The following is a 115,343-nucleotide window of genomic DNA, read 5'->3' as shown; positions in this document are numbered from 1 at the left end:
AAGGAATTTGACCCGGATAAAAAAATCTCCGATGACGACTTTCACTTTATTTTAGAAACTGGACGATTATCACCCAGCTCGTTTGGATTTGAACCATGGCGCTTTGTTGTTGTTCAAAACCCTGAATTACGTGAAAAAATAAAACACACATCATGGGGAGCGTTTAGCAAGCTTCCAGAAGCAAGTCATTTTTTGATTATCTTGGCTAGAACGAAACTTGACACTATATATAATTCTGACTACTTAAAGAACCATTTAAGGGATGTATCCCAGTTTCCAGAAGAACTTTTAGGGAAGTTTTTAGAACGGGTGGAAGAGTTTCAACGAGATGATTTTAATTTGCTCGATGGAGACCGCCCCTTATACGATTGGGCATCTAAACAAACCTACGTAGCTCTTGCTAATATGATGACTGCTGCTGCTCAAATTGGAATCGATTCCTGTCCTATTGAAGGATTTAGCATTGAAAAAATGAATCAGCTGCTAGATGAAGAAGGGTTACTGGAAAATGGGCATTTCAGTATATCTGTTATGGCAGCCTTTGGTTATCGTATTAATGACCCTCGACCGAAAACACGAAGGCCATTTGATGATGTTATCAAGTGGATTTAAGTAAAAATACTACTAAATAAGAGAAAATAAATAGAAGTATCCTTTTTCAATGAAAATAAGGATACTTCTATTCGTTTTTCCTTCAGTAAAAGCTTCTAATATCCCTATTTTTCCTATCTACTTCCTACACGCTACTTTATATATTATCACCGACTCTTTACTTCTTTCGGGTCCACCTAGCGTTGATAACGTTTTATTGATTAAGCGGAATAAAATTGGATAAAAATTTTATAAAAGATATTGACTCTAACTTTAGGTAAGACCTCATAGTAAATGATGAAAGGAGGATATCATGAAAATAACGGTTAAGGATATGTCAACTATCGCTGGCGTTTCCATTAAGACTTTGTACCATTACCACAAAATTGGCTTACTTTTACCTTCCGAGGTGAATGAATCCGGATACCGCTATTATGGGATGGCTGAATTAAAAAGGCTACAAGAAATTCTCTTTTATAAAGAACTAGACATTCCATTATTAGAAATAAAACAATTATTGGATGAGGATTCCAACAGGGTAGCCACTTTAAAGAAGCAAGAAGAATTATTTGCGTGGAAAATTGAAAGGTATCAACAATTAATTCACACAATAAAAAACTCGATAGATTACACAAGAAAAGGTGAGAATATGGATAATAAGTTAATGTTCAAAGGACTGGATACAGAGGATGAATGGAAAAATGCATTAGAAGAGCAAATCACTCATTTAAAAGATGCATATAATGTTGATCTAAACCTTGATGATATCGATGTTGATAAAATGAATGTGATGGCAATTGAGTCACAAAACTTTACAGACACAATGGCTGCATTTTTAAGAACAGGCGTAAAGTATAACGATTCTAGGGTCAAGGAAGTTGCCCGTAAGCATCTTAAATTTTTAAATAAGAATGGAAATGTTACTAACAAAGAGGATTTCATAAATCAAACAACATTTTTCCTACAAGATGACTTTCATAGAGACATATTGGAAAAACAACAAACTGGATTAGTCTATTACCTATTCGTTGTTGCAGAAAATCTATAAAAATAAGTTCTAGAGCTATAATATGGGTCCAAAAATAAAGCCTTCACTCTATATTTTTCAGGAGTGAAGGCTTTATTTTTAATATTTATCCGATTAATTTTGCCACATCGCTTTATAACATGTAACACCAATCTAATGAAAAGTTGTTTTTCATACGTAATCCCCATACCAGGAATAGTGATTTTGTAAATCTATCTATATCATTTTATCAAACGAGCATTTTCCAATGCGCTGATATCAATCTTCTTCATTTTCAGCATTGCTTCAGTAGCTCGACGGGATTCATCCTTTGATCCTTTGAACAATACCTCTTCTATGTTATCTGGAACGACCTGCCAAGAAACACCAAACTTATCTTTTACCCAACCACATTGTTCAGCTTCAGGCACTGCAGAAAGCTTGTCCCAGAAGTAATCTATCTCTTCCTGGTCTTTGCAATTTACGATTAGCGAAAATGCTTCATTAAAATTAAAGTCGACATCCATCCCATTATCCATCGCTGAAAAATCCATGCCACAAAGATTAAAGGAAGCATATTTTACTTTTGCCTTTGATGACTGGGATTCTCCAGCTTCATATTTGCTGACAACCCCAATTCTTGCGTCATCAAATATGTCTGTGTAGAACGTTATTGCATCCTCGGTCATTCCACATGATTCACCTGAAAAAAGCATATTTGGGGTGATTTTTTGTGAAGCCTGATCTTCATCTACAAGCATTAACTGCCAAGACAGACCATATTTATCCTGGACCCATCCATACCACTTATTAAAAGGATATTCCCCTAACGGCATCAATTCCGTTCCTCCGTCTACTAATGCCTTCCACTTGGTATTTACTTCCTCCACGGTCTCGCAAGCTACCATCAACGAAATGGTAGGATTGAATTTGAAATGGGGCCCTGCACTTATTGCTTGGAATTCCTGACCAGCGAGTTCAAAGCTTACGATTTCTGAATCACCAGATGGGGTATCGTCAATAACTGTCACATTTAATAGTTTTGAATTCTCAAATAGACCAATGTAAAACTGCGCAGCTTCTTTTGCTTCCTTGTCGTACCACAAATGCGGAACTATTTTTTGCATAAGATCCCTTCTTTACAGTTTATTTTTGTGCTCTTTTGACTAGACTTCGCAAACTTGGCAGCTATCGTAAGGTTACTATCTGGAAGTGATGGTCATCCGCTGCCATTTGAACAGTGGTTTCAACGTTTATAGTCTCGTTTCTTCCAATTCCCCTCGTAGTTAACACCTCACTCCGTTAGAATTAAGTCAATAATATATGTAATAGTTTAAATATTCAACCTATAATTTGAGATTACTGGGCATTAGTAAAGTTAGTTGGATACGGAGTTCATAAGGGAATGTTATGAACTTCGTATTTGAATGGATACAAATCACCCGGTCAATCACCATTTTTTGTTATCCCTTTGTCAACTAGATAATCTTGAATGGTAGTAGGCAATAGTCGAAAAAATAATCCTCTATTTTTAAGATCAATGAGGCCGGCAATAATGAGACAAATAATTATTATTACTGTAACAGGGTTCTTCTTCAACATCGTTTATTCACCTCCAATGTAATTATAGATAAGACTTCACTCTGTTTAAATTGATATCGAGACGTTTTATTGTGATTAATATACGAAGCAACGAAAACTGATTTTATTTCAGATATTACAATATGAATTATTAATAAAATAATTATATCAATCTTATCAAGAAAAGATTGGAAGAACGTCCAAAAGTGAAATTTTATTATGGGAAAATTCTTTGCGACGCATGGTAATGTCATGCAGGATAATGGCTGGATGATGTTCTTCTAATACGAACGGTCCAGATTCCGGAGCAAATACTTATGTATCGATGTTCTTGTAAGGATATAATTATCTTAAACTAAATCAAAGGAGTCTTGCTTTATGAGTCAAAGATTTTCTTACTATGAAATTGCATCTGAAGGTATGAAAATTATGATGGATATGGAAAAATACACGAAAACAACGGCAATCAAACGAAAACTTCGTGAGCTTATTAAAATTCGTGTTTCTCAAATTAACAGCTGTGCATTTTGTTTGAATATGCATACAGCAGATGCACGAAAAATGGGTGAAACAGAACAAAGAATATCCTGTGTTAGTGCTTGGCAAGAGTGTGAATTTTATACAGAGGCAGAAAAAGTAGCCTTAGAATTGGCGGAGCATGTGACATTAATCCCGACAAAACGCGTTCCAGATGAGCTTTATCAACGAGTGCGTGAACATTATGACGAGAAACAGTATGTTGACCTTGTTCTGATAATCAATCAAATTAACAGTTGGAATAGAATTTCTATTTCAATGGGAAATATAGCAACTGAAAAATAATTACAGCAATAGATCGCGTTTTTAGAAGGGTATAGGCCTAATTCTGCGCTAAAAATACAGAATATAGGCTTTTTTTATCTTTTAAAATTAACGTTGAATAAAAAAACAGTACTGATAAAAATAGCTATTACCCTTTAAAATGATTTCAAACATTCACAATTACTTATTTTTCTGGTTATGCTGAAATAAGGGGGTAACTAGCCAAGCAAGCTCAAAATTATTTGGGTACTGGCACTGCTTATGGACAGTATAAGCCTAATCTCTCCTGTAAACCTTCTAAGACTTCTTTCGGCACTTCCCTGACCTTGATATCTTTACCTAGGAAAAGGAGCCAATTTGTTATTTCGGTCAATTCTTCGGGATTATTTACATTGATAAAAGTCTTTAGAATAGCTGTGGTCTGGTAAGGATTTGTATAGGATAATGAAACCGTTAAAGGATGGTATTTTTTGAACTGCACAATCGCCCTGGGACCAAGTTCAAGGACAAGGTTCATTACTTCTTCCTGCTTATTTAGTTTTTCTAAAATCTTTTTCCTGCTTAATCTTTTTTTCGTTGGGTATGGTTTGACATTGGTGAGATTGTCGACAGGGAAAGCCTTCTTCTTCTCATCCTGTAAGTCAAAGCCTTCAATCAGCCAAAAGCTTTTTTCACGATAAAGGTGCAAGAGATAAATTGGATAAGACTTTTTTTCCTTCTCTTCTTTAATGGTAATCCATAAATAGCTGTCCGAAAGAAGGATTTGGATGAGTTTGTCTAATATAGGATGGGGCAGGTCTGACAGATCAAGTAGGTCGGGATTATTCGGGTTAGTCCCTTCAAAAAGCAGGATTTGATTTAAAAGAACAAGGTCATCCTGCTGGTTTTCCGAGATGAGTCCTAGTAATTTTTCGGTAAGCGAATGACGACTCTTTAGATATGGTAGCTGTTGGTTTCTTGTGGCCATAAAAGCAATAAAAAGAGCCTTGATCTCATTATCCGTAAAGCGAACAGTGGGCAGGACAGAGTTGTTCATGACAAAATAACCCCCATCCCTTCCAACTTCAGCGACAAGTGGCATTCCCATGGCTTCAATTTCCCTAATATCTCTAATAGCTGTTGAACGAGAGATATTAAATTCCCGCATAATTTCAGAAATTGTAAAGTGGGCGCGGTTATTAATATAACGCATGATAATATTAATCCGTTGAACTTTTTTCATTGGATCCTCCTAAACAGTATCATTTTTTGACATGATTTAAGGTTATTATAAACGTATCAAATGAAAAGACAAATCATTTGGTCAATTCTAAAAAAAGGAAGGTTTTGAACATGGCAGATTATAACTTAGAGGAAAAAGAAAGCTTTACCGTTGTAGGTATTGGAACGGAGCTAAAGAGTGACTACACAGACTTTGCTGGCATAAACAAGGAAAAGGCAGACTTTTGGGGCACTGTCGAACAGGATGGACGGCTCGACACGTTAAAAGACGCAGCTGCAAATGACTACATTTTTGCCGTAAACGAAGCGGTGAATAACAAGATGATGCATTATGCTGGTGTCATGACAGAGGAAACAGTACCAGAAGCATCAAGGGTTATCCAATTTCCAAAAGGGGAATACTTAGTTGTTAAAGGGGAAGAGAAGACCGCTGATGAATTGAGTAATAAGCTTACTGGCATTGCCTTTGGTCAGGTCCTGCCAGAAGCAAAGGATTTCGCCTATGTAGGAGGGCCAAATACAACGGTTGAGATGGGGCAGCGAAACGGCTTCGTATATGGTGAAATATGGATTCCAGTTGTTAGGAAATAAAGAGAAAAGCGGAGGCGACTGTTTAGAAGTGGACGCATAAACAAAGGACCGGAAAGTGCATGGTTTTGGCACTTGAAGTGTGCCTTGCTTATGTCGACAGCTTCTAGAAGATGGAGCTAAACCAAGATTAAAGGAGGAATGAAAATGTCTTATATCGTTGATTTTAAAAATGTGTCTACTGTTGGTTTAGAATCTTCACCTGTAGCCGAATCACTTGCTGGTTTACGTGCTAATGAAGCCCGTTACTTTATGAACAAATACAAGAATGAATTTACGGTTGTACCAGCTAGCAAAAGCCAGGAGACCCTTGATTATGTGAACCAAATTTTGAACGAAGAACGTGGTATTGAATTTGCGACAAAACCTTTAGAAACATCGCGTTTTCAAGTGGAAAATATCAAATTTGCCTACGTCTTTTATGAGGATGGTCTAGGAGTCAACGTCATGTATACGATTGATAACCCCAAGAAGCGAGCTGTTGGCTTTAAGCTTTCTGATGGGATGGAAGTACCAGAGGAGTTAGAAGGAAAGTTTAAGTTTGCTAGGCAGAAGTCTAAACTGGCTGGGACAATCCGGGGCTCGTTTTTTGTGATTAAAGGGGAGTATTAGAGTAAGCGTCCAACTGGATAAATAAATTTGGTTGTTCTATTTGATCAAGAGACACGGCCCACTGTTACTACCCAATAAAAGTGGCTGGGAAAAAGGATTTAAGTCGACGAAAAATCCGAACTATGAATTCTTCAATTAGAATTTGTATTAGTTCGGATATTTCTTTTTGGGTATTCGTAATCCTTACTGCTAATAAACGTTTGGCTCAAAAGACGAACGATTACAGGATAGGACGTTTAGAACTTTACTTTTTCAACGGTAGGATCTTAATACGTATTTGATATAAACTGCGACGTAAACATCAAGCCGAGGAGACAGAAAAATTTTACTTTCATACTAACAGCCCGTATATACAGAGACATCCTGGGGAGATGATGCTCGGCAGGTGAGCAGGAATATCAGCAGGTGAGCAGGAATATCGGCAGGTGAGCAGGAATATCGGCAGGTGAGCAGAAATATCAGCAGGTGAGCGTGAACATCGGCAGGTGAGCAGGAATATCGGCAGGTGAGCGTGAATATCGGCAGGTGAGCGTGAATATCGGCAGGTGAGCAGGAATATCGGAAGAATAGCAAGGATAACAGCTGCTCCAGAAATCGTAGTGTATGCTGGCTGCGGGAATAGCAGCTACATAAGATAACTTGTGTCGCATTTTACCGACAAACGCCATTTATCCCCATTACTCCCTAAATTCCTACCCTGCTACAGAATCAATTTTTTCTGCTATCTTTCTAAACATTTCAGTCTTTCATCTTATATGTCACCATTAGCCCCAGGTAGCATATGTCTTTAGCGATTTCCTAAACAAATTTAACTTATGGTATTCATCAACTCATACTGACGAAGTTTCAGCTCGAACAAGGTAAGTGGATCAGAATAGAATTCAGGTTTATCATGCATCTTGTTTAACGAATCCTTATGTCTTTCAATATCCATCTGTACCTTATCCATTTTACGATCTAGTTCGTCCAGTGATTCTGAGAAAAACCTGCTAATATCCCATTCTATCGACCCCTCAAATAAATCCAATTGCTGCATGAAAGGGGTAATAAAATCCTTTACTACCTGACTATAATCTGCATTTTCAACGTAGTTTTTGTATTTACTGTGCAGCATTTCTTTATTTTTAGAAATAGAACCTAATAGTTTTCCTGCCCCTTTCAAAAACAACTGAGAAGGGGTATTACGTAACAAAATATTTACCTTTTCAAGGCGCAGCAACCCACGGGATATCCGTTCTAAGTCCCGCTCCCAATCATCTAGCACCTTAAAGTCACCCTGCAATACAATCTGCTCATCATCATAGTTTTGATTAATATTCTCACTCAACTCATTACATGTAAACTGGTAGGCTTGGAACTCCTTTTTACAATCCTGAAGCCATTTCTGAACAGCATGCTTCTGATCATTCAAGACATAGTTTTTCATATAGCTGGCAATCCGCCTATTCATTTCTTCATTTAGATCTACATGAATTTTTGAAAAATCACTGTCCTCCTGAATACGTTCAGAACAATTTTGTAAAAGTTTAGGCAGCTCACTCATCACATATTGCGTTGAGGATTCTTTTAATGTACGGAACGAATCTGTCATAACATTCGCCATTTCTTTCTCCATATCACCTATTTGATGATGAATATCATGAAGGCTTGTTAATAAACCTTCATTTCGATTTATTTCTTCCTGTACATCATTTTCCAAGGCTACTCTTTGTTCTAGCAGAAACTCTATCGAGGCTATAACCAAATCCCGGATTCTTGACGGACTCGCCACTTCTATATTGTATTCTGCTAGCATAGGCCTTGTAATTTGATATAATTCTTCTGAAAGCCCTTCTCCTTCTGCCCATCTCTTAATGGAATCAAAAAGCTCTATTCCATCCTTTCTCCCATTTTGATTGGGATTTGAACTTTCAAACTGGTATTCTGCTTCACGGATCAATTCAGCATCAAATAGAGAAGGAAAAGTTTCATTCCATGCAAGTATAGCAGTTGCGGAAATTAAACAATCTGATTCAGAAGAAACCTTTAACCAGTTCGTTAAATGGTGCTGCATTAACCCCGAAATGTCCCTAATCAGATACTTTCCGCTAATTAACTCGTAGTAACCCTCTTTAAATAAGATTGGGAGACTATTCCAAACATACGAAGATTCATCGCTATTATTCAAAAGTAGTTGGTTCATCACTTCCAGCCACTCGATATAAAAATCACTTTTCTCATAGCTGTTCCACAATAGCTCCGTAAAACGTTCAAATCGGTTAGGATCCATTTGCAGTAAATCTACCAACAATTCGTTAAAATAATTTGGTTCATAGTTTAAAGTCAACCCTTGTTTGACATACTCTGATAAAACTTCAATCCAAGAAAGGGACTTTGTTCGTATTGCCTCACCAATCGCCAGTTCAACCGCATTACCCCAATCATGAATATCCTCTAAATATTTTCGGGCTATTTTCGTTACATGGGAATAATCCGGATTTAATTTAACAGCATTTTTGATTGTATCAACAGCCTTTTCTTGATCATCTTGCTGTATATACAATGAAAACAGCTGTAATAAAACCTCCGATTGCAATGCAAGTGATGTGGAATCTACCTGCTTATAAAATCTTTCTGCATCCTCCAGCAATCCCATTTCCAAGTGGGCATCTGCAATATTTTTCTGTGTCCATGGAATAAATTCTTCCTCTAAAGCATGCTGCCATTTGAAAATCGCTGCTTCATAATCATTGTTTAAGAAATATACTTCCCCTTGCGCAAAGCGAATAAAAGATAAATTTGGCCGTGGCTTTTGCATTTCTTCCATATACATCTCGCCCAATATTTTGATAGGCTGTCCTTGTTTGTTTTTATCTATAAACTTTTCATGAAAGGATTTATTAATTAGTTCACTCTCCGTTGCCAAGCTAATCCCCCAAATCATTATTTTCATTTTAATTCTTGAATCTTGAAATACATATCTATTTCTATTCACATCATTCTTGTACCATTCACAAATGAAAATATTTACATACGTTTCACTTAGAAAATTCACAGTTACTTACTGTATTCGGATTAAACTCCAAGTTTATGGGGGCGAAAGCAATGTTTAAAACCCTAGCATTGGGGGCAGTCCCTTCATCCAATTCGCGGGACAGAGCAATCCACTACTACTGTGGATAGATGATCAAATGCTCCTACTAACATTGAAATTCACATAAAATTACTTTTTTAAAAGCGAAATTACTTCCAATAAAGAGATTGAATTGCTTTAAGTGTTTTTACAGAAGCAGCAAACTTTTCTTTTTCGTAATCATTTAATGAAAGTTCCACAATATTTTTCACCCCTGTACGATTAATAATAGAAGGAACTCCAACATAAACATCCTCGTGATCGTACTCTCCTGTTAACAGCATGCCAACTGGTAAAACAACATTTTCATTTTGTAAAATTGCTTTAGTAATTCGTACTAATCCCATTGCAATTCCATAATACGTAGCACCTTTTGATTCAATTATTTTGTAAGCTGCATCCCGTACCTGAACAGCTATTTCATCTTTTCTTTCTTCTGTTAACCTTGGAGCTACCGGTACACCAGAGATATTGGCTGAACTCCAAACAGGAAGCTCGGAATCCCCATGTTCTCCAATAATATAGCCATGAACACTTGTAGGTGCTGTATCAAACTCTTCACCTAGTAGATAGCGAAATCTTGCAGAATCTAGAATTGTTCCAGAACCAATTACTCGCTCTTTTGGCAGACCAGAGAATTTCCATGTAGCATAAGCTAAAATATCAACAGGATTAGTTGCAACTAAGAAAATACCATTAAATCCTGATTTCATAATGTTTCCTACAATAGATTCAAAGATTTTCACATTTTTACTTACAAGATCTAATCTAGTTTCTCCTGGTTTTTGCGCAGCACCAGCACATATAACAACTAATGCTGCATCTTTACAGTCATCATAAGAACCAAATTTTATTTGCATCGTTGATGGAGCATACACAATCCCATGATTTAAGTCCATAACATCGCCTTTTGATTTCTCTTCATTTAAATCAACAAGCACCAATTCATCACAAACTCCTTGGTTCATCAAACCATAAGCATAACTTGAACCAACTGAACCTGTTCCAACTAAAACAACTTTGCTTCCCAATGTTATATTCATCATGATTTCCTCCAATTAATTCACCATTTGTGAATATTTTCACATGTGTGAGTATACATAATGTTTAACTTTTATTAAATCTAAACCTTGATAAGGCAACCGAAACTCTATCTAAAATGACTTTTTCACCTTCATTTATAGTAGTAACGAGCTAGGGTTTATTAATTGTGAAATATTTCACAAGTTAATTATACACTATTTCTTTAAATTAATGCAATGTGCGAATAGATCTTATCTAAACATTCTATACCGGTTTACTCATTTGATACGAAAAAAGAAGTTTACTACTAGAATAACAGCTATTTACAAACTTGATCTTAAATTTTTTGAAAATGTTCATTGGTTCAATCACATTCGAATTCATAAAATTATTTAACATCCACTGAATGCAAGTTGATAAACTAATTTCACGCAGCAAGGGGGTCAGTCCCCACCACGCTAACACGTTAGTATAGTGAGGATTACCCCCCTTATTTTAAAGCAATTAAATCAAATAGCTCTACAACATCTCCCCATTCGACTCAATCACATCTCTATACCAATAAAAACTCTTCTTCCTAACCCGCCTCAACTCTTTCTCATTCAATTCATCACGATCCACATAAACAAAACCATAACGCTTTTGATACCCGTTCAGCCAGCTCAATAAGTCAGTAAACGACCATGTGCAATACCCAAGTAGATCGACGCCGTCTGTAATAGCTGCTTGCAATTGCTCGATATGCTTACGGATATAATCAATCCGGTAATCATCATTTACAGTACTATTATCCTCAAGTTTGTCGAATTCACCTAACCCATTCTCTGTCACTAAGACCGGAAGTCCATAACGGCTTGTGATTCGTCGGAGTCCGATCCGTAACCCGGTTGGGTCAATTTCCCAATCCCAATTGGTTGTTTCCAATGCTTCATTGCGCTTCCGTTTAAACAATCCCGCATTGCCATTTTCAACAAAATTACCTTTTTTACCATCGTGGTTTTCCTTGGCATTAACGAATTCTTCATCCAGTGGACTTGCCGTAAAAGTCGCTGTTTGGTAATAATTTACCCCCATGAAATCAGGTTTTCCCGCTTTTAGTAATGCTTCATCTCCCGCTTCCATCGTCGGTGCCATGTCATATTTTTCAAGATACTTCAAGACACTTTTAGGATAGACTCCCCAGCTATACACGTCCATCCACCAATGACTGTTAAATTCCTCAGCATTTTGTGCCGCTAGAACATCTTCTGGATTACTAGAGTAAGCATATGCAGGGCCATAAGCAAAGCTAGGTCCAATTTTCCCATTCGGAATGATTTGTCTGAACGATTGGATAGCTTTTGCATTGGCCAAATTAGCTATATGATTGGCTTCATACATACGCTTTCGATCACGGACCCCTGGAGGATGGGAGGCTTGTTCATACCCATGACTAATAAATACATTTTGTTCATTTAAGGTTACCCAGTAGTTTACTTTATCTTTCAATCGTTTAAACAACGCCACACAATAATCGTTAAAATCCTGGATGATTTCCCGGGATTCCCAGCCGCCATACGCATCCTGCAAGGCTTGTGGCAGGTCCCAATGATATAACGTTACAATTGGTTCGATTTGGTGTTGAAGCAGTTCATCAATTAAATTTTCATAGAACTGTATCCCTGCCTCATTTATTTCGCCTTTCCCAGCTGGGAATATGCGGCTCCAGGATACGGAAAAGCGATACGCCTTCAATCCCATCTCCGCCATTAATGCCACATCTTCCTGATAGCGGTGATAATGGTCCACCGCCACATTACCATTTGTACCTTTAAATGTTTTACCAGGAATCCTTACAAAATTATCCCACACTGAAGTGCCTTTTCCATCTTCATTCCATGCCCCTTCCACCTGATAAGCAGCAGAAGCAGACCCCCATAGGAAATCATTTGGGAATCGATCTAGTTTTGCATGATACATGATCTCAACTCCATTTTAGATTGATTAAACATTGTAGGACAGAGAAAAAAGTCTACTGTCTGTCATACGCGCGATAAATCCGAATTGAAAAACGAGTCTCCTTCCTTTTCACGGATAAACCCGTATACAGCTCCTAGTAAATTAGAATGCTGGCGGAATTCACAGGTGTCGATGTTCGGTCTGATTTTTGATGCTTCTAAATAATTTAAAATACCATCCATTTTTTCGTTTATGTTATCAATTAGATCATCCCTTACACTTATACCGCCACCTATTAAAATAACTTCCGGATCATAGATATATTGTAAGTTATAAATGCCTAAAGCCAATAACTGATAAAATTGATCGATAGCCTTGCTGCAAACCTCATCGCCAGCACTTGCCATCTCAAAAATAGCTTCACCTGTCAATTCGTCCTTGTTCATATTTTTCAGACGAGCTACCTTTTTAATCAATGCACCGGTTGCAGCAGTACCACTCCATGTATCGTAACCAATTTCGGAATCATAAGGTAACACCATGTACCCAAACTCGCCTCCATGAAGATTAGCGCCTTTATGAACCAGCCCATTCTTGATGACTGCACCGCCAATACCTGTTCCGATGACCATAACGAGAACGTCCTGTTTTCCGTGCGCCTTTCCTTTCCACACCTCGGCATAGCCTGCACAGTTGGCGTCATTTTCCATATAGATTGGTACGCCCAATCGATCCTTTACCAATTGTTTGATATTTGGCCCATGAAGATATGGAAGTGCACTGGTGCCATAAATGACTCCAGATTCGGAAACAGCCCCCGGGCAACTGATTGCCACACCTGTTACGTCATGATGTTTTTGAAATAGATCTTCCAGCAATTCTAGTAATCCATCCAAGGTTTTTGGTGTTTTTGTCTTATCCATCTCCACTATAGATGCCTGTTCATCAACTATTCCATACTTGATAAATGTGCCGCCTATATCAATAGCCAAATATTGTTTCATGTTTCACACCTCTTATGCAATATGTTATTCCATGTTTGTCGTCATACTTTCTACACAAAAAATCTATTAAATTGAATTACTAGCTTTTTATTCGTAACCGTTTACAGCTCATTATCAATTAAACAGGAATCACGAATGACTAATTCAGGATCGACCTTTACTGAATTAGGATCAGCTTCTCCGTTAATTAAATCATGAAGCATATAAGCCGCCAATTTACCCATTTTATCCTTATCCTGCTTGACCGTTGCTAGTGTTGGATCACTATAGCGACATGCCTCAATGTCATCGCAGCCAATAACTTTGATATCTACCGGAACACGAACACCATTTTCCTTAAGAGCCCTTAATGCACCTAATGCCATCATATCGGAAACTGCAAAAACAGCCTGCGGAATGGACGAGCTCTCCAATATATTATTCATAGCTTTATACCCGCTTTCTTCAAAGTAATCACCATATTGGATCCACTCGTCTTTTGTATTCATGCCAAAAAGGTTCATTTGACGAATAAAGCTATCTTTACGAATATTTGATACAACGGAGTATTCAGGACCACCGATAAAAGCAACATCCTTAATCGAATTCAAATAAAGATGGGTCACAACCTGTTCCGAAACCTTATTATTATCGGTTGTCACATAACTTGAGTTCGGGCCACTTAACGCAATGTCAATCCCAACACATGGAATATGACTTTTATCCAGTTCAAGAGTAGCCTCCTCAATGCGATCCCCAGCAATAATCAAACAGCCATTCAGCTGATAATGATTACATCGAGCCAAATAATCCTGCTTATCCCGGCTGAATTTGTTGTTGGAAAAAACCAGAATATCATAACCAAGATTTCCGACCGCATTTTTAAATGAATTAACCACATCATTAAAGAATGGGTGATTCATTTCGGCATTAATATTTCCGGCATAAATTAATCCAATCAAATTAGACTTCTTTGTTGCTAGTGATTTTGCCGAAAAAGTAGGTTGATAGCCCGTTTTTTCAATGATTTCATTTACTTTTTCAATTGTCTGCTGGCTGATATTTCCCGTTTGGTTAATTACTTTTGAAACGGTTCCAGGAGAAACATTAGCCAATTTTGCAATATCTTTAATGGTAAGTTTCATAACATTCCCTCATGTCTGCGTTATCTATTTAACTGAACCCTCTGTAATACTAGAGATAAACAATTTATTAAACATCAAGAACACAATGACTAGTGGAATCGTTGCCCAAAATACACCAGACATAATCATTCCAAAGTCAACATTACTTGTTGTGTTCATTGAAGAGAGGGCTACCTGTATTGTATACATATCTGGGTCTCGAAGAACAGTAAATTGCCATAAAAATTCTCCCCATGTTGCCGTAAAAACAATAATTCCTAACGTTGCAAATGCGGGCAGTATAATTGGGAGAACAATACTTCGAAAAATACGGAAATTCGAGCAACCATCCAATTTAGCAGCTTCAATTAATTCATCTGTAACAGACTGTGAAATATACTGTCTCATTAAGAAAATTCCTAGAGGGTTTAGGAAAAAGATAACCATAGCACCAAATAAGGTATCTAATAGCCCAAACTTTGCCACTAAATAATATTGTGGAATCAATCCAAGCTGAGGTGGAATGATCATCGTTAATAAAATCGAAACAAACAATATATTCTTCCCTGGAAATTTAAATTTTGCAAATGCAAAACCCGCCAATGAACTAATCAATAAAACAACTAATGTAACGACTAAGCACATAATCAATGTATTAAACATTGCACCGAAAAACGGTATTTTTTCCAATACCTTTTGAAAGTTTCCCACCAATTGATCCCCAGGTGTTAACGTTGGAGGAATCGAATTATATGCCGCACTTGGTCTTGTAGCCATCACAAACATCCAGTAAAACGGAAATACGGAAAGGAAAGCCGCAACAATTAAAAACAGATATACGAAAAATCGACCTAGTTTAATTTTCTTTATCATGACTTCATCCCCTTTCCTTTCGTACGAATCCCCGATGTTAAATAGGTGTTGATGGCAGAAGCAACAACAATAATGAATAATAAAATAACCGCTGTAGCTGAGCCCGTTCCAAAGGATTGCAAACTAAACGCATCACGGTATAAATACATAACCACCGTCATCGCTTCTGTTCTGCTAAACGCACTAGAACCTAAGAATACGGTTGGTTCTGTAAACAATTGCAGTGCACCCACTGTAGAAAAAAATACAGTTAACACAATGAACGGTTTTAAGAGTGGAATCGTTATATAACGTAATTGCTGAAGTGTACTTGCACCATCAATTCGTGCAGCTTCATATAAGTCTTTCGGAATGCTTTGTAAACCTGCTAAATAAATGATCGTATTGTATCCAATCCAGCGCCAAAATACCATAATGGAAATGGCAATTTTCGCACCCCATTCACTTGTTCTCCACGCAACCGAATCCATCCCAAACAAATTTAAGATATAATTAGCCAAAGCAGTGTCATTATTACTAAAAAACACGCCAAACACAAGTGCGACAGCTACCATAGATGTAATATATGGTAAAAACACCATGGCCCTAAATGTATTTTTAAACTTAAGATAGGCCTGGTTTAAAATAAACGCCAAAATAATCCCAACAATAATCTGAGGTGCCGTACCCATAAACCCCATTACAATTGTATTGTACAGAGACTTCCAAAAAATTGGATCCTGTAACACAACGGTGAAATTATCAAGCCCAACAAAAGACATGTCACCTAAACCATTCCATTTTTGAAATGCGAGATATAAACTAAATACAGCTGGATAAAGTCCAATAATGGCAAAGATAATAAAGAAAGGCGAAATATATAAATACGCACTTATTTTGTCTTTTGTTGCTTCTGAACGATATTTCCTTTTGCGTGAAAAGGCCATTGTCTCCTCTTCCTTTCTATTAGAAAACTCGGCATTCTCCTGGCCTTCGTGGCGAATACATTCGCCTGCGCTTATGCAGGATATTAGAGTTTATACGCCAAGAATACGTACAACAAATTTGCAGATAGTGCCAGACCATTCTGCTAAAAGACATTGATGTGGCAGGAGAGACCGCCACATCAATGTATATACTACTTTCAAACGTAAACAGACTATCTGCTAATAAGCGCTTTAATCCGTTCAACTGCAGCATTCCACTCTTCATCAGGATCTCCATCCTGCTGTTGCACATTACTCAATGCATTTAGGATTTCATCATTAGCTGCTTTGTATTTAGGCCCTTTATAAATAAAGCTGATGTCCTCTGCTGCATTCGCAAAATACTGTGCTGTACTTTGACCACCGAAGAATTCATCTTTTGTATTCTTGAATTCTTCCATTTCATATACGTCTGGTGATGATGGGAATAGCCCTGCTTCACTCGTGAATGATTTTAATTGACTATCAGGAGATACTAACCATTTCGCAAATTCATACGCTTCTTCCGAGTGCTTCGTTTCTTTTGGAATAGCTATATAAGAACCGCCCCAGTTACCAGCAAATTCTTTTGGTAATGTTGCAACGCGAAACTTACCTGATGCATCAGGAGCATTGTCTAACATCCATCCTTTTAACCATGCTGCACCTAACTCAACTGCAAAATCACCATTGTTTACAGCATTACCCCACTCTGGCGTCCACATGGTATATTCACCAACAAGACCAAGTTCGTTTAATTCAACTGCTAAATCGTATGCCTGTCTAACAGCATTTCCTTCGTTTTCAATCAATAGGTTACCTTCCTTATCAAAGAAACTTTCTTCTGCCCCATCGATGACCGCACGGTATGCCATCTCCATACTATCTAATAATGGTTTGCCGGTTTTCTCTTTTATTTGTTTTCCGGCTTCAATGAAGTCCTCTTTTGTTTGAATTAAAGCTTCTACCTCATCTGGTTCAGTTGGAAGACCAGCTTCTTCAAACAAATCTATACGGTAAAACATTGCCTTTGGTCCAATGTCTGTTGGCAATCCAAATAAGAAATCACCATCACTGTTTTCACCTATTTGCCATTTCCAATCTAAGTATTGATCTTGAACTTCCTCAGCACCCATGTCATATAAGTTTACAAATCTATCTTGTGCTTCTTTGAATCTATCTAATTGATCAATTTCTAACATGGCAAGATCAGGCGCTCCACTTCCAGCTGATAAAGATGTAAATAAGCTATTGTGGTGATCATCTGTTTCTGACGTTTTCACTTTAATTTTCACTCCAGGATGATCTTTTTCGTATTCTTTAGCTAAATCCTCATAGTTCGTAGCCCCGAACACCCAAAAGTCTAACGTAACATCTCCATCTTCACTTCCACTTGCCTCATCATCTCCACTACAGGCAGTAAGGGAAAAGGCCAGTGCAAACAGAACACCGAATAAGAATACCAATTTGCTTTTCTTCATTGAAAATTACCCCCGTTTTTAATTTAAAATAATTGACTGGATAAATCCTCGATGGTCTATAAGTATTACTTTTATACACCTCCTTGGTTTATGTAATTTGTCAGGTTAAAATTAACACATTAAGGAAAGCGGTTTCGTAAATTGGTAAATAAAAAGCACTATCCCATTAAAGAAAACGCTTTCTTTCTCTTATTATATTGTTAAAATTTATAAAAATCAATATAAATTTGCAAAAGTCACACAAATTAAAGAAATCGGTTTCCCTTGAGTCTGTTTAAAACCCCGGAGAAACTTTATAATACTTATAATAAGGAAAAAAACAAAGAAGTATCAACAACAATAGGAGGAATTACAATAAGAATATTGTTATCGTATGTCCGCTAACCTTGTACCACTATTTTGACACAGTTCACCGTAGTTATTTAAAAAGAAAAAATAGGCATTGGAGTTATGTCCAATGCCTTATTTTATTCAAATTACTCTAACCAAGTATCCTTTGATTACCTTTGACTGTTATTTGTAAATCATCTATAACTTTATCTTTCATAGAAACAGTTGGATATAGCAAAAACGCTTCTTCCTTTTCCATTTTGCTTACTTTCGATCTTGAAATATCCAATATTTCTGCCAGCAGTTTATCTATTCTAAGACCAAAATCATATTTACAGCAAATTTTAATTGTCACTTCATTCGAAACTGAATCGGACTTTTCCTTTCTTACCTCATAATTGATGTCTTTCTTTACCGCATCACATAGTTTTCGTAATTTGTTGATTTGAAAGGCGTGATACCAAATTGTCTCTTTATCATTAGTCATATACTTTTGATGCAGTATTGGATCAATTCGATTTACATTTACCCTTGATAAAATAGGGCAATTCCATGTGGCTTCACAATGAATACACTTATATATGAGCCAAATATCAACCATTTTCTGATTTGCATTTACCCTAAATTTATCACTGCAAAAGTATTCCGTGCTTCGCTTACAATTCCTGCAATTCCGTATTACGTTAGGTGTCTCCTGAGCAACAATCTCATACGTAACAACATTTAAACTCATAACTCGCTCCTCCAATTTATCCAGAGGAACGCAAAAATAGCTGAAGGGAGAATAATTTCCATCAAAAAAAGCGGAATACCATACAGGTATCCCGCTTGGAATTAATACAACAGATTATCCCGCGTTCCCTGTAATGGCTAAAAATAGACACACTTCTCCCGTTAATGAACAATCATGTTCAAAAAAAGAAATGTACAATTTAATTACTTAACCATTACAAGTATGTTGGCAAACCCGATTCCACCTTCCGTACTTCTCCTATTTAGAATTATACAATAATTGTATTCGATGTCAATAATCGCCTCAGATTAATAGGAATATTCCCAATCATTTTGTTGCACATTTATAATTTTTACGTTAAAAAAGTGTCCTATCTTAAAAGAATAAACCAATAAAAAGGTCAGTCCCCCCACAGCACTAACACTTTAGCACAGTGAGGGACTGACCCTTTCAATTATGGTGATCATCACAGTGGAAATATTCTTCAAGATTCAACGTTGAATATAACACTTTTATACCTAGAAGTACATGACCTCCTATTTTACATACCTACCAGCTAAATACTGCGGCCTAATCGACAGCTTTATGATAACTAATCTCTTTCATCTACATCTTCCACCGGTATATAATCATAGATTTCACCAGATTTAGTAAGTTTGGTTAACTTATCAAGCCAATGATAATATATCAAGGCATCATCAAGTTGTTGATAATGCAACATGGCTCTTTCTCGTAATGTTTCATCTGTTTCACTATTTTCAATCACCTCATGGAGTTGTTCTTGAGCCTTCTTAATACTAACCAAAAACATACTCACTTCACGTTCCCATTTCGCACCAAAAAATTGAGAGAAATAATTGAAGAAATTCTTTTCAGCCATGAATGAATCTTTTCTCGAGCCTTTCTGCCAAACCTTTTGAACGATATTGATTTCCTGAAGCTTTCTAACAGATGTACTCATGCTTGGTTTACTCATACCGAGTGCTTCTTTCATTTCATCCAAGGTAATAGGCTGATGTTTAAAATACATTGTTGCGTATAGACGCCCCACTGAAGGGGTAACTCCATAAAGGTCCATCGTTTCTGAAATCGTATTAATCATCATACTTTCAGCTTGATCGATTTTCTCTTTGGCCTTTTCATTATTAAAATTATTGCGATTTCCTTCCATTGTGGCACCTCTTTTTTTACGGAAGATAAGAGCTTGCTGTTAAATTGATTTATAATAAATTAAATGTTTCTTTTATTTTATAATTAAAATTACTATGATGCAACTTAATTCAGCAATAGCTTGCTACTAAAATAATTAGCATTTTTCATGGAAAAGAGACGACTCTCTTATCCGAGTATCGTCTCTTTCACTTACGTTTACTTCATCCATTTTTCAATTACATTCTGATTTTCTTTCACCCATTTTTCTGCGCCTTTAATAGGATTGTCTTTATTCTCTTTGATATTAATCATTAATTCACCAAGTTGCTTGTCGCTTAATTTAAAGTTTTTCAACCAGTTACTAACTTTTCCATGGTCTGAGTCAAATCCTTCACGGGTTGCCATATAAATTTTTTCCACCTCACCAAAGGTTTTTTTCGGATCCTCCAAGAATTTTAAGTCCACTTCAGAAAATATATAATGTGGTTTCCAAAGTGGTGCAACGATAGGTTCTTTTTGCTCAACCGCCTTCTTAATAGAGGAAATCATTGCTGCCGTACTGCTCCCTATCAATTCATAGTCAAGGTCATATTCCTTAATTACATCTTGTGTTACTAGCATTGTTCCTGCCCCAGACTCAAAACCTATAATTTCGCCATTGAATTTATCTTTGCTTTCATTTAAATCTTCCATGCTATTTACATCTTCCATATACGTTGGAACGGCCAATCCAACTTTCCCATTTTCATACCATGGGTTTTCGAAAAAATTTGCTTCATCTTTATACTTTTCATAGTAACTTTTATCTTGCACTGGCAACCAAATTTCCGGTGCCACATCTAAATCTCCTGAAGCTAAAGCGGCCATCTGAGGACCCATTTCAAGAAGTTTTAATTCCACGTCATAACCTTCATCTTCTAAAATAGCCTTCCACAAATTTGTAACTGCAATATTTTCTGGCCAATTAATTTGCCCAATCGTGATTTTCCCTTTGCCCTCATTCGATTCACTAGTTGTACCATCCGAACCGTCACTTCCACTAGTTGAACCGCAAGCTGCTAGTACAAAAAGTATTAAAATAAATAAAATAAATTGAGTCATTCTGCGAAAACTCATTGATTGTCAAACACCTTTCTGATTTATATTCTGGCAAACATCTATTACGAAACATACACTTATGCCAAGAGTGCAAGTAGATAACGTTGAATTACTAATTTCGCCCCCTTTATTAAATAAAATAAATGTGTTTAATATTTTTTAAATATATTTACTCTATGTATATAGGTTATCGAAAGATTTTGTTTTGTCAAATCCAAATATTTCGTTCAACTTGTTTCGTTGTTGTCTTACGAGGGATAGAGGAATTTCGTTTTATTTCAACGTTTGACAATTAAATAATAGTACTGTTACGATAGTTTTATTAATAATATTTAATTTTTATTTAACAAATTTAACAATCGATATATAAAAGGAGTGATGATTTGAACTTACAACGAATGTATATAAATGGTGAGTGGGTAAACGCCAAATCTGGAGAAACACGAGATATCATTAACCCTTATAATCAAGAAGTCATTGCAACTGCTGCAGAAGGAAATAAAGAAGATACTCAAGCAGCGATTCATGCAGCAAGGGTGGCATTTGATAAAGGCAGTTGGAGTACATTACCTGCCAGCGAACGAGGTGAGCTTGTTTACAGAATAGGTACCTTGATCCGTCGGGACTTGCAGGAACTGGCTGAATTGGAGACCTTGGATACAGGTAAAACAGTCGAAGAAAGCCGTGCTGATATGGCCGACATCGCAAACGTATTCTTTTACTTCGGTGGTTTAGCAGATAAAGATGGCGGTGAAGTCATTGCCTCGCCAATACCAAACAGTGAAAGCAAAGTTGTTCGCGAACCCGTTGGTGTCTGTGGTCAAATCACACCATGGAATTATCCGTTATTACAAGCCGCATGGAAAATTGCACCGGCTTTGGCAGCAGGTAACACCATTATTATGAAGCCGAGTGAGATCACACCATTAACAACCGTTAAAGTCTTTGAACTAATAGAAGAGGTTGGCATACCAAAGGGAGTAGCCAACTTAGTGCTTGGTTCCGGGGCATCTGCTGGTGCAGAACTTTCTGCTAATGATGACGTTGATTTAATATCATTCACCGGTGGCATTGAAACCGGAAAAACAATTATGCAGGCTGCCAGTCATAATGTGAAAAAAATTGCACTTGAGCTCGGTGGAAAGAATCCGAATATCGTTTTTGCTGATGCTGACTTTGAAACAGCGGTTGATCAGGCATTAAATGCTGTATTTTTCCACGCAGGACAAGTTTGCTCTGCAGGATCTAGGCTTTTAGTTGAAGAAAGCATCCATGACGAATTTGTTGAATCGCTCATTGAACGAACGAAACAAATCAAATTAGGCAATGGTTTTGATGAAAACACACAAAGCGGCCCAATGATATCTGCAGAACACCGTGCGAAAGTTGAAAACTATGTGGAAATAGGCAAAAAAGAAGGAGCCAAACTAGCTGTTGGCGGAAAGCGTCCTGACGATCCTGAATTGCAAAATGGTTTTTTCTATTTACCTACCATATTTACAAACTGTACAAATGATATGCGCATCGTCCAGGAAGAAGTATTCGGTCCGGTATTGACAGTGGAAACCTTTCAGACTAAAGAGGAAGCTGTCAAATTAGCGAATGATACGATTTATGGTTTGGCTGGAGCCGTCTGGACACAAGATTTGAATAAAGCAGAATTTATCGCGGCGCGCTTGCGAATGGGTACCGTTTGGATCAATGACTTCCATCCTTATTTTGCACAAGCACCATGGGGCGGTTATAAGCAATCAGGCATTGGCCGTGAACTTGGTCCGGAAGGCATGGAGGAATATACCGAAGTTAAGCATATTTACCGTAACAAACAACCTAAACCTGTTCATTGGTTTAAGTAAATCTGATTTAAATCTATACCTTATCATCAATAGCTCTAAGCCTTCTTTAATGGGACGGTTTAGAGCTATATTGAGTATGTTCCAACATGTGCCTTTTACTAGTTCTAAAAACTAGAATACTAGCTCAAGATTTACAAGTTTAAACATATTGTGTTAATATTATTTTATACGTTAAAAATATTTTTAACAAACTAAACACATCTAATACAGACAAAAAAGGTGAAATCGTTTGTCAGATTGCCAGATTCATTGAGCACAAAAATTTCTGCCAATCATGTCAACGACGAATGACGTTTTTGATCAACTTCCTTTTAATACTGTATTCCATTTAACAATCTTAAGGAGGTATTTCAGATGAATCAAACATACGATTATGTAATTGTAGGCGGGGGTAGTGCAGGTTCGGTACTCGGAAACCGTCTAAGTATAGATGAAAATAGCAGTGTGCTTGTTCTGGAAGCAGGGCGCAATGATTACTTTTGGGATTTATTTATTCAAATGCCGGCAGCCTTGATGTTCCCTTCAGGCAACCGCTTCTATGACTGGATTTATTCTACAGATCCTGAGCCCTATATGGATGGACGTCGTGTCGCGCATGCTCGGGGGAAAGTGCTTGGAGGATCAAGTTCCATCAATGGCATGATATACCAACGGGGAAACCCAATGGACTATGATCGGTGGGGATCTGAACCTGGCATGGAGAATTGGGATTATGCCCATTGTCTTCCGTACTTTAAACGACTGGAAACAACCTTTGGATCAGATCCATCTGATGAGTACCGCGGTCACCATGGTCCAGTTAAATTAAAGCGCGGCCCTGCAACGAATCCTTTATTTCAGGCCTTTTTCGATGCAGCTGTTGAGGCTGGTTACGCCAGAACTCCCGATGTAAACGGTTTTCGACAAGAAGGCTTTGGCCCATTTGACAGCCAAGTGCATAACGGAAGACGGGTTTCTGCTTCACGAGCATATTTACGTCCAGCAATGCGACGCAAAAACCTTACTGTGGAGACGCGTGCTTTTGTTACCAGTATCAATTTTGATGGTACTAGAGCGCAGGGTGTAACCTATCAAAGGAATGGAAAAACCTATCATGTTAACGCGGGCGAAGTAATTCTTTCTGGCGGTGCATTCAATACGCCACAATTATTACAATTGTCCGGTGTAGGTGACGCAGACCATTTGCGCTCACTTGGCATTGATCCGGTCGTTGACTTGCCAGGTGTAGGTGAAAACCTTGAGGATCATCTCGAAGTATATATTCAGCACGCATGTCCGCAGCCAGTTTCTATGCAACCTAGCTTAAATAAAGCAAAAATGCCTTGGATTGGCTTGCAATGGCTGCTTGGACGCACGGGGCCGGCAGCATCAAACCATTTTGAAGGTGGCGGATTCGTCCGTTCGAATGATGAAGTTGATTATCCAAATCTGATGTTCCATTTCCTACCGCTTGCGGTTCGATATGATGGGCAAAAAGCAGATACGAAGCATGGATTCCAGGTACACGTTGGGCCGATGTATTCCAACTCCAGAGGTAGACTAAAAATCCGCTCACGTGACCCTTTCGAGCATCCAAGTATTGTATGTAACTATTTATCTACCGAAGAGGATCGACGTGAGTGGACGGAAGCAATACGCGTTGCACGGGAAATCCTTTCTCAGCCAGCGTTAGCGCCTTACAGTACGGGTGAAATCTCACCTGGACCTTCTGTTCAAACAGAAGAGGAAATCCTTGAGTGGGTAAAGAAAGACGGGGAAACAGCACTTCATCCATCTTGCACGGCGAAAATGGGACCAGCCTCCGACCCAATGGCAGTCGTAGACCCAGAAACTATGAAGGTTCATGGCCTGGACAACGTACGGGTAGTGGATGCATCTGCTATGCCGCATACAACCAATGGAAATATCCATGCACCAGTGTTGATGCTGGCGGAAAAAGCAGCCGATATTATCCATGGACAAAGACCATTGAAGCCCGAATATAAAGATTATTACCGTCATGGCGTTCACCCGGCAGATGCGGGGACAGTTAAGTGAAACGAGGGCCGAAGCAAGGGGACGGTTCCTGTGCTTCCTAGTTCGACCCACGTGTGAATAGTACATGTAAAAGGCCCAACGACTTTTGAAGTTTCGTTGGGCCTATTTAAAAGCAATTAGCTTTTGCAAAAAAGATTTATTTCTTTAATCAACATGTCTCTTTTTCAATTGATCGCTGCCAACACCACCAATCACCATTAAAGCCAGGGGTAAGAAATTGGCTATCGCTTTTGGTATCCCTTCCAGTATAAGAATATTTGTACTCGCAAAGTAATTTAAAGCTATAATGACTATTTTTAACACTAATAAAAAGACACCTAACAAGAATACACTGTCGAAAAAGACTTTCCATTTTGGATGTGCCAATTGCTTGCTGTCCTGAATTACTTTTTCTTTCAATTCTTCATCACTCCTTAATAGCTCATCAATTGTAATACTGAATAAATCACTTAAATCGATGATCACTTCAATACTTGGGTAATTTTTGCCTGTCTCCCATTTGGAAACAGACTGACGACTAACATGAATCTTTTCAGCAAGGTCTGTTTGTGACCAGCCCCTTTTTTCTCTTTCTATCTTTAAACGTTCACCAAAAATCATATTTCTCATCGCCCTTCCTTACAATTTCAGTATTAAATAAGTGAGTAATGAAGTAAAGCTAGTTGTAGGTGCATCAAGGTGCAACCTCTAGTTGCCACTTAAAGTTCCCTTAATTTTGTTGACTAATTTCATAGTTTAAATAAAAAAATGAAGGAGATTTGACGTATTCATTCTCCTTCAAGTTTACTAAAATTTTTTTACATATCAATCTGACAAAATGGGTTTAACTGAGAAGTAACCTCTTATTGCCCCTACAAATAGCTAGCTTTTGGAATCTAGGTAATTTCCCTTTGTTATTCCAACGAAAAATTCACAACATCATCCATATATTTCGTTGTACTATATCCATGAATAACCAGTGTTTTAGGAATCACTCTTTCCGCATTGTCATTGTTTAATGACATGCTTAGAACAGTATCGAAATATCGGGGCTGCTCAATTTCTTCATATGTTGTAGGGTTAACATCCATATCCTGTTCAACCCCATTTTTATCAACAAGTACACCTTGAGAATCTATTTCCATCGAACTCACTCCGTTCATATTCTCATCCAAAATATTTAAGTTGAGCGACTCAAATGCTCGATTCTTAATTTCGAAATTACTAATAACAACCTTGGAAGGTTTTCCGATTTCCACCTTATCAATAGAGATTTTACTTCCTGCATATTCAAAGGTTTGAGGATATTCCTGAGAAGCATCCAGTTCAATTCTTTTTTGGTCTTCAACCATTAGATGGACAGAATCGAATTGAGCGTTTACCTCTTTTGGGTTTTCTCCAAAAATTGGGTCGAAGTGTGTTTGAAAAGTGGTCCAATCCATGTTTCCTTTTAAAAAAGTACTGCCATACATTTCAGCTTTCACTTTTTTATTGTTCACTTCTAGCTTGTTAAAATTAAGATTGTTTATCTGCTTCTCTGTCCGTTCATTATTAATCGCATATTGCAGAATCGTTGCTGTTGGAGCAATGGTTAGTTTATCAAATCGTACCGGAATCCCCTCGACTTCTATTTCTTCATGCAATACATATTCTTTAGATGGCTGTTTGGTTACAGGGATCTCAAAGTTCCACTCTCCTGTTTCCTTTTCCGTCTCCCCATAAGCCCATAAACTATTCCGTTCAGGGGAATCATGAATCAATTTCTGAAGCTGTGTAATTTTAAGTTTAATAGTGCCTTTATCCTTTATGATTGGCTGCATACTAATCTTCCCGTGATACACGTTCTTTTCTTTTTGGTTTAAATCCGATTTAAGATCAAGAGGATAGTACTTTGGATATGCTTCATTATTCATGATTTCATATCCGTTCTCTACAAAAAAACCATCATCATAACTTATCACATATTGATTTTCTTCGTTTGTATCTTCTATTTCATAAAAAACAAGCGTCTGTATATCATCAGCAATCACGCTCTTAATTCTAATTTTTACCCCCTTGCTTTCAGCCTCTAGGTTCAGCCTTTCACCCAGTCCCTGTTGCAGAAAGGCACGCAATTCCTGATCATCTTCTGTCCATGTATAGTAGAAGTTGGTAAACGCTCCCGTAAAAAAACCTAAACCCATTAATAATGCGAAAACACTTGCAAAACCTATCCCCATTCTTTTACGTTTCCTGTTCTTCTGTTGTCTGTGTTTTTCCTGTTCTGCCAGCCTAGCTCTGATGTTCTCCATAAAACCAGATGGCACACGTAACTCTTTTATCTTTTCCGGTAGATTTAGCATGGTGTCCTGAAAGGCAGCCAAATCCTTCCGACAGTCTAGACAATGATAAATATGGATCTCGAAATCAATATTTTTCGACCGATCCAGTGTTCTTTCCAAGTAATCGATGTAATACGTATGATATTCTTTACAGCCATTAAAGGATGACCCATCCTCCATCATTTTTCTAAGTGACTGGATTCCAAAAAACAAATGCTCTTTCAACTCATTTACTGAAACTTGGAGAAGATGTGCCACTTCCTCATGAGAGAGTCCATTTATATAGGTAAGGACCACCGCTTCTTTCTCAACCTCTTTCAAAAGATCAAGTGCTTGAAATAATTCCTTTTGTTCACTTTCCTCTAAAGCTTGTAAACTTCTATTATTAGAAAGCTCCCGGCATGTATGTATAAAAATAGAAATAACCCTCGTTTTGAATGATGTTTCTTTATTAAATCGTGGCAACTCCTTATGCACCTTTATTATGGACTGGTAAAATAGCTCTTCCATTTGCTGTTGATTCCTGAGATAGGACCAACCAAGAAAATAGAACGATTGCATATGTTGATCGAACCAATCGACGATAGATTTCATGCCCTTTTCTCTTATTGTCATGATTGAAATGGGATCCATTTTTGCTGGGATCATGAATGTGTCTTCCCCCTTTACATTTCTCTGTAAACTTACCAAATTTTCTGTTTTTTTATAAAAGTATATACGTATAGTCTGGATATCCTGTTACTGCCATACGTTCACACCCTATTATCCTACTTCCACTATAACAAAATATGGATTTTAAATGGACAAAAAGTAGAATATTTATTTTATCAATATGGATTAACCAATAAAGCTATAAATGTCAAAGTAAAAATGTACATTTTAGACATAATTAACTCTTTCTGTAAAAAGTTTTAAAACCTAACAACTTGTCATCGATCCTCAACAGGTACGACTATTGAGTCACGAATCCAGCAGTATCAACGGCTGACTCTGCCAAACGAGGCTATCATGCCTGTCTCTCCATGTAAAGTTGTTTTAAGTAGCGTGACAAAACTGTACACCTTTAATCAATCATTTTTGTACATAGTTAAATTATCATTTACAAAAGCTACAGAATGATAAAAAGATATGCATTTAACTGGAACTGCTTATGCGCAGAACAAGCATAATCTCTCTTGTAAACCTTCTAAGACTTCTTCTGGCACTTCCTTGACCTTGATATCCCCACCAATGAAGCACGTTACTTTATGAACAAATACAATCTGAATTCTAGGGTGTATCAGCTAAAATCCTGCGATACTCCTAATTATGTGAACTGAATTTTGAAAGAAGAAAGTGATATTGGGTTTGCAACCAAACCGTTAGAAACAATATCACGTTTTCAAGTGGAAACTATCCAATTTGCCCATGTCTTTTAAGAGGACGGTCTTGCGCTCAACGTTATGTATACGGTTGATGACCCTAAGAAGCGTGCCGTTGGTTTTAAGCTTTCTGAGGAAATGGAGGTACCAAAGGAATTAGGAGGTAGGCAGAAATATAAACTAGCAGGAACCATTCGGGGCACGTATTTTGTCATTAAAGGGGAATATTAAATCACAAAACAGCGCCCTCAATAAAGTGCTGTTACTTTTTTCGCAAAAGCTCATTTACTGATACGGTTCACCGTACCGGTTTGTAGGGTAAAATAGCTGCCTATTATGAATAATAAATAACGAGGTACCTATGATGTGCCTCGTTATTTTGGATTTTGCATTCTTACTTAGCTTTAATATCTATCTATTGTGACTCAGTACACTCTTATCTTTATTTATTTGGCCGTTAATTATCAAAAGCGACACTATTTGTTGATCAAATTCATCTATAACTTCAACTGCTACATCGTTAGCATGCCCTACCCAATTTTCCTTAAATAAATTTGCCTCACTGAAATTCTGTGCTCCAACAATTTTGTACCAAGATTTTGTTAAAGAGTGATACGTGTAACTCTGACTCTTTAATAAATCCTTAATAGCAATTGTTCCATATGTACCTTTTTTGTTTGAAACAATTATTCTGTAGCTTGATCCTTCTTTAAGTGGATAACTTAATGTATTTATATCTAAGTAACTCTGAATCTTGCTGTCACTTAAACTATTAAGGAAAGGAGATCTATTTAATGAATCCGTAATTATTATCAATTTATTTTTGGCTCTTGTAAGACCTACATAAAATAGCCTTTTTTCCTCATCGTAAACTCTGTCTATAGTGTGGCCAAGTATTTTATAAAAAACATTTCTAGGATGAATTAGAGGGAAGCTTCTTGAAACTGCATCCATCAAGATTATTACTTCATCTTCTCTTCCTTTAAACGAATGTACAGTGTCGACTGTTTTGATTAAATCTCTTTGTTCTACTGGGAATTCATTCCTAATAGTATTAATTAATTTCTCTCGAAAGTCACCTTTACCACCATTATGGATATTGTAAAAAGGGATACTACTTTTCCTTCTACTTAGTAAAGTAACACTTTGCCCCATATCTAATTGGCTCTTTACGAGTCTAATTAACGCAGGAGTGATCTTATCCCCTTTATATATTTGTTTTTCATGATCAGAAGGATTGAATAAATCTATATTTACTACATTTACGGTACCCTCTTCTTCTTTACTTGAATCTGAGGGTTTACCTTCATTCATCATTAATTGGTTGCCTGCCTGAACTATCTTTTTTGCCGAGCGATAGTTGGTAGATATATTCATTTTTATAGCAACATTAACATCTTCTTTAAAGTTATAAAAATATTTAAGGTCAGATCCAGCAAACCCATTAATAGCTTGCCAATCATCTCCAACACAAAATAATTTCACTTCATTATTTATTAATCGTATTGATGAGATTAGTTCATTGAATAACAGAGAGAAATCTTGGAATTCATCTATAAATAAATATTTGATTTGATTTAAATTTCCTGAACCTTTTTTTCTTGTCCAATTAGTATGACCTTGCTTAACAAAATCAATTGCTCGATATAACAATCCATCAAAATCTTCCTCTTTATTAGCTGACAATTGATCTAGGTAATCTGAGTATATTTTCCAAATAACTCTTAAGAAATGTAATTCTAAATCAGTTAATTCGTTTTTACGCTCTACTACTAACTTTTTTATATCATTAGGATCTAACTTAAGTTTTCTAGACCTTTCAATAAAAGTTTTACAAACAATGCTAAATTCATCGACAGATCTGTTTTTTATTCTATGCCAAATTTCATCATCTGATAATTTTCTCATACTAGGAAAATAAGTCTCTAAAATCTTTCCAACCTTATTAGAAATTCCATTAGTAGAAAGGACATCATCAGGCCACATACTAATAAAATCATAATCTGCCCTTCGACTCCAATATAGAATCTTTTGCATTGATTCTTTGTCGTAATCTGGATCTCCGCTCATACCAAAAAATTCTATTACAATGCCTTTAAACCCTTCAGATTCTTTTAAAATGGTGAAGTCAGGTTTATAGTTGATACCATCCCACCGAAAATTCCATTCGTAATAGAAAGGTACATCATGTTCAAAGAGAAAATCAGCTATTCTTTTTTCTCCCATTGATTTGTAATACTTCCCGTCTAATCCTATATATGGTAATGACCTACGATACTTTAGCATTTCATCTTTACTAAGATTATATCCCAGGCTAATAAAACGATCCCAATCTTCACGAAAATATTTCATCATTATATTTTTTATCCTGTTAGAATAATTATGGTCATCTAAATTTGAATTAATCACATTTTGAACAGATGAGCTTTTCTCTAATTTATCAAGTTCATCATAAACCATATTCTCTTCTGGATGAACAATACCATATGCAAGTGCATGATAAGTCATCGCTTGAGGAATATCCTCTTTTAATACTTTTTTCAACCTATTAGTAACTTCCATTGCTGCTTTTTTGTTAAAAGCTAATATTAATATTTCAGAAGGATGAACATGGCAGTGCTTAATTAAAAATATGGATCGATTAATAATTGTTCTTGTTTTACCACTCCCTGCTCTTGCTACTACCTGGACATTATCCCAAACGTTGGCTATCGTTTTTGCTTGTTCATAATCTGGTTTCTCCAAACTGTGGTAACGAAACCAATCCAAAACAAAATGGGTTGTAAGATCTTTGAATTCATCTTCAGAAATCCATTCCCTCAGATTGTTATTCCAATAATCTCTCGCGACATAGTAATTTTCACTTAGAACCTTATATAGATCATGTCTTTTAAGTTTTATTTGTCTTTCTAGAGCTAGCTGTTTCTCTTTTTTTTCTTTCTCAATCATTTGTTTCTTAATTATTTCTTTCTCATTTAATTCTCTTTGGTGAATTTTGCCCCACTTATATATAAACTCTTTCAGTTCATTACTTTCCATAGATTTGTGATTTTTTTCGAATAGTGACTCTTCATAATCATTATTAAGTATTATATAAGCGCTAACCCCTGGAAAATTTAATTGTAGACCACAGCCAACACATCTATACAATATACTATGTTTAGTATTATCTGACTTAAAATATTTCGAGTCGCAATTCTGACACTCTAAATTTATTACTTTAGTCATTATTTCACATCAGCCCCTGGAAACCGCCAAATTTGAACAGCTTTTTCTCCTAATTCTTTGCAACGTTCTAAAACCTGTTCAAACTTAAACTTATCATAATCTGCAATTTCCTTTGTAATTTGTATGTTTGACTTCTTATATTCCTCAACTTTTGCCTTAAAAGGATTATTGGATGCACTTATATTTAGTGATTGCGCTAAGAGAGTTAAATTACCGATTTTATTCACATGTTCTTTATGTAGTTCAATAGCATTTTCCCCTAAGTAGCTCTCCCAATTTCCAAACTCGTGTTTAGATTTCTTAGTTAGTATTTTTTGAGGAATAATATGTTCTAAATGTAAATCAACACCTGAGTTTAAAATGTATTCACCATGATCATTAATTAAATCATACTCTATTTCCTCTAAAACATATTTCGCTCTTCCTTCATTATTTTTAAAGTTATGCATTGAAAATTTTTCTTTAAATTCATTATCGCTAGGTAAGTGCTTTAATAGTTTCTTTTCAACTTGATAAATGGCAAGATTATCTTCTATATTTACTAAACTCGCAAAGATAGTATCCAGTTCAGCAGTCCTATACTCACAGACATGCCTTCTCAACATAAAGGTTTCTATTAATTTTAGAATATGAACTTTATCTTTTTCTTTAATGTTCCTTTGAAACAAATCTAGTAGAAATATATTACTCGGAAACGATTTAATCATAGTTAAATTTCTAAGGTGTCTATTAAATACTTTACTTTCAAAAGATTGATTTCTAATTTGTTTATAAATATTAGAAGCGTTACGAAGTCTTTTTGCAAATTCAGTAATTGAAATTTTATGGGTATGGTTAACTATAATTTCTTCTTGAACTTCTGTAACAAGATCTTCATCTGAAACATCATCGTCTGTTTCATCAGTAAGATCCTCATATACGATAAATTCATTTAAGTTTTCCGCTTCTTTTACAGTGTTGAAATAAAGATTCTTAAACTCTACAACTATATTACTCGCAGTAATCTTTTTCTTTAATAAGTACGATAGATACTGCCTAAAGAAATCATCTGTTTTAATTCCATCTAAGTTGATTATTACTTCTGTCCAATATCTTTTGACTTCTTCTAGAGTGTTTTCTTCTATTAAAGAAGCGTGTCCCAACAAGAAATTCTTTATGATATCCGTAGGACTTAATTTGAGACCACGATTATTAATCGTTTCAAATAATTTATAAGCATCTTTAGCATCAGCTACATCTAATCGAATAACAAAAGTATTATTGGTTAGTTTATGAACAAATTCATACAAGTCTTTTTCGCAAAGTTTTCCTAATTCCCCAGAATAATAATCGTAAGCAGCTATAAAACGTTCATTCTTAGAGGATTCTACATCGTTTCTCGTCATGAACCTCACGTAATCTGGGTCATCCAAATCTCCTAATATCAATTTTCGTTTTGGAACTCTATCAAATCCTTTACACGAAAGCATCGCTTCTTGTTCTTTATGTGAATCTTCAATTCCTAACTCTTTAAATCTATCTGCTAGGGCTTTTATTAGAATGGTTAATGTAGTTGTTCTCTGCTGCCCATCCACCAGTTCTAATTTATTTATTCCTACAGTATGATCAGATGTTAAACATAAGATATTACCTAGTAAGTGGGTGTCATTCTGATTCAGAAGCTTAATATCATTAAATAAATCTGACCACTGCCTTTCTCCCCAAGAATACCTACGTTGATAAGCGGGTATAATAAACTGTTCACTATTACTGCTAAATAGTTGATTAATCGTTAAAGTGGTAGGTGTGATTTTCATATTAACTATCCTTTCTAGATAGAAATCTCTGGCTTTCTTGTCGAATTTGTTTATGAGACTAACTCATGTTTTAATTCACTTGTATTGCTTATTACTGAAATTAGCTTTTATTATTCTACAACCATCCTGTGATGATTTATAGATTTTATAAACTGTCAAAAAAATTTAGTTTAGCCTAAATAATACATTCGACATAAATAATTAAATTCCTCTATGAACAAAAAGTCCTGATACTTTAATTCAGGACTCTTTGCATAGGTTACTCACCTTACTTCATATACCAACCAGGCTGATTTTTTGTCGAGCGACTACCTTTTGAAGTGAATTGAAAATAAATATCCTTTGTTGCAAGTTCTTTAAATATGGGTTTTAACTCATTTGCACCAACTACCCATAGACTTCCACCTTTATCTCGCTTATCAATAAAATTTAATCCTTTAGTGGCCAAGTAGTTAGTTAACCAAGAATTATCAATATGATTATCGATACCCTCTTTATCAAATAAACTCATTTGTTGAATATCAACTTTGTCATCTTCAAATAAACTTTGTTGCATTTCAGAGTTTAAATTACCTTTATTAGATTTTTGTACCTTATTAATTCCTTCATTAGTTTCCTTATGATTGGCGATATTCATATTGTTGTCTTCTATATAGTCATTTGAGCCAATCTCTGAAACATTTGGCTCAATTCCCATCTCATTTAATCTCAGCCAGAGACTTCCCATTGCTTTCTTTCTGTTAAAGTAAAACTCTCTACCTCGAATACGCCAAAACTTCCAACCGGCTCGTTCTAATGACTCTTGACGTTGCATATCTTCCTCGAACTTTTCTGGCCCGTGCCATCTCTCACCATCACATTCAACTGCAAGTCTATCCCGAATGCCTTCAACGACAAAATCAATACGGTATCCACCAACTTTAACTTGTGGAGTTACTTTATAACCTTTGGCTAATATCATTTTTAATACATCTATTTCAAAAGGTGAATCACATAACTGTTCTAAATCTTCAAGTTCCTCATTTACCCTAGTAGGATTTTTACAATAACTCAATAAAGAGTATCGATAGTCATTATTGTTTAATTCACTTGTATCAATTGAATGGTATAATCGCATTTGGTTCCTAGCGCGGCTTGCAGCAACGTTATAGCGCTGTTTTTCACTAGACATTGTAAGTGACCTGAATCTCCTATTTGAGGCAACAACCATAGAAAGAAATACGATATCACGTTCATCCCCTTGCAAATCATATGGGTTTCCACATATAATCTTTCGTGCGACGTATTCCGCATCTCCTATTTTATCCCTTATTAAAATTTCAAGGAGTTTGTGCTGTTTATTTCCTTGTAACGTAATGACTCCAATTGTTTGGTCTTTATACTTTGGATCATGTACTACCTTATATATGTCTTCCGCTATTGCTTCCGCTTCTGGCCTATTAATATCTTTATCTTTCTCATCATTGTAGCCTTCCTCGACCTTTATAGCCATTACTGGTGGATCAATCTTCTCCTCTTCTAATGGTAATCTTAATGGTATCATTTCTCCACCGTAGCTAAGGTCATTTGAAAATTGAATAATCTCAGGGACACACCTAAAATGTTCTCTTAACATTAATTTTCCTGCTTTAGGGAATGTTTGCTCGGCTATTTCATATAAAGAAATATTTCCATCAAATAAATCAGAATTTGGAATATCCGGTAAGTAGCGGTTAACTAATTCATTCACATCATCTTGTTTAACCCCAATTGCCTGTGGGCTTATTTGTTCATCATCTCCGACAACGATCATCTTTTTCCCTCTTAATAGTACATTTGCTGAAAAAATGTCACACTGACTACTTTCATCAAAAATAACAACATCAAACTTTTCATTCGTTATTGGGAAGTTTTCAAGGACTTGTGTTGTTGGCATAATCCAAACCGGAATAGCACTTTGAGCATCTTTCATAGCTTCTCTTGCACTATACAAATAACGTTTATTCTTACCTGTCCCTTTTCCATACCTTTTAATATAAGACTTCCATGAAGACAGTGCTCTTTTTTCCTTTTCAGTAATTCGCTCAATCTGACTTTTCCATGAGGCATCTCTTACAATGCTTTGAATTAATTCCCTTTGATAACCTTTCTCTTTTTCAATTAAACTTCTTAATTTAGTTGCATTAATATCTTTAGTCTGATCAAGCCAAGTTCTTAATTTCCTAAGTTCAAATGATTCTAAGTGATTATTTGGATACTCCCAATTTTCTCCAACGGACATTTCAATAGATTTTTTAGTTAATGGTACACTATTATCTAACTTGAATAACAGTTCGTAGAATTTATTTACAGCTTTCTTTGTCTCATACAGTTCTACTAATTGATCTAACAAGTTGTCCCATTTATTAATATCAAGATTTTCAAATGCTTCAATCATTTCATATATAATTGAGTGATTATTTTCTTTTTCACCAAATGACCTTAAGTTAGATAATTCCTTTTGATAAGTTTCAAACCACTTTTTATATTCTAAATAAATTTTAGCTTGCTTTATATTTCCTAATAGAGTGTTTACATCCCCAACTGAATATAAATCAACATTATCCACCGTAAGCTTGTCTTCTATGGCATTCACTATTTCGAATACCTTTATTACAGTTTGTAACTCTATTAATCGCTCTTCTAGTAGGTGTGGAAAACGCGCCTCGTCCTGTTTAATATTAGGGTGTTTAATTTCTTGCATATTTCCGTTGAAAACCCTCGCTGTTTCTGCCTTCAATTCTTGGTACTTAATATAATCATCTATCGGCCCAAGATCTTCAGATTTACTAATTGGTTTATCATTTAAAATCGGTTCCTCAAATAAATATTTTGCTTGTTTACCTTTAAAAAGGAAGAAGGTCAAATTCGGTTTTTTCCCACTTTCGAATCGTTCTTTAACAACTCTTATATCTTCTTTAATTTCACCAATATCTTTATTAGGTAATTTAACAGTATGTGTCACCAATCTATTGTAGTAATGAAATAATTGCTTACAGTTATCCTGTATCTCATCTACTAATTTCCTCCAACGTTCTTCCCTTATACCTCTGGCCTTCAAATCATTTATGATTGATTTATATCCATCGTCTTGTATAATGTGCTTAAAGTCTAATATAACGTTTAGATTCTGGATAAATTCATCTAAAGAGGGTATATCACTTGGTAATCGATAAGATTCTAATTGCCTATATCCCTCATCCTTTCCCTTCGACAACTTTTCTCCATCATGAACAAGATCCCTAAAAGCTTTTTCATTTCTTATATCTGAATCAATTCTTGGAAGCATTGTAGAATAAAGTTTTAAATCCTCGGAATTCAACGAGTCCCTAAAATTCCAAAGTTCCTTAAACTCTACTTCATTAATAGGGAACTCCGTTTCCATATCTAATTCGTCTAATATCCATTCATAATTTACACTTGATTCAGATAGCTGTTTAGCTACATCATACCTAAATAATTCTTCATCTTTATACTTAAGGACAGATCCCTCCTTTTCCATATAATTCTTTAATTGATTAACAAGTTTGGATTCTTTTCGCTTACTCTCATCAAGTTCTCTAAGATTTAAATCAACATTTTTACTTAGTTTATTAGTGTCTAATTCTCCTAACTTTTCACTAATTGTATTAATAGACTTTTCAATTTCCTGTAACGAATCTCTACCACCACCTAATACCGGAACACATAGGTCTTGGATATCCTTTGGGATTTTACTTTTCAAAACACGTAATGGATTTTCTTTTTGACTAGTAATTAATACCCTTTTACCTTCTGCCAAAAAATGAGATACTAGGTTGGCAATTGTGTGTGTTTTACCTGTTCCAGGTGGCCCCTGTACAGTAACTCCATAATTTCTTTCAATTCTTTTGACTATTTCTTTTTGCTGTTCATTAGATTCTAGTGGAAAAAATAATTCGTTTCTAGTGAACTTATTCTCGTGATCATTTTCTAATTCTGTTTCAACAGTGTGATTAAACTCTACTTCACCCAAGATTGACTTCACTGCTTCATTAATCTCAATACTACCTGAGTCAATTTGCTCAATTATGTTTTCAAGATCGTCACGTAATACACGAGTGTTTTTAACCCTAAAAATAAAAATATTGTCATCATAAATAATAGGTGTTTTGCGAATTTCTAAATGTTCATTAGGCCCCTTATATTCACCATCTGCATCAATTGTATTAATTAATTGGGTTAACAAATCAGATAAATCATCTTTTATATCGAATGTTTTTAAACTATTTAGTATCGCATCGGCTCTCTTTTTATTTGGCAAACTCACTCCTGAGAGCATTTCGCGTTCTACGTTATTAATTTCATCTATTCTACTTGCTGTAATAACACCTTTCTCAGCATCTAAGTTCAACTCTAACTTTTGTGTTAAAAGGGGGGAACGAATTAACCCAATCTTCTTATCAGGATGATTCCAGATTAAAATACCCCTTCCAAACACTAGTTCTAGTGATTCCCCTTCTCGGTCAAAGCGGGATACTAAATCAAAAAATTCATTATATAATTTGGACAGTTTCTTTTTTTCTTTTAGGTTTTCCGCCCACTCAATCCATTCACTAATAAAACCTTTATATAATTTTGTTCTCTCTACATCATCTTCAAATGCTTCAAAACCAGCCTCACCATGTTCATTTATATATCTTTTTTGAGCTGCATGGCTCGGAATAGTATTTTCATTATGTATATTAAAATCCAGCCATTCTTTTATAACCCTAGCTGGGTATGGAGGTACTTCCTCTTCTCGTTTGATTTGTGGCTTATGTATTTCTAAATATGTATCAATGTCATCACAATCTTCATCAACATAGCAACCTTCGATTTCCTTTAATTCATTTGGGCTCCAATATTTTTCATACCCTCTGTAATCCCTAATAACTTTACCGGTTAATTTCGTTAATTCTAATAAATACTCAAAAAACCTTTTTTCTTTAGATATGCTACTTATTTGCACCAAATCACCTCTTTTAACTCGCTGTACTTCCCATTCTACATTAATTAACTTTTTAGTTTCGATAGATTAGAAATAATCGTGATTGCACCCAATTATTATAATTAACCAAAACTAATATCAATCACCATATTTCTTATTAATCCATTAAGTCTATTTTAAACGATATATTATCTACTTTTTCACCAATGTCACTTATTGAATCATAGATTCCATTTCCTTGTATCTTTTCCAACTTTTCGTAAACATCACTAATGCTATTCCAGGTACCTTCTCCTTTTAACTCGTCAATTTTATTATTTAGATCCGCAATTGAGTTGTATAATCCTTCACCTTTGATTTCTTCCAGTGAAATATTCATTTGTGCTACATTGTTATTCATTTCTCTCATTTCATCCCTAATTTCTTTTAGTACCTCGAGTAACTCTTCCATTTTCAAAACAACTCCTATTTAATATTTATTATATTTGTTAACTCATGAATATTATTTGAATTTATAATCATATCCATATGGGGTAAACAATAGTGGTATAATGAACATTTGGTGATTTTACGACAGTATCTAAGTTGTATGAGTTACGGGGGCCACTACTCCCCTTAGATCTTTTGCAACTATTATTCGTGGATTATAATTGAGTGAGCGCATTTTTGTTAGCCATTCTATTATTTCAATTTTAAAGTATATAGATCTAATTTTAGAAAAATCTATAGATCCATTTTGTTGAAAAATGCTGGATAAACTTGTTACAAATAGCATTGAGATAGTATTAATTTTATAAATATCATATTCCTCTAGTATATCCCTATGAATATTGAGAATATCAGCGCTGTGTAAAGATTGTTGAATACAATATCGTAATTCAGGCGTATTACCTATTTTTACATGTATTAACTCATCATTATCTTGACTGTATAAATCTGCAAATTCAACACTTTTAAAGGTTCTATGTAGACTTTTTCTATCTAATAACTTATATTGGTACTCATTTTCTAAAAATATGTTATATGGATATTCGGTATATGTAACTTGATCATATATATGAGGACTAGCTGCTTGAATCTCTCTTCCTTTTTCTACTACTGAATCTAGAAGATTATAATTTTCATCGTACGTAACATATTCATTAACCTTTAGAATTTCACGTTCAATAAATTCCATATAAGACTCATTAAAACTAGCCCATTTTCCTTTATATAGGCAGTAATTTTTTCCACGGTACTCCGTAATAAAGTCCAATACTCTCATCAAAGGGAGTTGTCTATTTCTTCTTGAAGCTGGCCTAATTGAAACTCTAGATACATCATCGCATTCGGCCTCAATCAAAATATCTGCAATACTTTCAATAGTATAGGTATCTATGGTATAACTTTTTTATAGACTATCTCTATCTGGTCATCATTAGCTGGTTCAATAAAAATATCACCATCATCTTCTATAAAATATGATAAAGTCACACTAGTATCTCCATCCAAAATCCCAGTAAGTAATCTTCTATCTAGATCTGCAATCATTGGTGCATTATCTTCATTATTTTTAAGGAAATTCATTCTTGGCAAACTACCTGACTTTTCTTCATTCAGTAATAAATAATTTAATTCATGGACTATATCCAAAATATCATTAGGTTTATAGTCATTGACATTCAGTTTTACTGCTGAGCCAAACTTCATTTTGTCTTCATACTCATGTAATAAAAGTTCAGAGTATTTATCTTTCAAACTAATCTTACTAACGAGTAATTCATGACTTTCTCCGATTTCTGACGTTACAAATGAATTCACATTATATTGGGTAAGGGATTTGTTTTTAGTTTGCTTAAAAAATTTGGCAGACTTTATTTCAATTGAACTTTCATCATGTATTATCTCTGCTATATCAAACCCAAAATCCATATCTGCTGTATTACTTGCGTAGCTGTGTCCTCTTCCTAGAGATATAGCAAATACGTCTCCTTCTATCTCAATAACAACCATACCAAAAGCAGATTCTACTGACTTAGTATTTTTTGAATCATCTCCAAAGTAATTTCCCCAATACTTTGCCCACTCTATTTCCACCAAATCATCAGAATCTAATTTAAAAAAGAAATCAACTTTCATTGAGGCATCTTTTTCTTCACCATCAATAATCCTAGTGCTATTGTAATTGATAGAATCCCCTACTCTATCCATCCCTTTTTCTCTTAAATCCGTGATGAAGTCCTCTCTAGTAATGACTTGCTTATATATACTAAATTCCACTGAAAAACCCCCCTGTTTTTTAACAATTTCAATCTATTTTGTAATAAATTGATACTACCAAGTGTATTAGTTGAACTGTTCCTTCTCAGTTTTGATCTGGCACATACATCTTCTGTAACGGCAACAAAGCCCTAACATCATTCGGCATACTCTCATACCACTTCACAACCAAATCTACTAATTCCTCCAAATCTACCAACCTAACAGAATTATGTTTAGCTACCGCTTCAGCTTGTGAAGTAAACCCACCTGTTGAAACAAATAAACTATTTGCATCAATCGGGTTCGCTCCAAGTAACTGCTGAATTTCAGGTGCTGATGCGGAAGATTTTCGATGCTTTACTTGTACCTTAATAATAGGCTTTTCAAATCCAAAAGCATCTTTATATGCCAAAACATCCACTCCTCCATCAGGGCCCTTAGGACTTACTCTAACATTGTAGTCCATTGCTTGTAGAAGTCCTCCAACTAATTCTTGCATTTGCCAAGGATCAAGTTTATCGACTTTATCTTGTACCATAACCAATGCTTTGCTAACTAAATCTTCAATAATTTCACTTTCTTCTATTCCATTTTCATTGGTATCATCGGGCTCAAAAAATGGGTGTTCTACTAACTCTTCAATTTCACTTCCCCAATCATCTACACGGAAGACTGTCAGTACAGAACCTAAACTATTCTTGGCGGCTTGTGACAATGAATCTCGATCAACAGTAATTTCTTCCCAATTAACTTTTATATGATTAGGGTAGTCTGAGTTTCCAATAGACTTATCATAAAAATGCGATTCAGTAACTGTTCCTACCATGTATTGTCGTGTCTCTTTAAAATAGGTTAATACACGATCACCATTTTTAATTTCTCTACTGAATCGCCACACTTGATTCACCCAACTATTACGAGACTTCGGTTTACTCTCTGAAAAAACATCACCAGCTTTTGCAACCATTTCTTCCTTCGATCTGTATTGTTTTGGATCCCCCAATTTAGGCCATCCAATCGATGCAATTCCTTGTTCTTTCCATACTGGAATCAATTCGTTGTTATCACCTGCTCGAATCATCCACCATCTCTTCATTCTTTTATCCTCCTCTAAATAAACATTAAGCCTTCCTCTAACCGATGTTCTACAAATTCACCCTCATTCACTTCATAAACATATACACGACTCTTAATCGGCTCATAATCTTCTTCAATTAATTGCTCTTTAAATGAATGAATATCATCTGTAACCACTATTAAACGACTTTCACCATCTGCTTCCTCACTGATGAAATCGACCAAACCAAATGCTGGTTGTGTTCTGACGTTCAGCCTACCCTGTTTCATTTCATAATCCTCAATAATAGTTAAATAATCTTCAGGTACAACACGACCATTATTCACACCATTTGGTTCAACTTTAAATTGGGCTATTCGTTTAACTGGCTTTAATTGGATTGATCGCTCACGGTCAATTTCATTTAATCTATCTTTGCTTCGGTCTTCCATTTCATCAATTTGGGCATAGGTTTGATTGATTAGAGCACTGTTCTTACCATCAAAGTTCTCTTCTTGGTATCTCTTTAAGCGTTCTTGCAGTGTCTCCATTTGATCTTCAAATGACTTCCTTAAGAATACTCGTTTTCGATTGGCATTGTCTTCTCGTTTTCGTTGAATGGTTTTGAGTAGTTTTCTTACATGTTGAATGACATGACGTTTAATATTTTGTTCTTCATTGTCATATGTGTTGATGACGTCTAGTGGTTGATTAAAAAGTAGATAAGGCGATAGTTGAATGAACTCACCATTTGTACGTTTTCCTGTCAGCATTAACTTTTGTTCAAGTTCTCGACCATTACCATCAACAATTGTCACCTGATTTAATTCCATGATCATCGTTTCTGGAATGGATGCTTGAACCTTATACAATGGTAAAACTGATTGTTGCATTTCTTTTGCTGTTAATTTCATTACTAAACTAAATAATGCATCATCATTTTCAACCATTGACAATGATTCTGATTCTTTTGATGTTGTTAATGCAAATCGAATAGATTCATCAAAATTGAACATCAGTTTCTGGTCACGTGCAAAATCTCTGATACGTTTAGGAAAACGATCAATACGTACTATAGATTGATCTGCAGACATACTCATCCTTGTTCTAGTATTTTGCAGGCCATCAACTACGAACTTTCCATAAAAGTGATTCGGGATACTGTGAATGGAAACCTCATCAAACGATCGCTTCGCACCTGGTAAGTCAAATTGATCATCTAAGCGTTCATTCTGAGCAAGCTCCAGTAACCGTTTGTGTTCTTCCGATAATGTCTTTTCCATATGTTCAATGACTTCATCTAAGTCTTCACGCCCGGTAATCGCCTGTTCCATGACTGAAGATAAATCCGCTTGTCTGTCTTCAAGAACTTCACCGACAAAGTCATAAACTAAATCTTGTCCAAGGTCTTCACGCATTTGTTCCATTTTAGTTAATAGGCGAGTTAGCACGTCACCCTCTCGTGTATTTGTGGCTACTAAATTAAAAACAAACACTTCATTCTTCTGTCCTATACGGTGAATACGACCCATACGTTGCTCTAAACGGTTCGGATTCCAGGGGATATCATAGTTCACCATTTGATTACAAAATTGTAGGTTGATTGATTCTCCACCAGCATCAGTAGCTATCATAATTTGGACATCATTTCGAAACTTTTCGACTTCCTCTTGTCGTCTGTCCATTGAAAAGTCCCCAACGATTTTCGCTACTTCAAGAACATAAGCTTTTAATTTCTTTTCTAAATAATTAAGCGTATCCTTGGATTCTGTAAAAATTAATATTTTTTCACCTTGAGCTAACAATCCACCAGCACCAAACAGCGTTTTTTCGAGCTCTTGAAATTTACGTTCTTCCTGATTTTGCCTAATCACATTGGCTTTGCGAATAAGCTGATCTAACATCTCAATCTCGACTTGTAATTCATCAAAATCAAGTTCTTCAAACTCACCTTCAGCGTAGGCTTCAAATAGTTCCTGTTCTTCTAAAGAGCTGTCTTCATAATCTTCATAGTCCAGCATCATTTGTTGCACTTTTTGTCCTGTTTCTAATACTTTTTGCAACCGTTCTTTACGGCGTACAAGCGATAGATAAATGGCTTCAACTGATGAGCTTAAACGCCTTTGCAGGATCATCATTGCGAAGGCAACATTCGGTTTGTTATTTTGCTGGGCGCGATTAAAATAATGTCTGACATAATCCGTTACGGCCTCATACAAATCAATCTCAGCAGGACTTAAGTTAAAGCCTAACGTTTTAGTTGTTCGTTTTGGAAACAACGGTGTTCCATCAAAATTAACCATATTTTCTTTTAATCTACGAATGACATAAGGATTACTCTTCTCCAACATCTGTTCACCACGGTTCAATTGAGAAAAAATATCATGATCAACCAAACTCATTAGATGCCGAAAATTTTCCTTATCACCTTTATGCGGTGTTGCTGTTAATAAAAGACAATGCTCTGAATGTCTTAATAAATTCTCACCTAACTGGAACATCTTTGTTCTTTTCACTTTTCTTTTCTTCTGACCAACCGTATAAGCCGCCATTTTGTGGGCTTCATCCACAATGACTAAATCAAAATGAGCATTTAAGATCATGTTTTTAATATCTTCACGAGATGCCCAATACATCGAAGCAATGACTTGTTGATGCATATCAAACGGATTGATCTCACCTGATGCTTTTAAGTAATCACGAGTGATGATCACAAAGTCTTCATCAAACTTCTCTTTTAACTCCGCTTGCCACTGTTTTAACACGAGTGGGGGAACGAGTATTAATGTTTTTCGAATGATGTTACGTGCTTTTAATTCACGGATGAGCATACCCGACATAATGGTTTTACCAGCACCTGGATCGTCTGCTAAAAGATAACGAACTTGTGGTGCTTGTAACATCTTGCTATAAACCGCTTCTATTTGGTGTGGCAATGGAATTAAATTCTTATTTCCGCGAACACGAGAGTGTGAATACTCCTTTTCGGTTTTTAACACATGATACTGCAGGTAATGTTGGAAGCGATCTTTTAATTGATCGGAAGATTCATCTTCAGAATAATGGTCAATTTCTTGTAGTTGGTATTTCTCTAAATAATTCTCAAAGAATTGATTCGACTCTCGTCCTACTGCTTCGATTAAAAATAAATCATCATCAATATTTTCAACATGTTTGATTTGAACGGGTTCAGGCCAAAACGAAGATCCAACAATTTCACCTTTTTTAAGCACGATAACACCTTCTTTTCCTTCTCAACTTAATACAACGCTTCATATAAACGTAAAACAAATTCTTCTTCTAAGTATGGTACATTACCTTTATTCGTTACTGTTTCGATTTTTAGCTTACATGTTTCACCGATTTTATAATGTTTTTCAATTAAATTGAATTCAACTTTTCTGTTACGCTCTCGGTTTTCACCTTTTAAGTCAAACACAAGCTCGACTTCATTTGAAATGCGTTCCTCACCTTGATAAAAAGCAGCACGAATTTTACGTGACGTATATTCATCGGAAACACTTTGCTCCTGATAAAAAGTAATCGGAACACGATAATTCGTAATGACTTTATTAATCATCGCGACAGCTAGATCAACTGGCTGTGCTTTCTCTATACGTCGATACTCGATTAACGGAACAACCGCTTCTTGTGGTAAAGCCCCTCCATGTATAAATTGGAGACCACCACCTGTTTTAAATCGGTTTAGACTCTTCGCAAGAACGGACTCAACATTTTTTAAGGGCGACTGACGCTCCTTTAATTTAACCGCTCCTTCAGGCACAGATAACTCATGACCAACTGCAAAACGACGACTGCCGTCTATAACCTTTCCATCAACAGCTGGAATCTTTCCATGCTCTTCAATTTGTTTAAACTGAAACAAAAAGCCATGATCTGCCGTTATAAAGATTCGTTTTGCTTGGAGTCGGGATAATCGATCAACCGCATTATATAAATCTTTTATGGCATTTTGAACAGCTTCGTACGTTTCATGTTCCGTTTTATTGGAATCCCCATGCGCATCAATACGATCATGATATAAATAAACTAACCGCTTTCCTCTTAATAACTGCTCTGCTTCATTTGATTTCATATTTAACAGATCTTTTAACTTTAAAGCTTCTGTTTGCGGTTCTGTCGACCTTAATATTTTAAGACGACTATCCATTCCTTTTGTCGAGTGTCCATCGGCATAGACTACTTTTTTTTCATTCAATTCAAGCTCACGATGTGGTAATAATGAAGCCATGCCTAATTGCGTATAAGTGGGATAACTCGCTGCCATTGGTTCAATATTCGATGTTCCATTCTCACGCTCTGATAATTGTTCATGAAGCTCATCACCCGCCTCATAGCGAAGGGCATCTGAAATAATGACAAAGACTCTAGTGTTTTCTTTTTCCAAAATAGGACGAATTTTCTTCGCAAAAAACGTTCGTTGTGGCATCAATTTCGAGACATAACCATCCTCTAGCTTGAAATTCATCTCTTCTGCGATCCGGCGTAAATACTCATTCTCATACCAGTTAGTTAAACGACTTGCAATCTCTTCAAGCATGTCTTTTGTTTCAAGATTTACAAATTGATGCATAAAATGACGATAAGTCTGGTCAACTTCATATAGATGCTTTGCGTAACTTTCGTAAAAATCCGGTTCTTGTTGCAGCCGTCGAACAGTGGATTTCAACTCCTCCGTTCGAATAGCATTATATAACGTTTCATATAATGCGTTTAATTTACCCTTTGAGCCCCAATGGGTTTTTAGTCGTTCTTCAATCAACGATAAACGCTCATCAACATTAATCGTGTGATGATAGAGTTCATCAATACACTTCTCAATGATAAGTGCATCAATTACAGGAAAAGTTTCAGCGAGCTTATAGTTATCAATATCTTGATCAGCTAACTGTTCCCTTACTTGATTTATCTTTTCCCATTCTTTAATCTGTTCTTCTAGTACTTCACGATCACTGTGTTGCAACCATTCTTCGATGAATAGCGCACAGACATTAGGAGAAGACGACGTCCATTGCTTGTCCCATTCTTCTATCGTAAAATTAGCATGTCTCTTAAAATGTTGGTAAATTAATACGTTTAATAGCTCAATGAGAGGTTCTTCAGAAGAATCCAATGACACACCAAAATGACGACCAATGATTTCAAAGGTGCGTTCTAACGAAAAATTACGTTTCAGCTTTTTCATATATTCATTATCGTGGGTACTTAAACCATTCATAAGTAACTGACGTGCAATGAATCTTATATCAGGTACAGTTGCCTTAACTAATACCGCCATTATACTCAGTTCAAACTGATAGTCATCAGCTTCTTCAGGTAACACTTTCCCCAACTTTCTTTTACGCTCTTGGCTATCAAAAAATAAAGGATATTGTTCCATCATTGGACGCAATACATGATCAGACACATGTAAGTCTTCAGATAAAATGGCTGTTTCATCTGCCTTAAATTCAGCATTATACGACAATAAATCCAATAACATATTGTCTTTATCATTAGGTCTCGGTGCATCAGAATATATTAAGAATGAATCTGATTTTCGCTCAAGTTCAATTTCCACTTTCAATTGAAAAAAGTTCTTGTCAGTATGTCTAACCTCAATACCACCTAACTGAGATTCTAGTTCATCTACGTTTACTTGTTTCTGTGGGTCATACCAAAAAACAATCGCTCGTTCTTTGTTGGCCTTTTCTTGTTGTATTTTATCCTGTAACTTCTCAATCACATTCACGGCTTTCACCTCATTATGTAAAGAGAAAGAGGGAACCCCCTCTTTCTTGTTATTTTATCTTAGCTAGCACTTTATCAAATTTTGCATAGTTGACTTTAACACCATCATCTAAGTCAATGTCAATTTGTTCATTCGCATACGTCGCTAATTGCTTATCAAATTCTTGAATTTCATCTAATTTCTTTTGATAATCTGTTTTCGCTTTTTCTAGGCTACGTCTATCCGTTGCTGATAAACTTAGGTTAGCCAATCGTGTATCAATCATACTAATTTCGTTTTGATACTTCGATTGGATCTCTTGTAAATGTTCAAATCGAATCGTTGCCATCGTATCTGGTTGATAGCGATGCATATAGATGAGTGTTCGTAGCCCTTTTTGTTTACCTGAATCAACTAACCAGTAAATTGGTCGTTTCTGGTATGTTTTACAATGATCTTTGAAAAACTCATCTAAGAAATAACGACGTAACCGCTCCTCCGGCGATTCATTTTTCTTCATTGTTAATGATTCGGCTAGCCACTGCATATTTTCGTCTACTGTGTCAGGACTAAATGCTACGGATAGAAACTCTCTTAAACGTGAAATAATATCGTTATCAAAGTAATGGTCATCAGTTATTTGAATTAACCCACCTGAATTCGGCTTGAATGACTTATACTTCAACTCATTAAACTCTCCTCCAGCAAAAGTGAGACCATCCATATCTAATGAATAGCGCCCCATGACACAACCTATGAAGTAAGATAAAAATGATTTAGTATCTTTTTCATAATCTGCTTTAGTTACTGAAATATACTTAACCTCTATAGATGGATCCAACTCATCTTTTAAGTTGTATAATTCAATAAATAATTCATTTAAAAGTTCTTCATTCTTCTTTAATGATTTAAACCTTTTTTCGCATTCATTTTTCCATTTTTCATATGACTTAGATAATTTTGTTGAATTTAATTTTTCTACAATAAATGGATGAGCAATAAAATCCCATGAGATTTCATATGAGTTCCAATCTGCCTTAGAGATATTAATATTTTCAGATACAAGTTGTTCAATTCTATCGTTATCAGTTGGGATATATGGTAATCTTCCAATTGGGCCTTCATGGTAATCTAACGTTGGTGAAATTGACTTTAAAAAATGGTTAACAAGCTTTGAGTTTAAATACCCGAATAATGTTTTTAATTGATCAATATCTTTAGGAAACAATACAGAACCTTTAGTTTCAAAAATCGAATCATCTGGATGATAACGAAATGATACATTACTAGAAGAAACCGTAGACCATGTTAATCCTTCTCTAAAATAATAAGTAGGATTACGTATTACTGACCCTTTAAAATTCTTCAACTCTTTTCCATTCTCTTCCCAATCCACTACAAAGTTTCTGTTTCCATACCACTTTCTAAAGGCGCCACCTTTACTAACAGGTACCCATTTATAATTATCAATATTTTTTTCATAAATTTTTTTGAAGGAAGGCTCGAACCACCATCTTAGAAATCGATCATTATTGCCGGTTGCCAACCCTTGCTTAGGTTCAGCTATTTCACCTATACTTATTGATTCACGAAATAACTTTCTAACTTGTTCACTTGACCAGTAAGCGATTGGTGAACCAGAAATATCTGAGAAGCTACTTGAGAATGTCCGGTATCTATATTTTACATTTGGATTAACAACTGACTCATGCAGCTTAATAGGTTGCATTTCAGACCCTTTAAAATCGTCTAGACGAATATAATGACCTAGTGTCTGTTTCACTTGGTTTTGTATCACGAATGTACAAATGGGTACAGTTGCTTCCTCAAAAGCAGAATACTCTAATTGAACTAAACTTGATATCTTTGCTTCATTTAACACAAAATTTCTTAACTTTTGATGACTCGATATAAACATCCAAGTATAAGGCGTCATCAATGCTGAGTACCCACTACTTTTTGTCATTCGAGTAGTTTTATATATAAAAGATGAATATAAATCAGATTTATAATTTTTATACGATTGATTCATAAAACTCTTTAATAAAGGGTTATATTTATTGTGGTACGGTGGATTAGTTACAATAACATCATATTTTTGATACAACATATTTGCTTGTTCTAAAACAGGCAATAACTTTTCTCTTAATTCATTTATATAAGACTCATCAATTAAATCGCTTTGCTTTTTTTCAAGGTCGTATAATCGATTAACCCATTCCTCATAAGGTATTTCAATTGGATTAATCAATGAACCAAACTGTTTTCCATTTTCAAATTGACTTAACAATTCTTGGACTAATGACTTTTCAGTTTCATTATCAGCAAAATAATCAATAGCTTCATCAGATAACGACTGATCTGCATCAACAATTTCATATACGTTCAGTTTTGTACTTTTCCCTTTACGACTTAACTTTGAAATGAAGCGTGGCTGTTTTTCAGCAGCTTTCATTAATAATGCAAAGTTCGCAATTTGTTGAGCACGTTTATCAATGTCCAACCCGTACAAGTTGTTTTCTAAAATCAGCTGAGGTATCTCTCTAGTTGGATATCCCGCTTCTTCATACATATCGTATAACATGTCAAAGGCATAAAGTAAGATATGACCTGATCCACAAGCTGGATCCATGATTTTAAGTTCTTCTAATGAATCAAATTCTGGGTATAGATGGTGATTTTCTTCGTGTTTTAAGTAGTACTCCCATTGCTGGGCCAATTGATTATTTTCATACTTTTCATCGTATAATTTTCCTAACGAATTTTGTACCATATACTGTACAATCCATTTTGGCGTGAATAATTGCGTGACGACAGGCAGGTCTTCTTTTTTTACTGCATTGTTTCGTAGTCCGCCAACCTGCTCTTTCTTCTCTGACATATAATATTGATAAAGCCAGCCTAACACTTCTACATTGTCTTTTCGGGAACCATTTTCCTGTATTTGATAAAAGTTTTCATCAGACAAATCATTAACCATTTTACGAATGATAGATTCCTGGTCTAATAAATAATCAGGTAATAATAATTCGGTATAATCTTCAATTTTCTCAAATAAGAAAGGTAGCAATTGATTTAAAGCATTACATTGTGCAATAAATAAGGTGCGATAAGCTTGTTCATTATCACCTTTTTGTAGCCACTCATTTATTTGTTCACGATCTACGTCTAAGTTCATTGTTTTATATTGAAGTAAAATATCAGGTTCATTTTTACCTGTGCTACTTGATAATACATTGACCCGATCAGGTAAATAGTTATTGACTTCCATATAACGAATCGCAATTATTCGGTTAAACCAAGTGTAAGCAACTTCCTCAATAAGCTGGTCATAACCCACTCGGTTCAAACGTTGTTGGAACGTATGAACAGCATGTTTGATCTCTATCAGGAAGGACTTACCATTAACGATTAATTGTCCATAGTTTTCTTCAATATTTAATTCTTGATGATCATCAGTAATTCCATATTGTTCAGCTTTTAGTGACACTTTATCAATTAAATCTCGTCTAGCTTCAACAGCAAACTTTTTAAGTTCTGCCTTATTCATTGTTTCACCCCTATATGTAGAGGAGCAGATTGTTCTCTGCCCCATGTTTATGATTTAACAAAATAATGAGTTTGTAATTCTCTAATCAAACTTCTCTTCAATGATTCAATGGCACGTTCCAAATCTTCTTCAGTTTCAATTGTATTGACTTGACTAAAGAAGGAGTTATAAAGTTCTTGCTCTGTGATTGTTTTAGGTTCTCTTTTAACCGTATCTGATTCTTCCCTTAGTTCATTTAGCATGTTACGTGCTTTTGACTTTATTGAATCAACAATGTCGATAAGTTGTTGTTGGTTAATACGTGCACTAGAGATTCGTTCGCTTTCTTCAATCTTATCGTGAAGTTGTTTTGCTTGTTCTTTTCTAGATTTAATATAATCTACAATCGGCTCATATTGAGAATACTGATCAAATAATGCTTCGATTGCTTCAATTAATTTATCGGATTGAACTAAAACCGCTTGTTTTTGTTTTTCAGTTTCTTCTTGTATGAGATTCTGAAGGTCATTAGTTAGCTCTGGCAAACGGCTAATATCTTTTGTTGGTTCTTCCTGTAATAAAATTTGTTTTATGCGTTGAGTTATGTCTTCTAACTTTTCGTTATGGATGATTTCTAAGTCATGATGGTGTTCTTTGAGTGCTTGAACGGCCTTGTCAAAGTTGTTTATAGGATTACCCTTATAAAAGCCTTGCAGTTTTTCTAATATGTCATACCATTCTTCAATATCATCTTCATATTGAATAAATGTTCGACACAATTCTTCTGGGTCACGAATAGCTAGTAGTTTTTGTGTGTCATTTGCAACTCTGTTAATATCCTTCTCACCTGGATACAAGTATCCACTTGATGGGTCTTGTTGACGTCGTCTGTTTCTAATTTCATCAATTGGATTTACAAACTCTTCTTTAACCTTTTCTCGTATAATTTCCTCGTAAGCTTCATAAGTGTCATATGTCTGTGTAATAGAGAAGAAGTCACGGACTAATGCAATCAACTCTTGTTTAACTTGGCTGTCCATCTCTACGATTGGTAAAACAACAATTCGATCACGTTCAGATACTTTTTCTAATCGATCATAGAATTTACTGGAATTAGGATTAAATAGTTCACCGGCATAGGTAAACCTAACCTTTCCAACATTCATTAATCCCATTAATATGCCGATGGTGTCTTGTTCTTCCCAACCATAAGGCACAGCATTATACTTTTGTACAACCTGTTTTAATGTTCTTTGGTCATGTGAACGTTCCAATTCTTCAATGAAATGCTTCACTTCATCGATCGCGTTCTTGTTTAGATCACTGAATAAGCTTTGCTGACCTAAATTTTCAGCAACTTGTTCCCATTCGTTTTTACTATTTTTAAACGAAATCGGTTCTTCAATATAATGAAATTTCGTAAATGTGCTTCGAATCAACATATCCATCGCTTGATCAACTTTACTTTCAAACTTGCCGCTAAAATCACGACGTTGACCTTGAATGTAAAATTCAGCATTCTCACAAGCTTTTGCTAATAACTCTTCTGCTTTTTGTGAATACTCATCTACCTCAGCGAGCTTCGTCTCAAAGATACGTTTTTGTTGCTGAGTTGTGGTACTGGATTGTTTACGTCGGACATAACTATCGACCTGTTGAATATAAGCAAGTGCTCTTTCAGCTTCTGCGACATGCTCTTTATCCAGTAATATGATAAGGTGACCTGAATTGGCTTGAAGTGCTGCTTCTGAATCAGTCATGCCTTCTGTAAATACTTGCATAGTTAAGTCATGATTCATTTGTCCTTTGACGTAACTATCGAATCGTTTATTGTAATCAAAGTGCTTCGTTTGTTCATTATGTTTGTATTCATATTTAGGATGACGATACATCACATTGAAAAACAGATTACCTAAACGCTCTTTAACCGCTGCTGAATTATATTCTTCTACACGGATTTCGCGATTGATTTCTTGCTCTTCATCTGACAAGAAAGAGTACGAACCATCTGCATGTTGTTCAATGAACATAGCTGTTTGCAGACGATTTAGTGATTCCTTAATCTTGTACTCTAATGGCTGACGTTCGTCGTAAATAGTTTCAACCATAAGTGTCGCAATGTTACTAGGTGTTGATTTGATTTCATCAATCCCTTTGATTAAATAAAGGACTTGTAAGACTTTTACATCATATTCTTCTAGCCCTTCTTGATTTCTAGCACGGTCTTGAGCTCGTACAATGGTACCAGTAATCGATGATTCTAAGTAATCACGAATGGAAGGATAAAACTCTGCCATCGTTACCATATTGTCAACATTTTCATCCGCATTTAATTGAGCCGCTTCTTGGAACGCTTTAAGCAATGAACGTTCACCACGAGATGTATGTTGTCCACCTTCACCCAGATTACGAATTTTTGTGAAAATCATTTGTAATAACTCAATCTGGTATGGCACAAACGGGTAAAAGGAAACAAACTCAGCTATGCTTCGATAGCCCGAACGAAGTTGTGTGTTCCTAGTATCAAAGGCTAATCTGTTATGAATGAGTTTTCCTTCTTGGTCATGGATGGATTTTAATGTTTCCTCACCCACTTCTTTTTTCTCTAGGAGACGTTTTTTAATAACTTCATCCGTATTGGCACTTGATAAGTTAATTTTTGTTTCAAAACGACCTTGGATTTTTGAAAAATCTTTTGTACTATCAAGATCCGAAACAGTCGATTCTAATTTTTCCTGTGATGTCACAATGACCCATGCTTGACCTTGGCAAAGATCACCTAATTTTTCAGTAATCGTCTGTAGATTAAGCATTAGGCTTGTGTTGTTTCCGATATACTGTCCAATTTCATCTGCAAGGAACACAAGACGGTAATCTGGGCCTTGTTTTTTACAATACTCAGCTACGAGTTCTGCAACTCGTTGAGCATCAATCGAAAACCACTCTCTACTCATCGCAAAGAATGTTTCAGCTGTATCTTGATCATAACCAACGTATTCTAATGCTTTAATGACTTTTTTCTTCCGCAATAAGATCTTCAAACGAAACTCTTCCCAAGCCTTACTGTTTTGATCATAGATAGCTTGCTTAAATTCTTCGTACTTTCCATCTTCATCTAATTGTCGTTCCATTTCAGCTACCCAAAGTGTATCTGAATAGCCTAAATGATTATTAAATACTCGTAGAAACACTTCAATAATTCGTTCTTTTTCCGAATCTTTTGATGAAGAGGTTGAACGTGAATCAATATTGAATAATAAAGCATCTGACTTTTTCTCTGATACTTGTTGCATCATATTGAGTAACTCTTTGTTGTTTGTTTTGTCCTGGAAATAATCAGCCGGAGTTCTGCCTGCAATCGTTTGATTATGTAATAAGTAAGATAGGATTTTTAAGAAATGTGATTTACCAGATCCAAAGAAACCCGAAATCCAAACCCCAACTTTTGTAGATGGTTGATCATAAACAGCTAAATAATTTTGATAAAAACGTTCTAAATAATGTTCACTTTCTTCTGTTAAAACATATTCATCCAACTCGTTCTCAATGGTTGACTCATCCATTTGTTCAGCTTGAACAACATTATTAATTGGTCGAAATATATCTTTTTTAAATAAATCTTTAATTTGCATGGTTTTACCTCCCCTTAAGATATACGCGATAATTGATAGTCATCTTCATAGTCAAGAATGCCAAATAATTTCAGCCTTAGCCCTGTAAATTCACCAGGATAAAATAAAACGATTGGTTTCTTATAACCTTTGCTTGATATAGCTTTTAATAACTGACTCGACCGTAGAAACGGATGAGCCGTTCCTACTCCTGTTATGAAAATGAGATCTGCTTCGTCTGTGAATTCCTTAAATTGATTAATTATGGTATTACTTTCGTTTAAAATTGGTTCTATTGCATCGTTTAATCCATTTATTCCTTCCTCTTCTTCTAATTCATATAATTCTTCTAGTTCATCTTCTTCAAAGAATGAAAGCAGAAATTCAAACAGATTCACTTCTTTAATATTTAATTTAGTTCGTTTAAGCATGTTTTTTAAATAAACACGAACCTGAAGCTCCTCTTCTGGTGGATAATCTAACACAAAGTGAGGGATGTCACTCCCAATCCCTTTAGGTTGAGTGAAGCCGTCTTGATTAATTCGTTTCTCCATTTGTTCTAACCGTTCATACGTCGATTTCATGACTCATTCACCTTTTCTAATACTGTAAAAGAATATAACAGTGGAACGTTCTTTACAGCGTAAGTTTTAAAATTCTGACTCAGATGGATTGGTTTTATTGTATATTTGGACTGATCAACTTTTTCAATCATCTTTGCTTCTATAAAAAACATCAGTAAAGTGTTTATGAGACGTTTGATGGTTTCAGATCTCCAACCGTTAACTTTTTCACTAACATTTGCTTTGTCTTCAAAGAAATAATGAAAGTCATTACGATACAACGCGTCTTGCTGTTCATACTTGTAAACAAGAACTTCTAAATAAAACTCCAGAGGCAATCGATAAACTTGAAGAAATGAATACAACGTTAATGCCTTTCGATCATAGTCGTTAGCTCCTAAGAAATGCCGTTTCATTTCGTCGTCAAGAGACGCTGCACGATTGTACACCATATTAAATCTATTTTTAATGCTAACTGGACTTCTCAATTGAAATAAGTTTTTCTCAGTCACTTCCTCCAAAATATCCTTTTTTGATTTCCCTTGAAGCATTAATTCAATAATGATTGCAATATCATTTTCTGACCACTTTTCTTTGGTAAATCCTGCTGAATATTGCATTAACTCTATCACCCGACCTTATTAACCGACATTAGTTTGTTTAATAACTTGATCTACAACTTCAAGTCGCCGCTTCCCACATTGTTGGCGAATAATAGTTGTATAATCCCCATTTTTAACAAGTTTGTTCGTATTCGTTATGTACAATTTTTGAATCAACTCGACCATTTTTACTTCATCAATCTCATCTTCCCAATATTTATCGATAACTAAGTTAATAGACGCTGCTAAATCACGCTGTGTTTTTTGAAAAAGTTTAACTTCCACTTTGAAGTCACCTACTCTTACTTTTTTTATACTTAATCTTTATTTTATATCTAGTTCATTAGTAACACAAGAGATTATAAAAATATCAACATATTTTCTCTCTACCACCATTCATTATGAACAAAAGGGGTATACCACCGTTTCATGCCCCACCCCTTTTTATAAGCTGTTATTTATCCATTGGATAGATGACGGCTTTCTTTTTTTATTTACAGAGACGACACGCGCGGTGAGAGGAGCGCATTCTTGAAAGGAGGCATTAAGATGAATGATTCATTAGCACGTATCCTTGTTAGTGCCAAAGAGATGGACAAGTGGGTTCCAGTAGATTACTTGATCAAGTATGACATACGTAATGTGGATCTTCTAGATTTAGAAGATCAAGGTTTACTACTGGTTAATCGAAGTAAGACAAATGGACTCTTACTGAAGTTGACACTAAAAGGTTATCACCACTTTAGTTAGTCGTCCTAAAGCTTTCAGCAACTATTTATCAATTAATAGGAGGAAATCATTATGAGGAATAAATTTAAAGGCACAAACGAACTGTTAAACGGAAGAAGCATTTCAATTCCAGAGGTTCAATCAATCTATCAATCACTAATTGAGCAATATGAAGGCTTATCAATCGAAATACTAGATTCAGTTGAACGTAATGATTATGTCAGACTCTCTCATCTACTAACTAGAAGAAAAAAGTTACAAACAGCATTGGATGATATTAAATCCCTACATGATGACGAGTTAATGACAAAGCAAACAGTTAAAGATCGAATTGCAAATGTATTAAAGACAAGCGCAGAAATGACTGAGTCAAAAGGTGAAGATGCTTTGATAAAAATTACCGACAGTATAGAGAAAGTAAATCATTCAGCACATAGCATTGCATCTAAAACACTAGATCTCTCAACTAAGACAATAAGTAAGGGAAATCAGCTAAATCACAGTGTTGGGAAGTTTCTTGTCAATAAAACATCAAAAAGTTTATCAAAACTTGCAGATGTATTCAATAAGCAATGATCTTTATCCATTGAAAGGAGGTGAATACCAATTTTCTCTCTACCACCATTCATTATGAACAAAAGGGGTATACCACCGTTTCATGCCCCACCCCTTTTTATAAGCTGTTATTTATCCATTGGATAGATGACGGCTTTCTTTTTTTATTTACAGAGACGACACGCGCGGTGAGAGGAGCGCATTCTTGAAAGGAGGCATTAAGATGAATGATTCATTAGCACGTATCCTTGTTAGTGCCAAAGAGATGGACAAGTGGGTTCCAGTAGATTACTTGATCAAGTATGACATACGTAATGTGGATCTTCTAGATTTAGAAGATCAAGGTTTACTACTGGTTAATCGAAGTAAGACAAATGGACTCTTACTGAAGTTGACACTAAAAGGTTATCACCACTTTAGTTAGTCGTCCTAAAGCTTTCAGCAACTATTTATCAATTAATAGGAGGAAATCATTATGAGGAATAAATTTAAAGGCACAAACGAACTGTTAAACGGAAGAAGCATTTCAATTCCAGAGGTTCAATCAATCTATCAATCACTAATTGAGCAATATGAAGGCTTATCAATCGAAATACTAGATTCAGTTGAACGTAATGATTATGTCAGACTCTCTCATCTACTAACTAGAAGAAAAAAGTTACAAACAGCATTGGATGATATTAAATCCCTACATGATGACGAGTTAATGACAAAGCAAACAGTTAAAGATCGAATTGCAAATGTATTAAAGACAAGCGCAGAAATGACTGAGTCAAAAGGTGAAGATGCTTTGATAAAAATTACCGACAGTATAGAGAAAGTAAATCATTCAGCACATAGCATTGCATCTAAAACACTAGATCTCTCAACTAAGACAATAAGTAAGGGAAATCAGCTAAATCACAGTGTTGGGAAGTTTCTTGTCAATAAAACATCAAAAAGTTTATCAAAACTTGCAGATGTATTCAATAAGCAATGATCTTTATCCATTGAAAGGAGGTGAATACCAATGAGGACAGATAAACACGCAAACAACATCGTACCATTTTCAAGTGATGCGGAATTAAATCCAACATCACTACCAAATATCGTCTTATCATCAGATGCATCTAAACAACGGATTGAGGAACTACAAAAATTTGTTCAGGAAGTGATGATTAAAGGGGTGGATTATGGTTTAGTTCATGGTTTTTCAAAACCTACGTTGCTAAAGCCTGGTGCAGAAAAGCTATGTGATGTATTTGGCTTTTCAAAAACAGCAGAAGTCGTTAACCGTATAGAGCAATGGGATTCAGGTATTTTCTCATACGAGGTAAAGACAACGCTCATACGCAAAGATAATGGTATTGTCGAGGCTGAAGGTCTAGGATCATGCAACAGTAAGGAATCAGCATTTCAGCAACAGGATCCATATACAATCGTCAACACCGTATTGAAAATGGCGAAAAAGAGGGCGTTAATTGATGCAGTGTTATCTGCAACACGTTCAAGTGGATTGTTTACTCAGGACATCGAGGATTTTCCTAAGCAGTCAAAAAATAAAGGAAGTGATGATCTCGCAACAAATGTTCAGTTGCAGACGATATTCAGGCTGGTCAGCGAAATCGATATGCAGACAGATGTTGCAAAAGAGATGATGAAGATAACTTTTGGTGTTGAGCGTAGTACTCAACTCACAAAGAAACAGGCATCCGATTTCATTCAAGACTTGCTGCATTTGAAAGAAGCATATAAGGAGGTGAGGGAGTAAATGGAGTTACAGGAAAATAACCATCAATGAGCAGTTCATGGATTGCAGATGCAGTCGATGGGCTTTTTGATTGCACAAAAATAGATGAGTGCATCGGCCAATGAACTCATCTATTATGGGACACAAGTGTAATCACTTAATTACATTGTATCTCATAACAGCTATTCACTCAATTGGGAGGGACGTATATCGTCTCTCCATTTTTTAATTCAATCAAACAAATAATGGAGGAATTTATAATGAACAATTCAATCGATAAAATCACTTTTAAAAATCTATTGGCAACAACTACACGTGAAAAGGAAGATAGTTATGTAGTGAATGAACTATTCAGCCGCTACACTTCTATCCAAGAACTGTTGGATGTAACGGAAGAAGAGCTATTGCAAATTAAAGGTATTGGAAATGTAAAAGCTAAACAAATCATTGCTGCACTACAGCTCGCTCGCATGAATCCATGTCCTGTTGAAGAGCGATTTACCATTCGCTCACCAGAAGATGCATATGATTACTTGAAGGATATGCAATACTTAAATCAAGAGCATTTTGTCGTGCTTGGTTTGAATACTAAAAACCAAATAATCTTTCGCGAAACAGTATTTGTTGGGTCATTAAATGCTAGCGTTGTCCACCCCCGGGAATGCTTTAATCACTTAGTTCGTCGTAGTTGTGCAAGTGCTATAGTCGCACATAATCATCCTAGTGGAGACGTTTCACCAAGCATGGAGGATATTAACGTTACAAAGCGTTTAGGTGAAGCTGGGAAAATGATGGGGATTGAGATTTTAGATCACTTAGTTATTGGTCATGAAAAATATGTGAGCTTAAAGGAAAAAGGATATCTATAAAACCAATATGAGAGTCAGTGATTTCTCTGACTCTCTTTTCAAAACGACTTAATGGGCTAACATTTGAGTTTATCGTCTATTTATGGCTCAGTACCCACACTTAGTAATGTAATAATGTTGATATGACAGCATTTCAGTTTTACTCAATTAATTAACAATTGTTGAGGATATGGACGGAAATACAGTTTACTTTGTATTAATCGGTCACAAGCCGAAATTGTAACATTGAAATGATAATTTTTTAGATTACCTCTAGTATATGTTGCATAGCAGGAGTATCATGTAACTGCTAAAACCCTTGGTATACATATCCTGAACTACGGTTGCATGCTATTACAATTTACATGCATCTCTATCGACCCCTTCGCATTCGGATCATCTACCTTAAACAATTCAAGCTCAACAACATTACTTGGCTTAAGTGACTGTGTTTGAAACATGATAGGTAGATAACATTTCACCATATTATCTAAGTCCTTCGATTGCACCGCTCCTGTGAAAGATAGTTTTACCGAACTCTCATTTGCTCTGGACATTTGGAATCCATCTTTACTTAAGGCCTGCCAAACGTAATGGGGATATAGCTCAAGATGAGGATAAAAAAACTCCTCATCACACCCATTTACCAAGGAGGGATTGGTCTTTGGTACTATATATGTACAAAGTTCTTGAAGCTTTACTACTGTCTTCTTGATTGTCAAATCGTTAATGGAAAGTGCAATTTTATCAGATGGACTACTTTTATTAGTTCTGGAACGAGAAGAATGCCTCTGCACCCTAATTTTCAAGTAATAAATATTGTCATCATCAGGGACTACCTCTTTATTAACTGCGTCTATGATTGCTTTAGCAGTTTCCACAATAGGGACTTCGGTCGATGGTCTTTGTGTTGTTACTGTAATCTCGACACCATATTTTCCTTTTTTAATTGGGAAATGAATACCCTGTTGTTTTGCCTGCGTGCGTAGAACCATAGATATCTTACTTTGAAAATCCATCATATTGATGTTTTGTAATCGATCATCTGATTTGGAACTTGCATGTGGTAATTCTTTAGGCTGATCGTGTATATAAATGTATGTATGTTGATCATGCTCTATTAATACATTTCTACCTTGCACGTTTGCATATATTTTCTGTAGTTTCATAATATCATCCATCTTCTCTTAGAATCTAGTTCTTGTCTAAATACTTTCTTACTCGACAAATACACGGGTCGTAATACACAACATTCCGCTGATCTAGGTTGTGGCGGGAGTAAAGGTTTATCACCAACATACACACCTTTTACAAATGATACATCAACAATAACTAAAAGAGACATTCCTATCATGGTCTCAATAGACCTAATAACTTGTTTTTCAGATCCTTTCATATTAAAGAAAAATGCTGGATCAACTTCAATCTTATTTGATACTTGATTAACCTTTATAGTATCAGGATTTACTCCACCGAAGTATTCAAGCCAACAATGCGCGTATAAATTCAGAAAGACCTTAAGCTTAAGGTAAGTCCAGTCTCGATTCGATGAAGCAGTATTCATAAGCATACGAGTTGTTACAGCATCTGATGGAATCATAATATAACCTTGATTTCTATCTTTTAATACACCTGTATGAAAAGGTATATCTTCACAACTTATATAAGTATTCGTATATGGATCATAATCGGGTGCTGTTAATAGCTTAGCCTGATACATCTGCTGATTATGTCGGTTAGTTCTCTTAATGAAGAAATGTGTCTCAAGCCAATCTATTATATGATTTAGCTCAACACGACTTAAGTTTAAATCCTGTTGTATTTGGGTCTTTGCTTTTTTTACCCTTTGGAATTTCCACTCATATGATTTACATAGATAGATGTATACCTTAAACGTTAGTAAATTAGGAAAGTCAGGGTAGATATCAGAAAAAATCTTCCTCTGCACAATAAACTGACCGTTTGTTGAAACATTAAATTGAGAAACACCCGATGAATGTGTAGCGTGCACCTTAAAGTTATTCAAGTTCATGTATATTTTCACTCCTTAAATTAAAATGTATTTGCAATTTTATTAAATTAAAATGTATTTGCATAAATTCTACATCAATGATATTATAGATGCAAGGAAATTCTTGCAAAGGAGGGACAATCATGCCAGCAATTTATATCGACTCTTATGACTTCCAGTATTTAAAAAAATGTAGTTTGGGTGAAAGACTCCGCTTCTTTAGACAACAGATGATACAGCATCATGGTTCTGATTACACCATTACATCATTAGGTTCTAGAATTGGTGTTACTCCGCAGTCAATTTCAGCGATTGAAAGAGGGGATTCAAAGAAACCATCTTTTCAGTTGGTTCATAATCTTACTCAAGAATATAGAGTTCCATTGGAATCTGTTACAGACGAATTCTATATAGGTAAAGAAACGTTATTTACTATTGGTATACCTGATGATCCAATAATCATAGATGATGAAGATTTCGAGTTTGAGGAAACAGAAGAAGAAAACGTAGTTATTGATGATGAAGATGAAAACTATTTCGACTTTGACGATACAAAAGGGATCTTACTATATCACTGCTTAAACAGAAATGAAATTGAACCTATTTACCACACTCACTTTAAGGAAGATATTTCTGATGATGAAATGAAGCATTTAATTTCAATGCTTTTACTTGAGACCACAAGTCTATCTAAAGAAAACTTTGAAGGTGCTAAAGCTGTTCATCCATTACAAGAAGCCCATCAGATCATCAATCGTTATAACAAGTTTCTGTCTGCTGATGAATTGTTAAATCTTCTTGTTAATAAGAAATCCAAATAATAGTGATAACACAGAGGAGGAGATAACAAATGCAAAATAACACAACGCACAGTATCATCGAAGAATTAGAAGCCGAGGAGCAAAAGAGGGATGCATTCTTAGATCAAATGGTTTCTGTTATTGAAAACACATTGTCTAAGCTTGCAGCAAAATCAAATGACGATAAGGATTACTAAATAATAAGGGGGAAATTACATGTTAACGGGTGTCATCTATGCACGTGTAAGTACAGAGGAACAAGCTTCAGAAGGATATAGTATTGAAGCACAAAAACAACTTCTTTATGCTTATGCCAAACAACGTAATATTCAAATCATCGACGAATATATCGATGAAGGGAGAAGTGGAAAGAGTATTGATGGTAGACCACAGATGCAGCGTCTATTGAAGGATTCAAAAAATGGAGAATTCCATGCTGTTATAACCTATAAACTTGATCGGTTAGCTCGTAAAACAAGAGATTCTCTCGAAATCGTTGAAACGCTAGAGCGTCACAACGTCCAGCTTATGAGTTACTCAGAAAGCATCGACACAACCACACCCGGGGGTAAGATGTTCTATACAGTCATGAGTTCTGTTGCTGAAATGGAGCGAGCAACAATAATAGACCGCGTGAAGATGGGGATGAATCAACGGGCTAACCAAGGAATGTGGAATGGTGGAATCGTACTTGGCTACAATGTAGTTAACAAAGAATTAAGTGTTAATGAAGATGAGGCTAAGATTGTAAAAGAAATATTTCTTTTAGCTAGTAAAGGTCATGGATATAAGAAAATTGCCTATGAGATGAACAAGCGTGAATATAAAACGAAAAAGAATAAGGATTTCTCAATCGCAACTATAAAAGGAATTCTAGAAAACCCAATTTACATAGGGAAAATCCGTTTTAATCAACACGAGAACTGGTCAGAAAAACGAAGAAAAGGAAAAAATAAAACGCCTTTAATTAAAGATGGCATACACGATCCAATAATTGAGATTGAGCTTTGGAATCAGGTACAGCAAAAATTAAAAACACGTTCCTTTCGTCCAGCTCTATCGACAAAACCATATTTCTTAGGTCGCTTGCTCCGATGTCCCGAATGTGGATATGGAATGACTGCTGCAAAAGCTAGAGGTAAAAATGGAAAACAATACAGACTCTATCAATGTGGTCAGTATAAAAATAAAGGTAGAACTGCTTGCCAAGCTCATACCATTAATGCGGATAAAGCTGAACAGTATGTCATTGATGAATTAAAGCGTGTTGTTACTCTTCCTTATTTCGTTGAGAAGTTAGTCGACAAAATGAATAATGAACGATTGAATGCTGAATCTCCATTATTAGAGGAGAAAAAACGGCTGGTTAATAACAAAAGGAAAACCGAAAAGCATTTGGATAATCTAGTGACATTACTCATGGATGATACGGACTTAAAGGATATCTATAGCAAAAAAATGCTCGAACAAAAAAACCAACTTACTACAATTGAAAATCGGATAGATAACGTAGAAAAAGAGCTGCAATCTATTAGCAAAGATCCCATTGATGCAGAAGCACTTACAAATCTACTTAAAAATATAGATACTCTACTGGATCAAGCAGATGCAACAGAAAAGAAAGAGCTACTCTCCCTTTTTGTGAAAGACATTCAAATTTCCAAGGAAAAGGTCTCACACAAAGAAGGAAGACAAATCAAATGCATCAACCTGATGTTTGATTTCACCATTGAATCATTACAGGGTAGTTCAAGTGTATTACTTAATGAAATGTCTAAATTAAACTGCATTGCACCGACCAATTTATCCTTCATGGACGAGCCATTTTCAAGGGAAGAAATGTACAGGGAAACCTTTTCTTCCCTTGATATTTTACCCTTATTTATGATACGGTTCCCCTCGCAAAATCCGAAACCCTCGATAAACCTGCTCCAACAAAATCAACCGCATTACCTGATGCGGAAACGTCATCTTAGAAAAAGACAGTGCCAAGTCACTCCGCTTCTGCACTTCTTCACTTATCCCTAGAGACCCACCAATCACAAACGCAACCTTACTTTTCCCATATGTAGCAAGCTCGTCCATTTTAGCCGAAAGCTGCTCTGAAGTTAACATTTTCCCATTGATCTCCAATGTAATCACATACGTATCCTGTGAAATAGCTGACAAAATTCGCTCGCCTTCCTTGCGCTTGACCTCATTTTCTTCCGCTTCGCTCATATTTTCTGGTGCCTTTTCATCGGCAACCTCAATAATATCAACCTTTGCATATGCCGTAAGCCGTTTTAAGTATTCTTGAATACCTTGCTTCAGGTACTTCTCCTTTAATTTTCCGACCGCTACGATTGTTATTTTCATTTACAAAATTCCGTCCTTCTCTTATCTTTTTGATGCTTTATAGTTTACCAAAAGGTGGGACTTTTACCTAATTTTAATCTCTGTCTCTATGTACTTCATCTCCTTAAATTAATACTAGAAATAGGCGATGACAACAAACAAGAAAAACATTTCATGAATTATTATAAATTTATTTAAAAAGCTATAGACATTTTAATTGATAATGATTATCATTATTAGCATAATGTTATGCATGCGTTTCCATACAACACACCTTGGGAGGTTATATAATGAAGCAGAAGTGGTATTCATTTTTATTAATATTATTATTTGCAATGATTGGGCTGGTTGGTTGTGGTACGGTCAGTGGCGATGATGACTCAGCTAAAAAAGAGAAGGGGACTACAAGTGGGGATACAGTTACTATTGAGCACGAAATGGGTGAAACGAAAGTACCTGTAAATCCTAAGAAAATTGTTGCGTTAGAATTTTCTTATGTTGATGCTTTAGCAGCGTTAGATATTTCGCCAATTGGAATTGCTGATGATAATGACAAAAGCAGAATTATTGCGCCAATTCTAGATAAAATCGATGATTATACATCTGTTGGTACGAGAAAACAACCTAGTATGGAGGTTATAAGCTCCCTTCAACCAGACTTAATTATTGCGGATGTTCAACGTCATAAGGATGTTTTTGACCAACTCTCTGACATTGCACCAACCATTGTTTTAAACTCGTTAGCGGCCGACTATGATCAAATTTTAAAGGACTTCCAAAAGATATCAAATGCGATTGGTAAAGAAAAAGAGGGGCAAGAAGTATTAGAAGCACATAAAAAGCGTATTGAGGAAATCAAGTCAGAGGTTCCAGCGGATGAAGATCGGGTTGTTCTCCCTGGTGTTGTAACACCGGATGGTTTCTTTGCACATAACATGGATTCCTATACAGGTTCATTACTTGAATCGATTGGTTTGAAAAATGCGATACAAGATGGTAGTGACCGCTATAATAAAATTAATCTGGAGCAAGTTGTCGAGTTTAATCCAGATGTTCTATTCTTAATGCAGGCTGGCGATGAAACTATTATCGATGAGTGGAAACAAAATCCGCTATGGGAAAATGTAAGTGCTGTACAAAATAATAGTTTATATACGGTTGATCGGAATACATGGTCCAGATTTCGTGGGTTAATTTCGTCAGAGGCAATTTTAGAGGAAGCTGTACAACAATTATACGGTAACTAAAAATAGGGCGAGAGAATCTATCTCGCTCTTTCTCTCTTTTTTAAAATCATGTATTTGTTTAATTGAAATTAGCAGAATGAGTTACCTACGTTTAGGCAAGAGGGGAATACAGGCATGGAGACAAAAAGTACAACGATGAGAATAAAAGTAATCCTGTTTATTGTAACAATGCTTTTATTGTTCCTAAGTATTTTGGCCAGTTTACGCGTTGGGGCTGCATCAATTGACTTTGGGACTATTTTTCAATCGTTTTTTTCTGACCAAACTATAAAAGATTTCTTAATCATTCAAGATTTACGGTTGCCACGTACATTGATCACTATCATCATTGGTGCTAGTCTTGCTATTGCTGGAGCCATCATGCAAGCAATTACATTAAATCAGCTTGCCTCTCCACAAATCTTTGGTGTTAACGCTGGGGCTTCATTAGTGGTTGTAGTGGGGACCATCATTCTACCAAGCATTTCATCGAGCGCTTTAGTATACTTTGCCTTTCTAGGCGCGGTTTTAGGTGGATCGATCGTATATTATATGGCTTCTACTGGTGGGGGAACATCGCCGATAAAACTAGCACTCGCTGGAATTACAGTCCATTTATTTTTGTCTGCCATTATCGAAGGTCTAATACTGTTTCATGAGGACTCAACAGAAAGTGTATTATTCTGGCTCGCCGGCGCGGTTGACGGTGCAAACTGGGGTGAAGTACAGGTTATATGGCCGTGGGCAATCACTGGGATTGTAATTGCAATATTGTTTGCACGACAGCTGACGATTCTTGGACTTGGAGATGACATGGCAAAAGGGCTCGGGCAGAACGTTGTCGTCACCCGCTCGTTATTCAGCTTACTTGTCGTGGTACTTGCTGGTGCATCGGTAGCAGTTGCTGGTCCGATTGGATTTGTTGGATTAATCATTCCACATATCGCCCGAAAATTAGTTGGGATCGACTATCGCGTTATCATCCCGTTTTCTGGCTTACTTGGGGCTTTACTTTTAGTTAGTGCTGATGTGTTATCAAGATTTATAGCATTTCCGTCTGAATCGCCAGTCGGGATTGTGACCGCATTAATTGGCGCACCCTATTTCTTATATTTAGCACGAAAAGGGGGTAAAAAGTCATGAGACGGCTATCTCCGAAAATTAAATTGGTACTGCTTATGTTACTCACTCTAGTTATCGCAATAGTAGCAGTTGGTGTTGGAGCGGTGTTTATTAGCCCTATTGATGTTATGCAATCAATGCTCGGAAAAGATGATGGTGGGACTGGGTTTATTATTATGACTTATCGTTTGCCACGAATTGTTATGGCTATTTTCGTTGGTGCTGGTCTTGGTGTTTCTGGTGCTATTTTACAAGGGATTATTCGTAATCCATTAGCTTCACCTGACGTAATTGGAATTACGAAAGGGGCAGGGCTTGCGGCAGCGATAGTTGTCTTGCTTTTCCCACAAGCTCCCGTTGTCATGTTGCCAATTGCTGCATTAGCAGGGGCAGCGATCATAACGGTTATTTTGTATCTTTTTGCATATAAAAAAGGTGTTAATCCATCGACATTAGCATTAGTCGGCATTGCCTTAGGGGCAATCTGTCACGCTGGAATCCAATTTTTAATGGTTAAATTTCCAATAGAGATCAACGCTGCACTTGTTTGGCTTACTGGTAGCATTTGGGGCAAGAGCTGGAATGATGTTTTATTACTGGCCCCATGGATTCTCCTATTAGTTCCAGTGAGCATTTTGTTAGCAAACAGATTGGATATTCTAAATTTAGGTGATGATGTTGCTGAAGGGCTTGGTGAGCCAGCGGAGCGTACTCGCGGTATTTTGCTAGCAGTGGCGGTCGCACTTGCTGGAGCATCTGTAGCAGTTGTCGGTTCTTTAGGATTCCTTGGTTTGATCGCTCCACATATTGCAAGACAGCTCGTTGGAAATAGACATCAATTGTTATTACCGACCGCTGCTGTAATGGGAATGCTATTGCTATTGCTTGCGGATGCATTAGGTCGGGGACTAGCACCACCTGCAGAAATACCAGCTGGGATATTTACAGCTGTTCTTGGCGCACCGTATTTCTTATTTTTACTTCGGAAATTGAAAGCGAAATAGCGAAATAATTGCACAAAAGGCTTGGAGACAGTTCCAAGCCTTCATTTATCTTCTCCATCCAATTCAAATAAGTGGTTAAGCATCCGTTCTTTGTTCTCAAAAAATTGTTTCATAATGGTGTAATGGCCGGTCTCTTCCAGTGATGTCTCGGCCATTCCATCAGCTGTGAGTTCAATAATTTTTGCAGCTGGGTATGTCATGAGAATTGGTGCGTGAGTGGAGATGATAAATTGTGCACCTTGATTAACTAAATCATGAATTCGGGTTAACATCGACATTTGCCTTAAAGGGGAGAGGGCCGCTTCTGGTTCGTCTAAAATGTAAATGCCATTTCCTTGAAACCTGTTAATAAAAGCAGCGAAGAAGGCTTCCCCGTGTGATTGCTCGTGGAGCGATCTTCCGCCAAACCCATCTATTACTGCTGCACCGCCTAAAGGCTCACTATCGATCTCTTCAATATAGGTTGCAACATTATAAAATGTCTCCGCTCGGAAAAAGAAGCTGTTTTCTGGTCGGTAAAATCCTCGTGCCACACGTAAATAGTGATCTAAAACGGAATGGGAATCATAGCTGGAAAAGTTAAAATTAAGTGTCCCACCCTCAGGATTAAAACCCAATGCAACAGCTATTCCTTCAAGCAAGGTAGACTTCCCCATACCATTTTCCCCAATAATGTAGGTCACATTCGGATGAAAAGCGATTTTCTCAAACTTTTTAATCGCCGGTAAATGAAATGGGAACGTATCATACGACGGTATAAGATCTCGTTTCAAATCAAGACTTTTAATATACTGGGTATCATAATTTAATTTCATTGTCAGTCATCACCTCATTACATCCATAATACTATCAATCCTGGCGTAATAATAGAGACAACTACCGCACTAACGACCATGGCAATTGTGCTGATCGCCCCGGAGAGATGGCTTTCTTCCATAATCGTTGCTGTACCAATCGCGTGTGATGCACAGCCCATTCCTACACCCCGACCAATGTAATGATCAATTTTAAAATAGTTCATGATGGTGGAACTAAGCAGCACACCGCCGATTCCCGCAATCATCACAAATACTGCCGCTAATGGAGTTGCACCACCTGCAGCGTCTGTAATAGCCATTGCAACTGGAGTCGTGACAGATTTTGGTGCTAGGGAATAGATAATCAATTGATCAAATCCTGCCCATTTTGCAAGCAATATCCCCGTCGACACTCCAACAAACGCACCGATAAATGTTCCACAAAAAACTGGGAAAAGCAACTGTTTAAGCACGTTTCGTTGCTGATATAGTGGATAGGCGAGCGCCACGACTGCTGGTCCAAGCAAATGGTTAACCCAATCCCCGCCAAGCATATACGTGTCATAAGGAATATGAAAGATTAGTAGAATACTAACAATGACAAACGTTGCGATGATAACAGGAACCGTAAATGTATAGTCATATTTTTCATGTATTTTTATGGAGAACAGATAAATAAGTAAGGTACCCGCAACTGCGGCGATACCGATAAGCACGTCAATCATGTTGTTTTAGTTCCTTTCTGCGTATCATCCACTGGCTGATAAGCCCAGATCCTCCCATAACGAGCACCGTACTAATGAGGACAATAATAATTAAAAGAAAGCCTTTCCCGGAAAACACATCAAAATAATTTAAAATTCCTACAGTGGCAGGGATGAAAAATAAGGTTAAATGTGCAACGAAAAATTTCGCACCTTTTTCAATCCATTTCATGTTTACTACGTTTGTCGAGAGGAGGATAAACAATAAAATGAGCCCAATTACACTCCCTGGTATAAACAGGTGAAGCGAATGCTGAATCCAGCTCCCGATTATATACAAACCATACAGAATGGCAATTTGAATGATAGTTTTACAGATTCTTAGCAATGGAAGACACTTCTTTCTTTTATAAATCTACAAAATTCTATGATAGAACTTCTTCAACGCAATGAAAAGTATTTAGCCTCCACCTAAATATTGTTTGCGCATTCTGATAAAGGGGAAACCTACTTATGAAAACGAACCATAAGGAGTGAACCCCACATGCAGCAAATACTATTTATACAAACAGGGACAGGCATTGATGTCCACGGTCAAAACGTAACAAAGGCTTCCACACGAGCAGTAGAGGATGCCATCCATTATAATTCCATGCCGGGTATTGAGAAAAATCTGCCTGATCAGCGGTTGGAGAATATGAAAGTGAATGTAAAGCTAGCCGTCCCGGTTGACCATGACAAGCTAGATAAGGAGAAAATTAAAGTGATTATCCCATACGGCACGGTTACAGTTGAGGTTATGAACGGTGGAATGGCAACGACTAGCGGCATCTTCCTCGAGGATAAACACGATAAAAATGATTTGATGTATATTGTAAATGCAGCTGTTGAGGTTGGGTATTGATTACCGACATAAAGCCTCTCCTTTCTAGTAAAAGGAGAGGCTTTATGGTGTAAATAGTTCCTGTACATACGTACTGGGTAATCCTAGTTTTTCAAGACAATTTGGCCGTATTCCAGTTGGTTTGAAATGACCTTCAAATTGCCCAGTATATAAACCCTTCTGTTCTTTGTAGACGAAAATATCCTGCAGAATGACTGCATCCCCGTCAACACCTAACACTTCCGTAATTCTGGTGATTTTTCGTGTACCATCCTTCATTCTTGTTTGCTGTACAATTAAATCAAGAGCACCTGCTAGTTGTTTACGAATTGCTCGAATCGATACGTCATGGTCTGCCGTTAGCACCATCGTTTCAAATTCAGCCAATAACTCCCTTGGTGAGTTAGCATGAACCGTTCCTAGACTTCCTATATAATCTGTGTTCATCGCTTGAAGCATTTCAAATGTCTCTGAACCACATACATCTCCGATAATAATCCGATCAGGCTGCATTCTAAGTAAATTCTGCACAAGGTCACGGATTGTAATCTCGCTATCTTCTTCTAAAGATTGAGATTCTAGACTCACGACATGATCCTGCGCCAATCTCAGTTCAGTAGCTTCCTCTATCGTTACAATGCGCTCCTTCTCAGGGATAAATGATGATAAAGCGTTCAATGTAGTTGTTTTACCGGAATCCGCTTCACCACTAATCAAAATAGTAAGTTTAGCTTCGACAGCTGCTTTTAAAAATGTAACCATATTTTCATTTAACGTTTCCATCCGTACCAAATCACTAACTGTAAATGGTATTCCTGCTAATTTCCGAATTGTTAAGGTAGGACCTTTTCGAGCAAGTGGGGGGATAACAGCATTGATATGTGATCCATCTGGTAATGTTGCATCCATTATAGGAATCGATTCATCCATTCGCAAACCAAGTGGTGCAAGGAATTGATTAATCACACGCAATACATGCGTATCATCGCGAAATTGTGCTGCCGTTTTTTCAAATTGTCCGTTAACGTTTATATAGACCGCTTTCGGTCCGTTCACCATTATTTCTTTAATAGTTGGATCTATCAGGAAAGTTAAGATTGGTCCATATTCTGTTAAGGTGTTTGATACATCATCTATTAATTGTTTCTTTTGTTCAAATGTTAAATAATTTCCTTCGTTTGCTAAAAATCTCTCGGCAAGCTTTTCAATCAACGAATCGATAGCTTCACCTTGTTGAACAGCTTGTTTTAATTCATTAACGATAAATGTATGCAGACGAACGCCAATCGGTGATAGTTTTTTTATCTGCTCCGGTTTATTTTCCCCCATTCCTGTTAACAAAGACAACACGCATTCCCCCTGAAAACTCCATCTTTATTCTTTATAAAGAACTATATTCTATTATAAATAGAACAATATGTTTTGAAAACAAGCAAAACAGGTCGTTTGATCTGTATAAAGAACAATTTGCTTCAATTATTGCTCTTTATCTTGGTTTTTCTTTTTATTTTAACGAACGATAAATTCATTATAACGAAACTGGTAACCCAAAGAGAAAGACCGTGCCAATTTGACACGGTCTTTCTAACTTGCTCCATAATTCCGTCTTAAATCTGTCGTGATTCGATATACCCCATGAATACCTGTATGTTCTTCTATATAATCTTCCGGTTGTACGATAGATTTCTTATACAATTTAAAGCTCTTCACCGAAACTTCTAGTACATTACACAAATCTTCGACAGGGTACTTGTCTGAAAGCTGATCAATAGCTTCAAATCGTTCTTTTACCCTCCCTTTTGTAAGATTTGTAAGTACTTTTTTAATGCATCTACCTCTAATCTAAGCGCATTCACTTCTTCACTAATAGAGGCTGAATAGCTGTCCTTATACGTTGGTCCAATCGACCGTTCAAAGGCAGACTTTCCATTCTTTTTATATTTTTTAATCCATACATATACATTATCCCTGTGGCGAATACCCATATCATCAACTACCGATTGTACCGATTCATCGTTTTCCAACACTCGCCTGATTGCTTCTAATTTAACTTGTTTGCTATACCGTTGATTTTTCCCCCGCTTTGTCATGAATGGTTCCCCCTTAATTTTGCTTATAATCGCCCCAATAATAAACCAACTATACAATAGTCCCCATTACACAAACATTACAAAAAAACAAAAAAACCCTTCCTGCAAGGGTTTTTCGAAATTAGCTATTTTTATCTTCTCTCAGCTTTCCTAATTAGTGATAGTAATTTTTCAGAATAGTGATCATCACCAGGGTTGTATTTAATTATTATTTTCAAAGCCTCCATTGCTTGTTCATCACTTGGATTGCCGGCTAGAATGTCTTCGCAACTATTGATAATATTATCTTCAATCGATGTTCGCAATTCGATTATCCAATCATCATAAAATGAAGGAAACAGCGTGTCTGGCAATGCATGAAGATAATCTAATATGTCCTTTACCTTCTCAGGTTCTTTCACGAAAGACCTTATCTCATCTATTAAATCTGTTACATCGATTTTAACATGGGCCTTCATTTCAATTGAATCACGTTTTATCGATACATAGTTTCCTATACTTTCACCCGTGTGCCTTTCTATAATTCCCTTAATATGATTTAAGGCTACTCGTAAATGATTCCGTGCCTTATCCATATCATAGTCGGGCCAGAATATATCAACTAACTTTTCCCGTGTTACACTTTTGTGTAAAGCAATATAGGTCATCAGCTGTTTTGCTTTTCGTTGATTCCATTTGCCTTCAACCTTCTGACCATTAATCATTACCTGGAAACGATCCACAATATTCAGCTTTATAACATGTTGTGAATCATTTTGTTCAATACCAGAGTCAAAGATTGCGCGCAATTTTTCATTTAACGGTTTTGAGTATGTATTGCTGTATGGCGATTCAGGCTGGATTGCGTTTATTTTTTTCATAAACTGCCTAAATAGCCTCATAAATGTTTCCGGCTGATCTATCATAATCAGATTTGAAGCATCAGGAACAATTAAAAACCGTACATCTGGCATATAGCCCATGTTGACCATTTGCATCTGTGGCGGGTATAAAATGTCATGTTCGCCAGTCAGCATCATCATCGGTGTTTCTATTTGTTGAATACGATCGAAAGCATAATTTAAAACCGTATTGCTAACCAATTCGAAGTAATCCGAATAAACAGAAACCGTAGTTCGGCCATACATAGCATGCAAGTAATCGATTTTCTCCTTTGTAGCCGGATAAACTAAATTTTGGCTCAGTAATCCCGCAATTTCTTCCATCGTACTATTTCTTAATTGAAGTCTTTTGGCTGACTCTTCTTTTCCAAACTCTTTTGGCACAAAGATTGGAGTTGAAATCAATATCAGCGATTGCAAGTACCCCTTTAAATGAAGTGCAGCTTCAATTCCAAGATTTCCACCACCGGCATGTCCGATAAAATGGGCTTTTGTAATAGAAAGCTTTTGTAATAGTATTTCAAATTGATCAAGCAGTACTCCCCAGGAAATCGAAATATCGTTAATCTGATTACTTTTTCCATGACATGGCAAATCATATCGTAGTACATGATATTGCGATTGTAGTAGTGGCAAAATTTCATCCCATATTGTCATATCCAACCCTATTCCATGTACCAATATGACGGTCTCTGCGTTTTCATTTTGACATTTAATATATTCGTAGTTGATATAATCAAGAGTTGTTTTGTCAGTCATCGTATAATTTTACCTCCGCCACTACTTTTATCCTATTATTATATCGACAATTTACGAAACTTTTCAACTAGTTACAGTAACATATGGTAAAAATATACAAAAAAGAAACCGGTTCTCACCGATTTCCTCGCTAATTGTTTTTTAAAAGCTGTTTTTAAAAGTTTGTTGTTAGGTCCTATTTAATAGTTGGTATAAATCCGAAATAAGTGTTGCATTAATTTAGCATTTTTTTATTGCTTTTTGCTCTGCAGCGCTAACGCACTCCGGAGTATCACCGATGCCCCTCATCCCCCCAGGAGTCTACATGTATACGGGCTGCTTGTAATGTTTTTATTTCTTATATTTGAAAAGGGATTATAAAGCAAGCACAACACCAGTGGAGGAAATACACAGAGACTCCTGTGGGAAAGCGAAGACGATGAGACCCCGCAGTGAGTGGGTTTCTCACCAGGAGGCTCAGCACGAGCCCACGGAAAGCGATGTGTATTTCCGGAACGGCAGTCTGACCACCAGTTCAATCTATGTCGCATTTTCTAGAAATAGCTACAATCTATACGAAAAAGAGCAATCTTAAAATTCATGTTTTGCCAGTACAGTGGCTATTTCATCTTCAATATTCGTTATTGCAGAAGATGACCCAAGATAGTTGTTAACCATGATGGAAAAGATCAACTCTTTACCATCTTTTGATGTGACATACCCTGATAATGTCGAAACTCCTGTTAATGATCCCGTTTTAGCTTTCACATTTCCCTTTGTTGGCTCTTCCGTCATGCGATATCGTAGTGTACCTCCGACGAAACGTTCAGACATACCCGCAACAGGTAGAGCGTTTTTCAAATCAGGGAACCAGCTTTTATCCTGTACGGCATAAAGCAATTGTGAGAGTTCATTTGCTGGAATCATATTTTTGTGTGACATACCCGATCCGTCACGCAGCCTGAGTGTTTCACTGTTAAGTCCTATATTAGATAAAACCTCCTCAACTACTTCTAGTCCTTTATCCCAGCTTCCTTCATCGTACTTAATCCTTCCCATCTCTTTTACAAGTATTTCCGCATGTCCGTTATTGCTCAATTTCATAAATGGAATAAAAAGATCTCTTAAAGGCATTGACTTTCTTAATGTCAAAACCGTCGCATCTTTCGGTGTAACACCCATTTCTGTTCCTGCGTTCCCGACGAGTTTAATGCCATTTTCCTCAAGTGATTTTTTAAATACATCGAGTGCATATCCTGTTGGCTCCCATATAGAAACCCACGACCTTGATCTCGAACCATCTACAGGAATCGTGCCTTCAATGACAATATTATTTGAGCCATGCTCCCGTTCAATAGAAATATCTTTTTCCTTATCAGCTTCTACTGTTTTTGCTTTGTTTATAATCTTCACGTAATCCGTCTCTGGGGTAAGTTTTACTTGAGCTTTTTCACCAGCCTTTGTGGCGGGAGTCACCGCTACGATAACGGTTCCAGCATCATAGTCTTCATTTGGTGATAGTGTAAGTGCAGAAACCTGTGCACCAGTATAAAAAGGTTCATCAGACCAATTCAGGTCTTGGGATAAACGAACATCGTCATACCAGCTGTCATCGGCAATTAAGTTACCTTTAATATTTTTGATGCCTTTTGCCTTCAAATCCTGTGCAAACTGATCCAGGTCCTCTTTCATTAAGGTAGGATCACCTTTTCCTTTCAAATATACATTTCCATGAAGGGTCTTACCTTTGATACTCCCGTTTGTCAAAACTTCTGTTGTAAATGTGTAATCCGGACCGAGCGTTTCCAATGCTGAGGCACCTGTTAGTAATTTCATATTGGATGCGGGGTGTAATCGTGTATCACCAAAGCTTTCAAAAAGGATTTCACCCGTTTCGGCGCTCCGGATACTTACTCCGGTTGTCGTTCCTTCTAGATGCTCATTTTGTAGTATCTTGTTGATCTTGTCGTCTAAATGTATAGACTCAGCTGATGCAACTTGTGTGGTTTCTCCAGATGCTGTAAAAGGTGATGTTTTCTCCCCATTGGTAAATGGTAATAGCACCACTACAGCAATAAGGAAGAAAATGGAGATATGTTTTACATAACCTTTCATAACATGTTCACATCCTTAATGAAATAAATTTTCTACAGTAAATTATAAGCGTATGTATATGAAGTTATACTTTAAACATGTAGGCGATATAATTATGATATTATTTTAAATAATAGCATTAGTTAGATAATTAAACAATTAGGTAGCAACAAATTGAGTACTTAAGCCTACAGGTGTTTTTTGCTTATATTATTATCTCAAAGTGGTACGATTTGAAAATTTATTACCTTTTATCGACTGAATTTTGTGATATGATTAGCTAAACTAGATTAGCAGATGGGGGAATGACCATGTTTGTACATGAGATTGATGAAGATATTGCATTGAAATTATTAGATGAAAAAGATGCGGAAACATTATTTTATATAACAGATAACTCTAGGAGCTATTTGCGCGAATGGCTATCATGGGTAGATCATACAAAAACTGTTGATGACTCAAAGGGTTTTATCCATCACACGTTACAAATGTATGTGGAAAGAAAAGGAATTACTACTGGTATCCTTTATAAAGGGGACCTTGTTGGAACTGCAGGGTTTAACACGCTTGATTGGTCCAACAAAATGGCTACGATTGGTTACTGGATGGATAAGGGCTTTCAAGGTCAGGGAATTATGACGAGAGTTGTCCATGCGTTAACTGATTATGCATTTCAGGAATTAAAGCTGAACCGAGTAGAAATACGTGCTGCCTATGAAAACAGGAAAAGCAGAGCGATTCCAGAACGTCTTGGCTATACGCAAGAAGGGCAAATCAGACAGGCTGAATGGCTTTATGATCATTATGTTGATCACGTTGTTTATGGGATGCTCGCAAATGAGTGGGTACAAAAATAGTTTTTTAGTTTGAAAGGAATCGGTACATATGAAATTTTATATTGCCTCAAGTTTTGCAAATAAACAAGCTGTACATTATATAAGCCAGAAGCTTATGTTGAAAGGGTACACACAGACTTATGACTGGACGAAAAATCAGCGGGCAACTACAAATGCACAGCTGCATGCAATAGGAACGTTAGAAAAACAGGCCGTCGCTGATTGTGATGTGTTCCTGTTACTACTTCCGGCTGGCAAAGGGAGTCATGTAGAATTAGGTATAGCGCTGGGGTTAGGGAAGAGAGTGCATATCTATTCATCTGAACAAATAGATCCCGCTAATGCCTCAACATTTTATTATCTCGATGGGGTAGAACGTTTTTTTGGTGAGGTTGATGATTTTATAAAAAAAATTGGATTAACATAATTTTGGAGGTTCTGTTATGTTTATTGTTAATGTCGAAGGGGCAATTTTTAAAGATGATAAATGGCTTATTGGTAAACGTAGTGAACAAGAAGAGCATGCAGGTGGTGAACTTTCTCTTATTGGTGGCAAGGTAGAAGTTGAAGGTTTCTCATCAGATATTTTGGAAAGGACGGTCCTAAGAGAAATCCAAGAAGAAGTAGGCTTAGTCATTCAGAAAAGACCGCAATATGTTTATAGTACATCTTTCGTTACCGATGCTGGTCAACACGTTGTAAATGTTGTTTTTCTATGTGCATTCGAATCAGGAAAGGCTATTGCAAAAAGTCCTGATGAGATGGCTGCTATTTTTTGGATGACAACCGATGAAATTTTGAATAATCCTAAGGCTCCAGATTATTTGAAGGATAGTATTCGAAGGGCTGAGGGAATAGTAGTTCAAAAGATAAGGAATTGAGAGCTCTTTCTCAATTCTTTTTTTCATACGCCGTTATGCCGCTCAACAATTCCAGCATTTCTTTGATTCCATCTTTTTTCCTCTTAAGCGTCCGTTCCTCAATGAGAATTTGTTGTTGCTTCTCGACCATCTTTTCCGTTATTTCCGCTAACAATTCACTTGATCCACATCCATTATTCCGCTTGATTTCAAAAACTAAATGAATCTCCTTAAGTGACAATCCTAATTTTTGCATTTCTTTTATAGCATGAAAGTCCTGTATATCTTTTTCAGTATATATTCGTCTGTTATTTTGCCAATCAGGTTGAATCATTCCTACTTCTTCATAGTGACGCACCGTATCCTTCGTTGACTTTACCTCTTTAATGAATTCCCCAATTTTCATTAACTTTTCTCTCCCGTTAAATAACTATTTACATGGGGTCAACCCCACTATGTACGATAGATTTACAAACTAACTTAAAGGTGTGTTGTATATGATTCATAGTTACTTAATAATTTTATATTGTGTTATCAGTATAACAGGTGGTTTGATTTATTTCCTCAAAAATTCTCCAAATATGCAGTTCGGTAAATTGATTTCTTTACTAATTTTTATAAGTAGTCATACTTATTTTATGGTATTAGGTATTTTGCATGTATTTATAAATGTACATCTAATTTGGGTTTCTTTTGCGATTGTACTTGTATTCATTTCCCGTATTTCCAATGGGCTAGTTCTGTTTGGAAAAAATAATTGGAAGCACTATATTGTAACTGGTGCATTAATGGGAACTATTCTTGTTCTACATTTATATAATTATTAACAAATACTGTCCCAAAATCGTGATTCGAATGATATACTGTTTAAAATTATAGTTTGGGAAGGGTTGATGTTATGGATTATTCTATTCGCAACATGGTAGAGCAAGACATCCACCACGTGCAACACGTAGCAAAGACCAGCTGGAATCACACATATGAAGGTATTATTCCGCACGAGGTTCAAAGTAACTTCTTACAAGCTGCTTATAATGATGAGAGAATGAAGCTGCGTTTAGAGCATTCGCACTTATTCGTAGCTGAAGCAGGCGATGAAATTGTTGGATTTGCAAATTTTTCTCCCGTCAATGAGGAAGGTGAAACGGAATTAGGTGCAATTTATTTGTACCCAGCATATCAAGGGAACGGAATAGGTACTGCGTTATTGCAAAAAGGTATAAACGATTTAAAAGATGTAAAAGAGGTTTTTATCAATGTAGAGCGCGATAATATGATTGGCAAAAATTTTTATGAGGCAAAAGGTTTTGAAATTGTCTCTGAATTTAATGATGATTTCGATGGTCATATGCTGCGAACTATTCGGATGGTTTTAAAGGTATAAAAGGCTCGCTGCTTAGCGAGCCTTTTCATTTTGTAGAACATATTTGTACATTCATTTCCCGGGAAATATCGACAAAATTCTACTGGCTTCACTTATCTACTGTTTCATATAGTTCATCAAAGTGATTTACCATTTCAAAATCTAAATCCGTTAAACCTTTAGCCTGCCAAGACGAAATCTTAAGCGTAACAACCTTATAATCAATTGATATAAAAGGATGGTGCTGCTTTTCCTCTGCATATGAAGCGATTTGATCCACAAAGCGCACACCAGCTAGGAAATTCTTAAAGCGATATTTCCGTTCAATCCATTTTTCATCAAGCCTTTTCCAGTTAGGTAATTTCTCAAGCTCTTGGTTTATTTGCTCCTCAGTTAAGCGTTCCATCTATTTGCCTCCTTTTAAATTAGTCTGTTCCGTATCATGCTGCTGTCTTTAGTTTATCAAATTTCCCGCTAAAGCTCCTTAATAAACGCATCTGTACACCCAAATCATTATTATTCACAGGTTATCCACAGAATTTTGTGTATAACTGTGTGGAAAAGTCCAATACCGTTGTGAATATGTTGTGGGTGGGACATGGGGTCAGACCCCATGTCCCAGTAATTCGTTATCGCATTTGTACTTTGTGAAGATGTGCGAATAGGCCGTCACGTTTCAATAAATCTTCGTGATTCCCTTCTTCTTCTATACCATTTTTCGTTACAACCATAATCCGATCAGCATTTTTTATTGTTGCTAGTCGGTGGGCAATAATAAGGGTTGTCCGGTTTTTAGCCAATTCTGTTAATGCCTTTTGAATGATCATCTCTGTTTCTGTATCCAGCGCCGATGTCGCTTCGTCCAAAATCAAGATTGGCGGATTCTTTAAAAACATTCGTGCAATGGCTATACGCTGCTTTTGACCACCGGAAAGCTTCAATCCGCGTTCACCGATTTGTGTTTCGTAGCCATCTGGAAGTTCTGCAATAAATGCTTCCATATGTGCACGTCTTGCTGCTTGCTCAATTTCTTCATTGGTTGCATCGAGTTTTCCATATGCAATATTTTCACGTAACGTACCCGTAAATAGAAACACATCCTGTTGAACGATTCCGATTTGATGTCGCAGTGATTCCTTTGTCATGTCACGGACATCCATACCATCTATAAAAATACCGCCACTGTCCACGTCATAGAAACGGGGAATAAGTGAACAAATTGTTGTTTTCCCGGCACCAGATGGTCCAACAAATGCCACAGTTTCCCCGGCACGGATATTTAAGTTGAGCGCTTTTAATACTGGTCCTTGTGTTTTTTCATACCCAAATGTAACTTTATCAAAATTAATATCACCTTTTAAAGAATCCACTTTTACTGCATCTTTACGGTTAACAACCTCGGGAGCTACGTCAAGCAATTCTGTGAATCTTTTAAATCCAGCCATACCTTTTGGATACAATTCTAATAAAGCACTTATCTTTTCAATAGGCTTAAATAAAACATTGGTAAACAATACAAATGCCACTAAATCTCCCATCTGCATCTTATCATTAAACGTTAACCATGATCCGACAACAAGAACGATTAATACGATCAAGCGCATCAACATATAGATGTTGGAATGAACGAATGCCATCACTTTATACGCACTTACTTTTGCTTTACGGAAGCTATAATTGTCTTTTGTAAAACGTTGCATTTCATGTTTTTCATTTGTAAATGATTGTACAACGCGTACACCTGAAACCGCATCCTCAACACGAGCATTTACTTCCGCGATATCACGATACATGGTACGCCAAGCTTTATTCATTTTTATATTACTATATGAAATTAACCAAATTAAAATTGGAACAACACATAAAATAATCAATGCTAGTGTTGGACTATAAACAAACATGATCCAAAATGAACCTACAAATGTCATGATTGCAATAAAAAAGTCTTCCGGTCCATGGTGGGCAAGTTCACCAATATCGAATAAATCATTTGTTATTCGACTCATAATATGACCCGTTTTTGTATTATCAAAAAAGCGAAATGACTGCTTTTGTACATGATTGAATAACTGCTGTCGCATATCTGTCTCAATATTAACCCCAAGCTTATGACCCCAGTACGTAACAATGTACTGCAAATAGGTACTGAGTAGATAAACGAGCAAAAGCCCAATACTTACAAGAACGATTAAGTCCCAATTCCTTCCTGGTAAAAGCTCATCTATAAATTTTTGAACAGCCACTGGAAAAGCTAGCTCTAATAGAGCAACAATTACTGCGCAGCTGAAATCAATAATAAATAACCGCCGATGCGGGGTGTAGTAGGAGAAAAAACGTCGTATCACGTGTTGCACTTCCTTTTCTAATCTATATGGAAATTATAAGTGTTAATTGGCTTATTAGCAATAAGAAGGCTCTGTTTTACTTATTCATAAGTCGAGATTTTCACCCTATCCTTTAGTATGTCCAATCATCTTATCTAGTAGTTCATTCATGGACAAATTTCTGCTATATATAAAAGCAAGCTGTCCTGGATTTGTGAGGACAGCCTTTTTTATGTGTTTCGCAAATTGCTTGTCAAGGTTGTCTATGTACGTGCATATATATTTACCAATCAGCCGTTATTGCTAAACGGAAATTATTGTTGGAGGTGTGACTTAATGAAAAAATTACCGATGACAAATTGGATTTGTTATGCTGTCGGTTATGTTTTCATAATAACTGGCATATTGAAATTATTAGTTGATGATTTTAAAGTAGTTTTTAGTAATCTGGGGCTACCATATTCAGAATCGGTCCTATTTCTTGTAGCTGTAACCGAAATCGTTTGTGGTGCACTAATCATCAGTCAAATGTATTTAAAACGAGCAACGGCTGCACTTATTTTTATTATGTTAGCAGCTATTTTTCTTACTAAGATTCCAATCCTAACAACGAACCAAGGCTTTCTTTCATTTGCTTTTGAAGCGAGGTTGGATATCGTTATGCTTATCTTATTGGTTGTGCTTTGGCAGCACGCGCCGGGAAAGACGTTTAAGTAGAGAATCAGAAGGGGGGGTTGCCGTTTTCACGACGATGTTTCTGCTCTCCCGCTGATATGTTTCCGCTCTCCTGCCGATATTCCCACTCTCCTACCGATATTCCCGCTCTCCTGCCGATATTCCCACTCTCTTGCCGATATTCCTGCCCTCCTGCCGATATTCTGCTCTCCTGCCGATGTTCCTGCCCTCCTGCCGATATTCCTGCTCTCCTGCCGATATTCCCGCCCTCCTGCCGATATTCCCGCTCTCCTGCCGATATTCCCACTCTCCTGCCGATATTCCCGCTCTCCTGCCGATATTCCCGCTCTCCTGCCGATGTTCCTGCCCTCCTGCCGATGTTCCTGCCCTCCTGCCGATATTCCCGCTCTCCTGCCGATATTCCTGCTCTCCTGCTGATGTTCCTGCCCTCCTGCCGATATTCCTGCTCTCCTGCCGATATTCCCACTCTCCTGCCGATATTCCCACTCTCCTGCCGATATTCCCGCTCTCCTGCCGATATTTACTTATATATAAACTAACAGGTAAGTAACAGGTTATCCCCAAAGTTATCCACATATGCACAAATGTTCGCGACTATTTTGTTGTAGAACATTTATTCTCTACTATATATAGAGATTATCTACAGGTTTTCCACAAGCTGGGGATAACTTCTGCAAGACTTGATGTGAACACGTTTATCGACAGTATTTTTCGGAATAATCAACCGTTTCATTATTGTTTATCAGCTGATATCAACCCTTTATCAACCAATGATCTACACCAATACACTAAACACCACTAAAAAACTGCTCCCATTTAGAAGCAGTTTTAATTGTTATCGTTGTTGACCAAGTTTTATTTTTGTTGTCTGTTGTTTTCCATCTCGATAGAAGGTTATTTCGACAACGTCACCAATTTCTTTTTCATGGTAAAGAATTTTTCTAAGATCAATCATATTAAGGACTTCCTCACCATCAAGATGGGTAATGACATCCAGTCGTTCAAGTCCCGCTTTGTCCGCTGGAGACAGCGACTCAACACTCCAAATATATACTCCACCTTCAACTTCATTTGGAAGGTTTAACGTTTTTTCCCATTCTGTTTGTGGAACTTCATCAAGGGAGTAAATCTCTACACCTAAATACGGACGGATAATCTTACCTGTTTCTTCAAGTTCTTGAATAATGGGACGTGCTGTATCAATTGGAATGGCAAATCCTATACCTTCTACAGCTGTTTGATTGATTTTCATCGAGTTAATTCCGACAAGCTGTCCCTCAACGTTAATAAGGGCACCACCACTGTTACCTGGGTTAATAGCTGCATCGGTTTGAATTACCTCAGCCTGCCAATCTGCACGTCCATCCTGGTTAAAATCTTGAGGAATCGTGCGTTGTTTCCCACTAATGACCCCTTGCGTAACTGAACCAGAAAACCGCATACCTAGTGGATTTCCAATCGCAATAGCTGGTTCACCGACCTTCACATTTTCCGATGATCCCATTTGAATCGTTTTATCAACATGTTTAGCGTCCATCCGTAATACAGCTAAATCGGAAAACAAATCGCTTCCAAGTATCTCTGCCTGCACATGAGTTTCATCAGAAAATACCACTTCGACTGAATCGGCTCCCTCTACGACATGATGATTTGTTACAACATAGGCATACTTATCATCTTTTTTATAAATAACACCTGATCCCGTACCTGCTTGGCTTTCTTGTTGCTGCCAAAAATCAGACTGTCGTTGAATATTCGTAACTCCTACTACGGCCGCACTTACTTTTTCCACCGCTTCCGTTACTTGTGTAGATACATCAACATTTACATAGTTCTCCTGAGAGTCACCGTCCTGTGGTCCTTGTGAGCTCTCTTGCCCTTGTTCTAATTGTCCTGTCCATGTTTCTGGAAGTATGTTTGTTTCTAACAAGGAAGGCAACGCCACAAGAACAACGAGAACGCCAATAATAACACCAATTGACACAGGGAATAGCCACCGCCGCTTTTGTTTCTTATTAGGGCTTGGTGGTGGATTATGATTATCGTAATAGTCCATTCATTCATCCCCTTCATTTTATTCTCTGATATAGTATGACTTTCTAACATCAAAATATGCTAAAATACAATTCTAATGCTGCCTCCTTATTATTTCCATACCAACTAATAAGTTAAACATACAGGACAACCATTTGTTCTACACTACTTCATACAGCTTCGTTGGTGATTTCGGATCTGTATCAAAAATGTTGATTTTTTTGTTAAGTTCAAAACCTCGTTCCTGCAATACGTTACTAACAGACATACGAGCTAGATCCTTCATGTTGTTATCTAAGCTTAAGTGGGCTAGATAAATTCGTTTCGTTCGATTCCCTATAATATCGCATAGTGCTAATCCACTATCTTCATTAGAAACGTGACCAGAGTCTCCAAGGATACGTCGTTTTACATTCCATGGATATCTTCCCATCCGTAACATACCAACGTCATGATTTGCCTCAAAAATATACGCATCTGCATCTTCAACTGTTTTTTTGATTCGCTCTGATACATAACCTAAATCCGTAACAAGTGCTACCTTTTTTCCTTGATGATGAAAGGTATAAAACATCGGTTCTGCTGCATCATGGGATACGCCAAATGATTCTACTTCGATATCACTAAATGTTTTTACCTGTTCCAATCCAAACTCAAACTTCTGATCTAATGCAATTTTGCCAATGGATCCTTCCATTGCTTTCCATGTTTTTTCATTTGCATAAATTGGCAAATTATACTTTCTTGCTACAATACCTAATCCTTTTATATGGTCACTATGTTCATGGGTCACGAGGATTCCTGTTAGGGATGACGGGTCTACTTGAACCTCGCCCAGCAGCCGATCCATCTGTTTTCCACTTAGCCCAGCATCAACAAGTAACCTTTCTTTCTCAGATTCTATATAAAAAGCATTTCCCGTACTTCCTGATGCCAATACACTAAAACGTAATGTCATTCTGTCTCACTCCGATTAATAACTTCTGGCCACTGACTAAGTTCGTTTAAAACTTCTTTTTTCAAATCATTCTTATCTTCCATTGTTCCAACTTCTTCTTTAATCATTTTTATCGAATCCTGTAAAAATTGAACTTCATCGCTGGAAAATACAAATCCTTCAATTGCATTAACAAAATACAATCGTTCACCTTTTACACTTATTTTCCATGTTGGTGCTAATGTTTGCGTACCATCTGTAACATTAACTGCCGTAAAATAACCAATTTTCACATCCGTAACTTCATCATCTGTATACAGATAATTCTCAGTAAATAAATTATTAATAGCTTGAATAGGTTCATATAAAGGCTTGACACTATCCAGGTCATCAACTTTTCCCATCATCGTCTGCACATAGAAACTCATTTCATTGTTATCATTTAGAAATACAAGGAGCATCCCGCTTTGATTAAGATATACTGGTCGTCCGTCTTTAATTTGTGAAAAAATCAAGACATTAAAATTTTTATTCCAACCCCAAAAATCATAATCATCTGGGAATAAAATATAATTTTTAATCGTCTCTTCTATCGTTTCGTCCTTTACGTCATTTGGTAAAGGTATTGGCTTTTCAAATTGAGATACGATTAAATCATTATTAATGATCGTACTTGATTGATTTTCAAAACCAGTTAATGTGGTAGATTCCTTTTCTGTAAAATTCTTTTGAGGAACTGAAATATAGGACTCCTTTAAATTAACCTCATCTAATTCAGGTTGTATTTTAATGTTTTCATTTTTAAGCCGCTGTTCAATTGTTGAATTTTGTTGCTCCAATGTATCTAAATCCGACTCATCCTGTTTAGTGATAAATTGATATAATAAGTATATATCCAGAATAAGAAAGCAGAGGATAAATAGTGTTTTTATTTGACTCCATTGCATCCTCAACTCCCTCCTTTGTTAATCGGAATTTCATCACCAAAATCTATTTTTTTCCAAGTTCCATTTTCGTTAATATACCAGGCAGGTTCAAGTTTTACATAAAATTGTATACTTGCACTTTGTTGTACAGATAAATCATAACCAACTTTAATGTCGATAATATCATCTACCTTATATTTAGGATGGTTTTGTAAATAAGAGGTTACGCCTAACCCAGACTGTAATTCCACTGACTCGCCACCTAATGAATTATTTAAACTAAATAATGGTCGTTGGTATTGATAGAGATCAAGGTTATGCCACTCCTGTTCAATTTTTGTTAAATCATTACTATTATAAACTGGATACCCATTGTAAAACATGCGATACGTCAGCCGATTCGATGCTGCATCCATGTGCACAAAGTTATATTCACTATTCCAGCCTTCCTCAACGTTGGATGTGCCCGTCCACCCCATATGTTCGTTAATATTATCAACGCTATATTTTAAGACATCTAAATTATTCATACGTTCATCATTCGATGTGACTTGCGGACTAGTTAATTCCATCAATTTACCGTCATGCCGCAATCGCATTCCACTTATTGAATCAGTAAAATAAGGTTCTCCAATATTAGAGCGACTTACAATTGACGGTTTATTGAATAAGGCATCAACGAGTTGATCCGTATCAGTAGTAGTCACTGTGAATGACCGTTGAGTCATTTTCATAGAATCTTTTGGAATATATACAAGAGAATCGGAATCGTCGAAGGTAACATACTCCTTTAAATCCTTATGTGTCGTTACATATTGCCACAGGAGATCATACTTTTCAGCGTTATTTACAGATGCAATTGCTTGCTTTTGTTCATTTTCTGATAGGAAATGAACCTTCAGTGCCTTTGAATCTAAGTCAAATGTGATAAACATCCGCTTAAATGACCAATCAGGTAAAAACGTATCTTCTTCGTTTAATTTGAAAATAGTTTTCACAATCCCCATAGATAATGCATCTGGGAAAATAAGTTCAACTTGATAGTCGTTTGAAGGTGCGCCATTTGACTCTTTGATTCCAAAATTATATAACACCCATGATTGCATATCCCGATACAAACTTTGACGTTTCTGCGGGTTTTTAAATCCATAATGGTTATTAAACTGATGGAACATTATCGATTCTGGCTCAACGATGTCTTTTTGTGTAACCTCTCTTCCACCAATATCCATGTCGACCTCAATTTGATTATTAACCGATGGATAATCAGGTTTAAAGTTCCATAAACCCAATGTCACCAATAAACTTACGCCAACCAATACCGTTAATGCTAATGATTTAGCCGTTTCTAGTTTCATTGGTCACCCCTCCGCTTCTTGTTCATTAGCGGAAGTGTAAAGAAAATCGTTGTCCCTTTTCCCACTTTACTTTTTGCCCAAATTTTCCCATGGTGTGCTTCCACTAATTCTCTTGCAATCGCAAGACCTAAGCCTGTCCCGCCAAGCTTTCTCGTTCTTGCTTTGTCAGCCCGATAAAAACGGTCAAATATTTTATCGACCTTATCATATGAAATCCCTATTCCCTGGTCTTGAACACTAACCAACAACTGATGCCTTTGCTTTTCAATTTTAAATCGAATCGTTCCACCCTCTGGTGAATATTTAATGGCATTGGAAATAATGTTATCCAATACCTGGGTCATTTTATCTTTATCCATCCAAACATAAAATTGGCCTTTTGGTAATTCCCGTTGGAGCTTAATACCCTCGTGTTCATTCATGGCAAAACGGTCAATAATATGGTTTAAATAGGCTAGGAAGTCTGTCTTTTCCATATGTAAACCATAGTCTTTATTGTCCATTTTCGATAGCTGCAATAAATCATTTACCATGCGTATCATACGTTCTGTTTCATTTTGTGTAACACTAAGAAATTTAGGGGCAATATTTTTATCTTGCCAAGCGCCATCTGTCAGTGCTTCAATATAGCTGCGCATCGTTGTTAATGGGGTTCTAAGCTCATGTGATACGTTAGATACAAATTCACGACGTTCCTGTTCAATTTGTTCCTGTTCCGTTACATCACTTATTACTGTAATAAAACCAATAATATCTTCTTCATCATCAGAAATAGTTGAGAAATTTGCACGAATTAGAAAAATATCATCGTCTTCACTTAAGTCAATAATCATAGATCCACTATCATGTAATTCGGTAATGTCCACATCTTTTTCACCCAATTGTAATATCTCAGGTAAATATTCATTCCTAATATCTTCGGGATTCATGCCAATAAGCTTCCCTGCTGCATCGTTCATTAACGTAATGGCACCCGTTCGATCGGTTGCGATGACCCCATCTGACATATTTGACAGAACGGAGCTTAATTTTCGCCGTTCTTCCTCTATGGTTGCATAGGAATGCTTGAGCCGCTCGTTCAAATCATTAAACGTTTCAGCTAGATTACCAATTTCATCCGCTCCATATACATTTACTTTTTGCGTAAAATCTCCTTTAGCCATTGTTTGCGCCTGATTACGCATTTCCAAAATCGGCTTGGTTATCGTTCTTGCAATTAAAATACCCAAAAAAGCCGATACGGCAATAGCTAAAATCGACCCCTTCAAAAATATTTGGTTAATTGTCTCCAATTGACTATAAACACCTTCAAGTGATGCTTGTATATATATAGCACCAACAACAAGTTGCTTATCATTATAAATTGGCACAGCTTTTACAAATAGACGCACCTTATTTTTAGAATCCCACATTCTTTTGGTTCTTGATTCTCCATGATTTAGTGCAATTTGAATAATTGGATTCGTTGTCTTTTTTCCAACATTAGTTGTACTGGAATAGTCGTTGGTCGCCAAAACGATTCCAAGGTTATTGACAACTTGAAAGCTCATTTCTTCTTTTTCAACCTCACTAACAATTTCCTGTACATCCTGTCGTAATTTTTCAGGTCCATCTTCAGTACGCTCTTTTGTAAATGCCTGTTCCAAATACGTACTTGTTAACTTTACATTGTTACTAACCGAGTCTTCAAAGTTTGTCCTTAATGTTTCCTCAAGTCTCTGGGCAAAATAAGACCCAATCACTTGAACCGCTACAAGCAACAATAATATATATATAATGATAAATTTTAATTGTATGGAGCGGAAGAAGCCCACTTTTTTCATAAAAACCTACTCCTGATCAGGATTACGTAAATAATAACCAACACCACGACGTGTAACGATCCACATAGGGTTGCTTGGATTCTCCTCAATTTTCTCACGAAGTCGTCTGACTGTTACGTCAACAGTCCTTACATCACCAAAATAATCATAACCCCATACGGTTTCCAGTAAGTGTTCTCGAGTCATAACTTGGCCAATATGGCGTGCTAAATAATGCAACAACTCAAATTCACGGTGTGTTAATTCTACTTGTGCGCCATCACGTGTCACCGCATATGCATCCGGGTGAATAACAAGACTACCAATAACTATATCCTTTGTGGCTTTCACTGTATCATCCGGAACCTGTTGTTGTCTGCGCAGGTTCGCCTTGACTCGTGCAATAAGCTCCCGATTACTAAATGGCTTTGTTACATAATCATCAGCACCAAGCTCAAGACCCAGCACTTTATCTATTTCCGAATCTTTTGCTGTTAGCATAATGATTGGAATCGTTTGTGTTTTACGAATTTCACGACACACTTCATTTCCGTCTTTATTTGGCAGCATAATATCTAATAAAACTAAGTCTGGTTTTTCTGCCTCTGCAAGTTCAATTGCTTCGTCCCCATCGTAAGCACAAACCACTTGGTATCCTTCTTTTTCTAAGTTGAATTTCAATATATCTGCAATTGGCTGTTCGTCATCTACTACTAAAATCTTCTGACTCATTACAGTCACATCCTTTATAAAATAACTTATATAGTAACTAAGGATAAACCAGACAATGAAAACAGCTAACTACACCGACTTTCATCAATCTGACCTTTTGCCTCTACTTTTTATTTCAGCATTTTTCTTTATCACATGCTTTTGTCTATTTTATCGTACTTTGAAGAAAATGTCTTTATATATAGCTAATGATTACTTCAATCCCCTGTCTAACGGTGCTCAAATCAACCATTATGACTTAAAAATCATTAAGAAAAGCGCAAGCGCTTGTTTAGAGACGTGTGACTGCGCCCTGCCAAGCAGGGTGGTTCGGCGTTGTCGCGCAAAGCGGTGGTTTTAGTCGAACATTCCTACGCAGAAGATAAAGGAAACTCGGGTGAGTAGCGAATCGATGTTGACCTTATCGTACGGAGGTGAGGGGATGTCCATCAGTCTCTGGGCGCTGGGCTGGACATGGCTAACTCTATAGAAAACTGAACAAATCCTAAATTTTATACTTTCTTACCTATCAAAAAAAACTGACTCGAATAAATAACTCGAGTCAGCTTTCCTTATTGTCAATTAGAAATATTTCTGTGGATTCTGTAACGAACCATTAACATGGACTTCAAAGTGTAAGTGAACACCTGTTGAATTACCAGTTGCTCCCATCACACCAATTTGACTTCCTCGTTCAACTGTTTGACCAACTTGAACACCGATGGAAGATAGATGAGCGTAAATTGTTTTCATGCCATTATTATGATTAATTACAATTTTATTTCCAAAGCTTCCGTCTCTTCCAGCCTCAACTACAACGCCATTGTCTGCTGCAAGAATCGCGCGGTTGCTTGGGCGTGCGATGTCCATTCCTTTATGCATACGACCCCAACGCACCCCGACGTTACTTGAAACATATCCCCCAATAGTTGGCCAGTGTAAGTTTCCAGAACCCCGTGATGGTATTACTTTTGTTCCTTTAATAATAATCTTTTTAACTGGTTCATTTGTTACTTTTTTATCAATAGCTTCTTTTGAAGTAACTTTACCGTTTTGTTTTTCAATCGCATAATGAACGATTTGTTTACCCTCTTTACCTTCTTGCTTTACATTTGTTTCACCTTTGTAAAGCTCGTCTGACTCGATAATTTCAGTTTCATGTTTGATTGTTTCTTCTACTTTTTTCTCTTCTTTCACAATTACATCAACAAATGGTTTATATTCTGTAACATTAATTTCCTGGTCAAGCTGTAAAAGCGAATCCTCGTCAAGGGAAGGATTTAACTCTAGCAATTTGTCTAATGATAAATCATATTGACTAGCAATCCCACCAAGTACATCACCATCTTGAACCTTGTGTACTTTTTCTTTGAGGGTGCCTTTTTCTAACAGCTTCACACCTTCTTTTACCGTTACTATATCTTTCGGTAAAACTTTTTGTTCAGAAAATGAAACTTTTTCTGATAGTGTTAAGTCTAATAGAATAGAGTCACCAACAGATAAATTTGTTTTTGCTTCAGATGGATTTGTTTTTGCTTCAGATGGATTTGTTTTTTCCTGAGATTGTTTTTGTTCAGACTTTTTTGCTTCTAATTTTTCTAGCTTTTTCTGATCAACATATTTTGCTTTATATGCTTTTAAAGCTGCATCAGCAGTCTCTTGATCTTTAAAATAACCAACTGTTTCATCTGCTATTTTTAATTCTACTGCTTTAGCCTTTACGGAAAGTTCATTTTTTAATATATCGGAAACCTTACTATTATTATATGTAGGATTAAAAACCTTTTCTGGAACGAATGATACATTTTCGCCAATCGTCATTTCGAATTTGTCGAATTTTTTTTGGCCAGTTGTGACTTTTCCGTCCATTATATTTTCTACTACAGCTTTATCGTCTATTTTACCAATGTGTTCACCGTCAACGTATACATGATAAATAGTCTCTAATTCAGCTGATTCATCTGCGTACACTGTCGTAAATGTAAGACTTAAGCCTAAACATGTAGTTATTGCCGTTTTTTTCAGTAAGCTCAACCGTTTACGCTTACCTTTCTGATTACCTTCTAGCACGATACTTATTTCCCCCTTACTAAAACGTGTTATACATTTCTCTCTATTTCGTACAAGTTAATAGACTTTCTCAAGTATCACCTCTTAATCTATCATATGTTTAATAGGGGGAAAACAGGAAATGACATAATGTAAACAAAATGTATAATATATTCCAATTTTTTACCATTGCGAAAAGGTCATTGTATCCTTATCGTGTATAAAGTTACTTTTTATTACTTTTTCACTGAACTATTTAAAGCGTTTTTTACAATCATGTTACAAAATTCCACACTAGAAGCACTACCTACTATCTATATTTATGGAATAATATGTAATATTAATACTTCCAATAGTACAGAATGCATCTTTTTATTCTCTAATGTACAATACAAAAACAAATAACGCTACTGATTCATTTGATCAGCAGCGTTATCTTTTTACCTTTAACTATATACACTTCTTACAACATTTGTCTGTGAACGATCCGGCCCTACTGAGAAGACAGAAAGCGGAATCTCAGTGAGTTGTGAGATTCGTTCTAAATAATGCCTTGCATTTTCCGGCAAATCATGTAGATTTTTGACTTTAGTTATGTCCTCCGTCCATCCAGGCATTTCTTCATAAATCGGTTCACATTCTGCCAGCACCTTTAAGCTTGCTGGGAATTCTTCCATTATTTCACCTTTATAACGATATGCAACACAAATTTTCAATGTTTCAATTCCAGTCAATACATCTAATGAGTTTAGTGAAAGATCTGTAATACCACTAACACGACGAGCATGACGAACAACTACACTGTCAAACCAACCGACACGGCGAGGTCGCCCTGTTGTTGTCCCATATTCACGACCGACTTCGCGAATTTGGTTTCCAATTTCATCGTGTAATTCAGTAGGAAATGGGCCGTCTCCTACACGTGTTGTATAGGCTTTTGACACTCCCACAACGTGATTTATTTTTGTTGGACCAATACCAGAGCCAATGGTTACACCACCTGCAATTGGGTTTGAAGATGTGACAAACGGATATGTTCCTTGATCAATATCAAGCATAACTCCCTGTGCACCTTCAAATAAAACACGGCGTCCAGCATCAAGTGCATCGTTTAATACAACTGATGTATCACAAACATACTTTGCTAACTGTTGTCCGTATTCGTAGTATTCGTCTAAAATATCTTCAACTTTTATTGGATCAACTTCATATACCTTTTCAAACAAGCGGTTTTTCTCTTTAAGGTTTTGTTCTAATTTCACTCGGAATGTTTCTTTATCTAAAAGGTCAGCAATACGAATGCCGCTTCGTGCTGCTTTATCCATATATGCAGGACCTATTCCTTTTTTTGTAGTACCAATTTTATTAGCTCCTTTTTCTTCCTCTTGAAGAACATCAAGCTGTAAATGATACGGTAAAATCACATGTGCTCTGTTGCTGATACGTAAATTATCTGTTGAAACATTGCGTTCATGTAAGTATGCAAGCTCCTCAACAAACGCTTTCGGATCAATTACCATGCCATTTCCTAACACACATGTTTTATCTGAAAAGAAAATACCTGATGGAATCAAATGTAATTTATACGTAATCCCATCAAACTTGATCGTATGCCCAGCATTGTTGCCTCCTTGATAACGAGCAACAACTTCTGCATTTTGAGATAGAAAGTCAGTAATTTTACCTTTGCCTTCGTCTCCCCACTGTGTTCCAACTACAACTACTGAGGACATAGTGCACCTCCATATGAATTATCATTTGTATATTTAGTAAGTAACAGAGTAATTTTATCAATAATAACAATGTAAGTCAATGTAAATACGAACATTAATATAATATAATAATTTAATGTTCGGTAAACGTCGTGGTAATTTGGTGCTGCTAAATTGAGTAGCTGGTAGACAACGCCAGCCGAGGCTGGGTTTTTACCACCTGGATAAAGATCAGCATGAAGAAGAAACAACACACTGCAATAACATTGCCTTAGTGAAAACCCTCACGCTCCTATGTTAACCAAAAAACCAGTTATCAACCCTAATGGAACACAAAAAAACAGCCCCAATAAAGAGCTGTTTTTCCAAGTATTATACCGGCACCGGTGGAATATCACTTTCCTGATACCGATGATCCAAATCAACAAATTTGTTATATTCTTTCACAAATGCAAGTTCGACTGTTCCCACTGGACCGTTACGTTGTTTAGATATGATTATTTCAATAATATTTTGTTTCTCAGACTCTTGGTCATAGTAATCATCACGATATAAGAAACCAACAATATCGGCATCCTGCTCAATACTTCCGGATTCACGTAAATCAGACATCATCGGACGTTTATCCTGACGTGATTCGACACCACGGGATAGCTGTGACAATGCAATTAATGGAACATTTAATTCACGTGCTAGACCTTTCAATGAACGAGAAATCTCAGAAACTTCTTGTTGTCTGTTCTCTTTTGAATTTGCACTTCCAGAAATAAGCTGCAAGTAATCTATTAAAATCATTCCAAGACCATGCTCTTGTTTCAAGCGACGGCATTTAGAGCGAATTTCACTAACACGTATCCCTGGCGAATCATCGATATATATTCCTGCATTCGATAGACTCCCCATAGCCATTGTAAGTTTACTCCAGTCATCGGGTTCAAGACTACCAGTACGCAATCGTTGTGCATCGATATTACCCTCTGCGCAAAGCATCCTTGATACGAGTTGATCTGCTCCCATCTCCAAGCTAAAAATTGCTACGTTCTCATCTGTTTTAATGGCAACGTTCTGTGCAACATTTAAGGCAAATGCTGTCTTACCAACAGATGGACGAGCAGCAACAATAATTAAGTCGTTACGCTGAAACCCCGATGTAATTCGGTCAAGGTCGCGGAACCCTGTTGGCACACCGGTTACATCTGCACTTTGGTGATGTAAGGTTTCAATATTATCATAAACGTCAATTAACACATCTTTAATAGATTTAAAGGCACCTGAATTCTGGCGATGTGATACCTCTAAAATGTTCTTTTCCGCTTCGTTTAGAACATCCTCAACCTCATCTTCACGTGTGAAACCTGTCGTAACAATATCAGTTGCTGTTCGGATCAGACGGCGTAATACTGACTTTTCCTCAACAATTTTACTATAGTAACCAATATTAGCTGCTGTCGGGACACTTCCGGCAACATCCGTTAAATAAGAGACTCCGCCAACTTCATCTAACGTTTTTGCATTTGATAGTGAAGTCGTAACAGTTACAAGGTCGATTGGTTCCCCTTTATCAGAAAGCTTCATCATCGTCTCAAAAATACGTTGATGACTAGCTCGGTAAAAGTCTTCTGGAACTAATAGCTCGGATGCTGTAGAAAATGCATCCGGTTCTAAAAAGATTGCACCGATTACTGCTTGTTCTGCTTCTATATTATGTGGTGGTGTACGGTCATTCCAATTTTCATTCATCATATTCCCCCCTCTAGTAGAGGTGTTTAAACTAGTACTAGTACTAACTTGTCTCGTATAAATATAAGATTGTCATCTATTATTTTGTTGTTTTCATAAATTTTGGTACTCTCTTAGCCTTACAGTACGTAAAAAATCATGTTCGGTGCCCCTTATACCGCTACGGAAAGACACCACGCTTTCCGTGTGCTCGCGATGAGCCTCCTCGTTCGCAAAGACCGCTCCCTGAGGGTCTCATCATCTTCGCTTTCCCACAGGAGTCTCCGTGTATTTCCTTCGCTGATATTTGCTTACTTTATACTCTCACTTTTTTATAAGAAATAGAAAAACATATATTTTCTTACGAGCAGCCCGTATACACGGAGACTCCTGGGGGATGAGAGGCATCGGTGAGACCCCGGAGTGCGAAGTGTATACGGGCTGCGGGGCAGAAAGCAATAAAATTTGGTAAAATTGCTACATCACTTATCTCGTAGTTTATAGATCTATCAAAAATCTATTAGAAAACTGCGTTTATTTTTCAACTACATGCACTTTAATCGATCCAGACACTTCCGGATGAAGTTTAACTGGAACAGTTGTATAGCCGAGTGCACGAATTGGTTGATCTAATTCTATTTTACGTTTATCAATTTTATATCCATGTGTTTTTTCTAATGCTTCTGCGATTTGTTTGCTTGTAATGGAACCGAATAAGCGACCAGCATCACCAGACTTAGCCTTTAATTCAACTGTAAGATCTGCTAATGCATCCTTTAAATTAATTGCTTCATCTTTTTCTTCTTGCTCTAATTTTTCTTCTTTCTTTTTCTTCGCATCTAATGCTTTCATATTCCCAGAAGTTGCTTCTTCTGCTAGTTTATTTTTCAACAAATAATTACGAGCATAGCCATCAGATACATTTTTCACTTCGCCTTTTTTCCCTTTTCCTTTAACGTCTTTTAAGAAAATTACTTTCATTCTTCGTCTCCTCCTCCAAAGTATTCTACAAGTATATCTTTTAAGAGTGCTTCAGCATCATTAATTGTTGTATCTTCTATTTGTGTGGCTGCATTGGTTAAATGACCACCACCGTTCATTTTTTCCATGATAACTTGCACATTCACTTCACCTAGTGATCTTGCACTAATGCCGATTCTTCCGTCATTACGCTCCGAGATAACAAATGAAGCATTAATGCCACTCATCGTTAACAACGTGTCTGCTGCTTGAGCAATTAACACAGAGCCATATACTTCTCCAGGTTCTCCTTTTGAAATAGCAATTGAGTGACGATAAACCTTTGCCCGTTCAACTAACTTACTACGTTTTATATATACATCTAAATCTTCTTTCATAAATTGTTGCACAAGTACCGTGTCTGCACCTTTTGAACGTAAATAAGATGCGGCATCAAAGGTTCGTGAACCGGTACGCAATGTAAAGCTCTTCGTATCAACAATAATCCCTGCAAGCAATGCTGTTGCCTCTAGCATTTTTAGCTTTAATGTTTTCGGCTGATATTCTAAAAGCTCTGTTACTAACTCAGCGGTCGAGGAAGCATATGGTTCCATGTATACGAGAGTTGGGTTTTCGATAAATTCTTCCGCTCTGCGGTGATGATCAATCACTACTTTATATTCCGTTTTATTTAGTAACCGTTCATCCGTTACCAATGATGGTTTGTGCGTATCAACTACAACAACCAAACTTCTGCTTGATACGATTGCTTCGGCCTCTTCCGGCTCAATAAAATATTGCCATATGCTTTCTTCTGCTTTAATCGCTTCAACAAGACGATGGACACCTGTATCAACGTCATCACGGTCAAACACGATATAACCTTCTACATCATTTGCTTTAGCAATATTTAAAATACCGATAGCGGCACCAAGTGAATCCATATCCGGTGATTTATGCCCCATGATCAGTACATTGTCACTTTCCTTTACAAGCTCTTTTAGTGCATGGGAGATAACTCGAGCTCTAACCCTTGTTCGTTTTTCCATCGGGTTTGTTTTTCCACCGTAAAACCGTACTTTACCGGAGTCATCTTTCAATGCTACTTGGTCACCACCACGGCCGAGTGCTAAATCAAGACTAGACTGTGCTAATTCCCCAAGTGTTGGTAAATCCATACTGCCGAAACCAATTCCCATACTAAGTGTTAACGATAAGTTTTGTTCTGCATTTAATTCACGAACCTCATCCAAAATATCAAACTTCGATTTTTCTAGCTTTTGTAAAATTTCTTTCGTTCCAACAGCCAAAAAGCGTTCCTGCGATGTCCGTTTTAAATAGATACCATATGATTGCGACCAACTGTTTAAGACCGATGTAACCTTAGAGTTCAGCTGACTCTTTAGTGTATCATCCATGTTTTGAGTAATTTCCTCATAATTATCTAAGAAAATAATTGCTAATACCGTCTGCTCATTTTTATAAAGTGTTTGGATTTCGTTTTGCGTCGTTCGATCAAACAGATACAACAAGCGTTCTTCCTTTTTGATCGTAGTTTGAAATCCAAAATCACCTAACTCAAACCATATTTCATCCTTTCCTTCCTTGATCATCGGAATCAAGTCCTCGGAAAGGAGATTAAGTGATTCTCCGACTAACGTATCATCTTCAGCAAACTGATTCATATATGGATTCGCCCATTCAATAAAATAGTCTTCATTAAATAAGACAATACCAATGGGCATTTCTAAAAGCGCCTCTTCCCCGACCTTTTTCACACGGTAAGAGAGCGTTGATATATATTCCTCAGTCTCATTAATTAAGGTTTTTTCATTCTTTATACTATAGTAAAAGGACGCTGCCAAAAATAATGTCATCAACAGTCCTAATACCCATTGGTAATACCATATAACACCTAGCAAAATAATTGATAATAGATAAATAATCCACAAATGTCTGCTAAGCGTCGGCTTCTTTTGTATATCTGGCATAGAACTCAGCTCCTACAACCTATTTCCACACCTATTTCTTATCCTTATCAATACGATCTCTAAGTCTAAACCCTATATCAATTATACCTAAGATTCGTACAAGATAAAGCAATAGTAATGGAAAAAGTAATGTCAAAATAACACTACCAATTGGCAATGCTTTTGACTTGTTTTTCTGATGTGCAAAGAAAAAGATAAACGAAAAACCTTGAATCGTCATGAGTAACCCAGTTAAAACAAGTACATTATTGACCGCTAAAAACAACGTTCCATTCTGGTCAAGTTCAAAATACGATACGATTAATGCAAAAAAGTAAATCCAAACTAATGATACCGGAAACGTTAAATTACGAAATGGCGGAAAATGAAGTTTCTTGTTATCCAGCCTATTGATCACCTTATAACTAAACCACTGGCTAATAAACGCCATTATTATTGCTATAAGCGCAATCCCAACCGGAAGAAGATCTTTTAGCATGGATACATATTGTTCAATCATCAGCAATTGATCGTCCGCCTGCTCTGCCAAGCCAAATTGTTCCATAATATCCTGACTTGTTTGCATAGAATCATCAATCATCGAATCAATTTCATTCACGATATTAATATCAAAAACAAGCTGTGTTACTAAAAAGATAAACACTAAGCCAATTACAAATCCTACTGTTCCTCGTGCCCATGTTTCATAGGCAGATGATCCCTTATGCATAGCACTTCCAATCATAATTCCTCCAACCCCCATTAGGATGGTAAGTGGAAGTGAAAATACCGTTGCAAATAAGCTTGATAATACAATGGATGCTACCAACATTAATAACGTTGGCTTCCAATCATATCTAAAAGCGAATATGATAAACGGTATTGGTAGTAAAAATGTAGCTACTAGCTCAATTAACGGAACGTAAAATGCTACTAATAATAAAACGATATAAATAGCAGTTAATAGTAACCCGTCTGTAAGTTTTTTTGAACCATTCATATATTGCACCTCATTAGTTTATATCCTGGCAGATCTTTATCTAATTTATCTCATTATAATATGATAACATTTTTTACGTGAAATTTGGTGTTGAAATTAGTAGAAACATTTATTTCCTGGGCAATTAATCTGCTGAACAGCGAAAATATTGTTAGTTTTTGTTCCTATGGAAGGTTGCTTTCGTAACTATTATTCCCATTTAATCCGCAGCCCAAAATACTCTCGAGAATTCTTTGTGTATTTTCGACTGCTTGACACGTATATGCAAAACCCCTACTTTCTTCATCCCTGAATCTTGCTTACTAGTTGATATAAAATGCGATGTAACAGCAACGTGATTTCCGCTCCAGTCATTCGCTTTCCGCGGGCGGCTGGTTGTTCAACTGTGGTACTTATAATCTTTACAAAAACAAGCAATCCGTAAAATGTCATGGATTGTTCATCAACAATCAGCGCATTTTTCCGTAAGTTTTATTATAATGATGTTAGGCTAATTTATAAATAAGGATGAACTAAATGAATTTTTTGCAAGCACTTTCCGAAAGTATTAAATTACCAAATAAACAAGCAGTATTTAGACTAAATAGAATTGGGATGGACACTACTGTGGTTTACATGTTTATTCTACTATTGCTTGTCTCTATTCCCTCATTAATTGATCGAATAGCATCTTCAAGCGGTCCTGGCGCTGATATGAACCTGTTATTCTTACTTATGTACTTTTTTATTTTTTATTATCTGCCATTAACCATTTTTGTATTTGTGATGTTATCTGCTGTTGCTTATATTGGTACTTGGATTAGTCAATTATTGCATCGAAAGGTACGATTTGCACTACTATGGAAAATGAGTGCCTATACAACAACAATCCCTTTTATCATTTATACGATCATTGCCTTAATCGTACCGATAGATGATAATTGGCTGTGGTTATTTTTAGGCTATACATTTATATTGTTAATCAAAATTATTACCATTTACCCAAAAAAACGGATAAGGGGAGACAAACATTGAGATACATTTTGCTTTTACTTACCTGCTTTTTCATTCTATCAGGATGTACAGAAAACAATACATCGAAAGAAGACAAGGAATCCACAGAAATTTTCGTGTCTGCAGCCGCTAGTTTATCAGAAGCAATTGCAACTATTAGTAAAGCATACGAAGAAAAAAATCCTGGTGTTACGGTTACATTAAATTTTAGCGGCTCTGGAAAGCTTGCTCAACAAATTCAACAAGGTGCTCCAGTAGATGTATTTCTATCTGCTAATCAAAATTGGATGGAAGTTTTAGAAGGCGAGAAACTAATTATAGAAGATACGCGAATAACCTTTACTAGAAATGAACTTGTTATGATTGGCAAAAAAAACTCCGAATTAAAATTGGACTCATTTAATAACCTTAATCAAACTAACATTGATCAAATTGCGATAGGGAATCCAGAGAGTGTACCAGCTGGGAATTATGCAAAAGAAGTACTGGTCAAATTGGATAAGTGGGACGAGCTAAAAGATAAATTTGTCTATGCAAAAGACGTTAGCCAAGTACTTGCTTATGTAGAATCAGGAAACACGGAAATTGGTTTTGTTTACGGTAGTGATATGTTACGTTCCAACAAAGTAAAGTTATTAGATGTAGCCAACGATAATTGGCACTCTCCAATCGTCTATCCAGCAGCTGTAACTTCAGCAAGTGAACATGCTAAGGCATCCAAAAAATTTGTTGAATTTTTACAAAGTGACACCGCACAATCAATTTTAGATGCTAATGGGTTTACGAATAACTAGTAATAAATTAGGGTGGGACATTTCATGAACTATACACCATTACTTTTATCATTAAAAATAGCGGGCATTGCCACTTGTATCGTGTTTATGTTCGGAATTTTATTTGCAAGAATACTAGCACGAAATCAATTTCACGGTAAACGTATTATTGAATCAATCTTAATGCTTCCTTTAGTCTTACCACCTACTGTTGTTGGGTTTGGATTATTGTATTTATTCGGCAAAAACGGACCAATCGGCAGTATACTCATGCAAGTATATGATTTTCAAATTGTATTTACATGGATTGGCGCTGTTATCGCGGCAACTGTTGTCGCATTTCCATTAATGTATCAAAGCGCTTCGGCTGCCTTTCAAAATTACGATCGGAATATCGAAAATGCAGCATTAACCATGGGAGCATCCAGATTTCGTGTATTTTGGACTATTTCGTTTCCCTTAGCATGGCCGGGCCTGTTAGCAGGTTTAGTATTAACCTTTGCCCGTGCATTAGGAGAGTTTGGGGCAACACTTATGATTGCTGGTTACATACCAAATAAAACGGATACCATTCCGCTTGCAATCTATTTTGCTGTTGAAACGGGTAACACAGAAGCAGCTACGTTTTGGGTAATAAGTATAATTGCAGTTGGCTTCAGTGCGATCCTATGGTTAAACTGGTGGAGCGGTCGTAACATTTTTAAGGTCACAAGTAATCAATGATTGGCGGGTTACATAATGCTAGAACTAGCTATAACAAAAAAGTTAAAAAACTTTTCAATTGAAACAAAGTTTAAGGTAGGAGAAGAAATAGTAGTGTTATTTGGGCCTTCCGGGGCTGGTAAAACAACGATTCTTAATAGTATTGCTGGGCTTACTAACCCCGATACCGGAGCAATTATATTAAATAATAGAATGCTTTTTCATACAAAGGAAAAACCAGTTCCTGTCCAAAAGCGAAATATCGGTTATTTGTTCCAGGACTATGCGTTGTTTCCACACATGACGGTTAAAAAAAATATTGCCTATGCTATGAAGGACGAAGCTTTATTAAAAAAGTTGATTTCAGTAATTGGCATCGATCATTTACTAAACAGTTACCCACATCAAATTTCCGGTGGCGAAAAACAACGCGTTGCCCTAATTCGGGCTTTAGCTACAGAACCAGAGGCTTTACTATTAGACGAGCCTTTTTCATCGTTAGATGATAAGACGCGAGAAGAATGTCAACGTGAATTGTTGCGGCTCCATGCTATATGGAAAATACCTATTATTATGGTAACCCATGATTTTAAAGAAGCAGAAAAGCTGGGTAATCGCATTTTACGAATCCAACAAGGCAAATTAGAAAAATAGAATATCAAATCTAGTAAAAAAGCCTTTAATTAGCATAGTAAAAGCTAGTTAAAGGTTTTTTGTTCCGCTAGCACATCAGAATACATATAATTTAGGGTACTATTCTAGTAATAGGCAATCTCATTGTTTTATTCAAATTAGGTAGTTGTATTATATCAAAACATACCTAGGTTCATATAAATACAGTATAAATACTTCAAGAGTACAAATAACTAGGAGGGTATTAAACTATGATGGAAAGCAATTTTCCTTTTTTAATGGAAATGAAGGATAAAACCATTCAAGTTTTTAAAGGTGGACCAGAATCAAAAGTTGGTAAATTACTTTATGTAAAAAATGATTACCTTGCATTAGAAACGAAAGACAACAATGTTATCTATTATCAATTATCACATTTGAAAAGTGTCATCGAGGATTCAAAGGGAAACCCGTTGTTTATCGATGTAAGTGAAGATGATGAAAATGATGAGAATGCTGTAGATAACGGAAACTTCATAGAACTACTGAACAATTTTATATTACAGGATATACAAGTGAATCAAGGTGGTCCAGAATCTCAATCAGGTATGCTCTTATTGGTAAGACCAGACTATTTGGCAATTTCAACCGATAAAGACGGTGTTGTTTACTATAACCTGGAGCATATTAAAAGCATCAGCGAGGTAAATGATGAGAAAGAGGAATCACCTGAAAAAGACGAATCATCTAGAGAAAGCAGCTCAAGCAGCAGTTCTAGTAGTTCAAGCAGATCAACTGTTGATGAAGAATCATCTGGTGTATGGGAAGAAGTAATTGTGGAGGATATTGTACCAGCCTGTGCATTTGAGGATGACTTCAATGCATTACTGGATAGTTTCAATCAACGCTGGGTAATGATTAATAGTGGTGGACCTGAAAAGGTGGAAGGGGTACTTGTAGATTGCTCTCAAGACTATGTAACGTTAGTTCATCACAAAGACTTATTTAAGATTGCCATCTTCCATATAAAAACTGTTCAAGTTGCATCAACTGAAGAAGCAGAAGATGCTGAGGAATCATCTGATAATGATGAATCGTCTGACAATAACAATGAGAATGATGACAATAACAATGATTCCTATACAGGTGGAAGAAATTACAAAGGACCAAATCCCTTTAAACAAAACAACTGGAGCCGTAGACGATAAAATGATAGTTAGTGTGGGCATCACATAGACCTAATAATCAAATTATATTTTGTTGATGTCCACTTCATGTCTTATTATGAAAGGAGTCCTACTATATGCTACTACCCACTTCCGTTTTCTGTATTTGTGGATTTTTTCTCTTTCGGTTTATCCAGCCTCCGATTCAAGGTGGGGTAAAAGGAGATATCACACCTGTGGAATTAGTTAAAAAGGTCAATCAAAATGCTTGAAAAAACCATGATAATGTATATAATTTTCTTTTTTTTTACCTTTCTAATGCTATGGAGACCAAAGGGATTAAATGAAACCATTCCCACCTCGATTGGTGCATCTTTAGTATTAGCACTTGGAATCGTTCCATATAGTGATATTCTTGCTATTCTTGAAATAATAAGTGGTGCTTCTATTACCATTATATCAACTATTATCATGACTATCGTCTTAGAAAGTATTGGTTTTTTCAAATGGGTTGCACACAATTTAGTTAACAAAACAAAAGGATCTGGTCGATTATTATTTCTATATATTATCGTGATATGCTTTTTAATGACACTGTTTTTCAATAATGATGGCAGCATTTTAATTACAACTCCTATCATCATCCGAGTATTAAATATGATTAAATTAAAGCCTCACCAAAAAATTGCGTATCTGTTATCAGGAGCGATAATTGCGACGGCAGCAAGTGCTCCAATTGCAGTTAGTAATATTTCAAATCTAATTGCATTAAAAATAGTAGGACTGGAATTAAATAGTTACGTAGAAATGATGTTTGTTCCCTCTATGATAGGTATCTTAACTATCGCAATTCTTCTATTCCTATACTTCAAACAAGACATACCAAAAAAGATTGAATATCAAAATATACCATTTGATATGAATGAAAAACCTATATTCCAGCACCCATTCTCTCAAACTAGTACAGATAAACCAGAATATGATTGGACCATGTTTAAAATATGTATATCGATTGTCGTTCTTATCAGAGTAGGCTTCTTCTCCTTAACCACGTTTGGTATACCGTTAGAGTGGATTGCTATAGTCGGTGCAGTTTTATTGATCGGAATCAGGTGGTTTCGTTATCAAAAAGGTATTAGGGATATTATTAAAAAGACACCTTGGCACATTCTCATTTTTGCGTTTAGCATGTACGTTCTCGTATATGGACTTAAAAATGTAGGATTTAATACGGTATTATTTGAACATCTGCACAGTTTGGTTGCGAGTAGTCATTTAAATGCAATAGCTATAATGGGCACTTTGTTAACATTTCTCTCAAATATATTTAATAACCTACCAGCAGTTATGATTGGAACACTGTCACTTACAGAAATGAATTTGGATATAGATACTTTACAAGTTGCCTACCTCGCAAATGTAATTGGCAGTGATATTGGAGCTCTCTTAACACCTGTAGGTACCTTGGCAACCCTCCTTTGGATGTTCATTTTGAAAAAGAACAAAATTCCTATCACATGGGGACAATATTTTAAAGTAACCATTATGGTTATTCCAATAGGATTGATTATAAGCCTTTTGAGCTTATATCTATGGACAAATTGGTTATTTTTTTAAAAGGAGGTTATGTATAGAAAATGAGATTGTTAAACCAGTTCTTAGGTAATGACGTTACGATTTTGATATCCGGTGGAGTTGTTTATAATGGAATGCTAATCGATATAGGGTCTGAACTAGTGGTTATTTACAATGGTGAGGATTATGTATATATCCCCTTTCAACATATACAAAATGTTTCGCTTAACCTAGATCCGGACGAAGATATTGAGAAACCGGAAAACACTCCATTTGAAGGGTCAGAAGAAATATCACTTCGAAAAATATTAAATAGTGCAAAAGGTACATTTGTAGAAATACATGTTATAAAAAACAGGGCAATTCACGGATATATAACAAGTATTTTAAATGATTATTTTGTTTTTTATTCCCCAGTATTTAAAACAATGTTCATTTCATTAAATCATCTTAAAGCCTTAATTCCCTACAATCCAAATCAAACCCCTTATGCACTAAACGAGCAAAGACTACCTGTAAAACCCACTCAAATTACACTGGCGCGTAGCTTTGAGGAACAATTAAAAAAACGGGTAGGAAAAATTGTCGTATTTGATTTAGGAGAATCCACAAGCAAAATTGGAAAATTCGAACAAATAGAAGATAAAATGATTGAGTTAGTCACAGCACGGGATAAAAGTAAGATATTAAACTTTAGACATATAAAAACTGTGCACTTTCCAATTGAATAAATTGGAAAAGCAAAAAACAAATATTAGCGACGTATGGACTGAAGTATTTAAAACATAAAAAACCTCTAATTTTATAAAGAGAACAATTCTCTTGCACAAAATTAGAGGTAATTTTATTACTCAGATACGTAAGGCAATAGTGCCATTGTACGAGCACGTTTTATTGCTACTGTAAGTTTACGTTGATATTTAGCAGAAGTTCCAGTTACACGACGTGGAAGAATCTTTCCACGTTCTGAAATGAAACGTCTTAGTAAATCAACATCTTTATAATCGATGTGTGTAATTCCGTTCGCTGTGAAGTAACACACTTTACGACGCTTTGCACGTCCGCGACGAGCTGCCATGAATACCCCTCCTTTTTTTAAATGTGGGTTCAAAAGGTTGGCAAATTAGAAACAAGAAGTTCGAGGCGGCGTAGGCTTGAGGGCCGGAGAGTAGGCAAAAGCTACATGAGAACCGGTAAGCCCAGCCAACGAAGAAATTCACCGTTTATTATTTGTTGACCTTTTGAACAACCTCTTTAGAATGGTAAATCATCGTCTGATATATCGATAGGCTGACCGTTATTTTTAAACGGGTCCTCTTCGTTTTGTATTGGTCTGTTTTGGTTTTGATTCTGATTCGGTTGAAAGCCAGATGACCCTTGGCTTTTATTCTGAGAAGATCCTTTTGTTTCTAAAAACTGTACACTATCTGCTACAATTTCTGTAACATATACTGTTTTACCATCTTGTCCTTCAAAAGTACGCGTTTGAACACGGCCGTCTACACCTACCATACTACCCTTACTCATGTAGTTAGCAAGGTTTTCAGCTGGTCTACGCCACACAACACAGTTAATGAAATCAGCTTCACGATTTCCTTGTTGATTAGAAAATGGACGATTAACAGCTAACGTAAAATTGGCTACTGCCACTCCGTTTGGTGTATAACGTAAATCCGGATCCTTCGTTAATCTGCCGACAAGTACGACTCGATTCAACATCAGAACCACCCCTTATTATTGATCTTCTTCTCGAATTGCCATATGACGAATAATATCGTCTGAGAATTTCGCTAGGCGGTCAAATTCGTTAACTGCTTCTTCACCACTAGTGAAATTAACAACTACATAGTATCCATCACGATAGTCTTCAATTTCATAAGCAAGACGTTTCTTGCCTTTTTCGTCAACTTTAGTAATCTCCGCGCCATTATCAGTTAAGATTTTATGGAAACGCTCCATTAAAGCGGTTTTCGCTTCCTCTTCCATGTCTGGGCGGATGATATACATGATTTCGTATTTTCTCATCCGTTACACCTCCTTTTGGTCTTAGCGGCTCCTTTTTATTGACAAGCAATAAGCTTTTCTCGAAAGGAGCAAGGAGTAATTCGTTAGTAATTACTCACAATAGTGTATTATACCAAATCATTTATAAAAAAACAACATTTCGAGAGATCCTTCTTTACGTTAATAATTAATTCTAAAATACAGTATCGCAATAAATTATACGTTAAACCGGAAATGAATAACATCTCCATCTTTTACGATATATTCCTTCCCCTCTAATCGAACTTTACCATTTTCACGGGCTTTGCCCATTGTACCTGCATTGACAAGGTCTTCATATGAAACTGTCTCAGCACGAATAAACCCTCGCTCAAAGTCTGTATGAATGATACCCGCTGCTTGTGGTGCCTTTATTCCTTTATGGAAGGTCCAGGCACGTACTTCTTGTTCACCAGCTGTAAAATATGTTGCTAAACCTAAAAGATTATAGGATGCCTTAATAAGCTTGTCGAGACCAGATTCAGAAATTCCGAGATCCTCTAAAAACATTTCCTTTTCCTCTTGATCAAGTTCAGCAATTTCTTCCTCAATTTTAGCACAAACTACGATTACTTCTGCATTTTCCTTTGCTGCACGTTCCCTTACCTTTTGCACGTTTTCGTTGGTATCGGGGTTTGCAATTTCTTCCTCACTAACGTTTGCCACATATAGTGTTGGCTTGCTTGTTAATAAATGTAGACCTTTTACAACTTTCCACTGTTCTTCAGTAAAATCTAAAGCTCTTGCAGGTTTTTCTTCTTCAAGACCCTCTTTCAATTTTACAAGTACATCAAACTCCGCTACAGCTTCTTTATCTTTTTGTCTTGCTAGCTTTTCAACTCGTTGAAAACGTTTATTAACAGTTTCTAAGTCAGCTAAAATTAACTCTAAATTGATGATTTCAATATCATCAATTGGATCAATTTTGCCTGATACATGTGTAATATTCTCGTCTACAAAACAACGTACAACTTGGCAAATCGCATCAACCTGGCGAATATGAGATAGAAATTGGTTCCCCAATCCTTCCCCTTTACTAGCACCTTTCACAATACCTGCGATATCGGTAAATTCAAATGCTGTTGGTACTGTTTTTTTCGGTTTTACTAATTCTGTTAATTTATTTAAGCGGTTGTCCGGTACTTCTACAATCCCAACATTTGGGTCAATTGTAGCAAATGGATAGTTTGCTGCTTCTGCACCCGCTTGTGTAATTGCATTAAATAATGTTGATTTCCCAACATTCGGAAGACCGACAATTCCTGCTGTAAGAGACATTAAACTTTCACTCCTTAAGGATTCATTCATCTGAACGCGTTCGTCTTACCAATTATAATACAAGCTCACAAATTGACAAGTAAAGAAAAAGCAAAAATAAGCAAGTTTTCATGCCTATTTTTGCAATTCGTAAGTAGAAAATAAATTTTTTCTATCTATTAATCCTAACAAATTAGTTTAATATTGGTAAGAAAATAATTTTCCATTTTATTCTTCTGTCTTTTCTAGAACCTTTTTCATCTTTTTCGTAAACTCTTTTCGAGGAATAAGTACACTATGGTCACAGCCCAGGCATTTAATCCGAATATCCATGCCCATGCGAATTATTTTCCACCGATTCTCTCCACATGGATGCTGCTTTTTCATTTGAACTACATCATTTAGAGCAAACTGTTTGTCTCCCATAAATAATACCCCCTCTTTCTATTCTCTCTCCTGATCCCTATCCTGGAAATCTTCTACTTCTAATGCAGTTGGATTTTCATTACGTGAATACATAACAAGGCGTGGTGATGGAATTTCAATACCTTCTTTATAAAGTCTCTCTTTTACTTCTCTTCGAATGACTCTGGCACCTGCCCATTGATATACAGGAAGCGTTTCAGCAGTTACACGAATTACATAATGAGATAACCCTAATGTCTCAATTCCGATAATTTCAGGGACACTGACAATCTGCTCATATTTACCAGGAAGTTCCCGCGCCATCTCATTAATAATTCTCTCTGCCGCTACGATATCACTCTCATATGGAACATTTATGTCAATTATGGCTAAACCATTATGAACAGAATAATTTGTAACCTGTGTGATATTGCCATTTGGAATAACGTGCTGCTCCCCTGTCCAACTTTTAATTTTGGTTGTTCGAATGCCAATCTCCTCCACTGTACCTTCAGCATTTGAAGTGAAAATATAATCTCCAACCGAAAATTGATCTTCAAAAATGATAAAAAATCCAGAAATAATATCTTTAACTAAATTTTGGGCACCAAAACCGATGGCCAAACCAGCGACACCAGCACCGGCCAGCAGTGCTCCAACATTAAATCCCAATGCATTGTCTAAAATCATAATTAACGCAGCAAAGTAAACCGTATAGGTCAACATATTTTGGACTAATTTTTTCAAAGTAGTTTCTCTGCGTTCTGTTATTTGAAATGGCCCACGTTGTTTATTTTGAAATATACGATTAATAATCTTTTTACCAACACGAACAACGAACATAGCTAGTATTATGATAACAATTACTCTAAGAAAGCCTTCACCTATATCTATCCATAAATCTTTCCCTGTAATATAATTCCATAATTTGTCAATTGCATCCAAGTTAAACCCTCCAAAAACTAGTATTTTGTAATGGATTAACATATGAATAAATTTTACAACAATATATGGATTATTAAAAGAAAAGAGTATATTTATTTTCCTCACACCTTTTTATCCAGTTTGTTCCAAATAGGGTACAGTAGTAAACGCGTTAACACATATAAATTTAATAGCCCATAAATTGGATAAATATACGTGATTAAAGTAGAAAATCCTACCGTGGTCAATGGAACCATCACCATTAAGGTTAATAAAACCAACAGCCATAAAGGTATATTCCAATGACTTTGAAGTCTAGTGACAATTCCCATAATTCCTGATGCTGCTGTTGTAAAAATGGCAAACCAAAGTAGAATTGACATAAAAATCAGCATTTGAAACGGATATTCCTTTAAAATTGCAAATAACGGTATCTCATATAAGAGCAATTCATCAGCAATTTGGATTAAACTATTGTTGTATATATAGGAAATCCCTCCTAAAATCAAGCCGCTTCCTAAACTAGCAACCCATATTTCCGTTTTGGAATGAACTTTATTTCCAATCGCACCTAATACTGCAATTAAGGGCAAAATATTTAAAGCGGTAAACGGGAAGGCTGCAGTCCAATTCCGCTGTTCATGCCAATGTGAAAAGAGTGGTAGTTTTTGGTCAAACGTAAATAACAATAATATATAGATAAGACCACTAAGTAACAACGGTAAAATAAATTGATTCATCGATAAAATTCCGCTTATATCTTTTGAGAACAATAGGATAAGTGCAATTACAATAACGAGTACACCCCACCAATAAGAGATATTAAACGCCTGTCCAGTTGCACCGCTTCCTGCAAGCATAACAACTGTTGTCGTAAATAAATATAAAAAAATCATAACATCATAGATACCTGTTAATTTATTTCCAACAATATCCCTAAGAACAGGTAAATAATCAGTTGACTTCCTTTGAAAGCTAATTTTCATAATAACAAAGCACGACATTGAAAAGAACACTGCGAATAAAAGGATAGCCAGTCCACTTTCATGCCCAAAAAATTGCCATAGTTCTCTTCCTGATGCATACCCAGCCCCTATTGTTGTACCAATAATTAAAAACATCCATTTCAGTCCAGCTCTCATGGAATTTCCTCCAATATTTTAATGATGTATGTATAGAAAAATTAATTTGTTCGTATACTTATACCAATATGTATGTGGAGGATAAGCTATGAATCTAAAAAATCGTTTTACAGCAAAAAATGAAAATTTAAGGTTAATACATACTAATCCTGACTTGATTAACACGATGTCTGAAAAAATTATTTCATGGCTACCTGAGATACCTCGTGAGTATGTAGTAGTTTGTATTGGAACAGACCGTTCTACTGGAGATGCTCTCGGACCATTGACTGGCACTTTCTTTTCGGAAATGAAACCCAAACATATGACAGTATATGGTACGTTACATGAACCGGTCCATGCAACTAATCTGGAAGGCTATGTAAAACTAATTACAGAACAACATAGGAATCCCTATATAATCGCCATTGATGCATGCTTAGGGAAAAGTACCTCAGTTGGTTGCATCATCACTGGGGAGGGTCCTTTAAAGCCAGGAGCGGCCTTAAATAAGCCCCTACCCTCAATAGGAGATATTCATGTTACTGGTGTCGTAAATATAAGTGGATTTATGGAATATTCCATATTACAAAACACAAGACTTTCCATTGTTGTTGAGATGGCAAAGAAAATGTCTGCGGTTTTGGAGGAAATAGATAAACGATTATGCTACAGCCGCTCATTTCCTGCTACCGTAACACCACCATTAACACAAAGTATAGCAGATATATAAAGCACAATAGCCAATGAATATTATCATTCCTTCCCATTTTTGTCTTACTAACCCATTAAAAAGCGTCTGGATTGAAATACAATCCAGACGCTTTTTTTACGTATCCTAAATACTTGATTTTAATAGGCAGATATATCCTATGTAAATCTATCTCTATAGACTATTTTATTAGAAATAACAATGCTATATCATACTAACAGAATAAGCTTGGTTAAAATATCATTGATGGACAGTTTTACTAGAGTAACAATCACACATTTTAATGGAATTATGCTTATATCCAATCGCTGACTCGTAGGGTGAATATATTAAATAGAAAGGAAAGATACTTGTTGTTTCTATTTTCGCTAGGTATTTATATTACTTGGATACCAGTCTCTTGTAATTAGTTAACTAGAGAAAATAATAAAAAAAAATATTTATAAGCAAAATTATCCTAGTTTAATTTTGAAAGGAGAATTATCATGGCTATCGGGATTGGCTTTACTATTCTGGTTTTCCTTTTAACCATGGTTGTTATATTTTGGAGGCCACGTGGCATCAACGAAGCATGGCCGGCAGCAATAGGTGCTGTGATTATAGTACTCACTGGCCAAGTATCTTATGGCGATGTTACAGATATACTCAGTAAAATCAGCGGAGCATCTATTACTATTATCGCTACAATAGTTATGGCTGTTACATTGCAGAGTTTTGGTTTTTTTCACTGGTCTGCAGCTCGTCTTGCTACCCTAGCGAAAGGTTCTGGATACCGTTTATATTGGTACATTCAGCTTTTATGTTTTTTAATGACACTATTATTCAACAATGACGGCAGTATTTTAATAACTACCCCAATACTAATTTTACTCCTCAAAAATCTCCGTCTAAAGCCTCATCAAATGATTCCTTATCTTTTAACTGGAGCATTGATAGCAACCGCTTCTAGCGCACCAGTAGGGGTGAGTAATATTGTGAATTTAATTGCACTGGAAATTGTTGATATGTCACTTTATATGCATACAGCAATGATATTTGTGCCTGCAACGCTAGGCTTGATGTTTATGTCAATTCTTATGTTCTTAATAATAAAAAGTAAATTACCAAAAACATTACCTAGCTCTATACACTATATTGAAGAAAATTTTTTCACTAAACGATTTCACCCATTAAAAGGAACAATTTCTGTTGAGACAAAAAGAAAACGAACAAAGCTTATGTTAAAAATTTTACTATTTGTATTTATTCTACGTTGTTTACTTTTCGTTGCATCTTACCTGGCTATACCGATTGAATTAGTAGCAGTTCTAGGATCAATAGTTCTACTAGTATTTAGATGGGCTCGTTTAGGCATTAGCCCTTTAGACATTTTAAAGAAAACGCCTTGGCACATCTTCGTTTTCGCCTTCTCCATGTATGTAATAATTTTTGGTTTGCATAATTCAGGGCTTACCACGCTGCTTATAGAATTTTGTAAACCTATTGTCAGCCAAGGTTTGCTACAAGCAAGCTTTATGATGGGAGGATTAGTTTCAATTCTCTCCAACTTTTTTAATAATCACCCTGCATTAATGATTGGAACCATCACTTTAACGGAAATGGGACTTGACCCTATAACATTAAAGACTATCTATCTTGCAAATATTATTGGTAGTGATATGGGATCCTTGTTATTACCAATTGGAACACTTGCCTCTCTTATCTGGATGTATATTTTAAATCAAAATAAAATAAAAATTAAATGGAAGGATTATTTAAGTGTTTCACTTTTAGTTATACCGATCACAACAATTATTACTTTAATCTTATTATTCTATTGGGTTCAGCTAATTTTTGTATAAAGTGATTTTCGGAAAGTTTGTTGCTATAAAAACAGAGACGTAAATTTATGCTTAGACTACCTGAAATACGCCACTCACACAAAAGGCAAATTATGAGCATACTCATGAGAAAGCCATTCACTATGGGCTCCGTGTATTTCCTCACTGGTGTTGCATACACCCTATAATTCCAATACCCACCTCTTAACTTCAGCATTAAAACAACAATCTAATAGACAGTAAAAAATGTCACCAAACTTATAAGTTTGGTGACATTTTAGTATAAAATTATACAATTAATTCATATATATAATAGATAAAGCCAACTGTTACAAGAGCAGGCAATAAATTTCCTACTCTTATTTTCATGAGATTTAATAGATTCAATCCAATAGCTATAATAAGAAGTCCACCCACTGCAGTTAGTTCTGTAATAAATCCATTTAAAAGCGACTCGGACATCCAATTCTCAATTTGAGTTGCTAATAATGCAATAGAACCCTCATACAGTACAACTGAAATCACTGAAAATATAACGCCATATCCTAAGGACGTTGTTAAAACAAGTGCGACGAAACCATCAATTACACCTTTTGTAATCAGAACTTCATGGTCTCCTCGTATCCCACTGTCTAACGCACCAATAATAGACATTGCACCAATTCCAAAAATAAGTGAGGCAGTTATAAATCCTTGAGCTACACTAAAATCGTCATTTGTTGTCGTAAACTTACTGCCAATCCAGTTACCTAACCGATTTAAGCCCTCCTCAACATGAACAAATTCTCCTATAATAGCTCCACTTAGTAAACTCAATAGGACAACTATAATAGATTCTGTTGAAAATGCCATTTGCATACCAATTAATATGACGGCCAATCCTATCCCATGCATGACCGTCTCTTTGTATCGTTCGGGTATTTTTGTAAAGAATAACCCTATTAAACTTCCTATTATTATACACGCACCATTTACCAGTGTTCCAAATAAAACCATAACGACATCTCCAATTATCTATTCCTAGTTTGATTTAAAGTTCATGATAAGCTGCTGTAATTTCCTTAACTGCTTGTATAAATACTTCAACTTCTTTTTCTGTATTATATCTGCTTAGGCTGGCTCTGACCACCCCTTGATCTGTTGTTTTTAACGTTTCATGACTTAAAGGACTGCAATGTAGACCTGCACGTACAGCAATATCATAATGTGTATCTAAAATCATAGCTATTTCCTGCGAGTCTACATTCTTAACATTAAATGCTACGATTGGCATCCTTGTTTCGTTTGATGATGGCCCATAACATATTATTCCTGGTATTTCTGTTAACCCTTCATACAAACGATTTATAAGAAATGTTTCACGTGG

General features: G+C 36.2%; 99 protein-coding genes and 2 pseudogenes (2 of these 101 running past the window's edge). 36 read left to right on the top strand and 65 right to left on the bottom strand.

Features of this window, described 5'->3' with window-relative positions; all coding sequences use genetic code 11:
* Together CS937_RS13835 and CS937_RS13830 are read left to right on the top strand one after the other, a co-directional pair.
* Positions 1-612: the 3' portion of an NAD(P)H-dependent oxidoreductase gene (locus CS937_RS13835; RefSeq protein WP_245835815.1), read on the top strand. It extends 30 nt beyond the left edge of the window; 612 of the gene's 642 nt are visible here — the last part of the coding sequence; its start codon lies off the left edge, out of view; the stop codon is at positions 610-612.
* 292 nt (positions 613-904) lie between these two features.
* Complete coding sequence (locus CS937_RS13830) at positions 905-1,639, top strand: MerR family transcriptional regulator (protein ID WP_099159066.1); 735 nt, start codon at positions 905-907, stop codon at positions 1,637-1,639.
* Between the two features lie 200 nt (positions 1,640-1,839).
* Here the strand turns inward: CS937_RS13830 and CS937_RS13825 are convergent, their stop codons facing one another.
* Positions 1,840-2,724: a VOC family protein gene (locus CS937_RS13825; protein WP_099159065.1), complete on the bottom strand. Its 885-nt coding sequence runs from the start codon at positions 2,722-2,724 to the stop codon at positions 1,840-1,842.
* Positions 2,725-3,043: 319 nt separating this feature from the next.
* Positions 3,044-3,199: a hypothetical protein gene (locus CS937_RS19515; RefSeq protein ID WP_176555838.1), complete on the bottom strand. Its 156-nt coding sequence runs from the start codon at positions 3,197-3,199 to the stop codon at positions 3,044-3,046.
* A 357-nt stretch (positions 3,200-3,556) separates the two neighbouring features.
* Here CS937_RS19515 and CS937_RS13820 point away from each other — a divergent pair, with 357 nt between their 5' ends.
* Positions 3,557-4,000 (top strand): carboxymuconolactone decarboxylase family protein, encoded by a 444-nt coding sequence (locus CS937_RS13820; RefSeq protein WP_099159064.1) that lies wholly within the window; start codon positions 3,557-3,559, stop codon positions 3,998-4,000.
* Positions 4,001-4,238: 238 nt separating this feature from the next.
* Here CS937_RS13820 and CS937_RS13815 read toward each other — a convergent pair whose 3' ends face one another.
* Entirely contained in the window at positions 4,239-5,201 is a 963-nt protein-coding gene (locus CS937_RS13815; protein WP_099159063.1) for a helix-turn-helix transcriptional regulator, read from the bottom strand.
* Between the two features lie 110 nt (positions 5,202-5,311).
* Between CS937_RS13815 and CS937_RS13810 the strand changes: the two genes are divergently transcribed.
* Both CS937_RS13810 and CS937_RS13805 read left to right on the top strand, forming a co-directional pair.
* Complete coding sequence (locus CS937_RS13810) at positions 5,312-5,791, top strand: GyrI-like domain-containing protein (RefSeq protein ID WP_099159062.1); 480 nt, start codon at positions 5,312-5,314, stop codon at positions 5,789-5,791.
* 144 nt (positions 5,792-5,935) lie between these two features.
* Positions 5,936-6,400 (top strand): phage tail protein, encoded by a 465-nt coding sequence (locus CS937_RS13805; protein WP_099159061.1) that lies wholly within the window; start codon positions 5,936-5,938, stop codon positions 6,398-6,400.
* An 808-nt stretch (positions 6,401-7,208) separates the two neighbouring features.
* Here the strand turns inward: CS937_RS13805 and CS937_RS13800 are convergent.
* The 11 genes from CS937_RS13800 to CS937_RS13750 form a co-directional block, all read right to left on the bottom strand.
* Entirely contained in the window at positions 7,209-9,305 is a 2,097-nt protein-coding gene (locus CS937_RS13800; RefSeq protein ID WP_099159060.1) for a tetratricopeptide repeat protein, read from the bottom strand.
* Between the two features lie 317 nt (positions 9,306-9,622).
* Entirely contained in the window at positions 9,623-10,555 is a 933-nt protein-coding gene (locus CS937_RS13795; RefSeq protein ID WP_099159059.1) for an L-lactate dehydrogenase, read from the bottom strand.
* Positions 10,556-11,054: 499 nt separating this feature from the next.
* Entirely contained in the window at positions 11,055-12,494 is a 1,440-nt protein-coding gene (locus tag CS937_RS13790; RefSeq protein ID WP_099159058.1) for a glycoside hydrolase family 1 protein, read from the bottom strand.
* Between the two features lie 62 nt (positions 12,495-12,556).
* Positions 12,557-13,477, bottom strand: coding sequence for an ROK family protein (locus CS937_RS13785; RefSeq protein ID WP_099159057.1), 921 nt, complete (start codon positions 13,475-13,477; stop codon positions 12,557-12,559).
* Between the two features lie 101 nt (positions 13,478-13,578).
* Positions 13,579-14,601 (bottom strand): LacI family DNA-binding transcriptional regulator, encoded by a 1,023-nt coding sequence (locus tag CS937_RS13780; protein WP_099159056.1) that lies wholly within the window; start codon positions 14,599-14,601, stop codon positions 13,579-13,581.
* 24 nt (positions 14,602-14,625) lie between these two features.
* On the bottom strand, positions 14,626-15,453 hold the full coding sequence (locus tag CS937_RS13775) for a carbohydrate ABC transporter permease (protein ID WP_099159055.1): 828 nt from the start codon (positions 15,451-15,453) through the stop codon (positions 14,626-14,628).
* A complete protein-coding gene (locus CS937_RS13770) occupies positions 15,450-16,379 on the bottom strand; it encodes a carbohydrate ABC transporter permease (protein ID WP_099159054.1) in 930 nt (309 codons plus the stop codon). Before CS937_RS13770 ends, CS937_RS13775 begins: the two co-directional genes overlap by 4 nt.
* Before the next feature lie 212 nt (positions 16,380-16,591).
* Complete coding sequence (locus CS937_RS13765; RefSeq protein WP_099159053.1) at positions 16,592-17,878, bottom strand: ABC transporter substrate-binding protein; 1,287 nt, start codon at positions 17,876-17,878, stop codon at positions 16,592-16,594.
* Between the two features lie 481 nt (positions 17,879-18,359).
* The gene (locus CS937_RS13760) at positions 18,360-18,941 is read right to left on the bottom strand and encodes a DUF1062 domain-containing protein (protein WP_099159052.1); all 582 of its coding nucleotides are present in this window, start codon (positions 18,939-18,941) and stop codon (positions 18,360-18,362) included.
* Between the two features lie 592 nt (positions 18,942-19,533).
* On the bottom strand, positions 19,534-20,112 hold the full coding sequence (gene cudC, locus CS937_RS13755) for a choline uptake/conversion transcriptional regulator CudC (protein ID WP_099159051.1): 579 nt from the start codon (positions 20,110-20,112) through the stop codon (positions 19,534-19,536).
* A gap of 197 nt (positions 20,113-20,309) precedes the next feature.
* The gene (locus tag CS937_RS13750) at positions 20,310-21,209 is read right to left on the bottom strand and encodes a glycine betaine ABC transporter substrate-binding protein (RefSeq protein ID WP_099159050.1); all 900 of its coding nucleotides are present in this window, start codon (positions 21,207-21,209) and stop codon (positions 20,310-20,312) included.
* 380 nt (positions 21,210-21,589) lie between these two features.
* Here CS937_RS13750 and betB point away from each other — a divergent pair, with 380 nt between their 5' ends.
* Together betB and betA are read left to right on the top strand one after the other, a co-directional pair.
* The gene (betB, locus tag CS937_RS13745; protein ID WP_099160067.1) at positions 21,590-23,047 is read left to right on the top strand and encodes a betaine-aldehyde dehydrogenase; all 1,458 of its coding nucleotides are present in this window, start codon (positions 21,590-21,592) and stop codon (positions 23,045-23,047) included.
* Positions 23,048-23,401: 354 nt separating this feature from the next.
* Positions 23,402-25,084, top strand: a complete 1,683-nt coding sequence (betA, locus tag CS937_RS13740; RefSeq protein ID WP_099159049.1) for a choline dehydrogenase — start codon at positions 23,402-23,404, stop codon at positions 25,082-25,084.
* A 144-nt stretch (positions 25,085-25,228) separates the two neighbouring features.
* Here betA and CS937_RS13735 read toward each other — a convergent pair whose 3' ends face one another.
* Both CS937_RS13735 and CS937_RS13730 read right to left on the bottom strand, forming a co-directional pair.
* Positions 25,229-25,684 (bottom strand): helix-turn-helix domain-containing protein, encoded by a 456-nt coding sequence (locus CS937_RS13735; RefSeq protein WP_099159048.1) that lies wholly within the window; start codon positions 25,682-25,684, stop codon positions 25,229-25,231.
* 293 nt (positions 25,685-25,977) lie between these two features.
* Positions 25,978-28,032 (bottom strand): sigma-70 family RNA polymerase sigma factor, encoded by a 2,055-nt coding sequence (locus CS937_RS13730; protein WP_099159047.1) that lies wholly within the window; start codon positions 28,030-28,032, stop codon positions 25,978-25,980.
* 581 nt (positions 28,033-28,613) lie between these two features.
* On the opposite strand from CS937_RS13730, the pseudogene CS937_RS19745 reads away from it, so the two are divergent.
* Positions 28,614-28,976 (top strand): annotated as a pseudogene (locus tag CS937_RS19745) (phage tail protein); the annotation flags it as partial.
* 180 nt (positions 28,977-29,156) lie between these two features.
* Here the strand turns inward: CS937_RS19745 and CS937_RS13720 are convergent.
* From CS937_RS13720 to CS937_RS13660, 14 genes are all read right to left on the bottom strand, one after another.
* Positions 29,157-31,973 (bottom strand): UvrD-helicase domain-containing protein, encoded by a 2,817-nt coding sequence (locus tag CS937_RS13720; protein WP_099159046.1) that lies wholly within the window; start codon positions 31,971-31,973, stop codon positions 29,157-29,159.
* A complete protein-coding gene (locus CS937_RS13715; RefSeq protein WP_099159045.1) occupies positions 31,973-33,769 on the bottom strand; it encodes a DUF262 domain-containing protein in 1,797 nt (598 codons plus the stop codon). Before CS937_RS13715 ends, CS937_RS13720 begins: the two co-directional genes overlap by 1 nt.
* A gap of 268 nt (positions 33,770-34,037) precedes the next feature.
* The gene (locus CS937_RS13710; protein WP_099159044.1) at positions 34,038-38,756 is read right to left on the bottom strand and encodes an AAA domain-containing protein; all 4,719 of its coding nucleotides are present in this window, start codon (positions 38,754-38,756) and stop codon (positions 34,038-34,040) included.
* Between the two features lie 136 nt (positions 38,757-38,892).
* Positions 38,893-39,186 (bottom strand): hypothetical protein, encoded by a 294-nt coding sequence (locus CS937_RS13705; protein ID WP_099159043.1) that lies wholly within the window; start codon positions 39,184-39,186, stop codon positions 38,893-38,895.
* 129 nt (positions 39,187-39,315) lie between these two features.
* Positions 39,316-39,999: a DUF6119 family protein gene (locus CS937_RS19740; protein ID WP_245835813.1), complete on the bottom strand. Its 684-nt coding sequence runs from the start codon at positions 39,997-39,999 to the stop codon at positions 39,316-39,318.
* Between the two features lie 110 nt (positions 40,000-40,109).
* Positions 40,110-40,994 carry a DUF6119 family protein gene (locus CS937_RS19735; RefSeq protein ID WP_245835755.1) on the bottom strand — a complete coding sequence of 295 codons (885 nt, stop codon included), beginning with the start codon at positions 40,992-40,994 and terminating at the stop codon, positions 40,110-40,112.
* A gap of 85 nt (positions 40,995-41,079) precedes the next feature.
* On the bottom strand, positions 41,080-42,072 hold the full coding sequence (locus CS937_RS13695; protein ID WP_099159042.1) for a restriction endonuclease: 993 nt from the start codon (positions 42,070-42,072) through the stop codon (positions 41,080-41,082).
* Between the two features lie 14 nt (positions 42,073-42,086).
* Positions 42,087-45,266: a DEAD/DEAH box helicase gene (locus CS937_RS13690; RefSeq protein WP_099159041.1), complete on the bottom strand. Its 3,180-nt coding sequence runs from the start codon at positions 45,264-45,266 to the stop codon at positions 42,087-42,089.
* A gap of 26 nt (positions 45,267-45,292) precedes the next feature.
* A complete protein-coding gene (gene pglZ / locus CS937_RS13685) occupies positions 45,293-47,785 on the bottom strand; it encodes a BREX-1 system phosphatase PglZ type A (RefSeq protein ID WP_099159040.1) in 2,493 nt (830 codons plus the stop codon).
* 49 nt (positions 47,786-47,834) lie between these two features.
* The gene (gene pglX, locus CS937_RS13680; RefSeq protein WP_099159039.1) at positions 47,835-51,314 is read right to left on the bottom strand and encodes a BREX-1 system adenine-specific DNA-methyltransferase PglX; all 3,480 of its coding nucleotides are present in this window, start codon (positions 51,312-51,314) and stop codon (positions 47,835-47,837) included.
* 47 nt (positions 51,315-51,361) lie between these two features.
* The gene (gene brxC / locus CS937_RS13675) at positions 51,362-54,925 is read right to left on the bottom strand and encodes a BREX system P-loop protein BrxC (RefSeq protein WP_099159038.1); all 3,564 of its coding nucleotides are present in this window, start codon (positions 54,923-54,925) and stop codon (positions 51,362-51,364) included.
* A gap of 14 nt (positions 54,926-54,939) precedes the next feature.
* Positions 54,940-55,488 carry a DUF1788 domain-containing protein gene (locus CS937_RS13670; protein WP_099159037.1) on the bottom strand — a complete coding sequence of 183 codons (549 nt, stop codon included), beginning with the start codon at positions 55,486-55,488 and terminating at the stop codon, positions 54,940-54,942.
* The gene (locus tag CS937_RS13665; protein ID WP_099159036.1) at positions 55,485-56,087 is read right to left on the bottom strand and encodes a DUF1819 family protein; all 603 of its coding nucleotides are present in this window, start codon (positions 56,085-56,087) and stop codon (positions 55,485-55,487) included. The genes CS937_RS13670 and CS937_RS13665 overlap by 4 nt, the downstream gene beginning before the upstream one ends.
* 21 nt (positions 56,088-56,108) lie before the next feature.
* Complete coding sequence (locus CS937_RS13660; RefSeq protein ID WP_099159035.1) at positions 56,109-56,354, bottom strand: TIGR04540 family protein; 246 nt, start codon at positions 56,352-56,354, stop codon at positions 56,109-56,111.
* Positions 56,355-56,618: 264 nt separating this feature from the next.
* Between CS937_RS13660 and CS937_RS13655 the strand changes: the two genes are divergently transcribed.
* The 6 genes from CS937_RS13655 to radC all read left to right on the top strand — a co-directional run bounded on the left by CS937_RS13655 (position 56,619) and on the right by radC (position 59,951).
* A complete protein-coding gene (locus tag CS937_RS13655) occupies positions 56,619-56,819 on the top strand; it encodes a hypothetical protein (RefSeq protein WP_099159034.1) in 201 nt (66 codons plus the stop codon).
* 51 nt (positions 56,820-56,870) lie between these two features.
* On the top strand, positions 56,871-57,374 hold the full coding sequence (locus tag CS937_RS13650) for a hypothetical protein (RefSeq protein WP_099159033.1): 504 nt from the start codon (positions 56,871-56,873) through the stop codon (positions 57,372-57,374).
* A gap of 202 nt (positions 57,375-57,576) precedes the next feature.
* The gene (locus CS937_RS13645) at positions 57,577-57,777 is read left to right on the top strand and encodes a hypothetical protein (protein ID WP_099159034.1); all 201 of its coding nucleotides are present in this window, start codon (positions 57,577-57,579) and stop codon (positions 57,775-57,777) included.
* A 51-nt stretch (positions 57,778-57,828) separates the two neighbouring features.
* On the top strand, positions 57,829-58,332 hold the full coding sequence (locus CS937_RS13640; RefSeq protein ID WP_099159033.1) for a hypothetical protein: 504 nt from the start codon (positions 57,829-57,831) through the stop codon (positions 58,330-58,332).
* Between the two features lie 30 nt (positions 58,333-58,362).
* Positions 58,363-59,103, top strand: a complete 741-nt coding sequence (locus CS937_RS13635; RefSeq protein WP_099159032.1) for a hypothetical protein — start codon at positions 58,363-58,365, stop codon at positions 59,101-59,103.
* 239 nt (positions 59,104-59,342) lie between these two features.
* Positions 59,343-59,951: a RadC family protein gene (radC, locus tag CS937_RS13630; RefSeq protein WP_245835754.1), complete on the top strand. Its 609-nt coding sequence runs from the start codon at positions 59,343-59,345 to the stop codon at positions 59,949-59,951.
* Between the two features lie 317 nt (positions 59,952-60,268).
* Here radC and CS937_RS13625 read toward each other — a convergent pair whose 3' ends face one another.
* Together CS937_RS13625 and CS937_RS13620 are read right to left on the bottom strand one after the other, a co-directional pair.
* Positions 60,269-61,099, bottom strand: coding sequence for a hypothetical protein (locus CS937_RS13625; protein WP_099159031.1), 831 nt, complete (start codon positions 61,097-61,099; stop codon positions 60,269-60,271).
* The gene (locus CS937_RS13620) at positions 61,096-61,962 is read right to left on the bottom strand and encodes a hypothetical protein (RefSeq protein ID WP_099159030.1); all 867 of its coding nucleotides are present in this window, start codon (positions 61,960-61,962) and stop codon (positions 61,096-61,098) included. The genes CS937_RS13625 and CS937_RS13620 overlap by 4 nt, the downstream gene beginning before the upstream one ends.
* Positions 61,963-62,084: 122 nt before the next feature.
* Between CS937_RS13620 and CS937_RS13615 the strand changes: the two genes are divergently transcribed.
* The 3 genes and pseudogenes from CS937_RS13615 to CS937_RS19730 form a co-directional block, all read left to right on the top strand.
* Positions 62,085-62,762 (top strand): helix-turn-helix domain-containing protein, encoded by a 678-nt coding sequence (locus CS937_RS13615; RefSeq protein WP_099159029.1) that lies wholly within the window; start codon positions 62,085-62,087, stop codon positions 62,760-62,762.
* 29 nt (positions 62,763-62,791) lie between these two features.
* Positions 62,792-62,938, top strand: coding sequence for a hypothetical protein (locus CS937_RS19510; protein ID WP_176555837.1), 147 nt, complete (start codon positions 62,792-62,794; stop codon positions 62,936-62,938).
* Positions 62,939-62,957: 19 nt separating this feature from the next.
* Positions 62,958-63,992 (top strand): annotated as a pseudogene (locus CS937_RS19730) (recombinase family protein); the annotation flags it as partial.
* Between the two features lie 627 nt (positions 63,993-64,619).
* Here CS937_RS19730 and rlmH read toward each other — a convergent pair.
* On the bottom strand, positions 64,620-65,099 hold the full coding sequence (gene rlmH / locus CS937_RS19725) for a 23S rRNA (pseudouridine(1915)-N(3))-methyltransferase RlmH (RefSeq protein WP_099159027.1): 480 nt from the start codon (positions 65,097-65,099) through the stop codon (positions 64,620-64,622).
* Between the two features lie 269 nt (positions 65,100-65,368).
* Between rlmH and CS937_RS13600 the strand changes: the two genes are divergently transcribed.
* The 3 genes from CS937_RS13600 (at position 65,369) to CS937_RS13590 (ending at position 68,430) form a co-directional block, all read left to right on the top strand.
* Positions 65,369-66,325 carry an ABC transporter substrate-binding protein gene (locus tag CS937_RS13600; protein ID WP_245835753.1) on the top strand — a complete coding sequence of 319 codons (957 nt, stop codon included), beginning with the start codon at positions 65,369-65,371 and terminating at the stop codon, positions 66,323-66,325.
* A 114-nt stretch (positions 66,326-66,439) separates the two neighbouring features.
* Positions 66,440-67,447 (top strand): FecCD family ABC transporter permease, encoded by a 1,008-nt coding sequence (locus tag CS937_RS13595; protein WP_099159026.1) that lies wholly within the window; start codon positions 66,440-66,442, stop codon positions 67,445-67,447.
* Positions 67,444-68,430 (top strand): FecCD family ABC transporter permease, encoded by a 987-nt coding sequence (locus CS937_RS13590; protein ID WP_099159025.1) that lies wholly within the window; start codon positions 67,444-67,446, stop codon positions 68,428-68,430. The genes CS937_RS13595 and CS937_RS13590 overlap by 4 nt, the downstream gene beginning before the upstream one ends.
* A gap of 41 nt (positions 68,431-68,471) precedes the next feature.
* Here CS937_RS13590 and CS937_RS13585 read toward each other — a convergent pair whose 3' ends face one another.
* Genes CS937_RS13585 through CS937_RS13575 form a run of 3 tightly spaced genes read right to left on the bottom strand, consistent with a single transcriptional unit; the run spans position 68,472 to position 70,319 of the window.
* Positions 68,472-69,245, bottom strand: a complete 774-nt coding sequence (locus CS937_RS13585) for an AAA family ATPase (RefSeq protein WP_099159024.1) — start codon at positions 69,243-69,245, stop codon at positions 68,472-68,474.
* Positions 69,246-69,262: 17 nt separating this feature from the next.
* Positions 69,263-69,952, bottom strand: coding sequence for an LrgB family protein (locus CS937_RS13580; RefSeq protein ID WP_099159023.1), 690 nt, complete (start codon positions 69,950-69,952; stop codon positions 69,263-69,265).
* Positions 69,945-70,319 (bottom strand): CidA/LrgA family protein, encoded by a 375-nt coding sequence (locus CS937_RS13575; RefSeq protein ID WP_342748219.1) that lies wholly within the window; start codon positions 70,317-70,319, stop codon positions 69,945-69,947. Before CS937_RS13575 ends, CS937_RS13580 begins: the two co-directional genes overlap by 8 nt.
* Before the next feature lie 156 nt (positions 70,320-70,475).
* On the opposite strand from CS937_RS13575, the gene CS937_RS13570 reads away from it, so the two are divergent.
* On the top strand, positions 70,476-70,835 hold the full coding sequence (locus CS937_RS13570) for a Lin0512 family protein (RefSeq protein ID WP_099159022.1): 360 nt from the start codon (positions 70,476-70,478) through the stop codon (positions 70,833-70,835).
* A gap of 42 nt (positions 70,836-70,877) precedes the next feature.
* Here CS937_RS13570 and CS937_RS13565 read toward each other — a convergent pair whose 3' ends face one another.
* The 4 genes from CS937_RS13565 to dacB all read right to left on the bottom strand — a co-directional run bounded on the left by CS937_RS13565 (position 70,878) and on the right by dacB (position 76,638).
* Entirely contained in the window at positions 70,878-72,161 is a 1,284-nt protein-coding gene (locus tag CS937_RS13565) for a TadA family conjugal transfer-associated ATPase (protein WP_245835752.1), read from the bottom strand.
* A 440-nt stretch (positions 72,162-72,601) separates the two neighbouring features.
* On the bottom strand, positions 72,602-72,904 hold the full coding sequence (locus CS937_RS13560; protein WP_099159021.1) for a transposase: 303 nt from the start codon (positions 72,902-72,904) through the stop codon (positions 72,602-72,604).
* A 131-nt stretch (positions 72,905-73,035) separates the two neighbouring features.
* On the bottom strand, positions 73,036-74,544 hold the full coding sequence (locus CS937_RS13555) for an alpha/beta hydrolase (protein WP_099159020.1): 1,509 nt from the start codon (positions 74,542-74,544) through the stop codon (positions 73,036-73,038).
* Between the two features lie 570 nt (positions 74,545-75,114).
* Positions 75,115-76,638 carry a D-alanyl-D-alanine carboxypeptidase/D-alanyl-D-alanine endopeptidase gene (dacB, locus tag CS937_RS13550; protein ID WP_099159019.1) on the bottom strand — a complete coding sequence of 508 codons (1,524 nt, stop codon included), beginning with the start codon at positions 76,636-76,638 and terminating at the stop codon, positions 75,115-75,117.
* Positions 76,639-76,928: 290 nt separating this feature from the next.
* On the opposite strand from dacB, the gene CS937_RS13545 reads away from it, so the two are divergent.
* Genes CS937_RS13545 through CS937_RS13535 form a run of 3 tightly spaced genes read left to right on the top strand, consistent with a single transcriptional unit; the run spans position 76,929 to position 78,334 of the window.
* The gene (locus CS937_RS13545) at positions 76,929-77,474 is read left to right on the top strand and encodes a GNAT family N-acetyltransferase (protein WP_099159018.1); all 546 of its coding nucleotides are present in this window, start codon (positions 76,929-76,931) and stop codon (positions 77,472-77,474) included.
* 28 nt (positions 77,475-77,502) lie between these two features.
* A complete protein-coding gene (locus CS937_RS13540) occupies positions 77,503-77,880 on the top strand; it encodes a group-specific protein (protein ID WP_099159017.1) in 378 nt (125 codons plus the stop codon).
* 16 nt (positions 77,881-77,896) lie between these two features.
* Positions 77,897-78,334: an NUDIX domain-containing protein gene (locus CS937_RS13535; RefSeq protein ID WP_099159016.1), complete on the top strand. Its 438-nt coding sequence runs from the start codon at positions 77,897-77,899 to the stop codon at positions 78,332-78,334.
* Between the two features lie 10 nt (positions 78,335-78,344).
* Here CS937_RS13535 and CS937_RS13530 read toward each other — a convergent pair whose 3' ends face one another.
* Positions 78,345-78,719 (bottom strand): MerR family transcriptional regulator, encoded by a 375-nt coding sequence (locus tag CS937_RS13530; protein ID WP_099159015.1) that lies wholly within the window; start codon positions 78,717-78,719, stop codon positions 78,345-78,347.
* A 91-nt stretch (positions 78,720-78,810) separates the two neighbouring features.
* Here CS937_RS13530 and CS937_RS13525 point away from each other — a divergent pair, with 91 nt between their 5' ends.
* Together CS937_RS13525 and CS937_RS13520 are read left to right on the top strand one after the other, a co-directional pair.
* Entirely contained in the window at positions 78,811-79,140 is a 330-nt protein-coding gene (locus CS937_RS13525; protein WP_099159014.1) for a hypothetical protein, read from the top strand.
* A gap of 71 nt (positions 79,141-79,211) precedes the next feature.
* The gene (locus tag CS937_RS13520) at positions 79,212-79,697 is read left to right on the top strand and encodes a GNAT family N-acetyltransferase (protein WP_099159013.1); all 486 of its coding nucleotides are present in this window, start codon (positions 79,212-79,214) and stop codon (positions 79,695-79,697) included.
* A gap of 88 nt (positions 79,698-79,785) precedes the next feature.
* Here CS937_RS13520 and CS937_RS13515 read toward each other — a convergent pair whose 3' ends face one another.
* A complete protein-coding gene (locus tag CS937_RS13515) occupies positions 79,786-80,082 on the bottom strand; it encodes a 4a-hydroxytetrahydrobiopterin dehydratase (protein WP_099159012.1) in 297 nt (98 codons plus the stop codon).
* Positions 80,083-80,305: 223 nt separating this feature from the next.
* Positions 80,306-82,021 carry an ABC transporter ATP-binding protein gene (locus CS937_RS13510; protein WP_099159011.1) on the bottom strand — a complete coding sequence of 572 codons (1,716 nt, stop codon included), beginning with the start codon at positions 82,019-82,021 and terminating at the stop codon, positions 80,306-80,308.
* Between the two features lie 315 nt (positions 82,022-82,336).
* Here CS937_RS13510 and CS937_RS13505 point away from each other — a divergent pair, with 315 nt between their 5' ends.
* Positions 82,337-82,717: a DoxX family protein gene (locus CS937_RS13505; RefSeq protein WP_099159010.1), complete on the top strand. Its 381-nt coding sequence runs from the start codon at positions 82,337-82,339 to the stop codon at positions 82,715-82,717.
* Positions 82,718-82,807: 90 nt separating this feature from the next.
* Here CS937_RS13505 and CS937_RS13500 read toward each other — a convergent pair whose 3' ends face one another.
* The 13 genes from CS937_RS13500 to CS937_RS13435 all read right to left on the bottom strand — a co-directional run bounded on the left by CS937_RS13500 (position 82,808) and on the right by CS937_RS13435 (position 99,874).
* Entirely contained in the window at positions 82,808-83,260 is a 453-nt protein-coding gene (locus CS937_RS13500; RefSeq protein WP_176555836.1) for a hypothetical protein, read from the bottom strand.
* A 271-nt stretch (positions 83,261-83,531) separates the two neighbouring features.
* Positions 83,532-84,752: a S1C family serine protease gene (locus CS937_RS13495; protein WP_099159008.1), complete on the bottom strand. Its 1,221-nt coding sequence runs from the start codon at positions 84,750-84,752 to the stop codon at positions 83,532-83,534.
* A gap of 138 nt (positions 84,753-84,890) precedes the next feature.
* Entirely contained in the window at positions 84,891-85,688 is a 798-nt protein-coding gene (locus tag CS937_RS13490) for an MBL fold metallo-hydrolase (protein WP_099159007.1), read from the bottom strand.
* Positions 85,685-86,614: a two-component system regulatory protein YycI gene (locus CS937_RS13485; RefSeq protein WP_099159006.1), complete on the bottom strand. Its 930-nt coding sequence runs from the start codon at positions 86,612-86,614 to the stop codon at positions 85,685-85,687. Before CS937_RS13485 ends, CS937_RS13490 begins: the two co-directional genes overlap by 4 nt.
* Before the next feature lie 2 nt (positions 86,615-86,616).
* Positions 86,617-87,951: a YycH family regulatory protein gene (locus CS937_RS13480; RefSeq protein WP_099159005.1), complete on the bottom strand. Its 1,335-nt coding sequence runs from the start codon at positions 87,949-87,951 to the stop codon at positions 86,617-86,619.
* On the bottom strand, positions 87,948-89,774 hold the full coding sequence (walK, locus tag CS937_RS13475; protein ID WP_099159004.1) for a cell wall metabolism sensor histidine kinase WalK: 1,827 nt from the start codon (positions 89,772-89,774) through the stop codon (positions 87,948-87,950). Before walK ends, CS937_RS13480 begins: the two co-directional genes overlap by 4 nt.
* 6 nt (positions 89,775-89,780) lie before the next feature.
* Positions 89,781-90,485 carry a response regulator YycF gene (gene yycF / locus CS937_RS13470; protein ID WP_099159003.1) on the bottom strand — a complete coding sequence of 235 codons (705 nt, stop codon included), beginning with the start codon at positions 90,483-90,485 and terminating at the stop codon, positions 89,781-89,783.
* A gap of 561 nt (positions 90,486-91,046) precedes the next feature.
* The gene (locus CS937_RS13465) at positions 91,047-92,534 is read right to left on the bottom strand and encodes a peptidoglycan DD-metalloendopeptidase family protein (RefSeq protein ID WP_099159002.1); all 1,488 of its coding nucleotides are present in this window, start codon (positions 92,532-92,534) and stop codon (positions 91,047-91,049) included.
* 425 nt (positions 92,535-92,959) lie between these two features.
* Positions 92,960-94,246, bottom strand: coding sequence for an adenylosuccinate synthase (locus CS937_RS13460; RefSeq protein WP_099159001.1), 1,287 nt, complete (start codon positions 94,244-94,246; stop codon positions 92,960-92,962).
* Between the two features lie 351 nt (positions 94,247-94,597).
* On the bottom strand, positions 94,598-95,965 hold the full coding sequence (gene dnaB, locus CS937_RS13450; protein ID WP_099158999.1) for a replicative DNA helicase: 1,368 nt from the start codon (positions 95,963-95,965) through the stop codon (positions 94,598-94,600).
* Positions 95,966-96,478: 513 nt separating this feature from the next.
* Positions 96,479-96,925, bottom strand: a complete 447-nt coding sequence (gene rplI, locus CS937_RS13445) for a 50S ribosomal protein L9 (protein WP_099158998.1) — start codon at positions 96,923-96,925, stop codon at positions 96,479-96,481.
* Positions 96,922-98,895 carry a DHH family phosphoesterase gene (locus CS937_RS13440; protein ID WP_099158997.1) on the bottom strand — a complete coding sequence of 658 codons (1,974 nt, stop codon included), beginning with the start codon at positions 98,893-98,895 and terminating at the stop codon, positions 96,922-96,924. The genes rplI and CS937_RS13440 overlap by 4 nt, the downstream gene beginning before the upstream one ends.
* A 31-nt stretch (positions 98,896-98,926) precedes the next feature.
* Positions 98,927-99,874, bottom strand: a complete 948-nt coding sequence (locus tag CS937_RS13435) for a YybS family protein (RefSeq protein WP_099158996.1) — start codon at positions 99,872-99,874, stop codon at positions 98,927-98,929.
* Between the two features lie 516 nt (positions 99,875-100,390).
* On the opposite strand from CS937_RS13435, the gene CS937_RS13430 reads away from it, so the two are divergent.
* From CS937_RS13430 to CS937_RS13400, 7 genes are all read left to right on the top strand, one after another.
* Complete coding sequence (locus CS937_RS13430) at positions 100,391-100,888, top strand: DUF1189 family protein (RefSeq protein ID WP_099158995.1); 498 nt, start codon at positions 100,391-100,393, stop codon at positions 100,886-100,888.
* Positions 100,885-101,661 carry a molybdate ABC transporter substrate-binding protein gene (gene modA, locus CS937_RS13425; protein ID WP_099158994.1) on the top strand — a complete coding sequence of 259 codons (777 nt, stop codon included), beginning with the start codon at positions 100,885-100,887 and terminating at the stop codon, positions 101,659-101,661. The genes CS937_RS13430 and modA overlap by 4 nt, the downstream gene beginning before the upstream one ends.
* Positions 101,662-101,685: 24 nt before the next feature.
* Complete coding sequence (gene modB, locus CS937_RS13420; protein WP_099158993.1) at positions 101,686-102,363, top strand: molybdate ABC transporter permease subunit; 678 nt, start codon at positions 101,686-101,688, stop codon at positions 102,361-102,363.
* A gap of 15 nt (positions 102,364-102,378) precedes the next feature.
* Positions 102,379-102,996 (top strand): ATP-binding cassette domain-containing protein, encoded by a 618-nt coding sequence (locus CS937_RS13415; protein WP_099158992.1) that lies wholly within the window; start codon positions 102,379-102,381, stop codon positions 102,994-102,996.
* 230 nt (positions 102,997-103,226) lie between these two features.
* Positions 103,227-104,162 (top strand): hypothetical protein, encoded by a 936-nt coding sequence (locus CS937_RS13410; protein ID WP_099158991.1) that lies wholly within the window; start codon positions 103,227-103,229, stop codon positions 104,160-104,162.
* 222 nt (positions 104,163-104,384) lie between these two features.
* On the top strand, positions 104,385-105,737 hold the full coding sequence (locus tag CS937_RS13405; RefSeq protein ID WP_099158990.1) for an arsenic transporter: 1,353 nt from the start codon (positions 104,385-104,387) through the stop codon (positions 105,735-105,737).
* 20 nt (positions 105,738-105,757) lie between these two features.
* Complete coding sequence (locus tag CS937_RS13400) at positions 105,758-106,426, top strand: DUF2642 domain-containing protein (protein ID WP_099158989.1); 669 nt, start codon at positions 105,758-105,760, stop codon at positions 106,424-106,426.
* A gap of 116 nt (positions 106,427-106,542) precedes the next feature.
* Here CS937_RS13400 and rpsR read toward each other — a convergent pair whose 3' ends face one another.
* The 7 genes from rpsR to CS937_RS13365 form a co-directional block, all read right to left on the bottom strand.
* Positions 106,543-106,773 carry a 30S ribosomal protein S18 gene (rpsR, locus tag CS937_RS13395; protein ID WP_099158988.1) on the bottom strand — a complete coding sequence of 77 codons (231 nt, stop codon included), beginning with the start codon at positions 106,771-106,773 and terminating at the stop codon, positions 106,543-106,545.
* A 176-nt stretch (positions 106,774-106,949) separates the two neighbouring features.
* Positions 106,950-107,414 (bottom strand): single-stranded DNA-binding protein, encoded by a 465-nt coding sequence (ssb, locus tag CS937_RS13390; protein ID WP_099158987.1) that lies wholly within the window; start codon positions 107,412-107,414, stop codon positions 106,950-106,952.
* A 15-nt stretch (positions 107,415-107,429) separates the two neighbouring features.
* On the bottom strand, positions 107,430-107,720 hold the full coding sequence (rpsF, locus tag CS937_RS13385) for a 30S ribosomal protein S6 (RefSeq protein ID WP_099158986.1): 291 nt from the start codon (positions 107,718-107,720) through the stop codon (positions 107,430-107,432).
* 195 nt (positions 107,721-107,915) lie between these two features.
* Positions 107,916-109,016 (bottom strand): redox-regulated ATPase YchF, encoded by a 1,101-nt coding sequence (gene ychF, locus CS937_RS13380; RefSeq protein ID WP_099158985.1) that lies wholly within the window; start codon positions 109,014-109,016, stop codon positions 107,916-107,918.
* 207 nt (positions 109,017-109,223) lie between these two features.
* Positions 109,224-109,421 carry a DUF951 domain-containing protein gene (locus tag CS937_RS13375; protein WP_099158984.1) on the bottom strand — a complete coding sequence of 66 codons (198 nt, stop codon included), beginning with the start codon at positions 109,419-109,421 and terminating at the stop codon, positions 109,224-109,226.
* An 18-nt stretch (positions 109,422-109,439) separates the two neighbouring features.
* Positions 109,440-110,345 carry a mechanosensitive ion channel family protein gene (locus tag CS937_RS13370; protein ID WP_342748218.1) on the bottom strand — a complete coding sequence of 302 codons (906 nt, stop codon included), beginning with the start codon at positions 110,343-110,345 and terminating at the stop codon, positions 109,440-109,442.
* A gap of 101 nt (positions 110,346-110,446) precedes the next feature.
* Positions 110,447-111,466, bottom strand: a complete 1,020-nt coding sequence (locus tag CS937_RS13365) for a YkvI family membrane protein (RefSeq protein WP_099158983.1) — start codon at positions 111,464-111,466, stop codon at positions 110,447-110,449.
* Between the two features lie 88 nt (positions 111,467-111,554).
* Between CS937_RS13365 and yyaC the strand changes: the two genes are divergently transcribed.
* Together yyaC and CS937_RS13355 are read left to right on the top strand one after the other, a co-directional pair.
* Positions 111,555-112,178 carry a spore protease YyaC gene (gene yyaC / locus CS937_RS13360; RefSeq protein WP_099158982.1) on the top strand — a complete coding sequence of 208 codons (624 nt, stop codon included), beginning with the start codon at positions 111,555-111,557 and terminating at the stop codon, positions 112,176-112,178.
* Between the two features lie 464 nt (positions 112,179-112,642).
* A complete protein-coding gene (locus tag CS937_RS13355; RefSeq protein ID WP_099158981.1) occupies positions 112,643-113,998 on the top strand; it encodes an arsenic transporter in 1,356 nt (451 codons plus the stop codon).
* Between the two features lie 267 nt (positions 113,999-114,265).
* Here the strand turns inward: CS937_RS13355 and CS937_RS13350 are convergent, their stop codons facing one another.
* Positions 114,266-114,973: a DUF554 domain-containing protein gene (locus CS937_RS13350; RefSeq protein ID WP_099158980.1), complete on the bottom strand. Its 708-nt coding sequence runs from the start codon at positions 114,971-114,973 to the stop codon at positions 114,266-114,268.
* Between the two features lie 34 nt (positions 114,974-115,007).
* On the bottom strand, positions 115,008-115,343 hold the final stretch of the coding sequence (locus CS937_RS13345; protein ID WP_099158979.1) for an aminotransferase class V-fold PLP-dependent enzyme. 819 nt of this gene lie beyond the right edge of the window; only the last 336 of its 1,155 coding nucleotides appear in the window; the start codon falls outside the window, past its right edge — the gene reads right to left on this strand; it ends in the stop codon at positions 115,008-115,010.

The sequence above is a fragment of the Virgibacillus ndiopensis genome, from assembly GCF_900187325.1.
Taxonomy (GTDB): domain Bacteria; phylum Bacillota; class Bacilli; order Bacillales; family Amphibacillaceae; genus Virgibacillus_E; species Virgibacillus_E ndiopensis.
Note: the sequence above shows the minus strand (reverse complement) of the source record. Positions and strands in the feature narration are given on the sequence as shown.

Coding starts and splice junctions, on each gene's coding strand:
- CS937_RS13830 (WP_099159066.1), top strand. CDS start 905: ATGAAAATAACGGTTAAGGATATGTCAACTATCGCTGGCGTTTCCATT.
- CS937_RS13825 (WP_099159065.1), bottom strand. CDS start 2,724: ATGCAAAAAATAGTTCCGCATTTGTGGTACGACAAGGAAGCAAAAGAA.
- CS937_RS19515 (WP_176555838.1), bottom strand. CDS start 3,199: ATGTTGAAGAAGAACCCTGTTACAGTAATAATAATTATTTGTCTCATT.
- CS937_RS13820 (WP_099159064.1), top strand. CDS start 3,557: ATGAGTCAAAGATTTTCTTACTATGAAATTGCATCTGAAGGTATGAAA.
- CS937_RS13815 (WP_099159063.1), bottom strand. CDS start 5,201: ATGAAAAAAGTTCAACGGATTAATATTATCATGCGTTATATTAATAAC.
- CS937_RS13810 (WP_099159062.1), top strand. CDS start 5,312: ATGGCAGATTATAACTTAGAGGAAAAAGAAAGCTTTACCGTTGTAGGT.
- CS937_RS13805 (WP_099159061.1), top strand. CDS start 5,936: ATGTCTTATATCGTTGATTTTAAAAATGTGTCTACTGTTGGTTTAGAA.
- CS937_RS13795 (WP_099159059.1), bottom strand. CDS start 10,555: ATGAATATAACATTGGGAAGCAAAGTTGTTTTAGTTGGAACAGGTTCA.
- CS937_RS13790 (WP_099159058.1), bottom strand. CDS start 12,494: ATGTATCATGCAAAACTAGATCGATTCCCAAATGATTTCCTATGGGGG.
- CS937_RS13785 (WP_099159057.1), bottom strand. CDS start 13,477: ATGAAACAATATTTGGCTATTGATATAGGCGGCACATTTATCAAGTAT.
- CS937_RS13780 (WP_099159056.1), bottom strand. CDS start 14,601: ATGAAACTTACCATTAAAGATATTGCAAAATTGGCTAATGTTTCTCCT.
- CS937_RS13775 (WP_099159055.1), bottom strand. CDS start 15,453: ATGATAAAGAAAATTAAACTAGGTCGATTTTTCGTATATCTGTTTTTA.
- CS937_RS13770 (WP_099159054.1), bottom strand. CDS start 16,379: ATGGCCTTTTCACGCAAAAGGAAATATCGTTCAGAAGCAACAAAAGAC.
- CS937_RS13765 (WP_099159053.1), bottom strand. CDS start 17,878: ATGAAGAAAAGCAAATTGGTATTCTTATTCGGTGTTCTGTTTGCACTG.
- CS937_RS13760 (WP_099159052.1), bottom strand. CDS start 18,941: ATGAGTTTAAATGTTGTTACGTATGAGATTGTTGCTCAGGAGACACCT.
- cudC (WP_099159051.1), bottom strand. CDS start 20,112: ATGGAAGGAAATCGCAATAATTTTAATAATGAAAAGGCCAAAGAGAAA.
- CS937_RS13750 (WP_099159050.1), bottom strand. CDS start 21,209: ATGAGTTTTCGCAGAATGACTCAATTTATTTTATTTATTTTAATACTT.
- betB (WP_099160067.1), top strand. CDS start 21,590: ATGTATATAAATGGTGAGTGGGTAAACGCCAAATCTGGAGAAACACGA.
- betA (WP_099159049.1), top strand. CDS start 23,402: ATGAATCAAACATACGATTATGTAATTGTAGGCGGGGGTAGTGCAGGT.
- CS937_RS13735 (WP_099159048.1), bottom strand. CDS start 25,684: ATGATTTTTGGTGAACGTTTAAAGATAGAAAGAGAAAAAAGGGGCTGG.
- CS937_RS13730 (WP_099159047.1), bottom strand. CDS start 28,032: ATGATCCCAGCAAAAATGGATCCCATTTCAATCATGACAATAAGAGAA.
- CS937_RS13720 (WP_099159046.1), bottom strand. CDS start 31,973: ATGACTAAAGTAATAAATTTAGAGTGTCAGAATTGCGACTCGAAATAT.
- CS937_RS13715 (WP_099159045.1), bottom strand. CDS start 33,769: ATGAAAATCACACCTACCACTTTAACGATTAATCAACTATTTAGCAGT.
- CS937_RS13705 (WP_099159043.1), bottom strand. CDS start 39,186: ATGGAAGAGTTACTCGAGGTACTAAAAGAAATTAGGGATGAAATGAGA.
- CS937_RS19740 (WP_245835813.1), bottom strand. CDS start 39,999: ATGAGAGTATTGGACTTTATTACGGAGTACCGTGGAAAAAATTACTGC.
- CS937_RS13695 (WP_099159042.1), bottom strand. CDS start 42,072: ATGAAGAGATGGTGGATGATTCGAGCAGGTGATAACAACGAATTGATT.
- pglX (WP_099159039.1), bottom strand. CDS start 51,314: ATGAATAAGGCAGAACTTAAAAAGTTTGCTGTTGAAGCTAGACGAGAT.
- brxC (WP_099159038.1), bottom strand. CDS start 54,925: ATGCAAATTAAAGATTTATTTAAAAAAGATATATTTCGACCAATTAAT.
- CS937_RS13670 (WP_099159037.1), bottom strand. CDS start 55,488: ATGAAATCGACGTATGAACGGTTAGAACAAATGGAGAAACGAATTAAT.
- CS937_RS13665 (WP_099159036.1), bottom strand. CDS start 56,087: ATGCAATATTCAGCAGGATTTACCAAAGAAAAGTGGTCAGAAAATGAT.
- CS937_RS13655 (WP_099159034.1), top strand. CDS start 56,619: ATGAATGATTCATTAGCACGTATCCTTGTTAGTGCCAAAGAGATGGAC.
- CS937_RS13650 (WP_099159033.1), top strand. CDS start 56,871: ATGAGGAATAAATTTAAAGGCACAAACGAACTGTTAAACGGAAGAAGC.
- CS937_RS13645 (WP_099159034.1), top strand. CDS start 57,577: ATGAATGATTCATTAGCACGTATCCTTGTTAGTGCCAAAGAGATGGAC.
- CS937_RS13640 (WP_099159033.1), top strand. CDS start 57,829: ATGAGGAATAAATTTAAAGGCACAAACGAACTGTTAAACGGAAGAAGC.
- CS937_RS13635 (WP_099159032.1), top strand. CDS start 58,363: ATGAGGACAGATAAACACGCAAACAACATCGTACCATTTTCAAGTGAT.
- radC (WP_245835754.1), top strand. CDS start 59,343: ATGAACAATTCAATCGATAAAATCACTTTTAAAAATCTATTGGCAACA.
- CS937_RS13625 (WP_099159031.1), bottom strand. CDS start 61,099: ATGAAACTACAGAAAATATATGCAAACGTGCAAGGTAGAAATGTATTA.
- CS937_RS13620 (WP_099159030.1), bottom strand. CDS start 61,962: ATGAACTTGAATAACTTTAAGGTGCACGCTACACATTCATCGGGTGTT.
- CS937_RS13615 (WP_099159029.1), top strand. CDS start 62,085: ATGCCAGCAATTTATATCGACTCTTATGACTTCCAGTATTTAAAAAAA.
- CS937_RS19510 (WP_176555837.1), top strand. CDS start 62,792: ATGCAAAATAACACAACGCACAGTATCATCGAAGAATTAGAAGCCGAG.
- rlmH (WP_099159027.1), bottom strand. CDS start 65,099: ATGAAAATAACAATCGTAGCGGTCGGAAAATTAAAGGAGAAGTACCTG.
- CS937_RS13600 (WP_245835753.1), top strand. CDS start 65,369: ATGAAGCAGAAGTGGTATTCATTTTTATTAATATTATTATTTGCAATG.
- CS937_RS13595 (WP_099159026.1), top strand. CDS start 66,440: ATGGAGACAAAAAGTACAACGATGAGAATAAAAGTAATCCTGTTTATT.
- CS937_RS13590 (WP_099159025.1), top strand. CDS start 67,444: ATGAGACGGCTATCTCCGAAAATTAAATTGGTACTGCTTATGTTACTC.
- CS937_RS13585 (WP_099159024.1), bottom strand. CDS start 69,245: ATGAAATTAAATTATGATACCCAGTATATTAAAAGTCTTGATTTGAAA.
- CS937_RS13580 (WP_099159023.1), bottom strand. CDS start 69,952: ATGATTGACGTGCTTATCGGTATCGCCGCAGTTGCGGGTACCTTACTT.
- CS937_RS13570 (WP_099159022.1), top strand. CDS start 70,476: ATGCAGCAAATACTATTTATACAAACAGGGACAGGCATTGATGTCCAC.
- CS937_RS13560 (WP_099159021.1), bottom strand. CDS start 72,904: ATGACAAAGCGGGGGAAAAATCAACGGTATAGCAAACAAGTTAAATTA.
- CS937_RS13555 (WP_099159020.1), bottom strand. CDS start 74,544: ATGACTGACAAAACAACTCTTGATTATATCAACTACGAATATATTAAA.
- dacB (WP_099159019.1), bottom strand. CDS start 76,638: ATGAAAGGTTATGTAAAACATATCTCCATTTTCTTCCTTATTGCTGTA.
- CS937_RS13545 (WP_099159018.1), top strand. CDS start 76,929: ATGTTTGTACATGAGATTGATGAAGATATTGCATTGAAATTATTAGAT.
- CS937_RS13540 (WP_099159017.1), top strand. CDS start 77,503: ATGAAATTTTATATTGCCTCAAGTTTTGCAAATAAACAAGCTGTACAT.
- CS937_RS13535 (WP_099159016.1), top strand. CDS start 77,897: ATGTTTATTGTTAATGTCGAAGGGGCAATTTTTAAAGATGATAAATGG.
- CS937_RS13530 (WP_099159015.1), bottom strand. CDS start 78,719: ATGAAAATTGGGGAATTCATTAAAGAGGTAAAGTCAACGAAGGATACG.
- CS937_RS13525 (WP_099159014.1), top strand. CDS start 78,811: ATGATTCATAGTTACTTAATAATTTTATATTGTGTTATCAGTATAACA.
- CS937_RS13520 (WP_099159013.1), top strand. CDS start 79,212: ATGGATTATTCTATTCGCAACATGGTAGAGCAAGACATCCACCACGTG.
- CS937_RS13515 (WP_099159012.1), bottom strand. CDS start 80,082: ATGGAACGCTTAACTGAGGAGCAAATAAACCAAGAGCTTGAGAAATTA.
- CS937_RS13505 (WP_099159010.1), top strand. CDS start 82,337: ATGAAAAAATTACCGATGACAAATTGGATTTGTTATGCTGTCGGTTAT.
- CS937_RS13495 (WP_099159008.1), bottom strand. CDS start 84,752: ATGGACTATTACGATAATCATAATCCACCACCAAGCCCTAATAAGAAA.
- CS937_RS13490 (WP_099159007.1), bottom strand. CDS start 85,688: ATGACATTACGTTTTAGTGTATTGGCATCAGGAAGTACGGGAAATGCT.
- CS937_RS13485 (WP_099159006.1), bottom strand. CDS start 86,614: ATGCAATGGAGTCAAATAAAAACACTATTTATCCTCTGCTTTCTTATT.
- CS937_RS13480 (WP_099159005.1), bottom strand. CDS start 87,951: ATGAAACTAGAAACGGCTAAATCATTAGCATTAACGGTATTGGTTGGC.
- walK (WP_099159004.1), bottom strand. CDS start 89,774: ATGAAAAAAGTGGGCTTCTTCCGCTCCATACAATTAAAATTTATCATT.
- yycF (WP_099159003.1), bottom strand. CDS start 90,485: ATGAGTCAGAAGATTTTAGTAGTAGATGACGAACAGCCAATTGCAGAT.
- CS937_RS13460 (WP_099159001.1), bottom strand. CDS start 94,246: ATGTCCTCAGTAGTTGTAGTTGGAACACAGTGGGGAGACGAAGGCAAA.
- dnaB (WP_099158999.1), bottom strand. CDS start 95,965: ATGAATGAAAATTGGAATGACCGTACACCACCACATAATATAGAAGCA.
- rplI (WP_099158998.1), bottom strand. CDS start 96,925: ATGAAAGTAATTTTCTTAAAAGACGTTAAAGGAAAAGGGAAAAAAGGC.
- CS937_RS13440 (WP_099158997.1), bottom strand. CDS start 98,895: ATGCCAGATATACAAAAGAAGCCGACGCTTAGCAGACATTTGTGGATT.
- CS937_RS13435 (WP_099158996.1), bottom strand. CDS start 99,874: ATGAATGGTTCAAAAAAACTTACAGACGGGTTACTATTAACTGCTATT.
- CS937_RS13430 (WP_099158995.1), top strand. CDS start 100,391: ATGAATTTTTTGCAAGCACTTTCCGAAAGTATTAAATTACCAAATAAA.
- modB (WP_099158993.1), top strand. CDS start 101,686: ATGAACTATACACCATTACTTTTATCATTAAAAATAGCGGGCATTGCC.
- CS937_RS13415 (WP_099158992.1), top strand. CDS start 102,379: ATGCTAGAACTAGCTATAACAAAAAAGTTAAAAAACTTTTCAATTGAA.
- CS937_RS13410 (WP_099158991.1), top strand. CDS start 103,227: ATGATGGAAAGCAATTTTCCTTTTTTAATGGAAATGAAGGATAAAACC.
- CS937_RS13405 (WP_099158990.1), top strand. CDS start 104,385: ATGCTTGAAAAAACCATGATAATGTATATAATTTTCTTTTTTTTTACC.
- CS937_RS13400 (WP_099158989.1), top strand. CDS start 105,758: ATGAGATTGTTAAACCAGTTCTTAGGTAATGACGTTACGATTTTGATA.
- rpsR (WP_099158988.1), bottom strand. CDS start 106,773: ATGGCAGCTCGTCGCGGACGTGCAAAGCGTCGTAAAGTGTGTTACTTC.
- ssb (WP_099158987.1), bottom strand. CDS start 107,414: ATGTTGAATCGAGTCGTACTTGTCGGCAGATTAACGAAGGATCCGGAT.
- rpsF (WP_099158986.1), bottom strand. CDS start 107,720: ATGAGAAAATACGAAATCATGTATATCATCCGCCCAGACATGGAAGAG.
- ychF (WP_099158985.1), bottom strand. CDS start 109,016: ATGTCTCTTACAGCAGGAATTGTCGGTCTTCCGAATGTTGGGAAATCA.
- CS937_RS13375 (WP_099158984.1), bottom strand. CDS start 109,421: ATGGGAGACAAACAGTTTGCTCTAAATGATGTAGTTCAAATGAAAAAG.
- CS937_RS13365 (WP_099158983.1), bottom strand. CDS start 111,466: ATGAGAGCTGGACTGAAATGGATGTTTTTAATTATTGGTACAACAATA.
- yyaC (WP_099158982.1), top strand. CDS start 111,555: ATGAATCTAAAAAATCGTTTTACAGCAAAAAATGAAAATTTAAGGTTA.
- CS937_RS13355 (WP_099158981.1), top strand. CDS start 112,643: ATGGCTATCGGGATTGGCTTTACTATTCTGGTTTTCCTTTTAACCATG.
- CS937_RS13350 (WP_099158980.1), bottom strand. CDS start 114,973: ATGGTTTTATTTGGAACACTGGTAAATGGTGCGTGTATAATAATAGGA.